We start from the raw sequence: 113,525 nt of genomic DNA, 5'->3' as shown, positions 1-113,525 counted from the left end.
GGGCGAAAGCCTCTCCGAGATCAACCCTGAATCAGGTCCGCTCGGCGGTAGCGCTGCCAAGGCTCACAGCCACGGTGGAGACAGCCACGGCGGCGGAGTTGGTGTTCCGGACAGCTCACGCGCCGGCCGCCTGACCTCGTACAAGCTTGCCGACTTCCCGGCCATCACCGGCCGTGAAGAAGAATGGCGCTTCACACCGCTCAAGCGCCTTCGGGGCCTTGATCGTGTGGGTATCAAGGGCATGGAGCTTAACGGCGCCGCGCCTTTGCTTGAGGTTTCCAAGCCCGACGGCGTGACCGTTGAGACTGTTGGTCGTGACGATGCGCGCATCGGAAAAGCCGGCATCCCCGAAGACCGTGTGGCTGCCGCCGCATGGGAAAACTTCGCCGAAGCCACCGTTGTCACCCTGCCCGCCGAGTTCGTCGGTAACGCAGACAACGTCACCACCCTGACCCTCACGGGACAGGGCGACACCCCCGCCGCCGCACACATCCTGGTTCACGCCAAGAAGTTCGCAACCGGCGTTGTTGTCCTGGACCACCGTGGCACCGCCGTACTGAGCGAAAACGTTGAAATCCTCGTCGAAGATGGTGCCAACCTGACGGTTGTCAGCATCCAGGACTGGAATGACGACGCCGTTCACGCCAGTGCTCAGCACATCTTGGTGGGCCGCGACGCGAAAGTTAAGCACGTCGTCGTCAACCTTGGCGGTAACTTGCTGCGCACCACACCGGCAGCTCGCTACAGCGGCACCGGCGCCGAAGTTGAAATGTACGGCCTGTACTTTGCCGACGCCGGCCAGCACCTTGAGCAGCGCTTGTTCGTGGATCACTCCACGAAGAACTGCAAGTCCCGCGTCACCTACAAGGGTGCATTGCAGGGCGAGAACGCCCACGCCGTGTGGATCGGTGATGTGCTGATCCGCAAGCAGGCTGAAGGCACCGACACTTACGAGATGAACCGCAACCTCATCCTGACCCAGGGTGCGCGCGCCGATTCGGTGCCGAACCTGGAAATTGAGACAGGCATGATCGAAGGAGCCGGGCACGCAAGCGCTACCGGCCGCTTCGATGATGAGCAGCTGTTCTACCTGCAGGCTCGTGGCATTGCCGAAGACGTTGCCCGCCGCCTGGTGGTTCGTGGCTTCCTCAACGAGGTCATCCAGCACATTCAGGTACCCGCCCTCGAAGAGCGTCTGCGCGAATCCGTGGAACGCGAATTGGCGGCGACACCACAGTGAGTGAAACCTCCACGCCCGCCGGCGTCATCGTCTGCAAGGTCGACGACGTACAGGTCAAGTCTTCCTTGTTGGTCGAGGTTGACGATTGCCCCATCGCTATCGTGCGGGACTCCTATGGAGAACTCCACGCGATCGGAGATACCTGTTCACACGACGACATCTCCTTAAGTGAAGGCGACGTGGAGGACGGCACCATCGAATGCTGGGCACATGGCAGCTCCTTTGACCTGACTAGCGGCCAACCGCTGACATTGCCAGCATTCGAACCCGTGCCCGTCTTTGCTTTGAGCATTCAGGGCGACGACGTCTATGTGGACGTCACCAACATTCTTAATGGCGTCAGCGCGCAATAGCGCCGCGGCCCGTACACAAACTTTTTAGGAGAAATAGAGTATGTCTACTCTGGAAATCAAGGACCTGCACGTCAGCATCGTGACGGAACAGGGCGTCAAGGCCATCCTTAAGGGCGTCAGCCTGACCATCAACACCGGTGAGACTCACGCCATCATGGGCCCCAACGGCTCCGGCAAGTCCACCCTGGCCTCCACCATTGCCGGCCACCCCCGCTACACGGTTGACAGTGGCTCCATCACCTTGGACGGCGAAGACGTCCTGGCGATGAGCGTCGACGAGCGCGCCCGCGCCGGCCTGTTCCTTGCCATGCAGTACCCGGTGGAAATCCCCGGTGTGACCATGACTAACTTCCTGCGCACCGCAAAGACTGCCATCGACGGCGAAGCCCCCAAGCTTCGCACCTGGACCAAGGACGTCAAGGCCGCCATGGCGCAGCTGCGCATCGAGCCCGAGTTCGCCGAGCGCAACGTCAACGAAGGCTTCTCCGGTGGCGAGAAGAAGCGTCACGAAATTCTTCAGCTGGAACTGCTCCACCCGAAGTTCGCTGTCTTGGATGAGACCGACTCCGGTCTTGACGTTGACGCGCTGAAGGTTGTCTCCGAAGGCGTCAACCGTGCAATCGACGCCGGTGGCCTCGGCACCTTGCTGATCACTCACTACACTCGCATCCTGCGCTACATCAAGCCGCAGTTCGTGCACGTCTTCGTTGATGGTGCCATCGCCGAACAGGGTGGCCCGGAACTTGCTGACCGTTTGGAAGAAGAAGGCTACGACCGCTACCTGGTTGCTGAGACGGCTACGGCTTAATTGCCTCGCCAACCAACCACCGTCGAGAAGGAATCATGACTGACATCAGCGAAACAAGTACAGCCAATGTAGCTGGACAAACAAACCTGGAAGACGTTGAGGAAGCCCTCAGGGACGTCATTGACCCCGAACTGGGCGTCAACGTCGTCGACTTGGGCTTGCTCTACGGCTTGCGTTATGGCGAAGACGGCGCCTTGCTGTTGGACATGACGCTCACCACGGCTGCTTGCCCCCTGCAGGACGTCATCGAGGAACAAGTGGAAGCATCGCTTGGGCCGATCGTTGACGAATGGCGCATCAACTGGGTGTGGATGCCGCCGTGGGGTCCGGAGCGGATCACAGACGACGGCCGCGACCAGATGCGGGCCCTCGGCTTCAACATCTAGTAGGCAGCAAGCGCGCCTTCGCGCTGATCTGGTGCCCGCCCGCTTCGCGGACGCCCGAAGCCGCTCCCGGCACCCTGATACCGGCGACTCATGCAGCGCAGCCCGCAGTTGGATCCCGTGATACGAAAGAACCGCCGTCGGTCCTGGCATTTGCCCGGACCGACGGCGGTTCTTTGTGTTTTCTACTCGCTATACCGTTGGGACGGCGAAGGTGTCGCAGGCTGTTAGATCGGCGGTTTGGTAGCCGGTGTAGAGCCACTTTTGACGTTGTTCACTGGAGCCGTGAGTCCACGATTCAGGGTTGGTCTGGCCCGTTGCGGCCTTCTGGATCCTGTCGTCACCGACGGCCGAAGCAGCCGAGAGTGCATCATTTAGATCCTGTTGGGCCAGCTCCACCAAGAATGGTTGATCGCTGCCGGGTGCCACCTGGGATGAGGCGTAGCGCATCCAGATGCCAGCGAAGCAGTCTGCCTGAAGCTCAGTGCGTACCGATGCCGATTGGGCACCCTCTGGGTCTTGCTGGGCGTTGCCGATGGTGCCGAGAATGTCCTGAATGTGGTGGCCAAATTCGTGGGCAACAACATATTCCTGAGCCAAGGGACCGCCCGAGGAACCGAACTGCGTCTCTAATTGAGAGAAGAAGTCAGGGTCAAAATAGGCCTTGTTATCGCCGGGGCAGTAGAACGGTCCCACGGCTGAGGTGGCCTGGCCGCAAGCGGTGCTGACACTGCCACTAAAGATCACCGTCTTGGGTGCCGAGTATTGGACACCCTGCTGCTCAAGATAGCCAGGCCAAAAAGCGTTGAGTGAATTGGCCGTGCCAAGGATGCGGCAGTCAAGGCGGTCGTTGGCATCCTGGCCGGTCTGACAGCTTTCCAAAGCAGATCCGCCCGATTGCTCGATCGCTGGTTGGTCTGCAGTTTCTCCAAGCATGGATGTCAACACGTCCGGATTGATGCCCAGCAAGGCGCCGATCAGCACCACAATGCCGCCGCCAAGGCCCAGCCCTACCTTGCCGCCGCGTCCCATGCCGCTGCGGCCTCTCTGGTCTTCTGCTTGCGATGGGTCCAGACGGGCCCCTTCATTAAATGTCATGCACCTAGAGTAGCGGTTGGCTGGCATCGAGGGTGCGATTCTCATCTACCATAAAAACAATGCCATTCATTGAAGAACTCAAACGCTGGGCCACCAACCGAGGTGAGCGGACCGCCGTCGTGGTGGGGGAGCAGCGGCTCGATTACGCCCAGCTTCTTCTGGCCGCTAAGTCGCACGTCCGGTCAACACAGACGGATGGCACGGCGAGCGTTGCCCTTGTTGACGCGCAAAGCAGTACCGAGCTGGCCGTGGAATTCTGTTCAGCCGTGCTCGCTGGTACAACAGTCATGGTCCTTGACGCCCAGTGGCCCGTGGGCTTGCGTTCTGAGCTAAGCAGGGCAGCTTCGGATTGGACAGCGAATCAGATGCCACAGGATGGTGCGCCGACGCCGTTCCTCCTTGGGCTCTCCTCGGGAACCAGCGGTTTGCCGAAGGCTTTTGCCCGTTCGGCGGCATCCTGGCATGAATCGTTCATCCGCAGTGCTGAATACTTTGATGTGGGGCCGGACTCAGTGACTCTTGCCCCTGGTCCGATGGCGGCCAGCATGAACCTGTACGCCTTGGGGGAGTCGATCTTTGCTGGTGCCACATTCGTAGCGTTGCCGCAGTTCACCCCTGATACGGCTTTGAAGGCCATAGCTGATAACAGAGTTAACCGGCTGGTACTCGTCCCCACAGTTCTTGGCTTGATAGCAGCTCGAGGCATGGCCACCGGGAAAAGCGGACACAGGATTCGTTCGATCGTTTGCGCCGGGTCAGAGCTTCCGGAGGCTACTCATGCGTTGGCCCGGGAGTGGGCGCCCAACGCCATCATCCAGCAATATTATGGCGCGGCTGAACTTGGATTTGTCGCGGCCGCGACGGTGGCTAAGCCACCGGCCATGGTGGAACAAGCCAGCACGGAACCGGCCGCTACAGAACAAGAAGGCGTGGGGACGGCTTTTCCAGGGGCACGGATCTCGATCAGGGATGAAGAATGCATGGAGCTTGGCCGTGGCCAACAAGGCGATGTCTGGGTTGCTGGCCCGTATCCCTGTGACGGCTATGCCTGGGGTGACGACGGCCTGGCCTTCAGGTCCGAGATACTCGTGAGCAGCGGTGGAAGCTCGGAGGCTTGGTACACGGTGCGGGATCAAGGTTTCCTAGATTCCGGGGACCGCTTGCATTTGGCCGGACGCGCCAGTGACATGGTGATCATCTCCGGCGTCAATGTGTACCCGCATCATGTGGAACAGACCCTCTTAGGTGCTGCGCGAGGAGCAAGTATTGCGCACGAGCCTGAGGCCAAACCTGATGCAATGACGGTCATTGTGGCTGGCATTGCCGATGAAGTGCGCGGAAAACGGCTCGTGGCAGGGATTTGCATGGCTCCGCTGGCCGTGCCGATCGACGCCGTGCGCCAGGCGGCCCGGCAACTGCCCGCTCCACAACGTCCAAGCCAGTACTTTGAGCTCAGCACCTTGCCCCTGACCGGTAGCGGCAAAATTAGCCGCGCCATTCTCGCCCAATGGATCACTGAAGGGGACGCCCGTGCCAAGCGCCTTCATTAACACACCTGAAACCACGCCGGTTGTCATTGCGGCGAAACGCCTGCCAACAGCAAAGGTCGGCGGACCCTACAAGAACTACCGCGCACACGAGCTAGCGGCGGCGGCCATCACTGGCATCCTGAGCGAACCCGGAGTCGACCCTGACGGCATCACCGACGTGATAGTCGGCAACGCCACAGGCGGTGGCGGCAATGTGGCCAGGCTGGCAGCGTTGACGGCCGGGCTGCCGGATCGGGTTCCCGGGTTGAGCGTTGATCGGCAGTGCGGGTCGGGCCTGGAAGCGATCGTGCTGGCGTGCCGGCTCATTCAGGCTGGGGCAGGGGACTTGTATCTGGCCGGCGGAGTGGAAAGCATCAGCACCGCTCCGGCGCGTGCTCACCGCGGCTCCGACGGCGAACTAGACTTTTTTGATCGCGCCCAATTTGCGCCCCTTGAATCCGGGGATCCTGATGCCGGGGAGGCTGCGGAAAACGTCGCCACCCATTACGGAATCAGCCGCCAGCGACAAGACGACTACGCCCTTCAGAGCCACGCCCGAGCCGTGGAGGCCGCCCGGAATGGCCACTTCGAGCACGAAATTCTACCGTTCGGGGGCCTCTCGGCAGATCAGGGACCGCGCGCGAACCTGACCCCGGAACTCATGGCCCGCTTCCCAGCCGCGTTTGTTCCCGGTGGAACTGTCACCGCAGGAAATTCCTGCCCCTACAGCGACGGCGCGGCCATTGTTGCGGTCACGACGCTTGCCCGCGCCAGGACCCTGGCCGCCGAAGGGGCGACGGCGCTGGGAGGTCCCGCCGTCGGCCTGGTCTTTCGCGATAGCGCCGTGACCGGCAATGACCCCACGCTCCTTGGCGTCGGCGCGGCCCATTCCACTCGTGCGCTCATGGCCCGCACTGGCCTGACCACAGGGCGGCTGCGCAACAGCATGCTCGAATACAACGAGGCCTTCGCCGCACAGGTTCTCGCCACGGCTGATCTGCTTGATCTTGATCCAAATCTTCTTAATTACGACGGCGGGGCGCTGGCCTTGGGGCACCCTTACGGTGCGTCTGGGGCAATCCTGGTCACGAGGCTACTGGCCCGGGCACGGCGCGGGATTGCGCCTGGCACAGATGCCATTGCCATGATCAGCATGGCTGGCGGTATGGGTATTTCCGCCCACTTCCAATGGGACCAGCTTTGACGCAGACTAATCATCCGCGGAGTCTGGCTCGCCAAGGCCGCGGGCGGACAAGGCGTCTCCGGTGGCTCTGGCATAGGCCACCGTGGCGATAACCACGGGCAGCGATCGGGCCATGAGGTTGCGTTCTAGTCCCCGTGCCCTGGCGGCATCGCGCACATCGGCAAAGGCCCCAATCACGTAGGGAATGCTGCGAAGCATCAGCGCCACCGTCAAGGAGAACCGCTCAGGGTCTGCACCAAAGCGTCGCAGAGGCTCCACGAGGGCCGCCAGGCCATCCAGAAGTTCATCCACGGGTGTTGACGCGGTCAAAATGTTCGATGCCAGCACCGTGGCCACAATCGAGGCGATAACCTGCCAAGCCACGAACGGACCGTGCTGCCACCACTGGTATCCGGCAATCAGGATGAGAAAAACGAGCATGAGGCGCACAGCGCGCCACATCCGCGGCCAGCTGAGTCCAACCAGAAAATGGCATCCGATAACGGCCACCAGCGTGGCCGTCGTCGTGATGACGCCTGCGCGCACGGAGATGAAAGGGGAGCCCAGACAGAGCACCGCCACCAGCAATAGCAAAATGGCCTTGATGCCCAACGGCAACCGGTGAACCACGGAATTGCCCGGTACGTAGCCGGCCACGAGGAAGGCATGGCCGCGCACTAGCCCGCCAGCTCCCGGTACAGGGCAATCCCGGTCTCGGGTTCGCCGTCGTATGCGAGCGATCCGTGGTCAATGACCAAAAGCCTGTCAAAGGTTGCGGCCAAGGAGAGATCATGGGTGGACATGATGACCTGCTGGGGGAGCGTCGCCAAGCGCTCCATGAGCATTCTGGTGTTCCGTAGATCCAGAAGTGTGGATGGCTCGTCGAGAACCAGAATGTCCGGCTCCACAGCCAGCACCGTGGCCAGGGCCGTGAGCTGGCGTTCGCCGCCCGACAGTTCGTAAATGCTACTTTCGGCCAAATGATCCAAGCCGTAATCGGCCAGAATGGACCGGGCCTTGTTCCTGCGGTCTGCCTTGCTCAGCTTTCGCCGGCGAAGCGACAATTCCACATCTTCCTGGGGCGTGGGCATCACGAGCTGAGACAGGGGATCTGTGAAGACAAAGCCGACACTGCGGCGCACCGCTGAAACCTCGTTGTGTGTTCCTCGCCCGTTGACGTGGACAGTGCCCGAGGAAGGGACCACGAGGCCGTTGAGAAGGCGCAGCAGCGTTGACTTCCCTGAACCGTTGGCGCCGATGACCGCGATGCGCTGTTCGGTCAGGGTGAGCGATAGTGGGGAAAGGATCTGCTTGGCCTGCTGCGACCTCGGATCCGCAGGTTCAACGGAGACAGCAGCCTGCGCTAAAACAATTCTGTTGGTGATGGCTGTGCCCTGCACGGATGTGCGTTTTGCGGAGATGCTCACTTGCGTCGGCGCACCAACAGGTCGGGGAAGGCCCGGTGAAGGCTGAGTGCGATCAGGACGGCCAGAACATTCTTGATGATGTCGCCGGGGAGATAGACCACGTCGGCAAGCAGGGCGGCCGGCAGGCTCATGCCTTTGATGACAAACCCCACAATGCCGCAGGCGTGCACGATCACCGTGCCGGCCATGGCGGCACCGAACAAGGCTGCCGGACGCCAGCGGCTCCGGACAGCCAGTGTTGCGAGCAGACCGATCACGGCCACCCCAAAGATGAAGCCAATAATGTAACCGGCCGACGGGCTGGCCAGAACGGCTGGTCCGGCGCGGAAGCCGCTGAAAATAGGTAGACCAATGAGACCCAGAAGAACATACAGCCCAACTGCCGCGGTCCCGCGGCCAAAGCCAAGCACAAGTCCGCAGAGGGCCACCACGAGGGTTTGCAAAGTAATTGCCACGCCCATAGGACCAACATTGATGCCCGGAACGGCGATCGAGGCAGCCATCAGTGCCGCAAAAACCGCAATGAGCGAGAGGTCCATTGCACCCCACCGGTGGCGGCGTGAAACGGAGATGTTCGCGTTGTCAGCGTGCTGTGATGGTGTTGTCAACGTCTCATCCGCGGATCGTGAGGAAGTCATTATTGCTGCTTTCACTGAATTTTTGTCTAAACCGGATTTTCCCCACCCCGGAACCTCGTTAGACTGGCTAGGTTGTACAACGTTAGTCTCATCCGAAATCGGCAGAGAAACGTTTCGCGGCATATATCCACTTACGTGAAAGGTTACTACGTTGATATCGGTCCAAGACCTTGAGTTACGTGCTGGAGCGCGCCTGCTCATGGACGAAGTATCATTCCGCATCGACTCCGGTGACAAGATTGGACTTGTGGGGCGCAACGGCGCCGGCAAGACCACGTTGACCCGTGTATTGGCCGGAGAAGCCCTCCCGGCCGGTGGCAAGGTCACCCGCACGGGTGAGATTGGTTACCTGCCGCAGGATCCCCGGACCCCTGACATGGAACAGCTTGCCAAGGATAGAATCCTTGCCGCTCGTGACCTGGACAAGGTCATCACCAAGTTGCGCAAGGCCGAAAGTGATATGGCTAGCGATGACAACAACATCCGGGACAAGGCCATGCGCCGCTACGACCGCCTCGAGGCTGAGTTCCTTGCCAACGGTGGTTACGCAGCCGAGGCCGAGGCCGCGGCAATTTCCTCGAACCTTGCCTTGCCCGAACGCATCCTCAACCAACCGCTGAAGACACTCTCCGGTGGTCAGCGACGCCGCGTGGAACTTGCCCGCATCCTATTTTCCGGTGCCAAGACCATGCTGTTGGATGAGCCCACTAACCACCTTGACGCTGATTCTGTGGCCTGGCTGCGGGACTTCCTCAAGAGCCACAATGGCGGTTTGATCGTGATTAGCCACGATGTTGAACTCCTGGACGCGACCGTGAACAAGGTCTACCACCTCGATGCCAACCGGGCCACGATTGACCAGTACAACCTCGGTTACAAGAAGTATCTTGCTCAGCGCGAAACAGATGAACGCGCCCGACGCCGGGAACGCGCCAACGCTGAAAAGAAGGCCGGCGTCCTGATGGAGCAGGCCAACAAGATGCGGGCCAAGGCAACCAAGGCTGTTGCCGCCCAGAACATGGCCAAGCGCGCCGAACGCCTGTTGGCCGGACTTGAAGAGGTCCGGGCCAACGACAAGGTGGCAGCACTGCGCTTCCCCGATCCTTCGCCTTGTGGCAAGACGCCGTTGATGGCCGAAGGGCTCAGCAAGTCTTATGGTTCACTGGAAATCTTCATGGATGTCAGCCTTGCCATTGACCGTGGGTCCAAGGTGGTCATCCTTGGTCTCAACGGTGCTGGTAAGACGACCCTGCTGCGCATGCTCGCCGGAGTCTCCACGCCCGATACCGGACGGATTATCCCCGGTCACGGCCTGAAGATTGGCTACTACGCTCAGGAGCACGACACCCTGGATGTAACTCGGACGGTATTGGAAAACATGCGCTCCGCTGCGGGCGACATGAATGACGCCGAGGTCCGCGGGATCCTTGGCTCATTCTTGTTCTCCGGCGATGACGTCAACAAGCCCGCCGGCGTACTTTCCGGTGGTGAGAAGACTCGACTGGCCTTGGCCACGATCGTCGCCTCCAGTGCCAACGTGTTGCTCCTGGATGAGCCGACTAACAACCTGGACCCCGCCAGCCGTGCGGAGATCCTAGGCGCCCTGAAGAACTACACAGGCGCTGTTGTCTTGGTCAGCCACGATGAAGGCGCCGTAGCGGCCCTGGATCCCGAGCGCGTCGTGCTGTTGCCCGACGGCGACGAAGACCTGTGGAGCCCGGACTACTTGGACCTGATCACGATGGCCTAGCCCTAGAGCCAGGAACGACGGCGGCAGGCGAGGTGGATTTCCACCTCAGCTGCCGCCGTCGTTGTTTTAACCCGTCAGCTTTAACCTTTCACCGCACGGCAGTTTCTGTTGCTGCGGTTAGGTCCAGTAGTTGCTGGTAGCTCAGCGAGAGCATAGCCTGATGGCTGCCTGCGCCTGCCCACAAGACGGGATATTGGGCAAGGTCAGTGTCGAGGAACGTTTTCAGGGGTGCGGGGTGCCCCAGTGGTGCAACCCCGCCAACCGGTTGACCGGCATGCTGGAGTACAAATTCTGGGTCTGCCCGGGTGATCTTGGCCAGCCCATGCTGCCGGGCAACCATTTTTACGTCGACCTTCGCTGCGCCGCTGGCCAGGATCAGCAGGGGGGCGCCGTCGCACTCAAAAATAAGACTGTTGGCGATAGCGCCAACATCGCAGCCCAGCACGGCCGCTGCAGTCGCGGCCGTGGCCACAGAATCGGGAACCACCACAACGGTGTCCCCGAGCCCCGCGGCCACAAGCGAGGCGCGCACGTTCGCAACAATGGGATCTTCAACTGATGATTCGGCAGGATTCTGAGTAGTCACAGGGCCAGCTTATGACAATGTTGGATAAGAACGCTCAGCCCTACAACCCCTGGGCGTCCAGAATGGCATCTTCGGCTTCTTCTGCCGTGGGCCGCGCTCCGGGTTTGCGCACCTTGGGATGTTTGCGAGGATGGAACGCGGATCCGCGGCCGTAGAGCTCCTCGACGGGAATGCCCGATTCTTCTGCCTCAAGGGCGTCGAATTCATCATTGCGACGTTGCATTCTTGCGGCATAACCAAAGCCAACGAAGGCCAAAATGCCGAACGCAATCCATTGCATGGCATAGCTCAGATGTGAGCCCTCATCGATGGACGGTGCCGGGAACGCAACCGGATTGCCGGCCGCGGCAGGATTCTCCGTTGCAAGTTGCCCGTAGGATCCGGTCTTGATGGGGTATTCGAGCTGAGCCGCGTAGTCGTTGAGTTCAATCGACGCCAGCTGCCCTTCCGGGGCGCCACGGTTAAGTCTCGGTTCTGCCGGCTTGAGCCTGGCGACAACCTCAATTACGCCAGATTTCGGCTCGGGGATGAGATCGGGGTGGCCGGCTTCCTTGTTTCCAATGGGCAGCCAACCACGGTCAATGATGACGGTGTCACCGTTTTCCAATTTTAACGGCACGAGCACCTCATAGCCCGGGGTCCCATTGAGCGGGCGGTTCCGGACGATGCGTTGATCCTCCGTAACGTAGCTGCCTACCAGACGCACCTGCGTCCATTCCTTGGCGGGGTCCAGCGAATCAAAGTTCCCGGAAACGTCCGCATAGTCGACGATGGTGCCGGAATAGTTTTGCTGGATCTTGGTGATGTTTTCAACTACGGCGTTGCGGCGGTTCATCTGCCAATTTCCCAACGCTACACAGGCGAGGGCAAAGACAAGCGCCAAGGCAAAGTAGCCCAGCCACCTGCTGGAAAACAAAAACTTGTAGGTCTTCATAAACTACGCGGAATCCTTCGGGCTCATGGGTAGCGTTTCTTTCCACAGGGAACGGCTCTGCAGATAATCCTCAAGCCATGCCACATGCTCGGAGCAGGCAAGCCAAGTCTTGCGACGTTCGGGGGTGTGAATCTTAGGGTTGTTCCACAACAGCTGCGTGGTTGCCACCTCGCGGCAGCCCTTGCGCGAGCAGATGGGTGGAGCAGCTGCGGTTGAAGGGTCCGGTGTGGGATTCCCGGCACCTGGCAGCAGGTCAAAGATGTTCATGGTGTTCCTGTCCCTGTGGGTCTGGCGTCGAGCCGCCCGCAGAGTCTTCTTGGGAGGCTGAGTCTTCCCGGGAGGCGGCGCCTTCGAAAATGTCATCTTCGTCGGGGACGATTTCTCCGGTGAGGATCTCGCCTGAGTTGGCCTCGTCGTCGTCCGTCTCTGCCTCCCCGCCGGCGACCTCATAGAGTGGCGCGGCGTCAAGCAGCTCAGCGGTTTCTTGATGATTGACGTCGGCGGCGCCATTGGCGATGACCACGGCCACCCAAGGCAGCAACACCGCACCGACCACGGGAATTAGCCTGTACCAGCCATCAAAAAGGAAGATAGCAGCAAGGCAGACCATGCGGATACCCATGGTCACCGCGTACTTGATCATGCGCTGGCGCATCTCATCGCTGTGCGCGGGGGTTGCGTTGGTAATCGTGGGAACTTCGACGGCGGACGCGCGCTGACGGTACTTGCTGCGCCGAGCGGCACCGAACTTCGGCGTAGCTGATTGCTCTTTCATCACACTCCAAGGGACACCTCCATTCTGTCACTGCAGAGGTACACAACCAAAAGTCAACTGTGTGGTGTGGGGCCTTTCACCGTAGGATTCTTTTACTAGAGTTGATTTATCTGTGTCAGTTTTATGAGTTTTTTCTATGTTTGATTTCTATGGAGGAATACATGAGTGCACCGGCAGGCGAAGAGATCCAAGGTCGCAGCGTTTTGGTCACCGGCGGAAACCGAGGCATCGGTTTGGCTATTGCCAAGGCTTTTTTGGCCAACGGTGACAAGGTCGCCGTGACCTACAGGAGCCCATCAGAGCTGCCCGAAGGAATTCTTGGCGTTCAGGCCGACGTCACGGATGCCGCGTCCATCGACGCGGCCTTTACCGAGGTTGAGGCGGCTCACGGTCCCGTTGAGGTTCTCGTGGCTAACGCTGGCATCACCAAGGACACCCTGCTGATGCGCATGAGCGAGGACGACTTCACGTCCGTCATCGACACAAACCTGACCGGCGCCTTCCGGGTCATCAAGCGCGCCTCCAAGGGCATGATCCGCAAGCGCAAGGGTCGCGTGGTGCTGATCTCCTCGGTTGTGGGGCTGTACGGTTCGCCGGGTCAGATCAACTACGCAGCCTCCAAGGCAGGGCTGGTGGGCATCGCCCGATCCTTGACGCGCGAGCTCGGTTCACGAGGCATCACGGCCAATGTGGTTGCCCCCGGATTCATCAGCACGGACATGACTGCTGAGCTGCCTGAGGAGACACAGAAGCAGTACCTCTCCACGATTCCGGCAGCTCGCTTTGCCTCCGCTGAAGAGGTAGCCAACGTTGTCCGCTGGATTTCCAGCGATGAAGCCTCCTACATCTCCGGCGCTGTCATCCCTGTTGATGGCGGCTTGGGCATGGGCCACTAAGACCATCCGGAGCCGGAAGCTTCACAGCCCGGACTTTGGGGAGGCGTACCGGGCGGTACGGTTCCGCGCGGATATGATGCCTAAAGAGCTCCGCACGCGGCTGAGGCTGCCTTGATTACTGAATTAATCGTTGAAACTAAGGATATTTTTATGGGAAAGCTTGACGGAAAGACAGCCATTGTCACCGGCTCTTCACGCGGAGTAGGCGCCGATGTAGCTAAGTACCTCGCTGCCGAAGGCGCAGCCGTGGTGGTCAACTACCGCCAGAAGGCGCCCCGCGCCAACAAGGTTGTGGCTCAGATCGTCGAAGCCGGTGGCCGCGCAGTAGCCGTGGGCGCAGACCTGACGACCCAGGAAGGCGTGCAGGCCCTGGTCAGCGCTGCCCTGGAAAACTTCGGATCCCTTGACCTGGTTGTCCTGAACGCCTCTGGTGGAATGGAATCCGGCATGGCCGAGAACTATGCTCTGCAGCTCAACCGCGACGCCCAGGTCAACCTCCTCAACGCAGCGATGCCGGTCCTTCCGGCCGGCTCACGCGTGGTCTTCGTCACCAGCCACCAAGCACATTTCATTGAAACCGTGCCCACCATGCCCGAGTACGAGCCCGTCGCCAAGAGCAAGCGCGCCGGCGAGGATGCACTGCGTGCCTTGATCCCGAACCTGGCGCTCGAGGACATCTCCCTTGTGGTTGTTTCCGGCGACATGATCGAGGGCACCGTCACGGCTACCTTGCTTGACCGGGCCAACCCGGGCGCCATCGAGGCCCGCCGCGTCGAGGCCGGCCGCCTCTACTCTGTAGCTGAATTTGCTGCTGAAATCGCCAAGATGGCCACGGCAGATGTCCCCTCCGGGCACACCGAATATGTTGGCGGAGCCGACTACTTCAAGTAGGCCGCAGCCGGGTGCGAAAACGCCCAAAAAAAGAGCCCGTTTCCCCGCCCGCATTTGCGGAGAAGGTAACGGGCTCTTTTATGCCCTTTGGAACTGAGGAGCCTATGACCTGAGGAGCCTATGACCTGAGAACCCTAGGAACCTGGAATGCCAGCCAATGCCAGTGCCACGTCGAGGTTGGGCAGGTTGATCTGCGCATCTGCAGCCGCACGGACGGCCGGCTTGGCATTGAACGCGACGCCAAGAGCTGCGGCTGCCATCATGTCGAGATCGTTGGCGCCGTCGCCGATGGCCATGGTGGCCTTCTGTGCAATGCCGGACTCCGCGCTCCAGAGAAGCAGCTGTGAGGCCTTGGCTGCACGGTCCACAACAGCTCCGGATACTTTTCCGGTCAGGTGGCCATCAATGATTTCAAGGTCGTTGGCCATGGCGTAATCCAAGCCAAGGCGTTCGGCCAACGGGGCAAGAATTTGCGAGAACCCACCGGACACCGCGGCCACCACATGACCGGCAGCCTTCGCCTGTGCCACGAGCCGCTCGGCACCGACAGATAATTTGATCTTGGCGCCAACCTCGGCAAGTACGCTCTCGGGCAGCCCCGCCAGCGTAGCGACACGATGGTGCAGGCTCTCCGCAAAATCCAATTCGCCGCGCATAGCGGCCTCAGTGACCTTGGCGACCTCGGCTTCGGTGCCTGCATGCGCCGCAAGCAGTTCGATGACTTCCTGTTGGATGAGCGTGGAATCGACATCCATGATGATGAACTTACGTTTCGCATTGCGCAGCGAGTCAGGGACGACGGCGGTGCTCAGCTCGTCCGCGCCAGCCTCCGCAAGTGCGGCCCGCAACCTACTCAGGCGGGCAGCGCCCTGTGCGTTCGTGGGCCCCGAGGGATTGAGTGAGCCGAGTTCAAGGATCAAAGCTTCAAATCCGGGATGGCTCTCGCTGCGTTCGGATGCGATCGTATAGCCGTGTTCCGACAGCACCATACGAACTTTTTCAAGGGCGACGGGACTGAGCGTCTTGGCATAGCTGACTGCTGTGAATGTGGAGGGCATGCCATAGATTCTATCCATTACCGCCCCTTGGGGAGTGAATTGTGGCTCAACACCGCCCGACACAGGCCTACCCAGTTAGCGCTGGCCGCCCCTCGTGTCATAGGCTCAGTAGTTATGAGTGAAGTTCTGGGATTGGCCGGTGTCAGCGTGGTCCGCGGCACCAAAACACTGTTGGATAACGTCGATTGGCGCGTCGCTGAAGGCGAACGCTGGGTAATCCTGGGGCCTAACGGCGCCGGTAAGAGCACCCTCCTGCAAATCGCGGGCGCCCGCATGCACCCCACGCGTGGTGTTGCCGGGATCCTCGATGAAGTCCTCGGGGCAGTTGACGTCTTCGAACTGCGCCCGCGCATCGGCGTTGCATCTGCGAGCCTTGCCCATCAAATCCCAGAGCACGAAAAAGTTTTGAACGTGGTCGTCACCGCTTCTTACGGTGTCACCGGCCGCTGGCGTGAGGCTTACGAGCGCGACGACGAACGCCGCGCCTTCCGCCTGCTTGAGGAGTGGGGCGTTTCCACGTTCTTCAACCGCGCATTCGCTTCCTTGAGCGATGGCGAACGCAAGCGTGTGCAGATCGCCCGAGCCTTGATGAGTGATCCCGAGCTTCTTCTCTTGGATGAGCCAGGCGCAGGTCTTGACCTTGCCGGGCGCGAAGGCCTGGTCAAGCGACTGAGCGAGTTGGCTGCTGACCCCATGGCTCCCAGTACTGTTCTGGTCACGCACCACCTCGAAGAGATCCCGCCAGGGTTCACGCATGCGCTGCTGCTGCGTGACGGCGCCGTGGTTGCCCAGGGGCCGATCGCGGAGGTCCTGAGCGAAGAGAACCTCAGCGCAACCTTTGGCCTGCCGCTGAATGTCACCAACACCGCCGGGCGTTACACGGCAACGGCACGTCACTAGGATCCCGCCGCGCTCGTGAACGTCCTTGAATCATTCTTCATCCTGCTCGGCGGCCTATGGGCCGGAACTATCAACACCGTGGTGGGCTCCGGGACGTTAGTCACATTCCCGATCCTGATCGCCTTGGGCATTGCTCCTGTCATGGCCGTTGTCAGCAACGCCATGGGATTGATTGCCGGGGGAGTCTCCGGCACTTGGGGGTACCGGCGGGAACTTCGGGGCATGGGCCACAACCTGGCCCGGCTGATGCCGGCCTCCCTCTTGGGCGGAATCACCGGGGCCTTCCTCCTGCTCCACCTGCCCGAGGAAGTATTCCACCTCGTTGCGCCCGTATTGATAGTCCTGGCGCTTGCCCTGGTCATCTTCCAACCGCGGCTGCAGGCGGCTATCAAGAAGCGTCGTGAAAGCGCACCGTCGGCCCGCTCCCATGACCTGATCATGATGCTCCTGGTGTATTTGGCAGGCGTCTATGGTGGCTATTTCGTGGCAGCCCAGGGCGTATTGCTGGTAGCCATTCTTGGAATCTACATGCGCGGCACACTGCAAAACTCCAACGCCGTCAAAAACGTCCTGTCCCTAACGGTGAACGTGGTTGCGGCCATTTCCTACCTACTTTTTGCCCCCGCGAAGATCATCTGGAGTGTTGTGGGCCTGATCGCCGTCAGCTCGCTCATTGGTGGCATCGTCGGTGCGCGCATTGGCCGTAAGCTGCCGCCCGTGGTTCTGCGCACGGTCATTGTGGTGCTTGGCCTGGTAGCTCTCTTCTTCATGATTCAGAAATTGGTGTCACCATGATCATCCATATTGACGACGCGACGGATCCTCGCGTCAGCGACTACCTGTCCTTGACCGATGTGCAGTTGCGTAAGGTCAAGGAGCCGGCCGAAGGCTTGTTCATTGCCGAGAGCCTTAAGGTGATCCGCCGTGCCCTGGCTGCAGGGCACCGGCCGCGATCGTTCTTCATGACGGAGCGCTGGCTGCCTGATCTGGCGAGCGTACTGGCCGATCACGAGGACATTCCCACCTATGTGGGAACCGCCGAAATATTGGAAGAAATTACCGGGTTCAATCTGCACCGCGGCGCCATGGCAGCCATGCACCGCCCCGCTCCTTTAGACATCACCACACTTTTGGCCGGTGCCCGCCGAATCGCGGTGCTGGAGGACATTGTTGATCACACTAACATTGGCGCGATCTTCCGATCCGCGGCGGCCCTTGGCGTCGATGCGGTCCTCGTGACCCCGCGCTGCGCCGACCCGTTGTACCGGCGCAGCATCCGCGTCAGCATGGGAACCGTGTTCCAGGTCCCGTGGGCGCGCCTGCCTGAATGGCCAGCCGGTATGGATCTGCTCCGCGACGCTGGATTTACGACGGCGGCCCTCGCCCTAGTGCCCGACTCGTTGACTATCCAGCAACTCGCGGCTCGTAACGATGAAAAGCTGGCCCTGATCCTTGGCACCGAGGGCGACGGGCTCAAGACCCGGACTCTGGCCCAGGCCGATCACGCCGTCATGATCCCCATGAAGGCCGGCGTGGACTCACTCAATGTTGCAGCTGCCAGCGCCGTGGCCTTCTTCGCCACGGCAGTTACCCCGGAGTAACGCTAGGCTGGATCAATGAAACTTGATGAGAGAGTTCCTGATTTCACTTTGCCCGACCAACATGGGCAGCTGCGTTCGCTTGCAGAAATGACGGCCAACGGACCCTTGGTGATTTTCTTCTATCCTTTGGCCGGCAGCGGCGGGTGCACCAAGGAGGCCTGCCATTTCCGTGATCTGCAGGGCGAATTCGCGGCCGCTGGAGCTTCGATTGTGGGCATCAGCACCGACGGGGAAGCTAAGCAACTTGAGTTTGCGAACAAAAACTCACTGAGCTACCCACTCCTGAGTGACCGGCAAGGTGAGGTGGCAGATTTGTTTGGGGTCCGGCGTCGTTTGTTGGCAAAATCACTCCCCATCAAACGTGCCACCTTCATCGTGGACAAGGACTTAATCCTGCGATTCTCCGTCTCGAGCGAGACAAATATGGATCTGCACGCCGATCAGGCACTCGAGGCGCTGAAAACTTTAGCCTGATGAAACCCTGAGTGAAGGGCGAATCGTGGCGCGGCTTGGCGAAATGGGCGCGAGACGGTAAAGTTTCTAGCTGGTCCTAGTGACCATTACATTCGTCAGTCTGGCAAAAACCAGACGATAACACTCTGAGGTTTAAAGTGAAGCAGAACGCTCACCCGAAGTACGAAGCAATCGTTTTCAACGATCTGGCTTCCGACACCAAGTTCCTGACGCGCTCCACCGCGACGTCCACGAAGACCATTGAATGGGAAGATGGCAACACCTACCCCGTCATCGACGTGGAAATCTCCTCGGAGTCACACCCGTTCTACACGGGCAAGCAGCGCATCATGGACAGCGCCGGCCGCGTCGAGCGCTTCAACGCTCGCTTCGCTGGCTTCGGCAAGAAGTAATACTTCTTTCCAACGCTTTCTAAAAACAGGGTTCGCACCGATTGGTGCGGGCCCTGTTTTTATATCCCCGTGGCTTCTGAAAGACTAATTCTTATGACTGATTCATTGCATGGCGAATACAAGGTCCACGGCGGAAAACTCGTCGTGGTGGACTGCTCCATCACCGAGGGCAAGCTGTCCGATGTGCGGGTTAGCGGTGACTTCTTCCTCGAACCGGACGAGGCTCTGGATGACATTAACGCGGCCCTGAACGGCCTCTCCGCCGATCTTCCCGGTGCAGAGATCGCTGCTGCCGTGACCGCGGCGCTCTCGTCGGACGTGGTGTTGTTTGGCTTCTCGGCACAGGCTGTTTCCATCGCCGTGCGTCGTGCCCTGACGCGGGCTACCAGCTGGGTTGACCACAAGTGGGACATCATCGCGCCCACAATTCTCCCCACGGCCGTCAATGTCGCTTTGGACGAGGTCTTGGCGGAGGAAGTGAGTGCGGGGCTCCGCAATCCCACGCTGCGTTTTTGGGACTGGGACGAGCGCTCGGTCGTTATCGGCAGTTTCCAGTCCGTTCGCAACGAGCTGGATCCAGCAGGCGTTCAAAAGTATGGCGTGAACGTTGTCCGCCGGATCACCGGGGGTGGCGCCATGTTTATGGAGGCCGGAAACTGCATCACCTACTCGCTGTACGTGCCGCAAACACTCGTAGACGGTCTCAGCTTTGAAGACTCCTACAAATTCCTTGACACCTGGGTCATGGCAGCCCTGGAATCCATGGGCATCGAAGCGTTCTACGTTCCCCTCAACGACATTGCCACGGACAAAGGCAAGATCGGCGGAGCCGCCCAAAAGCGATTCGGCAAGGGCGGACTGCTCCACCACGTGACCATGAGCTATGACATCGACGCCGACAAAATGGTGGAGGTCTTGCGCATTGGCAAGGAAAAACTCTCAGACAAGGGCACCCGCTCCGCTAAGAAGCGCGTGGATCCCTTGCGCCGGCAGAGCGGTATGAGCCGTGCGGAGATCGTTGAGCGGATGTCCCAGACGTTCGCAGACCGCTATGACACCCGCCCGGCGGTCCTCACGGAAGAGGAACTGGCCGAGGCTCAGCGCCGGGTTGAGAGCAAGTTCGGCACGGAGGAATGGCTGCACCGCGTTCCCTAAGGGCTTCAAGACCCACGGCCCAAGACCCACGGGCCACGGCATCGGCTTCAACAAAGTAGCTCGACGGCACCCATGCGGGTGCCGTCGAGCAGGATTGCCGCCACAAGATCGCCGCAGCAGATTCCTAGCGCAGGAGTTTCCTAGGGCTGCAGGCTCAGCGCTGCAGGGCCTGTGCCTTGAGGGCGCGAAGCAGCTGATCGCGTTGTTCCAGCACGATCCGGCGCAAGCCATTGGCTGCCGTCGCGTGCTCGGCGAGCCATCTATCCGTGCGCAGGACCACGGGGTGCTGCTCGGGCAGAGTGCCCGGAAGCAGATCTTGCTGGCCCGGGAACAGGCCTCCCACAATTCGGCCAGCAATTTCCAGGCTGCGTTCGGTCCAAATCTTTTCAATGGCCTGGAAGTACGGCTCCACATAAGGATCCAGGAGCTCATGGCCAGCCATCATGAAGCCGGTGATCGTAGCGCTGAGCAGTTGATTACTGACTGCATTCTCTTCAACTGCTTCGTGCCAGCGCAGCGCCTTGAGCTCGGATTCCGGCAAGGCTGCCACGGCGGTGAGATGGCTTGCGCGGAATTCGGCGGTGGTGTTTGCCGCTAGTTCGGCATCCAACTCTTCCATCGTGGCCACGCCGCGGGCTGCCAACTGCTGCCACAAGAGCCAGCGCAGATCGCCATCGACGCTGAGACCCAGGGGAACCTTCGTCCCCGCGAGAAGGGCGCGGCTACTCTCCACCTGGGAATCGCTGCCGCGGCCCACAACAGCAAGAGCGTGCGCCCAGACGAGCTGTTCGTCGCTGGTGGGCGCCGCCTTGCCAAGATGCTGTGCGAACCCGGAAATGAGTTCTTCGCGTACTGTGGCTCGCGTCCCGGCGGGGCAGTACGCGCCAAGTGCGTGAATGGCATTGTCCGCGAGGGTTTGCAGCAGGCTGATGTCACTCTCGCCGCCAGCATGCTGTACGACGGCGGTCAGGTACAGTTCCGCAGGCAGGAGAGCGTCACGCGTGGCGTTCCACAGGACGGACCACACGAGGGAACGTGAGAGGGGATCGGAAATGGTTCCCACGGAGGCTAAGGCAGCCGCGAGGGAATCGTCGTCGAACCTGACCTTGGCGTAACTGAGGTCCTGGTCATTGACGAGCACCAGATCCGGGGCGGGAAGGCCCACGGCTCCGGGCACGTCCGTCACGGACCCAGCCACATCCACAGTGATCGAGTGAGTGCGAACAAGGGTTCCGGCGTCGTTCGTGAAGAAGCCGACGGCCAAACGATGGGGGCGCAAAGCCGCCAAGCCAGTGACGGGATCTACCGCGTCCTGGGTGATAGCGAGGGAGGTGATCTTGCCATTAGCCGTCTCGAGGCGCGGAGCCAGCGTGGACATGCCAGAGGTTTGCAGCCACTTCTGTGCCCAATCGCCCAGATCGCGGCCGGATGCGGCGCTCAGGGGAGTCAACAGATCATTGAGCGTGGTGTTGGCGTACTGATGATCCACGAAATACTCGCGGGCTCCAGCAAAAAATGCCTCCTTGCCCACGTATGCCACCAACTGCTTGAGGACCGAGGCGCCCTTGGCGTAGGTGATGCCGTCAAAGTTGGCCTTGGCGGCTTCGAGGTCGGGAATGTCCGCCGTGATGGGATGCGTGGTGGGCAGCTGGTCCTGCGTGTAAGCCCATGCCTTGCGGCGGCTGGCGAACATAGTCCAGGACTTGGGACCCCACGCGGTGGCTTCCGCGACGGCCAAATGCCCCATGAAATCGGCGAACGATTCCTTGAGCCACAAATCATCCCACCAGCCCATGGTCACGAGGTCGCCAAACCACATGTGCGCCATCTCGTGCATGATCGTGTTGGCGCGCTTCTGGTACGCGGAGTCGGTGGCGCGGGAGGCATGGATGTAGGCCTCCGTGAACGTCACCAAGCCCGGGTTTTCCATGGCGCCCAAGTTGTACTCGGGGACAAAAGCCTGATCGTATTTACCGAACGGATACGGGAAATCAAAGAGCTCGTTGAAGTACTTCAGCCCCGCCTTGGTGACCTTGAAGATCTCATCAGCATCGAAATGCGGCGACAGCGACGCGCGGCAGTAGGCGGCCAACGGGATCTCCAGCGATTCGCCCTGATGTTTGCTCTCGGGGCCGAAAGTCATGGAGAAGTGATCCTCCGCCTTGAAGTACGGTCCCGCAAGGACAGTCGTAATGTAGGTGGAGATAGGCAGCGTTGTTGCGAAGTCCCAACGGGTTGCGCCGGCTGCGGTAGTCTTCCCGTCCACTGACTGGTTGGAGGCAACCTCCCAGCCGCTCGGGGCCGTGACGTGGAAGGTATAGGGCGCCTTCAGGTCAGGCTGCTCGAAGTTGGCGAAGACGCGGCGGGCGTCGGCAGGTTCGTACTGTGTGTAGGTGTACGTTTGGCCGTCCGCCGGATCCACGAAGCGGTGCAGGCCCTCGCCGCTGCTGGAATATGCGGCTGTGGCGCAAACAACCACTTCGTTGTCCGCGGCCAGTTCCGGCAGCTTGATTCGCTGTGCATCGACGACGTCGTCGACGTTTAGCTGCTTGCCGTTGTGTTCAACCGACTCTACGCTGAGGCCGATGAAGTCTAGAAAGGTCCCGGCCGTGCCGGAGGCCGAAAATTTGATGGTGGTGCGGCTGGAAAAACCAGGCACGGACAGGTCGGCGGCCTGGCTTAGATCCAGTTCGACGTCGTAGTGGTGGACACTGACACTGGCTTTTCGGGCTGCGGCTTCGCTGCGTAAAAGATTAAAGTTGGCCATCATTTTATTCAATCATGGTTCCGTCCGAACGTCCGTCCCAGCGTCCGTCGCAAGGGAGGCTGCCGGAGGCGTCCCGTCGCCCGTGAACGGGACATTTTTGCGGGCGCGTATAGGCGATTCGTCGGCGGCAGCGGCGTAGCGGTCGGCAAGCTCACGCAGCAGAGTACGCAACTCTGGTGGATCGCGCGGCGTGAACGTGGTGCCAGTAGCTAAGGGGGTAGTGATTCTATCGGCGCGGAAGGTACGCCAGTCTTCACGATCGCGATCCCACGCGAGCAAATACCAGCGGCGGCCGGTATAGACGAGTCGGTGAGGATCAGCATGGCGTTCGCTGGCCGTGCCATCTCGGATCAGATAGTCGAAACGTAATTGCTGGTGGTCAAGGCAGGTGCCGGCAATGATCGTGAGTATCCCCGCATCAACGGTGGGGCCGCGTTCGGTCGCCGAAACGGTGGTCAGCCGAAGGGCGTCGACGCGGTGTCGCAGACGTGTGGGAAGAGTTTGTTCAAGCTTGGCCATCGCCCGCAGCGATACTTCTTCAATCCCTGTAACGGAGCCGGATGCCGCGGCGGCAAGGCTGACTGCCACGGCGATAGCTTCCTCATCATCAAGTAGCAACGGCGGCAAAACCGAACCTGACGCGAGACGATAGCCTCCAGCGACTCCGGCGCTGGAGTGCACCTTGTAGCCCAGGATACGCAGACGTCCGATGTCATTGCGCACTGTCCTGGTAGTGACCTCCAACCGAATGGCGAGGTCTGCCCCGGACCAGTCGCGGCGCACTTGTAGGAGCGAGAGCAAACGAAGTAGACGAACTGAGGTGTCCAACATATTCCGAGGTCTTCCAGCTATTGAGGAACCGGGCCTTCCGCAATTGAGAATACGCTGATCAAAGGGTGCGAGCACACCTTAGATCGCGTCCACACTTGAGATAAGGAACCGGCATGAGCTTGCGAGGATTCAGCACACTCAATTTTTGGGCAGACGACGTGGCGGCGGCAGCCGTCTGGTACTCACAGTTCCTGGGTATCGAGCCCTACTTCGAGAGGCCAGGGCCGGATGGGGCACCGGCTTACGTCGAGTTCCGCATTGGCGACTATCTGCACGAGTTGGGCATCGTCGACAGCCGCTACAGACCCACGCCAGCGGCAAATCATTCGGCGGTTACTGGGGCGGCCGGGGCAGTCATGTACTGGCATGTCGACGATCTTGCCGGGACCGTGGATCGACTGCTATCCATGGGGGCAGCAGAGCATGCACCCATCACGGCGCGCGGTGACACCGGCTTCGTCACAGCATCTGTGGTCGATCCGTTCGGGAACATTCTGGGAATCATGACCAACCCCCACTATCTCGAGGTACTTGCGGCCGCGAAGACTGCCTAGTGGTTGTGCTGGAATTCGCTGACACAGCGGGAAAGGCCTCATGATTGGCCGACAACTATGACAAGCGGACCGAGGTATGGGTGCGAGTTGGCGATTGCATGCGGACATTATGCTTCCGACATTTGTCGAAGCAGCTGAGCTAACACTGTGCTTCGATCAGGGAATGTCGGGGTTTCGATGAGAGGCGCGCCTGACGGCCAATGTGAAGTGGGTGACCGGCGAATGGATGGCACCCTGTGCGCTGTAGAACGCCAGCGCCCCCGCATCTGCATTGTCTGCCAGGACGAATACCTCATGGATTCCTACTGACGCCGCGGCGGTGCGTTGTTTGTGTATGAGCCCGGCTGCGATGCCGTCGCCATCATCTGGGTAGCCACGGTCTCGTCGCCGCGACGCAGCCGTCGGATCTCAACCGTGGCTCGATCCTGCCATGCCGCGACGGCAGAAGCTTCGGCACCGTGGGACCGCTTCGGATTTAGCGTGCCGTTAGCCGGCCATCAGATGCACGGCGCCAAATGCCAACGTGGCAATGAGCGCCCAGGAGCACAAGGCCATGACGGTTGCACGCAGGCCGGTCTCAAGCAGTTCACGCACCTGCACGCTTGAGCCCAGCCCAAAGAGAGCAGCACCCAAGGCAATGTCCTGAATCAGTGCTCCACCTTCGATGGCACTTTCCGGTAGCCAGCCGGTGCTGCGCAGCGCAGCAAGGACAAGGAATCCGATGACGAAAAGTGGAATCACAGGAGGAAATTTCGTCGAGGTGGCAACGGAACTGAGTTTTTGGCTACGAGCGTGGCGTTTGCGTTCGATGGCTCCGGCAACTCCCACAATGGGCGCCAGCAGCAATACGCGAGTCAGCTTGACCACGACCGCGGCACTCAGGGCAACCGCGCCAGCCGTCTGGGCGGTGGCAACCACTTGGCCTACGTCATGGACGCCTGCGCCTACCCACTGGCCAAACTGCAGCGGAGAAAGCCCTAGTGGTGTCATCAGCAGTGGCAGGATGCCAATCGCGAGTGTCCCACACAAGGTCACGAGGGCAACGGGCAAGACAGTGTCTTCGTGCTTGGTCCCCTTCACTGCCGCCATCGCACCAATGGCGGATGCGCCGCAGATCGAAAAGCCGGTGGCAATCAACAGGGGAGTGTCGCCGTCGAGCCTGAACAGCTTGCCCAACGCATAGGTGCCTGCGAAGCTGAGCAGAACCACGGCAACCACAAGGCCGACGCTCAGCCAGCCCAGATCAACGATGTCGCCAAGGCTCAGTTTTAGGCCGAGGAAAACGATGCCCACGCGCATGAGGTGTTTGCCAGCAAAGTTCAGCCCGGCCCGCCATAGACCTTGGCACAATGCCGAGGTGCCGGGCAGATTCACGGCCGCAATTCCCAGGACGACGGCGACCGTCATCGCAGGCAGGATTGGCACCAGGGTGTGCACCAGAAGCGAGACGACAACCGCGGCCAGTGCTGCGGCGAGGCCGGGCACGAGGGGACGCGCCCTTGCACCAAAGGTGGAGCTGACGCCGTCGGGCGTTACCACGGACTGGGTTTGTAGTCCTTGAGGAAGACCCCATACTGGTCCACGCCGGACTCGCCCATGATGATCGGATCGTAAACCCTGGCCGCGCCGTCGACCAAGTCCAGAGGAGCGTGGAAGCCCTCCTCGGCCAAGCGCACCTTGGTGAAGTGCGGGCGTTCGTCAGTGATCCAGCCGGTGTCCACGGCCGTCATGAGGATGCCGTCTTCGTCCAGCATTTCCTGGGCACTGGTGCGGGTGAGCATGTTCAATGCAGCCTTGGCCATGTTGGTGTGGGGGTGACCTGGACCCTTATATGCGCGGGAGAACTGGCCTTCCATAGCGGAGACGTTCACGATGTACTTGCGGTTCGCCTCCGATGCCTTCATGGCCGGGCGCAGTCGAGAGACGAGCAGGAACGGGGCTGTGACGTTGCAGAGCTGGACTTCCAGCATTTCCAACGGATCAACCTGGTCGACGACCTGAGTCCAGCTGTTGATCGTGGCCTGATCTGGGACCAAGCCGCCGGCGTCAATGGCAGTTCCGGCCTCGATGCGTTCCAGCGATGCGGAGCCCATTGAGAGGGCCAAGGCTGCGATTTCGTCGCCCGCAAGTTGAGGCTTGTCCATCATCTGGGTTGCCAGGGCCAGCGGGTGCTTGTCATGGGCGTGGCCAAAAGTAACCAGCTCAGGCATGGGGGAGTCCGTGGGTAGCTCTTCAAGCTCGGCGTCAACCAGCGGCTTGTAGGCGTTGCCGGAACGGCGAACCGTCTGGGCGGCGTTGTTGATGATGATGTCGATGGGACCGGCCTCAATCAGTGAGTCGGTCAGTGCCACCACCTGAGTGGGGTCGCGAAGGTCGATGCCGACGATCCGTAGCCGGTGAAGCCATTCGCTGCTGTCTTCCATGGCCGCGAAACGGCGGGCGGCATCCTTCGGGAAGCGCGTGGTTATGGTGGTATGTGCCCCATCGCGCAACAACCGCAGCGCGATGTACATGCCGATCTTGGCACGTCCACCAGTCAGCAAAGCGCGTTTGCCGGTCAGATCCGTGCGGGCATCTCGCTTGGAATGGTTGAACGCGGCGCACTCCGGGCACAGCTGGTGGTAAAACGAATCCACCTGCGTGTAGTGCTGCTTGCAGATGTAGCAGGGGCGGGAACGCAGAAGCGTTCCCGCCGTAGCGCCTGTGGTTGACGGCTTGAGCTTGTTGCCCCGAGTTTCATCGTCTATACGATCAGGTGCCGCCGTTGCGGTTTTTGCAATAACGGCCTTGTCAGCGTCATTGATAGCGTCGCGCTTTACATTGCGACGGTATCGCTTTACTGCCTTGAACATCTTTCCTGTAGCCCGGCGGACCAGGACATAGTCAGGATGCTCTTCGTCATAGACATGGATGCTTTCCAAAACTTTGATGCAATTTTGGATTTCTTCGGGGGTTAAGTCAGGGGCAGTCACCCCACAATTTTAGCCTCTTCCGCGGACACCGCCGACCCAATGGCAGTGACCTGGTTTTCCACGACCTGATCGATGATTTCTTGATCAAGATTGGCTTGGGCGACAGCCAGTGAAAGGGCTTCCGGGAGCTCGGCAGCGGCCGCCAAGGACAAGGCCCGTTCGGCCGCATCCGGGACCGGCACAATTTGACCCTTGCTCAACACTGTCAAGCCGGACTCCGTCACGGCAAAGCCGCGGGCCAAGTCCAATGCGGGATCGATTCCAACGGTTGCGCCAGCCGGAATCTTGACGTTTTTGTCAATGATTGCGCGGCGCACCACGGCGCCAGCACCAATGCTGACTTTATCCATGAGTACCGAATCCTGGACGCGGGCACCGGTGGCGACGTAGACGTCGTTGGAAAGCACTGAGTTTTCCACAACACCTCCGGAAACCACGACGCCTGGGGCGACGATGGAATCGAGCGCTGCTCCAACGGAGTTGTGCTCACCTCGAACGAACTTTGCCGGTGGGGACGTGGTGCCCCGAGTGAAGATCGGCCAAGCCCTGTTGTACAGGTTGAAGACTGGCACGGGCGAAATCAGGTCCATGTGGGCGTCGTAGTACGAATCGATCGTTCCGACGTCGCGCCAGTAGTTGCGGTCCCGGTCTGTTGCATCAGGGATGTCGTTCGTGGAGAAATCGTAGACGTAGGCCTCATCGCGGTTTACGAAGTAGGGGATGATGTCCCCGCCCATGTCGTTCTTGGTGTCTTCCTTGACTGCATCCATTTCGAGCGCCTCCACGAGGGCGTCAGCGTCGAAAACATAGTTACCCATTGACGCAAGGAACTGATCCGGAGCGTCGGGCAAACCGGGTGTCGATTCGGGTTTCTCGACGAAGGCGGAAATCTTGTGCGCTCCGATGGCTCCCGGAATTTCATCACCGTCGACCTCGATGACGCCAAACTGGTCAGCCATCTCCAACGGCTGACGCACGGCGGCGACCGTGGCGCGGGCGCCTGAATTGATGTGGCTTTGCACCATCTGCTCGAAGTCCATACGGTACACATGGTCCGCGCCGACCACAACAACAATGTCAGGTTCGGCATCCACAATGAGGTTCATGGACTGGTAGATGGCATTTGCACTGCCGAGGAACCAGCTCTTGCCTCGCCGCTGCTGTGCGGGCACGGAAGCAACGTAGTTTCCCAACTGCGTTGACATTCGCCACGTCTCAGAGATGTGACGGTCCAAACTGTGGGACTTGTATTGAGTCAGCACCACAATCTTCAAATAACCTGAATTTGCCAAATTAGACAAGGCGAAATCAACCAACCGAAAACCTGCGAAGGGCACGGCTGGTTTTGCGCGGTCTGCTGTCAAGGGCATCAATCGCTTACCCTCACCGCCTGCTAATACGATTGCCAGAACTTTCTTTACTGACATGGTCTAACCTCCGACAGCTTGATATAGGCACTTCGTTGCGCCATGTGCGGGTCACAACAACTTCACACTAGAACTATTTCGTCCGGACAGACTACCTTGAGAGTGTGCGTATAGATATTGTGACGAAGGAATTTCCGCCCGAGATTTATGGAGGCGCCGGTGTGCATGTTGCCGAGCTCAGCCGTGTCCTCGCAGAGAAGGTCGATTTACGGGTTCATGCCTTTGGCAACCCCCGTGAAAAGGACTTCCATGGAGCTACGGTGAGTTCGTATGGGAACCTCCCTGAACTGGGAGACGCCAACGCTGCTGTGCAAACTCTTGGTGTTGATCTTCAGATTGTTCCCGCGATCGCAGGCTCCAGCTTGGTGCATTCCCATACTTGGTATGCGAACATGGCTGGCCATATCGCAGCCTTGTTGCACGGTATTCCCCACGTACTCAGCGCCCATAGCTTGGAGCCGCTGCGCCCGTGGAAGGCTGAGCAGCTAGGTGGCGGTTACGCCGTTTCTTCATGGGTGGAGAAGACCGCCTATGAGGGTGCGGCGGCCATCATTGCCGTGTCCGATGGAATGCGTCAAGACATCCTGCGTAGTTACCCGGATGTGGACCCTGAAAAGGTCAAGGTCATTCACAACGGCATCGATGTTGCCGCATGGCAAAGGGATGAGAAGGACGACGCCGTCCGTGCCCTTGGCATCGATCCCGACCGTCCCAGCGTGGTTTGGGTAGGTCGCGTGACTCGTCAAAAGGGTGTGCCGTACCTTTTGAAGGCTGCCGCGGCTCTGCCCCCGGAGGTCCAGTTGGTGCTTTGCGCCGGCGCGGCTGACACCCCAGCCTTGGGTGCGGAAGTTAATGCACTGATTGAGGGCCTCAAGGCACAACGTGATGGTGTTGTCGTCATCGAACGTATGCTGCCGCGGGCGGAACTGATCCAGGTTCTTAGCCACGCCACCGTGTTTGCCTGCCCTTCGATTTACGAACCGCTGGGTATCGTCAATCTGGAAGCGATGGCGTGTGGAGCCGCTGTTGTTGCCAGCGCTACTGGCGGCATTCCTGAAGTTGTTGCCCACGGTGAGACGGGGTTGCTGGTACCTCTTGAGCAGGTCGCCGATGGGACAGGGACTCCTCTTGACCCGGATAAGTTCGTTGCTGACTTTGCCGCGGCAATGATCGAGGTTGTAAATGACCCGGCCCGCGCCCGGTCCATGGGTGAAAAGGGTCGACAACGAGCCGCGGATCATTTTTCTTGGGAATCCATTGTTGATCAAACACTGGAAGTTTACAAAAGCGTACTTCCCCAAGATTAATATTGTTTACATGAAGTTCATTTCTGAAATGTGACTTTTAGGCGTCATATTGACGTAGGCCGAACAATATAGCTAGTTGGACAGCGGGCTCCGGTCTTTGGATTGGGGCCCGTTGTTTTTAATTCCAGCCTTGGATACGTCGGGTCGGATGGATGATTTTGGGTAGGCCGTGGTGGTAGGTGTTGCGGCGTGGCGTTTGGGCCGGGTCTTTGAGGTAGGGAGCGGTGAAGTACGGGGTGCCGTCAATGAGTTCCAGGGTCCAGTCGCTGTGGTGAACGAGGCTGTGGTGGCGTGAGCAGAGTAGGGCGGCGTTGTTGATGTTGGTTTCGCCGCCTTCCTGCCAGGGAGTGATGTGGTGGGCTTCGCACCAGAGGGCGTTTGCCGTGCACTCCGGGAAGCAACAACCGAGGTCGCGGGCGAGGAGGATTTTGCGTTGGGCAGGGGTGAAGAGTCTCTCGGCTCGTCCTGCATTGAGGATGTTCTGGCCTTCTCCGACGGTGATTCGGCTGATTTCTGGATCGCAGAGGGATTCTTCGAACAAGGTCAGGGGCACGGGGCCGTTGTGAACGGTGAATGCTAGGCCTTGGTGATCGGTGCGGTCGAGGTCTTCTTGGCGAGTGACGATGATTAGTTGCGCTTTCAATCCTCCATTGAGCGGGAGGGTGTTGGTGCGGGCGGCGAGTTTGAGGCAGTCTAGGATTCCGTCGAGGAGTTTTTGTGCGTAGGTGCGATCATCGGCGACGACCGGGTCTGTGCTGTCGGGGTCGATCGGGTCCAGTCCTGCCAGCATTTCTCCGAATCCAGAATCAAAACCAGGACCAGAACCGGAACCGGGGCAGGGAGCCCCCACCTCAGCTGTCGTCGACGAGGCATCCTCGGTCGTGCCAGCACCGAAGAGGGCATTGCTTGCATTTCCAGTACCGCCAGGGTTCTCGCTGGTGCTGGTGCTGGTGCTGTCGGTGTTGGGTGGAATCAGGGGTCCGCTATCCTCCCAGATCGACTCCCACCCGGACCCGGCCGGCCCCGAGACGTCTGGCGAATTGCCGAGTGGTTCATGGGGTGGTGGAATAGGCGGATCTTCTTGCGGGGGTTGAGCAGGCGGTGTGGGGTTGGTGGTGAAGATGTTAGCGAACTCGCTGAACTGATGGGCCAAGTTCGCCTGTTCTGATGTCTCATTGCGGCTATCGTCCTCCACCGTGTCCCGACTGGCGCTTCCGAGGTTGTCTCTGTCGGCCCGGTCGGTGCTGTCGGTGGTGGAGTTGTCTGGGTTGATGTTTTTGTGGTGGTTGGGGTTTGCGAATCTGCCGATGATAGTCAAGATGATTTCGTGTTGTTCTAGGGTGAGGTAGCCATCGAATCCGACGAGTCCGCGCCGGGCTTTGCGGAAGACGATGCCTTGTTTGGCTCGTAGTTCGGAGGGGCCCGGTTTTTGACCATCGGGATCGAGCAAACTCATGACTCGGGTACCGATTCGGCGTAGGAAGTCTGGTCCCTCTTCCTGTCCTGATGTAACCAGGGTGGTTTGTACGTCGGTGTAGGTATCTGGGCTGATCCGCCCGTCGTGGGCAAGACGGGAAGCATCGGTGATGAATTTTGACACGATGAGGGCTTGTTCTTGTCCGATCCGGCCCGAGAAGAACGCTTCTCCCAGAACCGCTTGCGAGGCCGGTATTGGGAGCCCGGTGATGGCATCCATGGTGGGCAGGAGTGTGTCGGCCAGCGTGATGCGGCGAGAGGCTTCACCGGCACCGATCATTAGGGCCTGGGCGAGCATATCGATCGGGCCTCGCACGCCCATGGCCGTGTAACGGCCGGCAGTGGTGCGTTGAGCTATCTCTGCGGCAACTTGAATAGCGAGGCCTTGTTGGAACCGGGCTAAGTGTTCCAAATCTTGGGCCCAGCCCACACATTCCTGATCGGTCAACCCGCCCATGTCCATACCAAAGGGCGCCCGATACGGCGTTGGGGAGCCTATCTCCGTCGGGGCGACAAAGCCCGCGGTACCACCTACAAAGTTCGCAGCATTGGTGGCAGAAGCGGCCCACGCCGGTGAATCATCCTCCGCCGAAGCCGCCGAAGTGGGGATGGAGACAGCAGTAGTGGTGGTTGCTTGGACGAGGGCGTGGGCAAGGTTGAGAAGTTGGTGAATGTGTTCACCAACCCGTATATCCCGTGAATCGGGTACCGATTGTTCCGGCGCCCTTGCCGCTGTATCCATACACATATTCTAATTCATGGCACTGACATTCATGTTTGCTGCCACCCCGAATGTGCAGAACCGCGGCCTAAAACCGGCGGTGGAGGAATCAACCCCGAAAAGGCGAAATACGCCCCAGACACGGCTGGCGGCGGCAAAGACAATCACGCCTAGGACCGGTGGAAACCACAGTGCGGTGTTACTGGTCCGAATGGACATATTCGGATCTCAGGTTGGTAGGGCTGTGGATAAGTTCTGGCACGTTCTCTTCACGGTGTGTATTTTGGAAGGAAGCCACACGCGGCGAGCCCCAATGATGAGGCCCGCTACTCATGCCACACCTATGGGGGCCGGCGATCATGGATAGTCACGCCACAACCACACAGCAACGACGTCACCAGGACTGGCACTACGGCAGGCGCCGGTACCGCCGAGCTGACGGCCGCGGTCACCACAGCATCCTGGCGAGCGGGACGGTGGTGGTATTTGCCGGGCTTCTCGCCCTCACCGGTTGCACCACACCCGGTGGTGGCAACAACCCGGGCACTGCTTCACCATCCGGCGCAACGGTGACGACAACAGCCCCTGCCACCACTGCTCCAGCGCCGACAACGGCCGCGGCCTACAAACCAGCTACCGATGCCGGACCGGCCGAGAATGTCCCCGTCCCTGTGTTGCCTGAGAAAGCCAAGGAATTCAGCAAGGAAGGTCTCATCGCCTTCGCCGAATACTGGTACAGCACCTTGGGTTACGTCTTCGAAACAGGCGACCCCGCGCCCATGATGAGCATTACAGATCAGAGCTGTGACACGTGCTCACAAGTCAACGACTCCCTAGGAGCCTGGTATTCAGAGGGAGGGTGGACAGTCGGTGGTCAAATGAATGTGCTCCAGTCGACGGCCACATTCGAACCGACGCAGATTGGGACCTATCAGGCTATTCTGCTGGTTCGTCAGAGTCAGGTTTCGTACTATAAGGCTGGCGGCACCTTATCGACTGCCCACCCTCAAGGCATTGCCGAGACCAACATTGTCGTCGCCACGTTCAAGGATGATCGGTGGAAGGCGCAAACTGCTGAACCCATGAAGAAGGGGTCATGAACCGCTCTCACCGTTTGCTACGTCGGAGCCATTTGACCCTAGGCCTCGTGTTCGTACTTTTACTGACGCTGGCGTCCTACGCCGCTGCGGACCCGCCGGTCTGGTCAGGTGCGGACCTGGATATTGATGGCTACGAACGAATTCCTGGTTCTAAAGAGTGGGCACCTGTGCCAGATGCGGGTCCCGCCGATTCGAAAGTGTACGAGATGAGACTCGCTTGTACGGATGGCGACAGTGTCATCTTCAGCGAATGTTCTGAGGTTATGCCTTCTTGCTCCACAGGGGACGGTAGTCCCAACGGGGAACCCGGGACAGCGGTCTACTGGTATTTCAGTGACACACTGTTTAGCCCTCCGATTTGGAATTTCTTTTCTGGTCCCGAGTGTATCCATGGTGAGAAGCCACGTGACATCCTCGCTGAAATCGCCGAATCAATAGCCCACGAATTTCAACGCAGCCCCGTCGTCGCAGCCAGCATCGGCAGCCAACCAGGACCCCACACCCTCCGCGGCAAGGAAACCAACGTCTGGGCAGAAGCCACCACCCAAACCTTCAACCTCACCATGCTCGGCCAAAAAGTCACCATCACCGCCACCCCCGTCGCCTACACCTGGAACTACGGCGACGGCACCATCTGGGGACCCACCCCCACCCACGGCGCACCCCTCCACAAAGACCGCATCGGCGAACAAACCCAAACCAGCCACATCTACACCGAAACCGGCCACCTCACCATCAACCTCACCACCCATTTCAACGGCAGCTACACCGTTAACAACGGACCATCACTCCCCATCCCCGGCCAAGGCAACATCCCCTCACCACCACTAGCCCTCACCGTCTGGCGCGCAGAAACCAACCTCTACGCCGACAACTGCTTCCAAAACCCCCAAGGCATCGGCTGTTAAAGGCATCGGCTGCTAACTGCCGGTTAGCGGCGGCGGAAACCCAAAGACTCGGTAACGCAAAACGGCGGCACCCGAGTGGGTGCCGCCGTCGAATCTTAGGGAAGGCTACTTCTTCGAAGAAGCCTTGGCCCGTTGAATCAGGATCTTCTCGTCAATAGGGCCGGCAGAGCTGGCTCGAAGATTCCGGAAGTAGTCGCGGGCCTCGTCTTGGCGCTCACGCTCAATGCCGGATGCAATCGTGGCGCGAAGGTGCTCGGGTCCGTAGCCAAATGCGTCAACCAGGTCCAGAGCGTGGGGACGCAGCTTGCCCAGCAGGCGGTTGATGTACGGCGCAAGGGTTCGCGCACGCTGCATGGAGATGCGGCCGTTCATCAAGTACCAATCCAGGTGCTTTTCGATCAAGCCAAGTCCGAATACGTCACGAAGTTTGGTCAGGACTCGTTTGGTACCGGCATCCTCGATCCGGCCAAGAGCGGCCGTGAAAGCCTCCCACTGCAGAAGTTCAGCATGGGCGCGAGCGGCCTCGATAAGGGCATTCTGGTTGTCGTTGAAGATTGCGGCGCCTTGTTCCTTGGGTACCTTGGCAGCTTCCTTCAGTGCACCGGCAATCTCTGCCACCATGGTCTGGACGCGATCGGCCAACATCTGTCGCTGGGTGTCTTCATCCTTGAGTGCCTTGGCGGACTTTTGGGCAGACCCGGTGTCGGCAAGGGACTGGACTACCTGGCGCAGGCCGGTTTTGTTGAGTGTCAGATCGGCGGCCTGTCCGACCACGAATCGGGCCAATACACCGAAATCGAGGTTGCGGAATTCCTTGCTGTAATCCGCCAAAAGGCGCTTGGCGACCAGCTGCAACAGGACGGTGTTGTCGCCCTCAAATGTTGCGTAAACGTCCAGATCGGCGCGGAGGGAAGTGAACCTGTTTTCCACCATGAAACCGGATCCACCACACGCCTCGCGGCATTCCTGAAGCGTGTCAAGAGCGTGCCACGTGGTCAACGACTTCAACGCTGCCGCCAGGGTTTCCAGATCCTGACGGTCCTCGTCGGTGTCGTGCGCGCCGGAGAACACGCCGTCGAACTTGACGAGCAATTCTTCGTGGGCGAAGGCGGCGGCGTAAGTCGTGGCCAGCAGGGGGAGAAGGCGGCGCTGGTGTCGCTGGTAATCCAACAGCACAACTTCCTCGGTGTCCGAAGCCGCGTTGAACTGGCGACGCTCGGTGGCGTACTGAATGGCAATCTTCAAGGCGACCTTCGACGCCGCAACGGCGGCACCGTTCAAGGACACCCGGCCCTGAACCAGAGTGCCCAGCATGGTGAAGAAGCGCCGGCCGGGGCTGGAGATCGTCGAACTGTAGCTACCGTCCGCGGCTACGTCGCCGTAACGGTTGAGGAGGTTTGTGCGGGGTATGCGCACGTTGTCGAAGGCCAGACGGCCGTTGTCGATACCGTTCAGTCCACCCTTGATGCTGTCATCGAGGCCCTGGATACCGGGGAGGAATTCTTTGGTTTCCGGGTCGCGCAACTCAACGTAGAACGCGTGCACACCGTGGTTGACGCCCTTGGTGATGAGCTGGGCGAAGACGACAGCGGCCAGGCCGTCAACGGCGGCGTTGCCGATGAATTCCTTCCATGCAGCACGGAATGGGGTGTTGATGACGAATTCCTGGGTGGCCTCGTCGTAGCTGGCCGTCGTGGCGATTGAGGCGACATCGGAGCCATGGCCAATTTCGGTCATGGCGAAGCAACCCGGAATATCCAGATTCATGATGCCAGGCAACCACTTGTCCTGGTGTTCCTCGGTACCCAAATGCATAACGGCGGAACCGAACAGGCCCCATTGAACGCCGCCCTTGATCTGAAGTGACGGATCGGCGAGGACCAGTTCTTCAAAGCCGGCAACGTTGCCGCCGTGGTCGTCACTTCCGCCGAGGCGTTTTGGAAACGCTCGGTGAACGCCGTTTTTCGTGACCAAGATGCCGAGCTGTTCAAACACACGACGGCGGTGTTCGGTGTGGCTCAACCCCTCAACCTTGTGGAGTTCGGGCAGTCCGGCAAGCTCACGGGCTGCCAAACGGACCTGGGACCATTTGCCCAGCAAGATTTCGCCAAGTGCGGCGACGTCAACAGTGGCGCCGTCGTGCTCAGCTGCTGAAGAAACCGGTGTCAGTACATTGGTCATGATTATCCTTCTGCTGTGGTTGATGTAGTGGGGGAGGCGGAGAGCACCTGTCCCACGCCGTCGAAAAGCCATGCTGAAATCTGTTGCGCCATCGCCGCGGAGTCCGGTTTAGCGGTGTCCACCGGAGCCTGTAGCCATAATTCACCGGTGGTACGGACCAGACCGATCGCGGCTGTGGGCCAGTAGCCCAGCAACGTTGATTCCGGATCGCCCAAAAGGTGGCGCAGCGGCTCGGTGATCATTGCGGTCACGGAATCGAAGAATCCGCTGAGTTCCCCGGACGGGCGGCCTTCGCCGTCGGCCGGAATTGTTGCGAAGAAGTACACATTCGGCGAGGTCTGGGCCATTTCAAGGTAGGCGGCAACCATCGCCGTCACGCCTTCCCGGGGTTGGGTTGCTTTTTGCCGGGCCGCCGCAAGGGTGTCCTGCATTTGCTTGATCACTACGGCGCCGACAGCCTGTCGGAGTCCTGATTTGTCGCCGAAATAGCGGTAAAAAACGGACTTTGATGTTCCCGCTGTTGTGGCAATATCTTCCATGGATGCGTCCGGACCGAGTCGGTGAATGGCTCGGCGCGCGGCCTTGATCAATGCACGACGCCGTTCCTCGCGGTGGGTTTCCCACCTCGCCGAACGCCCGTCTATGGTTGCGCCGTCAGGCTGTTCGCCGATGGCAGGCCCGGCGCCAGCGGCATCGACGGCCTGGCCGGGCGCAGAAGAAGGAGTCGGCGCGGCCGGCTCTCGCTGTAACATGTTCACGATACTCAGCGTATCAGGTACGCTGAGTATCAGTAACACAAGGCGTTCCCGAAGGAGAGAGCTTCATGACCACCCCCACAACATCAGGCAACGAAACTGCGATCGATCAGTCCGGTACGCAACCGCAGCCAGTTTCATCATCTAAAGCAGTTACCCCAAGGAACACTGGTGTTCGCAGGGCGGTGGTTGTTGGTGGGAATCGCATCCCCTTTGCGCGATCCGGTGGCGCCTACGCACACTGCTCCAATCAGGACATGTTGACTGCCGCATTGGATGGGCTGGTAGCCCGTTTTGGTCTTGCGGACGAGGAAATCGGTGAAGTTGCTGCCGGTGCTGTCCTCAAGCATTCCCGGGACTTCAACCTCACACGTGAAGCGGTTCTCGGCTCGGCACTTGCCGCCACCACGCCGGCCTATGACCAACAGCAGGCTTGTGCCACGGGCATGGAAGCAGTTATTGGGCTCTCCAACAAGATTAAACTTGGCCAGATTGACTCCGCCATCGCTGGTGGCGTGGACTCCGCATCCGATGCACCCATTGCCGTCAGCGAGGGCCTGCGCGCCATCCTCCTTGATCTGAACCGTGCCAAGACCATGGGGCAGAAGGCCAAGATCATTAGCCGCATCCGCCCGAAGGACCTCTCGCCGGACGCGCCGTCCACGGGTGAACCGCGCACGGGCCTGTCCATGGGAGAACACCAAGCCCTGACCACTGCCCAGTGGAAGATCAGCCGCGAGGCTCAAGATGAACTTGCCCTGGCTAGTCATAAGAACCTCGCCGCGGCGTATGACCGGAACTTCTTCGACGACCTTGTCACGCCGTTCCGCGGGCTAAACCGTGATTCGAACCTTCGGGCAGACTCCACCTTGGAAAAGTTGGCCTCACTCAAGCCCGCTTTTGGCCGGTCCTTGGGTGAAAACGCCACCATGACCGCAGGAAATTCCACACCTTTGACCGACGGCGCTTCAGCTGTCCTCCTTGCTTCCGAGGAATGGGCCGAGGCCCGGGACCTGCCGATTCTTGCCGACGTTCTGGACGGGGAAGCCGCGGCCGTGGACTTTGTTCATGGCAAAGACGGGCTGCTCATGGCACCAGCCTTCGCGGTGCCCCGTATTCTGGCCCGCAATGGCCTGACGCTGGATGACATTGACTACTTTGAGATCCACGAAGCCTTCGCTGGAACTGTTCTGAGCACCCTCGCCGCCTGGGAAGATGAGGACTTTGGCACCACTCGCTTAGGTCTGGACGGCGCCTTCGGTTCCATCGACCGCAGCAAGCTCAACGTCAACGGCTCCTCGCTCGCTGCGGGCCATCCGTTCGCCGCGACTGGTGGCCGGCTCGTCGCCACGCTGGCAAAGATGCTCCATGAACGTGGAGAAGTTGACGGACGTCCGGCTCGCGGCCTGATTTCGGTCTGCGCAGCCGGCGGCCAGGGCGTCGTTATCATCATGGAAGGGCGGTAGTCTCGATGGCAAGCCCGAACATGCGCGAGAAAGCAGACAAGTACACGGAATTCGTCAGCCGTGGTTTCGGCAAGGATCTGGCTAAGCGCCTTGGCCTGCCTCAGCCCGTGATCTTGCGACGCTACAGTCCCAAGGCCCCATTGCTTGAAGGTCCTGTCCTCGTGCTGGGCCAGGGCGCCGGGGCCGACGGCGTCGCAAAGGTGCTGCTCGATTGGCACCAGGACGTGCGTCGGCATGCAACGCCCAAAGAAAAGCTTGGTGCCATCGTGGTGGTGCTCGACGAGCTGGAACACCCGGAGCAGCTCTCGGCAACGATGCTTACGGTCGGTGCTGCACTACGGGACTTGAATAAGAATGCTCGGGTTGTCACCATCTCGCGGCCCGCGGCCACCTCCGATGCACCGGCCGTTGCTGCAGCCCGCAACGGCATTGACGGAATTGTGCGGTCCCTGGCCAAGGAGCTACGGGCCGGCGCCACAGCCAATGGCATCCTGCTAGCCAACGGTCTCGCCGCCAATGCTGCCAGTGCTATTTCGGCACTGAGGTTCTTCCTGTCCGGACGCTCAGCCTTCGTTGACGGTCAGTTCCTGACCGCATCGTCCGCCGGTTCCCAGGACCAGCCAGACTGGGAAAAGCCGTTGAAGGGAAGCATCGCAGTAGTGACAGGCGCGGCACGAGGCATCGGCGCAGCCATTGCCCGTACCTTGGCCCGGGACGGTGCAACAGTCATAGCAGTTGACGTTCCCGCGGCCGGTGACCACCTTGCTGCCGTTGCCAATGAAATTCGTGGCACGGCGTTGCAGCTGGACATCACCAACCCTGACGCTGGCCAGCGGATCCTGGACCATGCCGTACAGCGTTACGGCCGCCTGGATATTGTTGTCCACAACGCCGGCATCACGCGCGATAAGCTGCTGGCCAATATGGACAACGCCAAGTGGGACTCGGTGATCGCCGTCAACATCGCCTCCCAGCTGCGCATGAATGAAACCTTCTTGGCCAGCCCTGACTTTGCCACGAACCCCCGCATCATCAGCGTGGCCTCCACCAGTGGCATTGCCGGCAATCGCGGCCAGACCAACTACGCCGCTTCCAAGGCCGGCGTCATGGGCATGGTCCGATCCACCGCACCCTTGCTGGCCGAACGCGGAGGTACGGTGAACGCCGTCGCGCCTGGCTTCATCGAGACGGACATGACCGCCAAGATTCCCTTTGCCACCAGGGAAGTTGCTCGCAGGCTCAACAGTCTCCAGCAGGGCGGTCGGCCCATTGATGTTGCCGAGGCGATTGCGTTCTTTGCCCAACCTGCGGCAGCGGGCGTAACTGCGAACGTCCTGCGTGTTTGTGGGCAGAACTTGGTTGGGCAATGACGGAATCCACGCTCTTGACGGAGATGCCGTCACTATCCAAGCTCTACGTCAATGCGGCAGCAAGTGCAGCAAAGAGCAGACTCCTTCGAAGTTCACCCGTCGTGGCTTTGCCTTCGCGTGCCGTGGAGGTCCGCGGGGTGCGGGCTGACTTAGCCAAGGTGACCGAGTTCGCACACCTGATGGGCGAGCCGGCCCGCGATGTCCTGCCATCGGGCTACCTGCATGCGTTGTCGTTTCCCGTCGCCATGAGCGTTATGGTGCAGGACGACTTTCCGCTACCCCTGCTAGGCATGATCCACCTGAGCAACCAGGTGGAGCACTTCGCCCCGGTGCTCTTCACAGATGAGCTGATCATCCGGGCGTGGGCTCGAGATCTCGCCGGGCACAAGAGTGGTACTCAGGTCCAAATTGTGGCGGAAATTCACAATGCTGATGGCACCGAACTGCTGTGGCGTGGGGTCTCGAGCTACTTGGCCAAGGGTGTTTACCTGCCCGGCTTGGACAAGCCCACGGCCCCAGTGGCGAGGGTTGATTTTGTGCCCCCGACACCTACCGCACAGTGGAAGCTAGGTGTTGATACCGGACGGGCCTATGCCGCCGTTTCCGGTGACTTCAACCCGATTCACCTCAGCGTTCTGAGCGCCAAGGCGCTGGGAATGCGCCGCTCCATTGCCCACGGCATGTATGCCGCTTCGCGAGTTCTGGCTACTGTCCCGCAGTCAAAGCCCGATGCCTTCACGTGGGACATCTCCTTCGATTCTCCTGTCTTCCTGCCGGCGACGGTTTCCTTGGAAGTGGTTGATCACAGGACGGACGACGGCGTGTGGCTGAGTTCGGAGTTCACGGCCTGGAATGCGCGCAGTGCCAGGAAGTTCTTCAGTGGGACTGTCACCGCGGGCTGACGCACTACGGATTTCCTGAATACCAGGCGACGAGGCTGGAACGCTCCCTAAGGGAGCGTTCCAGTCAGTTGGTCATGGATTCTTCATAGGCGTAGGTCGCTATGACGGTTTCAATGCGGGCGACGGCGTCCGCGTCCAGACCGCTCGGAGCCACACCATTCCATGCTTCCACTGCCACGTCACCAAAATTGTGGCCATGGCTGGCAGGAACGGATTCACCCATGAACATGTCAAAGGCCACCTGCAGATAGGTGATCAAGGGCATCCACAGCATCGAATCGCTGACGTCGGGGGCTCGGCCGCCGCTGGCTGCCGGGCCTGCCAGCCAATCCGGTTTCGTCCAGATGAGTCGCGGCGTCAACCAGCTCACGGCGTCTGTTCCATGTTGCAGATAAGCAATTCTTGAAGGTTCCCAAACGCCGGGGCTGTTACCGAAATCGCCACTGTTGGAGAGCCAACGGATGTTCCTGCCGGCGTTGTACACAGGCTGCCAAGGAGGGGAGCCAGCATCGCGTCGTGCCTGCAATGTGCCCCACGGTTGGGAGTTGTTCGGAGCCCCTGAAAAAACGGCCCCGTCAACGCTGGCCACCAAGTCCTCGGCACTGGAGAACGCGGATTGCATTCCGGACGCACCCAAACTCAGTCCATATACGAGCAACTTGGGGCGATCTTCAGCGGGCATGGCCAGCCATTCGGTCCTTACGGCCTTGTACAGTGCTTGCCCAGAATTTCGGGGCAGGTCTTGGTGGAAGAGAAAGGACACCCAACTGGGTTGGTAGGAATACTGCATCGAAACGATCGCCGTGTCACCGCCGTGCAGGTATTCCAGTGAATCAACAGCTTGCCGCTCAAGCCAGCCGGAGCCCGTGGGTGTGGCGATCATGAGAGTTGACCGTTTGAAGCCGCCGGTCCGCTTTAGTTCCGCGACAGCCAGATTCGCTCGGTCCTCCATGGTATTTCCCTGGGCCTGTCCTACATAGACACGAATGGGTTCAATGGCCGGCAGCTGAGTCACCGAAGAAATCAGCGCCGCATGGGGGCCGCCACCAACAAAGGTTCGGCCTTGCATACCCAACTGGTCCCAGCTGACCAGTGATTGTGCCCCGGCCGAACGGAATTCTGAAGATGGTTCACTAATGTTGTTCGGAGTAGTTTGGTTCCGCGCTGCATACACTACGTCCGTACCCACAAGTGCGGCTGAAACCAGCAGAGTCACGGCTATGACCGCGCCTAGCAAGGCCGTGAAGAATCCACCCGCGGTGACAAGCCTAGGAACGGGCGTTGCTCGCCTGGTCCATCCACGGCCAACATCCACCAACTTCCGCAGTCCCCAATGGGCAGCAAAGACCACCGCTGCCATGAGCACCGCGACCAGGAAGAAGGTCACTAGATCCAGGCCGTCCACACGCGGCATGTCAACTTTCTGACGAACATCGTTTTGCCAGCCGATGGCGAGGCGGCCGACCACCGCGGTGTAGGCCACCCCGGCGGCACCTGCCGCCAACCAAATCCAGAATCGAAAGGGTTGGGTGCGGCCGGTACGAATATTGGATTGGCCGGGCAGAACTGATTCAACCTCTATGGCGTGATTGGCGGCTGCTGTGCGCGCACGGCGTCGAGCCAGCGTACGAGCGAGGAAACGCGAGGCAATGGCCGCTGCCAGATAGGCCAGCCCAAAGCTGAGGCCAGCGAGAAAGCCTTGGAACAGTGCCGGCCGCGGGACGAGTGAGGGTGTTAGCGCAAGGGCAACCGCCGAAATCCCAGCAATCAGGGCAATGACGGTGGTGGTGCGATGGTTGCGGATCAAAGGTGATACCTCAGTAGCCGGGGGAGTTGAGCTATTAGCCTAGCGGCTGCGCGAGGCCCGAGTGCTTCACAGCTGAAGGGAACGGCGGTCGGACACTTGGACCTCACTGTTAACAGTGGCCATGGTGCCCGCGTAGCTTCCAGCCGCATGAGCATTGCTGGATCCCTGCGACATGGATTGTTGCCGGGCGCTGCGCAGTGCTGGATGGAGGAGCTTCACGTGATCGTCTGCACGCTCTCTGCGACCTACGAGCACCAGCTCGTTTCCGGGTTCTGCTGACACCGACTCCTGCTTGTACAGGCTCTCAATGCGGTGCGCCACTGTGGTGAGGAATCCCAGCTGAAACTGTCGGCGCTCGAGGGTCTTTTCATGCGTGGAAAGGTACGGCTTGTAGGGGTATTCAAACCACCACGTTTGCATGGCGGCGGCGAGTTGGACTCGCAATGAGTCAAACAGACGAACGATTTGCGACACATCCGACTCGGCCCCAATCAAGTACAGAATCTTCTTAGTGCTGCCGGTGGCGAGGAGAACCCTGACCGTTGTGAAGGCCAGGGCAATTGCCGTAAAGCCACGAGCCTGACCCACGCGGTATTGGCCAGTGAGTTCCACACGTTCCTCAACCATGGCCTCCTGCGGCTTACCGGCTTTGCCTGCCTCGGCGTCGATGGTTGCCTGTTCAATTCCATACCGGACCATGAGCCGCTCGGCATGTTCTTGGAAAGCTTGGGCTTCGGCCGGGAAGGGCGTGCTTTCCGCCTTCGCCAACAAGGCCGTGATGAGCTTGAGGGTTTTCTTCGCCTTATGGGTGGTTGTGCCGGCGGACTCCATGATGATCTGCTCCTTCATTCGGGAACTGGCCTGCGAGTTCTACTTTTTGCTGGGCATGATGAGGATTGAAGAATAACTCGTGGGTCCGACATTCTAAATTTAGTGATGCGAAACACAGCTGTATATTCACTGCGAAGAATTTGTGGGAAAACAAAAGACTCCCTGAGAACCGAAGTTCTCAGGGAGTCTGTCAGTGCGCGAGAAGGGACTTGAACCCTCACCCCGTTTCCAGGACCAGCACCTCAAGCTGGCGCGTCTGCCATTCCGCCACTCGCGCAGTGATCACAGCGAACTGATTCTTCCTTTCGGTTGAACCGTTGTCCGCCGCAGCAGCGATGAAAACAATACACGACTTTTCTCAGAATCAAAAATTGAGCCAAAGGGGTCCATTTTTTACCTCCCAAAGGCGGCCAAACATCCCGAAAGGTAGTGTGGGTTGTACGCCATCCCACAAAGGAGTTTCCCTGTGAATACCGTTAGGCCGCAGGACGAGGTTGCCGGCATCTGTGCTGATCTCATCCGCTTCGATACAAGCAACTACGCCGACAACGAAGGTCCGGGGGAGCGGGCGATTGCCGAACATACGGCCGCCTTGATCTCCGAGGTTGGACTCTCGCCGGAGTTGTATGAATCTGCGCCTGGCCGGGCAAACGTAGTGACTCGCCTCGAAGGAACTGATTCCTCGCTGCCTGCTCTGGTGGTGCACGGTCACCTTGACGTTGTCCCCGCCGAAGCCAGTGACTGGAGCGTTGATCCTTTCGCCGGTGAGGAGCGCGATGGCTTGATTTGGGGTCGCGGGGCGGTGGACATGAAGGACATGGATGCCATGATCCTGTCCGTCATGCGTTCCATGGGTCGTGAAGGCCGAAAGCCCAAGCGAGACATTATTTTTGGGTTCTTTGCCGATGAGGAGGCCGGTGGCACGTATGGTGCCCGCTGGAGTGTTGATAACCGCCCCGATCTTTTCGAGGGTGCCACGGAGGCCATTTCAGAGGTGGGCGGTTTCTCAACCGACATCAACGGCAAGCGCGCCTACCTCTTACAGACCGCTGAGAAGGGGCTGGCCTGGCTCCGGCTGACGGCCCACGGCCGTGCCGGGCACGGCTCGCACATCAACACGGACAATGCTGTGACGCGCCTGGCCCGGGCGGTAACCCGCATCGGTGATTATGAATGGCCCATTGAATACACAGACACAACTCGGGCCTTCCTCGAAGGCGTTTCCGAGCTGACCGGCATCGAGTTCGATGAGTCCAACCCCGAGACCCTGCTGAGCCAGCTGGGGACCGTGTCCCGTTTTGTCGGCGCCACCTTGCAGAACACCTCAAACCCCACATTCCTTAAGAGCGGCTACAAGGCCAACGTGATTCCCGGTACGGCCGAGGCCATGATCGACATCCGTACGCTTCCCGGCCAGCACGAACAAGTTCTTGAGATAGTTCGCGAATTGGCAGGGGACGGCATCGACATCTCCACCATCCACAACGACGTCTCCCTGGAAACTCCCTTCGCCGGAAACCTGGTCGACGCCATGATCGATTCACTTCACGCCGAGGACCCCGGATCCACCGTCCTGCCCTACACACTTTCCGGCGGCACGGACAACAAGTCACTGAGCAGGCTCGGTATCACTGGCTACGGGTTCGCCCCGCTCCAGCTACCCTCCGATCTGGACTTCACAGGAATGTTCCACGGCGTCGACGAGCGGGTCCCCGTGGACTCACTGAAATTTGGCGCCCGGGTTTTGGACCGCCTGCTGAGCAACTACTGAACAACTAATGAGGACTGCCGACATGAGCCTTGATGTGAGCGAACTCCTCCCAGACGAGTTGCTCGAGCGCTTCCGTGACCGGGCCAAGGGGTATGACGAGCGCAATGAGTTCTTCCACGAGGACCTTGCGGAGCTACAGGCTCAGGGTTACCTGCGCATGTTCGCTTCCAAGGACGACGGCGGACTCGGCTTTGGTCTGAAACAGGCCGCCGCCGCGCAACGAAGGTTGGCGACGGCCGCCCCGGCCACAGCATTGGCGATCAACATGCATTTGGTGTGGACCGGCGTCGCACATCTTTTGGGGCAACGTGGGGATACCTCGATGCACTATGTCCTGACGGAAGCGGTGGCGGGAGAAGTTTTTGCCTTCGGAAACTCTGAGGCCGGCAACGACTCCGTGTTGTTTGATTCAAACACCGTGGCGGCTCCTTTAGGTGACGGCAGTTATTCGTTTACGGGGACGAAGATCTTCACGTCGTTGTCGCCGGCGTGGACGCGGCTGGGGATTTTCGGCAAGGATGCCACGGGGGAGGAGCCGTTGCTGGTGCACGCCTTCATCAGCCGTGACACCTCGGGGTACACCATCAAGGACGACTGGAACACCCTGGGTATGCGGGCCAGTCAGTCGAACACAACCGTGTTGAACGGTGCCGTGGCATCGGCTGACCGCGTATTTCGAAAGTTGCCGGTGGGGCCAAACGCCGATCCGTTGATTTTCGCCATCTTTGCCTGCTTCGAAACACTCCTGGCAGCCGTGTATACGGGGTTGGGTGAGCGTGCGCTGCAGATAGGTGTTGCCACTGTTCACCAGCGAATGTCCAAGAAGTCGGGCAAGAGTTATGCTCAGGATCCGGATATCCGTTGGCGTATTGCTGATGCTGCGTTGGCCATGGACGGACTCTATCCGCAACTGGAATCCCTGGCCCAGGATGTGGACGAGATGGCCGACCATGGCGGGCAGTGGTTCCCGAAGCTCGTGGGGCTGAAGGTTCGTGCCACTGAGACGGCCCGGACGGTGGTTGACCTCATGATTCGTGTCAGCGGCGGTGGGAGCTATTTTGCCGGCAATGAACTGGGCAGGCTGTACCGTGATGTTCTCGCGGGAATGTTCCATCCCTCTGACGATGAGTCGGCGCATTCGACCATCGCCACCGCGTGGCTGGGGCCGATGGAGCCTTAGTGCGGCGTCGAGCTAAGTCAGTCGTGATGGACTAATAAATGTCCAGGGTCCGCTCCACGCGAAGTACCTTTCGCCGCATGACGTACTTACGCTCACCACCCATGTACAGGGTGCTGCGTTCGAGTTCCCACTTGCCGTATTCGGCGTGTTCTCGAAGTCGCTGGTAGGCCACCGGCACGGACTCTCCAGGGCTGACAGTGATCAACAGATACTCGAAGGACCGGATGGGTGCGCCACGACCGGTAGCTGCAGGTTTCAACGTTTCTCGCATTGGCTGTCCCTTCTGCTGATGGCCTTTGTAGCGTGTGTGCTTAACCTAAGCTACCGCGTGCCGGACGCTCAATGTGCCTGCGCCATTAAAGGACTTTCAAGTTCGCACACACACTGGTACCGTCAATCGCATGAGCATCGATCCCCGCGCAGCACTGAGTGCCTTGACCACAGCCTTAGAAGAACACCTCGTGGCCGCCTCCGCGCGTCGAGGTGAAGAAGACCCCATCGTAGAGGCCACCTTTCTGGGCATTATTGATGCCTTCGAAGCGTATGAGGAAGCCTTGTTTGACGCCTTTGATGAGGTGACCCCATTGGTCATCTACGGAGAAGACGGAGAAGACAGCGATGACTTTGACGACGACGAAGATGATGTTGAAGAAGATGATGAAGACGCGGAATTGGAATCGGAAGCCGCTAACGAGCAGTAGAGACTTTCATCACCTCTGTTAAGTCAGTTAAGCACGTCAGGCCCTCAACGAGGGCCTGACGTGCTTTTTGCTTTCACGGATACCGTGCCGCAGAAACTGCGCCTGAATAGTGGAGCAGTATGGCAGCTCAGTTCGCCTTGAGGCGGGAAACTTCGCTGAGCACTGTCACGATTTGTTCGGGCAAGGGGTCCAAGGAAGAGCTGAGGATATCCTTCAGCTGCTCTTGGGTTCGCGGCCCGACGATCGCTCCGGATACTCCTTGGTGCTCCAGGAGCCAGCTCAAGGCGACATCCAGAGGTGTGCGCCCCAACCCCTTGGCGGCCGTGATGAGGGCTTCGGTAATGCGGGCCGGACGACCCTGCAAGTATTTCTCAACATAACTGCCCATCGTGGCGCTGGCACCGCGCGAATCGGCCGGAATTTGCCCACGGTATTTACCGGTCAGAACGCCTCGACCCAAGGGAGCCCAGCACATCAGTCCTGCGCCCACGTGTTCGGCAGCCGGAACCACTTCGTGCTCCACGTTTCGGGCCACGAGGGAATATTCAACTTGGTTGGCCACAATGGGGGCATCGCACAGTGAAGCTGCCCTGGCCAACTGCCAGCCGTTGTAGTTGGACACGCCCACATACCTGACGCGTCCACTCGTGACGGCGTGTTCCAAGGCCCCGAGGGTCTCCTCTAGGGGTACGTTCTCATCCCAAATATTGGCTAGCCACAAGTCCAAATGATCTGTCCCGAGCCTCGCCAAGGATGCATCCAGTCCGGCAAGCATGGACCGGCGGGAGGTGTCCACCATGCGTTTGCCGTGTCGGTGGCTAATTCCTGCTTTGGAGACCAACACCACATCGCTGCGCGGCACTACATCGCCGAGCAACTCGCCAAGGATGGCTTCGCTGCGGCCTTCAACATAGCTCACCGCGGTGTCCAGCGTGGTTCCGCCGGCGTCCACGAAATCACGCAGTTGTGCCCTCGCCGTTTCGGCATCCGTCTCGTTGCCCCAGGTCATTGTGCCTAGGGTTAGCGCTGAGACGCGCAACCCGCTGGTGCCCATGAATCGTTGTTCCATACGTGCAAGCTTACGGTGACTTACACCTCTGAACGCGCGTCGATACCGCCACTGACGGCTTCACGCCCGGACATGCTTTAGGCTAAAACGCGTGAACTGGTTTGAAGCAGCCTTCCTAGGCCTAGTCCAAGGCCTGACAGAATTCCTCCCGATTTCGTCAAGCGCCCACCTATTTGTCGTCGGCAAATTCCTGCCTTCAGGCGCCGATCCGGGAGCGGCGTTTACCGCCGTTAGCCAGCTCGGCACCGAGTCGGCCGTGTTGGTTTTTTTCTGGCGTGACATTATCCGCATCATCAAGGCGTGGTGGGGCTCCCTGCGTGGCCGGGTGCCGCGCAGCGACCCGGATGCCCGCATGGGATGGCTGGTGATCTTGGGAAGCCTGCCCATCGCGATCCTGGGTGTGGTGTTCCAAAGCCATATTGAATCCACCCTGCGCAATCTATGGATCGTAGCGACAACCTTGATTGTCTTTGGCCTGATTCTTGCTGTTGCCGACACTGTGGCGAGCCAGAAGCGGGAGATCAAGGATCTTTCGCTCAAGCACGGGATCATCTTTGGGTTCGCCCAGGCTCTGGCTTTGATCCCCGGAGTTTCGCGCTCCGGAGGCACCATCACGGCCGGACTGCTCATGGGATACACCCGTGAATCCGCTGCCAGGTACTCATTTCTGCTTGCCATACCCGCCGTCTTCGGTAGCGGTTTCTATGAGCTCTACAAGATTTTCGCCAAGCACGAGAGTGCCGAGAGTCACTTTGGTATTGGGGAAACTGCCCTGGCCACCGTGATCGCCTTCGTGGTCGGTTACTTGATCATTGGCTGGTTCCTGAAATTCATCTCCACCAAGAGCTTTAGGCCCTTCGTCTGGTACCGCATTGGGCTGGGTCTGCTGCTCTTCATCCTCCTGGGCACCAACGTCATCACGCCCTAATGCTGGTTAGCGCCTCTCTGGCTGCTTGAGACTGGGACCCGGAACACGCTTCGCGTATTCCGGGTCCCTCGTCCGTTAGCGGCTAATGCGACTCCCAAAGCTCCCTTCTCCCCACCCGCTCCCACTGGGACCTGGAACACGCTTCTCCCCACCCGCTCCCACTCGCTCGCAAGCTCGCGGCGGGCCCCTCGCGGGCGTGGCCCCACGCTTGTGGCCCCTCGGCGGTTAGCGCCTAACCCGCCTCCCCAACCTCGCTTCTCCCCACCCGCTCCCACTCGCTCGCAAGCTCGCGGCGGGCCCCTCGCGGGCGTGGCCCCACGCTTGTGGCCCCTCGGCGGTTAGGCTTAGCTCTGTGAAAACTTGGAAGTCCTATGCCCTCCCTCAGCTGCCTGGCGTTATGCCGGCCATCCATCTGCATGAAAGCACCGCCCAGCGCGTGGTTTTATTGCCGGAGACAGAACCGGCCAGCCTCTACGTTTGCGGCATAACCCCCTACGACGCGACGCACATGGGTCACGCGGCTACCTATGTAGCCTTCGACCTCCTCAACCGGGCGTGGCGTGATCAGCACCGCACCGTCAGTTATGTGCAAAATGTCACAGACATTGATGACCCCCTGCTCGAACGCGCAATCCGCGACAGCGTGGACTGGCGTGAGCTGGCCATTTCCCAAACGGAACTTTTCCATGCCGACATGGAAGCCCTGAACGTTCTGGCTCCGGAACACTACATTGGCGCCGTCGAAGCCATCAGCTGGATCGTGCCGGAAGTTGAAAAGCTCATTGCGGCAGGCATTGCCTACCCGGTGGCCGGAAGCAACGGAGAGCCCGACGGCGATATTTACTTCTCCGTTGAGGCAGCCTCGGCTGCAGCTAAGGTCAGCGGCCCGGACGCACCCTGGTGGCTGGGTCAAATCTCCGGCCTCACCCAGGAGGAAATGCTTCCCGTCTTCGCCGAACGCGGGGGAGACCCCGAGCGTGGCGGCAAGCGCCACCCACTTGATGCCCTGCTCTGGCGCGTTGCCCGTGATGGTGAGCCGTCATGGGAAGGTGCCTCCCTTGGCGAAGGCCGCCCCGGCTGGCACATCGAATGCACGGTCATTGCCCAGCGTTTCCTGCCGAAGCCGTTCACGGTCCAGGGTGGTGGCAGCGACCTCGTGTTCCCGCACCACGAAATGGGTGCGGGCCACGCCTTTGCCCTGGAAGACACCACCATGGCACGTCACTACACCCACACCGGCATGGTTGGCCTCGACGGCGAAAAGATGAGCAAGTCCCGCGGAAACCTAGTTCTGGTTTCAAAGCTCCGCGCATCAGGCGTAGAGCCGGCCGCCATCCGCTTGGCCATCCTTGCCCACCACTACCGCAGTGACTGGTTCTGGACTCAGGAATTGTTGGACGACTCCGAATACCGCTTGGAGCGTTGGCGAAAGGCCCGGCACGTTGCTCCGGAAGGTTCGGCCAAGCCGCTGCTGTCGGAACTGCGATCGGCACTTTCCCAGGATCTGGACGCACCGCGTGCCCTGGCAGCCATTGACGCTTGGGCCACTGCATCGCTGACCGCGGCAACCGCTGCGTCAATCACCGTTCCTGTCGCGGTGGTGGACGGTGTCCCGGAGCAAGTTTCCCCGCGGGATTCCGATCTGGTGTCCGATGCCGTTGAGGCATTGCTGGGCATCGAGCTCTAGCAAAAGGCGGGAGCAGCTCGCCGAGACGGACCCGCACAACAGAGACAAACACGCCAGAAAGCCCCATTGGGAAGAACCGCCAGAGGTTCTCCCCAATGGGGCTTTTGGGTACTACGGCTTTTCGTGGCCTCGGCGGCGCAGGTATCGCTCAAACTCTGTGGCAATGGATTCGCCAGTTGCCTCGGGGAGCTCAGCGGTGTCTTTGGCTTCCTCCAGCTGCTTGACGTAAGCGGCGATTTCAGGATCCCCCTCGGCGAGGTCGTTCACGCCACGTTCCCAAGCCTGCGCGTCGTCGGCCATCTCATCTGTGGAGAGCGGCACGTGAAGGTAATCCTCGATGCGGTTGAGGAGAGCAAGCTCCGCTTTGGGGGAGGGGGCCTGCGCAACATAGTGCGGCACGGCGGCCCACAGGGAGATGGTGGGCAGTCCTGCAAGCAAGGCCACCTCATTCAAGACCCCGACGATGCCGATGGGCCCCTCGTACGAGGACGCCTCGAGGTCAAGGCGTTCTGCGAGAACGTCGTCGTCGCACGTTGCCGTGACCGGCAGCGGGCGGGAGTGGGGAACATCAGCCAAGAGTGATCCGAGCAGAACTACGTGGCTGACATTCAGCGCTGCCGCCTTGGCCAGGATCTCGGCCGTATAGGCGCGCCAGCGATACGACGGCTCAATGCCGTGGACCAGGACCACATCGATCTTGGTCCCGGGAATGGCGGCCTTGGCAATTTTTGTGACGGGCCATTTGATCTTGCGCCCGCCCGTGGACGTGAGTCGAACCTCGGGCCGGGTGAACTGGAAGTCGTAATATTCGTCCGGCTCGATCACGCCAACCCGCTTAGCGTCCCACAACCTGTGCAGGTATTTCAGGGCTTGGCTGGAGGCCTCGCCGGCGTCGTTCCAACCCTCGAAGGCGGCCAGCATGACTGTTACTCGGTCTTCGCCGGGCGCCGGTTGCAACAACCATCCGTTGTCGCCCTGTTCCCCATTGTTGATTCTGCTCACACTTCCAGCCTACGGCGAGTTCGCACGCGCGGCACTATGCACCACGCTCGCACTGGCTGGTAAACAGTTCCGCCGTTGACTCCACGTAGACTGGTTGCATGTTTGCTCCCTCTGCCGCCGCCGTGAACCCTGCGACTACGACTACACCCGTCCTCAAGGCCGTCCTGTGGGATATGGATGGGACCTTGGTGGACACCGAGCCCTATTGGATTGCCGCCGAGATCGCCCTTGTCACCGCCCACGGCGGCCATTGGGACGAAGAAATGGCCCACACCCTTGTGGGTAGCGCCCTGGAAAATTCGGCGAAGGTTCTTCAGGGAGCCGGCGTGAAGTTGTCGGTTCGGGAGATCATTGATCACCTGTCCGCTGAAGTCATCGCTGGTATTCGCAAGGAAATCCCGTGGCGACCGGGAGCGCGTGAATTGCTCTCCGAGCTGCATGGGCGGGGGGTGCGCTGCGCTCTGGTCACCATGAGTGAACGCACTCTTGCCACCGAAGTTGTCAACGCCCTTGACGCTGAGTACTTTGAATTCCTTGTCACCGGCGATGAAGTGACTAACGGCAAACCCCATCCCGAGCCCTACCTCACAGCGATTGAACGTCTCCGAGAGACCGATCCGTCCATTACAGCAGCCCATTGCGCGGCGATGGAGGATTCAGTTCCTGGGGTGGCCTCAGCGCTGGCTTCCGGCGCGGCCACGATCGCCATTCCCAACGCCGTCGAACTGGCCGAGGATTCGCGACGGACCACCTGGCAGACGCTCGCCGGGAAAACGTACGACGACGTCACCCGAGTTATCGCTGCCCACTCCAGCTCTGCCGGAGTTGCTTTGTGAGCGGTCCCGAGCATGGTGCCAAGACGCGCCGCGAAGGACTTGTTCTAGGTTCAGTTCGGGGAACGCCCATCATCTTGGCGAACTCCTGGTTTTTCATTGCCGCCATCACGGTCCTGGTCTTCGGGCCTCAGCTGAGGGGTATTTACCCGGCTCTTGGCGCTGGCTCATACGCTGTAGCCTTCGCCTACGCGCTCCTGCTGCTTTTTTCGGTGCTCATCCACGAACTGGCACATGCCGTGGCCGCCAAGATGTATGGCTGGCCCACGCACAAGATCGTCCTGAATTTGTGGGGTGGCCACACCGAATTTGATTTCAGCAAGGCAACTCCCGGCAAGGCGCTTGTCGTGGCGTTCGCTGGCCCCATTGCTAACTTTGTCCTGGCCGGCCTTGGCTGGCTCGTTCAACTGGGACTTCCCGACACCGCATCGGGTCCGGTCTCCTTGGGCATGGCGATTGCCATCCTGCTGACGAACATCTTCGTCTGGGCCAACCTGCTCATTGGCTTCTTCAATGTGCTGCCCGGGTTGCCGCTTGATGGTGGGCGACTGGTTGAATCCATTGTCTGGAAAACAACCGGTAGTCAGGAAAAGGGCACGGTGGCTGCTGGCTGGGCCGGCCGCGTCATTGTTATTGTGATCCTTGCAGTGGCACTTGGCGGGCCTTACCTGACGGGCTCACAACCGGATCTGACCACGTCCTTTATTGTGATCCTGATGGCCGGTTTCCTCTGGATGGGGGCCACGGCATCCATCAAGGGTGCCGGGATCCGACTGCGCCTGCCGGAGATTTCTGCCGGTGCCTTGGCTACGCCGGCCGTGAGCGCCTCGAACCAGTGCACCGTTGCCCAGCTGTGGACATTGCGTGGTGAATACCCCAGCGAACCGATAGTGCTCTTCGGCGCAGATGGCCGGCCGGCCGCCGTCGTCGATGAATACGCTCTAGCGCACGTTCCGCCGGAGGCAGCCGCCACCACGCTCGCCACGGCCGTGGCAAGATCGTTGTCGCAGGGCGCTTACGTCCCAGACGTTGCGGCCGGCGCTGAACTTGTGCAGTACCTGGCCCAGCTTCCGGACAGTGAATATGCGGTGATCAACCTTGATGGGAAGGTCACCGGGTTGCTGAGCCAAGCCAAGGTCGTTGCGGCCATCACCGGCAAGCCACTTCAATGACGGGCGATTAACTCTCGCGGGACCACGTGGCAAGGATCTTCACGGTCAGCTGTAACTGCCCCGGACACCCACAGTCTGAACACGCACAATAAATTTTGAGTACCAAAACGACAGGATCGACCATGAATCACCAGGATTCCGCAGCCGCCAACACCACCGGCGCTGCCGCACCAGCATCACCCGCCAACGCATCAGCGGCGAATGCAGCCTTACCCCACGGCGCGACAGCACGCCGGGGGCCGTTCAGGTCAGGGGAGCGCGTTCAGCTCACCGACGAGCGCGGCCGCATGAACACCATTACCTTGACACCCGGCACGGCTTACCACACGCACAAGGGCTTCCTGAATCATGACCTGCTGATTGGTGAGCCCGAGGGTTCCATGGTGGAGAGCAACGTTGGCCAGCAGTACCAGGCCCTGCGTCCGCTGCTTTCAGACTTCGTCCTCTCGATGCCCCGCGGTGCCGCCGTTGTCTACCCCAAGGATGCCGGCCAGATCATCACCATGGGAGATATCTACCCCGGTGCCCGCGTTGTCGAAGCCGGTGTTGGTTCCGGCGCGCTCTCGATCTCGCTCTTGCGCGCCGTGGGCGACAACGGTTACCTGCACTCCTTCGAGCGTCGTCAAGAATTTGCCGACATTGCCCGCGGCAACGTTGAGACAATCTTCGGTGGGCCGCACCCGGCCTGGAAGATTTCCCTTGGCGATTTCCAGGATGAGGTAGTTGCGCAGGAAGAACCCGGCAGCATTGACCGCGTTGTTCTTGACATGCTTGCTCCCTGGGAGTGCCTCGACGCCGTTGCAACGGTGTTGGCCCCCGGCGGCGTATGGATCAACTACGTTGCCACCGTCACCCAGCTCTCCCGCACGGCCGAGGCAATCCGCGCCGACGGCCGATTCACGGAACCCGATGCTTGGGAATCCATGGTGCGCGGCTGGCACCTCGAAGGCCTTGCCGTCCGCCCCGACCACCGCATGGTTGCCCACACCGGTTTCCTCATGGTGACCCGGCGCCTGGCCGATGGTGTCACCGGAATGACGCCAAAGCGCCGCGCCTCCAAGACGGACTTTGCCCAGGAAGACCTCGACGCGTGGACGCCGGCAGCTGTCGGTGAGCGCTCGGTTTCTGATAAGAAGCTGCGCCGCGCCGCGCGGGATGCTTCCTCCACCGTGCAAACCAAGCGCAACCAGGAGCAGTCAGAGGAAACTGAAACCCGCCACGATGGTTTCGGCGACCAATAGCACTAAGATCGGCAGTACCGGCAAGCCACGGCTGCGGAAGGACACAAGGTCATGAACGACTCAACGCACTCCACCCCGGAACACCCTGACGACGGCGTCTCGCCTCCTCAGGGGACTCCCGGAGCCGGTACTGCCGGGGCCCGTTATTCGACGGGTCCCGGGCAGCAGGCAGTTCTCGAGCGCCAGCTCAACGTCCTGCGTGACAAGTCACGCAATCTGGATCGCCAGCTTGCCTCGGCCACGCAGAACAACTCCAAGCTTGTGGCCATGCTAGAGACGGCCAAGAGCGAGATCATGAAGCTGCGTTCTGCCCTAGAGAACGACGGCGAACCTCCCTATAGCTTCGGAACCATCCTTGCGCTCAACCCGGCAGGGGCTGCCTCCGGGGCAAATAGAGCCAACACAACCAACACAGCCAACACCGCGGTCACTCACGAGAGCGTGGATATTTTCGCGTCCGGACGCAAGATGCGGGTAGGGCTAAGCCCTCTGCTGCGCATGAACGATCTCGGCGTTGGCCAAGAAGTTCTGCTGAACGAATCCTTCACCATCATTGCCGCCCTCGGCATTGAGCAGGTCGGCGAGTTGGTGACAGTGAAGGAATTGCTGGGCACTAACCGTGTACTTGTCACTGGCCGGGCCGATGAAGAGCGTGTTGTCCGGCTCGCGGCCGTGCTGCAAGGCGGCTCCGTCAAGGTGGGGGACGCCCTAAGCATCGACGGACGCACCGGCTACGCCTTGGAAAAGATTCCTCGCTCCGAGGTGGAGAACCTGATCCTCGAAGAAGTTCCGGATATCTCCTATTCGGACATCGGCGGATTGGCCTCGCAAATTGAACAGATCCGCGACGCGGTTGAACTTCCCTTCCTACATCCGGATCTGTACCGCGAACATGGTCTGAAGCCGCCCAAGGGCATTCTGCTATACGGCCCTCCCGGCTGTGGTAAGACGCTGATCGCCAAGGCAGTTGCGAATTCCTTGGCCAAACGTGCGGCGGAACGGTCCGGCGTCAAGGACCAGAAAAGCTACTTTCTGAACATCAAGGGCCCGGAGCTCCTGGATAAGTACGTGGGTGAAACCGAACGCCAGATCCGGTTGATCTTCAGCCGTGCACGGGAGAAAGCTTCCGATGGCAGCGCAGTGGTGGTCTTCTTTGACGAGATGGATTCGCTGTTCCGCACCCGCGGTACCGGTGTCTCATCGGATGTTGAAACCACGATCGTCCCCCAGCTCCTCAGCGAGATTGACGGCGTCGAACGTCTTGACAACGTGATTGTCATTGGCGCCTCCAACCGTGAGGACATGATCGATCCGGCCATCTTGCGTCCAGGCCGGCTGGACGTCAAGGTCAAGATTCAGCGTCCCGACGTCGAAGCCGCCGCCGACATCTTTGCCAAGTACGTCACCACAACCCTGCCGTTCCATGCAGATGATGTGGCGGCCAACCACGGCAGCCTGCAGGAAACCGTTGATGCCATGATCCAACGCACCGTTGAGGCCATGTATGCAACAGACAAATCCAATGAATACCTTGAGGTGACCTACGCCAACGGCGACACTGAGATGCTGTACTTCAAGGACTTCAACTCCGGTGCCGTGATTCAAAACGTGGTGGACCGCGCCAAGAAATACGCCATCAAGGATCTGTTGACGAGCGGTGAAAAGGGCATCAGGATCGAACACATGCTCCGTGCCGTGGTGGATGAATTCCGGGAACATGAAGACATGCCTAACACCACCAATCCAGACGACTGGGCACGGATTTCGGGCAAGAAGGGTGAGCGCATCACCTATATCCGTACCATCGTTCAAAGCAAGGAAGGGCAAGTTCCCGGCAAGACTCTGGAAACGCTGCCCAACACCGGACAATACCTATGAGTGTTGTGAGGGTCATGGGCGCCGAGACCGAATACGGCATCCATGCTCCCGGCGCGACCTCATTCAATGCAACTTGGCTCTCCACACAGGTTGTTAACGCCTACTCACGCGAGACCAATCATCGGGCGGCAGCCGGAGGGGAGACCCGCTGGGACTACACGGACGAGGATCCGTTGGCCGACGCCCGAGGCTGGTCCATGCCCCGGGCAACGGCGGACCCAAGCCAGCTGACAGACACAGAACTGACGGCCGCGCAGATTGCCCTTGAGGGCGGCGAGAGCGGTGACGCCTCTATCCCGCTCATGATGAACATGGTGTTGGGCAACGGCGCACGACTCTACGTTGACCACGCCCATCCGGAATACTCCTCGCCAGAGGTGACAAATCCACTCGACGCTGTCCGCTGGGACGCCGCCGGGGATCTTGTGGCGTTGGCTGCCGTGCGGCGTATCGCCGCGACACCGGGCGTGCCGGAGATCAACCTCTACAAAAACAACACCGACAACAAAGCGGTGTCTTACGGCAGCCACGAAAACTACCTCATGCCACGCTCCGTGCCCTTCCCCAACATTGTGGCCGGGCTGACCCCGTTCTTTGTCACGCGCGCCATCATGTGTGGTGCCGGCAGGGTGGGGATTGGCCAGGATGGCTCCGGCATTGGCTTTCAGATCAGTCAGCGCGCCGACTTCTTCGAGGCCGAAGTTGGTCTGGAAACCACTATTCGCCGTCCCATCATCAATACGCGCGACGAGCCCCACGCCGTGGCGGACAAGTATCGCCGCCTCCATGTGATCATCGGTGACGCGAATCTGGCGCAGATCTCGAATTACATCAAGTTCGGCACCACGGCGCTGGTGTTGGACATGATTGAAAACGGCACCGCCCCGTCCCTGGAATTTGCGGACCCCGTGTCCACCTTGCGCGCCATCAGCCATGATTGGGAACTGCAGGAAACTCACCTGCTGGCCGATGGAACGCTCATCAGTGCCCTTGACGTTCAATGGCTCTATCTCGACGCGGCCAAGGTCCATTCTGCGGCCAATGGATCAAGCCATGCTGAAACAGGTGACGGACACACTGCACCCCTGCTGGCGAAATGGGAAGAAGTTCTCACCGCGCTGGGCAGCGATCCCATGAGCCTTGCCAATCAATTGGAATGGGTGGCGAAACTCAATCTCCTCCAGCAATACCGGAGCCGGGATTCGATGGCCTGGAACGACCCGCGGCTTGGCCTGATTGATCTGCAGTGGTCTGACATCCGCCCGGAAAAGGGGTTGTACTACAAGCTGTTGCAGCACGGACGCATGCAACGCGTTGTTAGTGACGAATCCATTGTGGCCGCGGTTCAACAGCCGCCGGCGGATACCCGTGCATATTTCAGGGGTCGGTGCATTCAACAATTTGGTGCCCACGTGGTGGGGGCCAGTTGGGACTCGGTTATTTTCGAGCTCCCGGAGCTTCGCCGGCTGCAGCGGGTTTCCACCAAGGAGCCCCTCCGTGGAACGGCTGAATTAACGGCCCGGCTCTTTGACCAGAGCAGTGATCTACAGGACTTCCTGAAACATTTGTTGGCCGGTCCGGCCCCGGTTCACTAGGTCGCTGCCTGCTGCCTCCATTACGGTTGCACAGCCGATTACCGTGCGTAGCGCACAATCGTGCCGCGTCCGTGGCAGGATGGGAGCAGGTACCGGTGCAGGTATCTGGGAACCACGTTAGAAGGATGCATCATGGCTTCACAGGAACAGAAAAACGTCTCCTCCCGCGCCGAAGAGGAGCACGTCGAAGAGCTGCCGCTTCCGGCTCCCACCCCTGCGTCAGCGCAGGCATCCACCTCCGGGGTCGACGATCTGTTGGATGAGATCGACGGCGTTTTGGAAGTCAACGCGGAGGAATTCGTCCGCGGCTTCGTCCAAAAGGGTGGCCAGTAGGCCGCCATGGTGGCCCACGGGAGTGACTTTCCGGCGCTGGAAGCCGCGGGCTCGTCGTCGTTCTTTGACCACGTGAGCCGCAGCCATCCGGCCCTGTTGCCTTTCGCTCAGAATCTTCCGGCCGGGAGCATGCCTGCCACCCCGCACGGCACAACCATCGTGGCGCTGACCTTTGCGGGAGGCGTGCTGATGGCGGGGGACAGGCGCGCCACCATGGGCTCCATGATCGCCAACCGGCATATTGAAAAAGTGTTTCCCGCGGATCGATACTCGGTGCTGGGCATTGCCGGAACTGCCGGGCTGGCCATCGATATTGTGCGCCTTTTTCAGGTTGAACTGGAGCACTACGAAAAAATCGAGGGAACACTCCTTAGCCTCGAAGGCAAGGCAAATCGGCTCGGCGCCATGATCAGGGCCAACCTGCCCATGGCGTTGCAGGGACTTGCTGTTGTGCCCTTGTTTGCCGGAATTGAGCCGGATGAGGCTGCCGGCCGGTTGTTTTCCTACGACGTCACGGGTGGGCGCTACGAAGAACTTGAGCATCACAGTGTGGGATCGGGTGCGGTCTTCGCGCGCGGCGCACTCAAGAAGCTCTGGCGCCCGGAACTCACCAGCGAGGAAGCCCTTGCCGTTGGCGTCGAGGCACTGATCGATGCCTCCGACGACGATTCCGCCACAGGCGGGCCGGACATGGTGCGCCAGTTGTGGCCAGTTGTCTATGAGGTGACGCACGACGGCGCCACCCGGATTGCTCCCGAGGCGTTGGCTGCCGTGGTGGAAACCATCGTGACGCGACGGACCCTTGAACGCAGGGAGGCTTAGCATGGCACAGCAATTTTACGTTTCCCCCGAGCAGGTCATGAAGGATCGGGCTGATTTCGCCCGGAAGGGCATTGCCCGCGGAAAATCAGTGGTGGTGCTCAGCTGTATCGACGGCATTGCCCTTGTGGCCGAGAACCCTTCGCCCACACTGCATAAAATTGGCGAGATTTATGATCGAATTGCCTTCGCTGCGGTGGGAAAATACAACGAGTTTGAAAGCCTCCGCCAAGCGGGCGTGCGCTACGCAGATGTGCGTGGATACTCCTATGACAGGGTGGATGTCACCGCCCGTGGACTGGCCAGTGTTTACGCTCAAAGCCTTGGTTCCGTGTTTACTGCCGAGCAAAAGCCATTTGAAGTCGAGTTGGCTGTTGCGGAGGTGGGGGAGCGGCAGGGCCAGGACCACATCTTCCGCCTCAACTTTGATGGTTCCATTTCGGATGAATCAGGATTCCTGGCGATGGGCGGAAAGGCAGATCTGGTCCAGGCTGTGCTGGAAAGACTCTGGACGTCCGGAGCCAGCCTTGGTCAGGCTCTGCGGTGGGCAGTGTCCGCCTTGGAGGCGCCACGCAAGGATGCAGCCAGCGCAGGAAATCCTGTCGCTGCGCCTCTGGCTGCGCCCCTTCTGGAAGTGGCCGTTCTGGACCGTAATGCCACCCGTGTACGTGGCTCGCACCGGGCTTTCAGGCGGCTTACGGACGCTCAGGTGGCCGAACAACTTACATCAAAGCAACACGACGCTGAAAACAACTAAGGAGAAGTAACTGGTGGACCGGCGGATTTTTGGCATTGAGACTGAGTTTGGCGTAACGTTTTCGGCCCCTGGCTCACGGCCGCTTTCACCCGAAGAAGTAGCCCGGTACCTTTTCCGGAAGGTTGTTAGCTGGGGGAGGTCTTCCAATGTTTTTCTGCCCAACGGTTCCAGACTGTATCTCGATGTTGGTTCTCATCCCGAGTATGCAACTGCCGAGTGTGACGGGATAGCCCAGCTCATTGCCCACGACCGCTCTGGGGAACTGATCCTGCATGAGCTCGTGGAGGAGGCGCAGAGCCGCCTGCATGCAGAAGGCTATGAGGGGAAGATCTTCCTTTTCAAGAACAACGTTGATTCCGCCGGGAACTCCTATGGAAGCCACGAGAACTACCTGATCACTCGAAAAGGCGAGTTCAACAGGCTTGCTGACATCCTCATTCCTTTCCTGGTCACACGCCAGTTGATTTCCGGAGCGGGCAGGGTGCTTCCTTCTCACCAGGGCGGTAAATACGCATTTTCGCAGCGTGCAGATCACATCTGGGAAGGGATCTCCTCGGCCACAACACGCTCACGGCCCATCATCAACACCCGTGACGAGCCTCATGCAGATGCCGAGCTGTACCGCCGCCTGCACGTCATTGTGGGGGACTCCAACATGTCCGAAACCACCACCATGCTCAAGGTTGGCAGTGTCGACTTGATTCTCCGCATGATCGAGGCCGGCACCATCATGTCCGATATGCGCCTGGAAAATCCCATCCGCAGTATCCGGGAGATCTCCCACGACATCACAGGCAAGCACCCACTGAAAATGGCTGACGGTCGCACCATGACCGCCATCGACATCCAGCGGCACTACCTTGAAAAAGTCAACACCTTTGTCCGCTCCCACGGTGCACATCACGAACTGGTGCCGCGCATCCTTGAGCTATGGGAACGCACTCTTGACGCCGTCGAAAGTGAAAACTACTCCGGCATCGACACCGAAATCGACTGGGCCATCAAAGGCAAGCTTTTGGGCGCCTACGCCGACCGTCACAGTTTGGAATGGTCATCGCCTGAAGTGGCTCAACTGGACCTGCGCTACCATGATATTTCTCCCGAGCGGGGACTCTTTAACATGCTTGAGCGCCGAGGGTCGGCGGCCAAGGTGGTCACGGCCGAGGATATCGCCGCTGCGACAAGGACGGCACCGGAAACCACCCGGGCCCATTTGCGAGGCAAGTTTGTCACAGCTGCACGGGACTCGGGGCGGGATTACACGGTTGACTGGGTGCACCTGAAACTCAATGACCGCTCCCACCAAACAATTCTGTGTAAGGACCCGTTCAAGAATCAGGACCCGCGGGTGGACGAACTCATAGCCTCCCTTCAGTCCACATACTGACCTTCCTTATGAAATCAACAGCTTTCGTACAGTTTCAAGGGCTAGGCTGTTAGCGGCCCAGGGCTTTTCAGCGCTTGATGTGGCCATGAGTTTCTGACCAAACTTCCGCAACCGAAAGTGATTTTGTGCGCCGACTACTTGCACTGCTACTTCCCCTGCTGCTCCTTGTGACCGCTTGTTCATCAGGTTCAGCCGACACTTCAGCAACGGCCTCCGCGTCCGTTTCGATTCCCCCGGCCAACGCTGAGGCACTGGCCTCGGTCAAGGTGGAAGACAAGGGCAAGGCGAAGGCTCCAACAGTCACCTTCGACAAGCCGTTGGCCATCGCCGCGGATTCGATGAAGGTTGTTTCTCAGGGTGATGGTGCCCAGCTCGAAGACGGTCAGATCGTCTCTTACCAGATGATCGCCTTGAATGCCGAAGACGGAACCGTCACGGGAGAAACCTTCACGACGGAGCAGAACAGCAGCCTCACCCTTAACGAGAATTTCAAGACCCAATTTCCCATGGTCTACACCGCTTTTCTCACCGCCAAGGTAGGGTCTTACATTGCCTACGGCATACCCGGAACCGATGCTGTAGCGGGTTCAACAGCGGCGCCGTCTGCTGCCGCCACGCCCGCGGCGCTTAGCGTATTTAAGGTAACGGCCGCAAAGGCCGCTCCGAGCCTGATGAGCGCGGAGGATGTTTCTGCGTTGGAGAAGGAGGGAAAGCTTCCTGTCGCCGAGTTCAATGACAAGGGCGTTCCCAGCATCACCATACCCAAGAACGATGCACCTGCGGACTTGGCTGTTCAGGTGCTGACGGAAGGTACCGGTGAGGTTCTGAAGGAATCCGATTCCATCTCTGCCCTGTACACCGGATGGACCTGGTCCGATGGCAAACAGTTCGATTCCGCTTTTGATCGCGGCGAGGCAGCAACCTTTAGCCTCCAGGGCGTTATCCCGGGCTGGACCAAGGGTCTTGCCGGACAAAAGGTTGGTTCCATCGTGCAGTTGTCCATCCCCTCGGAGTTGGCTTATGGCGAAAATGCCGCTGCAGAGGGCAATCCTGCGGGCGCACTCGTATTTGTTGTTAAGATTGAAGCCAAGAGCTAACCACAACCCCTGAAGGAGCACCATGTCTTTTGGAACGCGCAACTTTGACCGCACCAAGCCGGAAATTGAATTCCCGGCACACGCTGTCCCCACCGAACTCGTGATCGAAGACCTCATTGAGGGCACCGGCACCGAGGTAGTCCGTGGCAGCACAGTTTCCACCCACTATGTAGGCGTTGCCTTCTCTTCGGGTGAGGAATTTGATTCCTCGTGGGGCCGCGGTACCCCGCTGGACTTCAAGGCCGGCATCGGCCAGGTTATCCAGGGCTGGGACCAGGGCCTGTTGGGCATGAAGGTCGGCGGCCGTCGTCGTCTGGAGATTCCTTCCGAGCTGGCCTACGGCTCACGTGGCGCCGGTGGAGCAATCGGCCCGAACGAGGCCTTGATCTTCGTTGTTGACCTCGTAGCTGTTCGCTAACGAAAATTTTCGGTGTTCTGGCCTCCAAGCGCATGCTTGGAGGCCAGAACACTTTAATGGCTGAACAAGTACGCCGGCAGCGTCATAGACACTCCGGCGAATCAACAAGTCGGCGCACGGCTAGTACTGTGGGCCATGTGTCCACAAAAATTGATGCCACCGAGCGCCTCCTGAACCTTGTCATAGCCCTGCTGGGGACCCGGCTGGGGCGCAGCAAGGGATACATCCGGGAGAACATCAACGGTTATACCGTTGCTGCCAAAACCGCCGCCGAGGAGGCCAAGGTTCAGCCCGCCTTCGAGCGGATGTTCGAGCGGGACAAGCGGACGCTGCTGGAATTGGGGATACCGATCCGGCAATCTGAGGTGCAGGGTGACGATGCCCAGGAACAAGTCCTGTACAGGATTGATCCTGTTGACTACCGTGTGCCGGAGGTCAGGCTTGATGAGGCGGCCATGAACTTGGTCTTCATTGCGGCAAACCTCTGGGCAGAGGCCACGCTCGGCGCCGCCGCACAGTCAGCCCTCCGCAAGATTGCAGCGCGGAGTGGAACTGGATGGTACGAGGATGAGACCACCTCACAATCACGTATCCGCACGGCTGAGCCTGCCTTTGATCCGATCTGGACGGCTCTTCGAAGCCATCACCTAGTTTCGTTCATGTACCGTGGCTCCGGAGCAACAGAGAGTACAAGCCGGACGGTACAACCGTTGGGGCTGGGCAACAAGTATGGACAGTGGTACTTGGCTGCCTTTGATGTGGACAAGTCCGTAGAGCGCAACTTCCGCCTTTCACGCATCACCTCCAACGTTCAGCTCCACGGCGACGCCACCTTTGCCCGGCCCACCGGATTCAGCATTGCCTCAGTGATTGAGCGGCTGGGAACAGGGCCACAGCACACGGCCCAGATCGCCGTTCCTGCTAATTCTGCGTACGCCCTGCGGCAGCGTGCCGGCACGGAGGCGATTGTCGCTTCTGCATGGAGCAGGCCGGGCTGGGACGTATTGCGCGTCGTCTACCGTGAACCCGAACTTATGGCCGACGACGTCGCCGCCTTGGGCGCCCAGGCCCTAGTGCTTGAGCCTGCCGAACTGCATCAAGCAGTAGTGAGGCGCTTGCAAGGGGCCGCCGCTGCGGCACTTGCCCCAGTCGATGAGGAGCTTGACTGGAACTCCAAACTGGCTGCACCAACGGCTAAGAAGAAAGATACCCGGGACAGGCTCATTCGGCTCCTCTCGATGGTTCCCTACCTCGTGGCCAACCCTGGTGTTGACGAAGTTGAGGTCATGACGGAATTTGGCATCAGCGCTGGGCAATGGGCCAAGGACAAGGACACGCTCAATGTCACCGGGTTGCCCGGTTACTATCATGGCGACCTCATGGACGTCACGACGGAGGCAGGTCAGGTGTTCATTCGGGATGCTGAAACGCTTGCCAGCCCACTCCGCCTGACCCAGGAGGAAGCCTGTTCGGTACTCATTGGACTTCAGGCACTCACGGCCATCCCCGGGAGTCAGCAAGCTATTGCCCTCGAGCAGGCCATCTCATCACTCAAGTCGGTGGCGGGGAAAGATTCCTGGCTCGCAGACGCCGTCGGACTTGAGCTGATATCGGGGAAGGAGATGGACACCATCTCCTTCTTGCAGGAGGCAATCGCCCATGAACGGGCCTGTGCCATCACTTATCTGGTGCGATCCCGCGACGAGCTCAGCGAACGCACCATTGAGCCCCGCAAGCTGTTCTCGGTCGACGCGGCCTGGTATGTGCGTGCTTGGTGCCGAAAAGCCGAGGAAATGCGCAGCTTCCGGGTGGACCATATTAGAAACCTGGCCGACGCCGGAGCGCAGGAGAATCTTCACGCCAGCCTGACGCCGTGGCAACCCCAGAGCGGCATTTACGATCCCGGGAATGACGATGTCCAGGTCCAGCTGGTGGCCGAGGCCACGACGGCCATCCGGCTCGCTCCTGCCTACAATGCCAAGCTTTTCGATGTGGGTGACAACATGGTGGGCGTTCGTTTGCTCGTGGGTAATACGGGGACGCTGGCGCCGCTCATGGCCCGGCTCGGCGGAAGCGCGCGAGTTGTGGCACCGGAGTCCGCACAGCAGGAAACTACTGCTTGGCTTGTCCATGCCGCGGAAAGCTGTGACGCTGTGGGCGAAACCACCCCGGCCGTTCCCAGCGTGGGCGGATAGACTCGGAAAATGCCTTGGTGGTCTTGGATTCTCATATGGATTGCGCTTATTGCGTTGTCCCTACTGTTCGTTGCTTTTTTGGGTTGGAAAATCTGGCGTGGAGTAAGTGCAACGGCACATACCTTCAGTGAGGTTTCGGCAGAACGCGAAGCATACTGGGATCAGAGTCTCGAACGCGCAAAAGTGCAGCACGTCACGGAACCGCGCACAACGGTTCCCGGCAGTGCGATTTTTGCAACACCTGAAGAAATGAAGGATGATTACCTAGCTGCCAAAGAGGAACGGCGTTTCGCCCGCCTTCAACGGCGCGTCGCCCGCAGGAAAGAACGCGGACAGCTCCAATCCTTGCGCGACATTGAAGCATTACAAGACGTAGGATGAACCAAAAGGAAAGGCGTTACCGTGGGAAGACTTTTTGAGAGCCCCTGGGCTATCACCATCATCATCATCGTTGTTCTGTTGCTCTTCGCAGCCCCGAAGCTGCCCGGCATGGCCCGCAGCCTCGGCCAGTCCATGCGGATCATCAAATCTGAAGTCAAGGAAATGAAGAACGACGGCAAGGACGAGACTCCTTCTGCTGCTCCGAGCGCATCCGCAGCTCCGGCCGCTTCCGCTGCGCCCGAGGCACCCGTTGAAGGCAAGATCGTCAACAACCCGACGCAGGGCAACACCTCGGGCGAGGGTACCGGAACCGGTACCGGCGCTCAGTCATAGAAAAGGTCGCAGAGCCGGTGGGCGCTACAAAGGGCCGTAAAGCCAACCCTGAAGGTCGGATGCCCCTCAAGGAGCACCTGGTTGAGGCCCGCAACCGGCTTTTCAAGAGTGCCCTAGCCATGATCCCCGGGGTAATCCTTGGCTGGATTATCTATGATCCGCTGCTCGTTGCGCTGACGCAGCCACTGCGCGATATCAGCGCTGAACGCAACATTGTTGCCACCTTGAACTTTCAGGGTGTCACCACGTCCTTTGACTTGAAGATCCAGATCGCCTTGATTCTGGGTCTGATCATTGCTTCGCCCGTGTGGATCTATCAACTCTGGGCATTTATCACCCCTGGCCTGACGAAGAAGGAACGCCGCTACACGCTGTCCTATATGTTCGCCTCGGTGCCGCTGTTCCTGGCGGGGATTTATGCCGGGTGGTTGATCTGGCCGAATATTGTCAAGGCACTGACCTCGTTCACCCCTGCGGGTAGTGAGGCTGCCAACATCATCACGGCGCTGGAATACCTGCAGTTTGCCATGCAGCTGATGCTGTTTATGGGTGCGGCATTCCTTGTTCCGGTGTTGCTTGTGGCGCTCAATGCTGTCGGTATTGTTCGGGGCAAGACCTATTTGAAAGCTTGGCGCTTCACCATCTTGGGCGTCACCATTGTCTCGGCGATGGCGGCTCCAGGTTCCGATGTCATGAGCATGTTCTTCCTCGCCGCGCCGCTATTGGTGCTGTATTTTGGGGCCATTGGAGTGTGCATTGTCAATGACAAACGTCGCGACCGGAAGGAAGCGAAAAAGGTCAAGGAATCCGAGGGCACAGCCGATGTGGCCACGCCCTCAAAGGACCTGGAAATTCTCTGATCTAACGTAGGCTGGAGATATGCCTGCCTCTGAAATGATCAGCCCTTCCGAACGCTACATGGCGGCCAAGAACCGTGTGGCTGACCAGGGGACCGACCTGACGGAATTCAGGGAGACCCTCGCTTTTGCGCTGGATGATTTTCAAGACACCGCGTGCCGCGCCGTTCAGGCGGGCCGCGGTGTTTTAGTTGCTGCACCAACGGGCGCTGGCAAAACAATTGTTGGTGAATTTGCCGTATACCTTGCGCTTAAACGCGGATACAAGGCCTTCTACACCACTCCCATCAAGGCCTTGAGTAACCAGAAATTTCAGGAACTCGCCGCGAAGTACGGTGCCGAAAACGTAGGCCTACTAACGGGCGACACCAGCATCAACTCCGAGGCTCCTGTGGTGGTCATGACCACCGAGGTCCTTCGGAACATGCTGTATGCGGACTCTCACACTCTTGCCGGACTGGCCTATGTGGTCATGGACGAGGTGCACTACCTCGCTGACCGTTTTCGCGGCGCGGTCTGGGAAGAGGTCATCATCCACCTGCCCAGCGAAGTCGCCGTCATCTCACTCAGTGCCACGGTGTCCAATGCCGAAGAGTTTGGCGCATGGCTGGGCACCGTGCGGGGAGACACTGCTGTGGTTGTCTCCGAACATCGCCCGGTACCCCTGTGGCAGCACGTCATGGTGCGTCGCGACCTGGTGGATCTATTTGCCGAGAACGTGGCGTTCGACGAGATCGCCGGCAGCCCTGAAAGCAGTACGACCAACCATGGGGCCACGGGTTCCAGTACACCCAAGATCAACCCCGAACTTCTCAAGTTGGCGCGCACCGAATCTGTCAGCATTGGCCGAGGCACCAGCCACGGCCGGCGTGGTGGCGGTGGCTCGCGTGGCCGTGGTTACCAAAATCAGGGAAGCGCCCACGAGGAGCGGGGTAGCCAGCGGGGTGGCCAAAACCAGGGTGGCAGTCAAGGCTGGGCCAAGGCCGCCTCGCGTCCACAGGTCATCCGTGCCTTGGACAGTCAGGATCTGCTTCCCGCCATCACCTTCATCTTTTCCCGAGCCGCCTGTGACGCTGCCGTGCAGCAATGTGCTGCGGCAGGTCTGTGGCTGACATCGCCCGACGAGCAGGCCGAAATTGCCCGCCGCGTCGATACGGCCTGCGCCGAGCTGCCCGATTCCGATCGGGACGTCCTCGGATTCTGGGGATGGCGCGACGGACTCCTGCGCGGACTGGCAGCCCACCATGCCGGTATGCTGCCTTCCTTCAAGGAAGTGGTGGAAGATCTCTTCGCCGATGGCTTGGTCCGTGCCGTTTTCGCTACGGAAACCCTTGCATTGGGCATCAACATGCCTGCCCGCACGGTGATCCTGGAGAAACTGGAGAAGTACAACGGTGAAGCACATGTGAGCATCACCGCGGGGGAGTACACCCAACTGACCGGACGGGCTGGCCGGCGCGGGATCGACGTGGAAGGCCACGCCGTCGTACTTTGGCAGCCTGGCACGGATCCGGCGGCCGTCGGTGGGCTGGCCTCCAAGCGCACCTATCCGCTGAATTCAAGCTTTCGCCCCACATACAACATGAGCATCAACCTCGTTGCTCAATTTGGCCGGGCCCGCACACGCGACATTCTTGAATCCTCCTTCGCGCAGTTCCAGGCTGACCGTTCGGTGGTTGACCTGGCCCGGCAGGTCCGTTCCAGGGAGGAATCCCTGGCCGGTTATGAAAAATCCATGACGTGCCATCTAGGTGACTTCAACGAGTATGCGAAGTTGCGCCGCGAACTCTCCGACCATGAGTCGGGTGCCTCGAAGTCCAAGGCCAAGCAGCGCCGGGACGCCGTTGTGGACTCCGTCGCCAGCCTGCGTCCGGGGGACCTCATCATGGTGCCGGGTGGGCGCAATGCGGGGTACGCCGTAGTCCTTGATGCAGACTCCAATGCCAGGGTGCCTCGGCCGGGCATTCTGGGAACTGACCGGGAGTACCGGCGGTTGAGCCTGCACGACTTTGCCGGACCGGTGGAAGTGTTGGCGCAGGTGCGCGTACCGAAGGGTTTCAACCCGAAGGTGCCCAAGGACAAGCGAAACCTGCTGGCGGCAGTCGAGGCAAAGCTGGCCGAGCCGTCGCAGCAGCGGCCGCACCGGTCTGCCGCCTTCGGCTATGCGGATTCCGGATCCGAGAACGAGGCGATTGCCACGCTGAGGCGGAATCTGCGCGCCCACCCCTGCCACGGCTGTAGCGAACGCGAAGACCACGCACGCTGGTCCGAGCGGTGGTGGAAGCTGCGCAAGGAGACTGATGGGATTGTGCGGGCCATTCAGGCGCGTACTAATACCATTGCGCGCACCTTTGACAGGGTCATTGACCTGCTCGCGAGTTACGGGTTTGTGGTTGCGGACGACGCCGGGAACTTGCGTCCCAGCGACGACGGCCAGCGCCTGCGCCGCGTGTATGGCGAGAAGGACCTGCTGATTGCCTTGGCATTGCGCCAGGGCGCCTTCGCCGATCTGGATGCACCGGAGCTGGCCGCCTTCGTCACCTCGCTGGTGTACCAGTCCAAACGCGATGCCGAGGGCACGCGGCCGCGGATGCCAAGTGTGAGCCTTGAACAGGCCGTTGAGGACGTGGTGGTGCTGTGGTCAAGGCTGCAGGATGCCGAGGAATCGCACAAGCTGCCCTTGACGAGCGAGCCCGAGCTGGGACTTGTCTGGCCCATGTACAAATGGGCCAAGGGCCGGAGTCTTCAGGATTCGCTGCACGGCACCGATCTGGCGGCGGGCGACTTTGTCCGCTGGACCAAACAGGTCATTGACCTGCTCGGCCAGCTCTCACAGGTTCCATCACTTCCAACCGAGTTTGCCGCCGTTTGCCGGCAGGCCATGGACCTGGTGCGCCGCGGTGTCGTAGCCTACTCGGCCGTAGTGGACTAGGCCTTGGCTGATCAAAGGTCTGATGGACTAAAGGTCTGATAGACCAAGGATGTGCCGGCCGCAACCGGCTCAAAAGATTTTGTGAACGTATTGTTGAAAGGATTTACTTTTCCCATGTCATTAACCATGTACCGAAACGGTTCCGTCTACAGCGCCGCCGATCCCTTTGCCACCGCGATGCTCGTGGACGGCGATGTGGTGGCCTGGGTCGGTTCCGAACATGCTGCCACCTCGCTTCTAGATTCGCGCATGCGTGAAGTGGACCTCCATGGCGCACTCGTTGCACCGGGGTTTGTTGACTCTCACGTCCACATCACAGAAACAGGCCTTGCCCTCGAGTCAGTGGATCTTTCTGGGGCAGCCTCGGCCGCCGAATTGCTGGACCGTGTGGCCGGGGCCGCATCCTCCTTGCCGATCGGTGGATTGCTGCTTGGTCACGGCTGGGACAACGCGCTGTGGGCAGACTCAAGGCTTCCCGGCGCCGCCGAGCTGGAACGGGCAGCTGGTGGTCGGGAAGTTTATCTCGCCCGGGTTGACGTACATTCGGGTCTGGTTTCGGCGAGCCTTGCCCAACGTTGCGGTCTTGCCGTCATGCCTGGGTGGGATGGCGACGGACTGGTCAGCGGTCTTGCGCACACAACTGCACGGGACGCTGCCCGTGAACTGACTCCGGAGCGTCGTGCCGCAGTTCAGCAACGTGCACTTCGCCATGCTGCCGCCAACGGTTACGTAGCCATGGCCGAGATGAGCGCACCGCACGTAGGGTCGGGCGAGGATCTGGCATCGCTCATGGCCTTGGGATCTGATTTTCCTCAGGTTCTGCCGTACTGGGGGCAATTGGTGACAAGCACTGATGAGGCCCGTGAGGTAGTGGCCCATTTGGCTGGTCTTGGCGTCGACGTGCTAGGTCTGGCTGGCGATATCAATATTGACGGGTCACTGGGATCGCGCTCGGCACTGCTGCGCCAACCTTATGCTGACGTTCCGGACGCCCTTGGGAACGCTCAGCTGAGCGTGGAACAGGTAGCCAATCATCTGGCCGCCACCTCAGAATTGGGCCTGACCGGTGGGTTCCATGTCATTGGCGATGGCGGCATGGACATTGCGGTTGCTGGGCTCGAACAGGCCACCAAGATAGTGGGGATTGATAAAATCCGTGCCGCCGGGCACCGGTTGGAACACGCGGAGATGGTTGACGAAGCGGCCATGGCCGCCCTAGCCCATCACGCCGTCGGGGTTTCCGTCCAGCCAGCATTCGATGCAGCCTGGGGCGGTAGCTCCGGTATGTACGCTCAGCGGTTGGGTGCAGAACGCGCCCTGCAGCTCAACCCGCTCGCACGATTCTACGCAGCTGGCGTGCCAGCCTTCTTTGGTTCAGACTCACCCGTCACACACCTGAACCCCTGGGCCAGCGTGCGCGCGGCATTGAACCACCATGAACAAAGCTCACGGATTTCCGCGCGCGCGGCCTTCATTGGACATACCCGTGCCGGTTGGCGTGCAGCCAAGTCCGAGAACCCCTTCCACGGTCAGCTGGGCGCGGGAGCACCGGCCAGCTTCGCCATTTGGGATGTGGAACAGCTCATGGTCCAGGTGGCCGACGAAAGGGTGCAATCGTGGTCGACCGACCCCCGCGCCCGTACACCGTTGCTGCCTGCGCTCGATGGGGCCAACGATCCCCGCTGCCTCCAGACCGTGCATCTGGGACATGAATTGTACGCTAGTGAAGACTTCACAGACGGAAGTGAAATCGGTTAATTTCGATAACTGGGAAAGCGTCTGCCCGGAATAATCCATTTGGACAATATGCCCCTGACCTGCGGCGATGCGCATCGACGCAGGTCAGCACCGTGTTGACAGTGGCCCCGGCGGCAATTAGTTTTAGGGGAGCGAAGAACCTCCCATGGGAGGGTCCCGGTCGGTACGGGGAACCGTCCAGCCGACGCTTGGGAGATAAGTTCGCGCGCCAGTAGAAAACAATTGGGCTTCGTGCCTTTGGCATGTGCCTAATTGGTCCGAAGGCGCGTGAACTTATCTTTTCCCCAGTCTGCTCACCTATACTGGTGTTTCGGCCTTCGCCGCCAACCGCCGTGAGTGACTCGCCATAACTTGGCACCAGCGGTTGCAGCACGAGGCCTTCCACTTCACTTTCACCACGGAAAGGCACCAATTGTTGCGTGTCCTGACGATCATTCCCACGTACAACGAGATCGAATCGCTGCCCAAGACCCTGGCGCGGCTGCGTGCGGCCGTGCCACACAGCGATGTTCTAGTTGCCGACGACAATAGCCCGGACGGTACCGGGCAGTGGGCCGATGAGTTTGCAGCCAACGATCCTCAGGTTCATGTCCTGCACAGGGCCGGAAAAGTAGGGCTCGGAGCAGCGTATCTGGCCGGATTCGCCTGGGGCCTGGATGCCGGTTATGACGTGCTGGTCGAGATGGACGCAGACGGTTCACATCAGCCTGAGCAGCTTCCCTTGCTCCTAGACGCCATCGACCAAGGTGCAGACCTTGTTCTGGGTTCTCGCTGGGTTCCGGGTGGAAAAGTTGTCAACTGGCCGCTCCACCGTAAGCTGATCTCCACTTGCGGCAGCCTCTACTCACGGGTGTTGTTGGGTATTCCTGTTCGCGACGTGACGGGCGGCTACCGCGCCTTCCGCCGCACCACACTCGAAGCTCTCGATTTCACGTCGGTTGAGTCGGTTGGCTACGGCTTCCAGGTGGACATGCTGTGGCGCGTATGGCAGATGGGCGCCAAGGTAGTTGAGGTGCCCATTACGTTCGTTGAACGTGAATTTGGTGCATCCAAGATGAGCGGCAACATTGTTCAGGAAGCCATGCTCAACGTCACCAAATGGGGACTGACTTCGCGCTGGAACAAATTGACCGGCCGCAACAAGTAGCTTTTCGACGGCCGCCCGGGTGACGGGCGGCCCGGGCAGCAAAAAAATGGTGGGCACCCCGTAACGGGGTGCCCACCATTTTTGGATAACGCTGGCTTTAGACCTTTTCGCCGCGGCGTTCGCGCAGGATGGTCAGGCGGTCGGCCAGAATGGTTTCCAGCTCCGGGAGGGACCGGCGCTCAAGGAGCATGTCCCAGTGGGTGCGGACCGGCTTGTCGTTGGAGGTGTCAGGAGCCTCGCCGTTGACCAGCAGGGCCTCCTTGCCTGTCTTGGACATCCAAGTGGCCGGGATATCAGCTTCAGACGAGAAAGTGACAAAGACCTGCTCGCCGTCGGCGCAACGGTACTCCACGCTCTGGCGGGGGGCCGGCTCGACACCGGATTCGGTCTCCATGCTCTGTGCGCCCAAGCGCATGCCACGTAGGCTGCGATCGCTCATGACTTCTCCCTCAAGTTATTCCCTTACTTCACGACATCCATGAAGCAAGCGTGTATGCCCAGGATCTCAGCGGCTGGCGCTGGTGTCCGAAGGTTTTTCGACATTAGTTTCAACGCATCACGGCCTGCAATTGTTCCTGCACGGGCCGGATGCGAAAAGTGTGGCCGGGCAAAACGCCGCGCGGCCAAGCACCCATTATACGTGCTTGGCCGCGCACTACGCTGCCTTGGCTTTGGAACTGGGTTTCTGACTAAACTTCTGAAGCCTTGGTGAGGTCGACGGCGTCGTCCGATTCAGGGGAGCTGGTCCCCAAAACGTTGCCGATTCCCTTCAAGGCTTCACCAATTTCGCTGGGAATGATCCACAGCTTGTTGGAGGTGCCTGAAGCGATCTTTGGCAGGGTCTGCAGGTACTGGTAAGCCAGTAGTTTCTGCGTGGGGTTGCCCTTGTGGATGGCACTGAAGACCTTCTGGATTGCCTGTGATTCACCGTCGGCTCGCAGAATCGCAGCCTTGGCGTCACCTTCGGCCTTGAGGATGGACGACTGGCGCTCACCCTCGGCGGTCAGAATGGCGGACTGTTTGGTGCCCTCAGCCGTGAGGATGGCGGCACGTCGGTCACGCTCTGCACGCATCTGCTTTTCCATGGAATCCTGGATTGACAGAGGCGGGTCAATGGCCTTGAGCTCAACGCGGCTGACGCGAATGCCCCAGCGTCCTGTTGCCTCATCCAATACACCGCGAAGCTGACCATTGATCTGGTCACGCGAGGTCAGTGCCTCTTCAAGGTTCAGGCCACCCACGACGTTACGCAACGTGGTGGTGGTCAGCTGCTCGACGGCCTGAATGTAGTTGGCGATTTCATACGTCGCCGCACGGGGATCGGTCACCTGGAAGTAGACAACCGTGTCGATGGAGACAACAAGGTTGTCCTCCGTGATGACCGGCTGCGGCGGGAAGGAGACAACCTGCTCGCGCAAATCCAAGAGCGGCAGGAGACGGTCCACGAATGGAATAAGGACCGTCAGGCCAGGGTTCAAGGTGCGCTGGTACTTACCCAGCCGTTCCACAACACCCGCGCGGGCCTGCGGAATGATGCGCACCGATCGGACAAGAACAATCACTACGAATATCAGTAGGACTAGTACTACAAATAGCCAAACAACTGTGCCGGCTCCGTCTCCCATGAAATCCCCTCTTTTCTGTGTAAAGAATCAGTGCACCGCTGCGATGAAAGACGCACAAGCTCATGGGCGCGTCTTGGCAGGGTGCCTAAGCTGTTGTTGTGGCCGTTCCTGAGGACTTGTGTGCCGACGGATACGTGACGATGGCAGTCGCGCCGTCGATGGCTTCAACCTCAACGGCCGCGCCTACGGGAATCTCGCTTCCACCAGTGATGCGTGCGGTCCAGATATCGCCGCCGATCTTCACGAGTCCTCCGCCGGATCCTACGGTCTCAAGAACAACGGCCTTGTGGCCTATCAGGCGGTCCACATTGGAGAGCTGGTCCGCCGGTCCCCGATGTAGGTGGGCCAACGCCAAGGGCCTGATCAGGACGGTGGTGGCCAGGGCGACAACGCAGAAAATGACGATCTGCAGCCACAGCTCAGCGTTGAAAAGGAAGGCCACGAGGGCAGCAAGTGCACCCACCGACATTAAGATGAAGTAGAGGTTCAACGTCAACATTTCGGCGACGGCCAACAGGAGAAATACAGTCAGCCAGATGATCCAGCCGAAATCGTTAATCCATTCAAGCATTGCGTCCTCCTTTGAGGCTCAATTCCGTAGTTCTGAGCCTACTACGCTGGGCGGGAAAAATCCGGTTAGATGACAGCCTGAAGAGGCATTCTCAGCGGATCGGAACCGACCTCTCGGCCAATGCGTCCAAGAATCTGTATGCCGTCGTGCAATTGCCCCTCGCTGTAGCTGAAGGGTAGGCGCAAATACCGTTCAAAGGCGCCATCAATGCCAAATCTTGGGCCGGGCACAAGTCCCATTCCCTCGGCCCTGGCAGCGAGAGCCAGCGCCGAACTAGAGACCGTTTCGGTGTTGATCCACAGGCACATTCCACCGTCAGGGATTTGGACCGGCCACTGGGGTACATGCTCACGCAGAAGCTGGACGGCCGTGTCCCGGCCGCGACGCAGGTCAAGGCTGCGACTGGCGACCATGGATGGCATGTCCTGAATCAGTTTCGTCGCCACCAGCTGTTCCACCATGGGCGTGCCAAGGTCGACGGCGGGTCGGTTGCGCAGGAGCTGGGCAAGAATTTCGCGGGATCCGCGAATCCAGCCCACACGCAGTCCTCCCCATGCAATCTTGCCCAGCGATCCCAAGCTAAGGATGTTGGGGGAGAAGACGGCCATGGGCGGCATGGGTCCACGGTCAATATCCAGAAGGGCAGTGGTTTCATCCACCACTAGCACGGTGCCTTCCCTGGCTGCGGCCGCTGCGAGATATTCGCGTTCGTGGATTGACATGCTCATGCCGGTTGGATTGTGGAAGTCAGGCATCAGGTAGGCCAAAGTGGGTGCTGCCCGGCGGATCTGTAGCAATGCCTCCTGCAGATCCCATCCACCATCCTGCCGGACAGGAAAAGCTATGACGCGCGCACCTACCGAAGCGAAAGTATCCAAGGCATGTGGATACGTGGGCTGTTCAACGAGGATGCGTTCCCCGGGGGAGTACAGAGTCCGGGTGATGAGGTTCAGGGCATGTTGGGCACCGATGGTCACCATGATCTGATCAGGCGAGGTTGGTAGACCCCTATCCCGGTAGTTTTGCGCGATGGCCTCACGCAGGTCTGGCAAGCCAACCAAGTCGAAACCATCATGGGACAAATACGTTGGCAATTCCTCCACGACGGCCGCATAAGCAGCCTGAATTCCCGGATACGCGGGAGAGGTGGCCTTGGTGAAGTCAAGGGCCAAACCGTGGTGCAGGGCATGCTCGCCGCGTTCGCGTCCTGGAAGCTGCAAGGTACTGCCTGACCCTCGCACGCTTTCAAGAAAGCCGTCGTCACGAAGCTTTGAATAGGCGGCAGCCACGGTGGTCCGGCTCAAGTCCAGGGCCTGACTGAGTTCCCGCTCGGCAGGAAGTCGAGCGCCGCTGGCGAGACGGCCATCCATCAGTAGGACCCGAATGCGCTCCGCCAGTGCCCTATAGGCGGGGGCGCCGCTGCGCCATTCGCCCAGTTCACGCGCGAGTCGTCGACCGGTGACAAAAGAGTTCATGAATCCACATTAGTTGAATTGGACCTTTTGTATAAGTCCAGTTTCCCTAGACTTGAAGCATGCAGCTCTTCTTTACAACCCAAAACCTCACGGTCCGCGTGATTCGGCTTCTCCTGGGTCTGGCCCTCTACGGCGTGTCTATCGCGCTGATGATTCGCGGCAACATCGGCGCCTCACCCTGGGATGTTTTCTCGCAGGGTCTCTCGCGAACCACGGGTATCTCGTTCGGGTTGTGCACCATCATCATTAGCGGCGTGGTGCTGCTGTTCTGGATCCCGCTTAAGCAGATGCCAGGGGTTGGCACGGTTGCCAATGCGATTCTGGTTGGCCTTTTTGCCGACCTTGGATTGGCCTTTATTCCACAGGCCAATCATCTGGTTCTCCAGATAGCAGTTTTTGCTGCGGGGCTGTTCCTGTTGGCCTTTGCCACGGCTCTGTACATTGGCGCCGGGATGGGCCCTGGTCCGCGAGACGGTTTGATGACAGGCCTTGTCCGGGTCAGCGGAAAGCCCGTCTGGCTCATTCGTACGGGAATTGAGCTCAGTGTTGTGGTGGTTGGCTTCTTCCTCGGCGGCGTGGTGGGCGCTGGAACGGCCGCTTTTGCGTTAGGTGTGGGCCCACTAACTCAATTGACGTTGCGCTGGCTGCGCGTGGACCTCCACGCCAAGCGGGGCAAGACTTCGATGGTCGATGTATCCGTACCGCTGGAGCCTGTCACGAAGGACTAGCCGCGAGCCCCGGAGCTCACCTCGCGGAGCTGCCCGGGGCTAAACTCGCGGAGTAAAAACGGAGATCCTGAAAGCCGCCGTAGCCCTTGTTTTCTCGGGTAGGTGGGCAAGCCGGTGACTCAGCTCGATCGCATCCATGTGGTGTCCGGCCGGTCCCATAAGGGCAACATTGCCGACGTCGGCGGGCGAGAGTTCCATGGGAACCAGCAATTCCTGGCTGTCCACCAGTTCGAAGTCCGCGGCCATGGACTGGACAAGTGCGGTTTCCTTGTCCTCTTGAATCCCCAGCATCCCGGCCTCCTTCGCAATCTCGGCGAGGTGCTGGGGGAGGGGAGTTACCACCACCAACCTTCCGCCCGGCTTGAGGATGCGGGCGAACTCGCTAGCGTTGCGTGGAGCAAAGATGACAAGTACGACGTCGGCCGTGTCGGCGCCCAGCGGCAGGTCCCGCCACAGATCCCAGACAATGTTCACGGCGAGGGGATTGCGCCGGGCAGCGCGGCGGAGGGCAAACTTGGAAATGTCCAGTCCAACCGCGGCACTACTGCCCGAGGCCGTAGCGGCCAATACCTGTTGCAAATACCAGCCCGTTCCAGTGCCGGCGTCCACGATCAGGGCGGGGACGCTCCCGTTTGTTGCCAGATGGGCAGCGACCTTTTCCGCGAGTGCGTCACCGAGACCTTGGTAATGGCCCGCGTCAAGGAAAGCGTCGCGGGCTTCCACCATGGCGGCCGTGTCAGGGACAAACTTCGTACCGTGCCCGGTCAATAGGTTGAGATAGCCCTGCCGGGCAATGTCAAAGCTGTGGCCGTCGGCGCAAACCAGGGCGTTGTCCCCGGGCGCAGGGTTGTTGAAGCTGAGCCCGCAATGAGGGCACAACAGGGCATTGACGGCAGCGATTTCCATGGTTTCAATCTTAGGTCGCAACGGAACGGCTGTTTGCCCACTCGGCAGTGACACGGTTCGCACCGCTGGAGCTGAAAGAGCCTATAAGTTGAAGAGCCTAGAAGTTCAGGCCGGCCTTGGCGGCTACGACGTCAGGGTTGGCCCAGAACTCACTGTAGGTGGCATTGCTTGCCAACGAACGGGTGTGCGCCTTGTCAATATAGAGGGTTCCCGAGAGATGGTCGGTCTCATGCTGGACGATTCTTGCCTGCCACCCCGTGAACCGGGCGGTGCGCGCGGAGCCGTTTTCGTCGTCGTACGCTAAATCGACCGTGGCAGGCCGGTCAACGACAGCCTGCCACCCAGACATGGACAGGCAGCCCTCGTAATGGGAGGCCAGATCATGGCCCACCGGAATGTAGCGGGGGTTGATGATGGTGAAGAGTTCGAGGGGTTGGCGCTGTCTGGCGGCCGCATTGTCCGCCGAAACTTCGTACTGATCTTCAAGGACGGCCAACTGAAGAGGAATCCCTATTTGGGGCGCTGCGAGACCAACGCCGGGGGCCGCCCGCATGGTCTCGGTCATGATGCTGATGAGCGCCGAGAGCTCCGGGCCGGTGAGCTGTCCCCTGAAAGGCAGCGCCTGGGCTCGCAACACCGGATGTCCCGCCTGCACGATCGCGGGGAGCGTCCCGGTTTCGAGGATGGCCGTGACGGACTGTTTGAGGTAGTCGTCGTCAATGAGGGGAGTCAAGAGCACGTGGATCCTTCCGAATTGTTTGGTTGTATCTTCTATTGTGCCAAGTATTGGCACGGAACCAGCCAAATGGCGGCTCTACCAACGGCGGCGGTCTTTATGACGTCGCCCATTGCCCGCGAATCCAGCGCCCAGGATCGGAAAATTGCTGACCGTGCATAATGGTCGAATGACTTCTGTGATTAAAACCGAACGCCTGTCCTTGCGTCCCTGGGAAGATTCTGACGTCGATTTTGTCTATGACCTGTACTCCCGGTGGGTGGTGCAGCGCTTCATCGGTACCGAACCTGCCGTCATGGAGAGCCGCTCTGAAGCTGAAGCGCGGGTTCGACGATTCCAGGACCTGGATCACCCCGTTCACGGAATCTGGGCCGTGACCCGCAAGGAAGACGGCCTGCCCGTGGGGACGCTATTGCTTAAGCCAATTCCGGCATCGGGTGAAGAGCCCCTCCAGCCCTCCGACGACGTGGAGATCGGGTGGCATTTCCATCCCGATCATTGGGGCAATGGCTTCGCGGCCGAGGCTGCCACAGCCGTCCTTGAACACGCCTTTGCCTCGGGCCTGAACCACGTTGTGGCCGTAACCAACCCCGCCAATGAGGCATCCCAGAGTGTGTGCCGCCGTATCGGCATGGAGCACCAGGGCCAATCCAAGAAGTACTACAACGCCAAGTGCGAGTTGTTTCTTATAAAGAACCCGGCAAGGGAGTCCTAAACCGGGCGTTTCTCGCGCTAAGTCTCTTCAGGAGGATCCATGGATGGTCCCATGCCAGGCGGCAACATGAACGCCGTGGAACGTGACGCCGATACAGTATTGCGGAATGCAGGCCCGTGGACACCGACGGTTCACCGATACCTGCTTTATTTGGATCGGGCCGGTATTGACTGGATTCCGAAACCGATGGCGATCGAGGGGGACCGTGAGCGCCTGAGCTTTGTTGAGGGGGAGGTGCCGCTCTATCCACTGCCGGATTGGGTGTGGAACGAACCGGTACTTATTGATGGTGCGCGGCGGTTACGTCAGCTTCACGACGCAAGTGCCGGCTTCGGGATGGATGGCGCCCTCTGGCAATCGCCGTCGAAAATTCCTGCCGAAGTCATTTGCCACAATGACTTCGCGCCTCACAACCTAGCTTTCGAGGGCGGGCGAATGATTGGCGCCATCGACTTCGACATGTGCTCACCCGGGCCACGCCTCTGGGACATTGCATATTTCGCGACTCGTGTCGTACCTCTGACCAGGGATGCTCCGCCCGGCGCGCCGGGCATGGAACGGGCCAGAGCACGCGTGCAGATCATTCTTGACGCATACGGCTCAAAGGACGGCTGGGATGATGTGCTTCGGGTTGCCGTGATCCGGCTGTGGGATCTGGCGGCCCTATCCCGCGCGAAGGCCGTGGAGCTCGACAACCCCGGGTTGAACGACGACGCTCAAATGTACATGCGCGATGCAGAGTACTTGGCTTCGTTGCAATCGAGCGACGTTGACCATGGCTGACCTCGGCGCACGCTCAACGGCGGAGATTCGGCCGGCGACCGCGGACGATATCCCGCAGATTCTGGCACTCAGCGTGGTGGCTGGCTGGCCAGCCACCACGGGGGAGTCGATGGCCCTCGCTATCGAAGATGTGGACAGGCTGATACTTGTGGCGATCGCCGGTGGCACAGTTGTTGGGTGGGCAAAGACCCACTACTGGGACCAGCCGGACGGGCAAACACCCGCAGGCCACTATTTGGGTGGCATCACGGTCGCTCCCATCTGGCGGAGGCGAGGCGTTGGGACTGGACTGACCCAGGCCCGGCTCGACTGGATCTGGGCGCGGGACAATTTCGCGTGGTACGTGGTCAATGCCGGCAACGGGCCCTCGATCCGATTGCATCAGCAGTGGGGATTCGTAGAAATGGCACAGGGATCCCAGTTCCATGGGACGACTTTTACAGGTGGGCGGGGACTTCTCATGCGAGCAGGAAGCAAGAGGATAACCGCTGGGGGAGCGGAAGAGTGAACCCCGTTTCGTGCCACGAAGGTAGCAGCCCACCCAGCTAGAGTTGACCCTACCGACCGGTATGACTGCCCTGGCCACACAGGTGATGCCGCCCCACAGAATTGAGAGACGATGACCTCGGACACCGGAACGCACATTGCTGCGCCGCACGCTGCTGACCGCCACGACCTGATCCGGGTCCAGGGTGCGCGCGTCAACAACCTTAAAGACATCAGCGTTGACATTCCCAAGCGCCGTTTAACGGTCTTCACAGGGGTTTCCGGTTCCGGCAAAAGCTCCTTGGTATTTGGCACCATTGCCGCCGAATCTCAGCGCATGATTAACGAAACCTACAGCGCCTTCGTGCAAGGCTTCATGCCAACCCTGGCCCGCCCCGACGTCGACGTTCTCGAGGGGCTCACGACTGCAATCCTGGTGGATCAGGAGCGGATGGGCGCCAATCCTCGTTCAACAGTTGGTACGGTAACCGATGCCAACGCCATGTTGCGTATCGTCTTCAGTCGCCTCGCGCAGCCGCACATTGGATCACCCCAGGCCTATTCCTTCAACGTGGCATCAATCTCCGGTGCCGGCGCTGTCACCATCGAGAAGGCGGGGGAGAAGATCAAGGAGCGTCGCAGCTTCTCCATCACGGGTGGCATGTGCCCCCGCTGCGAGGGCATGGGCAAGGTCAACGACTTCAATTTGGAGGCCCTGTTCGACGCCGGGAAGTCACTTTCCGAAGGTGCCATCACCGTCCCGGGCTACAGCATGGACGGCTGGTACGGGCGGATCTTCGCCGGCTCGGGATTCTTCGACATGGACAAGAAGCTTGGCAAGTTCACCAAAAAGGAATTGCACGACCTCCTCTATAAGGAAGCAACCAAGATCAAGGTCGAGGGCATCAACCTGACCTACGAGGGCGTCATCGTCAAAATGCAAAAGTCGATCCTCGCCAAGGACGTCGACTCCTTGCAACCGCACATCCGTGCCTTCGTGGAGCGCGCCGTCGTCTTCACCACCTGCCCGGACTGCCTTGGTACCCGTCTGGCTGAGCATGCACGCAACTCCAAGATCAACGGGGTGAGCATCGCCGATGCCTGCGCCCTGCAGATCAGCGACCTCGCCAGCTGGGTCCGTTCCCTCAGTGAGCCGTCGGTGGGACCGCTGCTGGATGCGTTGGGAGAAACCCTTGATTCATTCGTTGAGATTGGGCTCGGATACCTTTCCCTGGACCGCCCCTCCGGCACGCTGTCAGGCGGTGAGGCGCAGCGGACCAAGATGATCCGCCACCTTGGATCGTCGCTGACAGACATCACCTACGTGTTCGATGAGCCAACCATTGGCCTGCACCCGCACGATATTGCGCGCATGAACAAGCTCCTCTTGCAGTTGCGCGACAAGGGCAACACGGTCTTGGTTGTTGAACATAAGCCGGAGGCTATTGCCATCGCCGATCACGTGATCGATTTGGGCCCGCGGGCGGGATCGCTGGGCGGCCAGGTTGTGTTCGAGGGCACCGTTGAGGGTCTGCGGGCCAGTGATACGATCACGGGCCGCCACCTGGATGACCGTATTTCCCTCAAGACTTCGCCACGGAAAGGTTCCGGTGCCCTTGAGGTGCGCGGTGCCAAGGAAAACAACCTCAAGGACGTTGACGTCGACATTCCGCTAGGCGTGCTGACTGTCATTACCGGCGTTGCAGGTTCGGGCAAGAGTTCACTCATCCACGGCTCAGTGTCCGGGCGCGAGGGAGTGGTGACGGTTGATCAGGGTGCCATCCGGGGTTCGCGGCGGAGCAATCCGGCAACGTACACGGGGCTTCTGGAGCCCATCCGCAAGGCGTTCGCCAAGGCCAATGGTGTGAAGCCGGCCTTGTTCAGCGCCAACTCCGAGGGTGCTTGCCCCACGTGTAATGGCGCCGGTGTGATCTACACGGATCTGGGCATGATGGCTGGGGTCTCCACCGTCTGCGAGGAATGCGAGGGCCGGCGTTTCCAGGCTGCCGTCCTCGAGTACCACCTTGGCGGAAAGAACATTAGTGAGGTCCTGACCATGTCGGTGGACCACGCCGAGGAGTTCTTCCGCGAAGGTGAGGCCAAACTTCCCGCAGCGCATAAGATCCTAAGCCGCCTGTCCGACGTCGGACTTGGTTACCTGACGCTGGGCCAGCCACTGACAACCCTTTCCGGTGGTGAGCGTCAGCGCATCAAACTGGCCACGCACCTGGGGGAGAAGGGCGGGACGTATGTCCTCGACGAGCCCACCACTGGCCTGCACCTGGCCGACGTCGAGAAGCTCCTTGGCCTGTTGGACCGGTTGGTGGAGTCCGGCAAATCTGTGATCGTGATTGAACACCATCAGGCCGTCATGGCTCATGCCGACTGGCTCATCGACATTGGTCCCGGCGCCGGGCACGACGGCGGAAACATCGTTTTCGAAGGAACGCCGGCGGAGCTTGTGGCCGGCAAGGCGACGCTGACGGGCGAGCACTTGGCTGCTTATGTAGGCGCCTAGACGTGTCGGTCGCAATGTTCGAACACGAATTCGAGCATTGCGACAGTCATGTGAGGCTTTGTTGAGAGCCTGGTTGAAAGTCTTGTTGAAACGTCGGTTTAGCTCGACGTCAACGTTGGTTCGGGTTCCGCTGGCGTTGCCGCGGTGTGGCGCCTGTTGGATGCGGCATGGTTGGCTAACGCCAGTCATGGCGCGCACTTGGACCAGCTTGGCGCATTGAGATACGCGTCAAGTAGGGAACTTTTCGTCTACAGGAAACGGTGGAAAGTCCCCCATTTAGATAACTATCAAATGCGCCGATAATCTACATTATGTCAAGTAACTTGTTTCTGGCGGTGCTAGATCCAGCCCTGGGGTACAAAGTATGCCGTTTGGCTTGGTGTGAACGCCACTGGCCAATCAGCCTCGACCGGGACCCTAGAGTTGTTGGCGTCGAGTTGTTGTCGTCGCCTCTCAACCATTCCGACTCGATCCTAAAGTCAACGGAACAACTTACTCTCACGTTCCGGCTTGCTCCGTGAAGGCCGCGGAGGGTTTATGCAAGGTGATCGATGTCCGCAGCGACGGGCACATGTATAAGCATCACCAGGAAGTATTCTCCGTCGCGGGCAGGTTCTGCCAGACAGTTACTCCACACAGCTACTTGGGTTGGCCAGAGAGTTGGGGCACTCCCCCGCCACGCTGCCGCCAATCTGCTCTGGCTGGCGCGTGACAAGCATCCTGGAGGCCCAAATTCAGCAGATGCCCGCAACATCAGAGACATCCTGCACGAGGATTCGCTTGATCTTCGAAGCACCACGCAATGACACCGCCCCGGGCTAATGCAGCACCGGCGACGTCATCGACGTCGCCGGGAGCGTCCCTGTCATTGGCATCTAACGACCGGGTCGCGGCTTCGGCCCCCATGAGGGGTAGTTCACGTGCTGGTCCCCGCCGACGACAACAGTGACCTTGCCCTTGGTCGAGATGGTGCACAGTCGATCGAGGTCTACACGGGTGTCGTTGCATCCGACCAGCAGTTTGCGTCCGTCGGGCGACCAGACAGGCTTGAAGAAGCGCAAGTACTCCGTTGGTTCATAGAGGACGCGCAGCCCCTGTCCCGACGGTCTAACCGACAGAACCGCACCTGAATCGGGTGCCGTCGGGTGTTCCGGCCCGATGTTGAAGATGATCGAACGCCCGTCTGGTGACCAATCCGGGTGCTCGAGAGCAGGACGAGGGGGCACGACTTCTCTCATTCCCGTGCCATCGGTATTGATGACGTGAATGGATTCCATGGATCCGTCAGGTGTGTCCTCGCCGATGCGCCCGAATGCAATCGTTTTCCCGTCAGGTGAGAAGACCGGTTCGACGTCGATCGCCCCATCAGTGAGCTGACGAGGATTGGAACCATCTGAGCGCATCACCCAGATGCCGACAGTGAATGGATCATCACCGAAGGCGAAAGCGTTGTATGTAATCCATTTCCCATCGGGTGACCACTTGGGAATTTCTTGCACTCCCACGGCGGTCGTGAGGTTGCGACGGTTCTTACCGTCAGGGTCGATGGTGGCGATGTGGACGCCGGTCTCATCGGAGAAGTCGAACGCGATCCGCTTGCCGTCAGGTGACCAGTCCGAGAAGTTTGCCGGCCCAGATGTGATGCGTTTTTGGCCCGTACCGTCCGATCTCGCCACCCACAGACTAAAATTATTGAGCACTGGGTCACGGCGGCCGAAAGCGATGGACCCGTTATGAGACTGCTGGTCGACATCGTCGTGAGAAGTAGCCGCGGGTACCAGCCAGCCCAGACTGAGTGCAGCGGTAAGCAGAGCAATCGATGCCAGCTTCCAGGATGCAAAGATCGACGCACGATTTCGGGACATGGCGGAACTCCTTTGAGGCGCCATCGCCTGAGTGGCACCAGGACCGGTTGACGGTTGCCTGATAGGCAACGTAGGCAACCTAGGGCTTATTTTTCTCCGCTGCCACCGAGCCTGTCAAGGATGACTACCAATGCACCTTTAGGCAATCGACGTTGCCGATTCCGGACCGTTTTGGGGACGAATTGCCGATGTCTTCCACGCCAATCCCCAATGCCAATGACGGTATCCAGAGATGCTCTCTCCAGAAACATTCGGTCAGCTCGAATCGTCAGTCCTAGAACGGTGTCGAGTTCAGGGCCTAGCAATGCTCTGAGACTGGCTGCCGTCGTGATGGCAGTGCCGTTTTGGCGGCCACTCCCCTATCCCGATGCGCCATTAGGATTGGAGTTCTGATATCTATGGGACGGACTAGGCATGAGCACGTCAACGCGCGAGCCGACCGAGACGCGATTAGATTACCGTGCGTTCACCAGCGCTGACATCGCGGCCGTTCACGAGTATGCCTCTGACCCGGTAGTCACTCGGTGGTCAACGTGGGGACCAAATACCTTGGAACAGACGGCCGCCTTTGTGGAATCAGCGGCAATCGCCCATCGCGCCCAGAACCATGCAGCCTATTCGCTCGCCGCAGTTCTGAGCGGCCACGTCATTGGATCCGTAGCCGTTTGGACTACGGATTTTTCAGATCACAATGGCGAGCTTGGCTACACCTTTCATCGTGCTCATTGGGGCAAGGGCTACGCCACCGAAGCGGTGTGCGAGTTATTGCGACTCGGATTCGGACCACTCGAACTTTGGCGCATTAGTGCCACCTGCCATCCGGACAACGTGGGCTCCATAAGGGTGCTCGAAAAGAGCGGGTTTACCTTCGAAGGTCGCCTTCGCTCCCACCGGGCGGTCAATGGAACCCGCCGTGACTCCATGCTCTATTCGATTCTGCGCGAGGACTACACCCAAGCGTGAAATGTCAGGGGTACCAGCTAGACTCGCCACCATGACAAACTCAGCAATCACCCTTGGCGCCATCAATATGGAAGCCGCCGATCCACTTGGCCTGGCGGACTTTTGGGCAGCCGTCACCGGTTCTGCGCAGTCCGTCAATGGCGATAGCGTCTATCTGGCCCCGAGCGGTCCCGCTGGATTTGGGATGTTCTTCCAGCGCGGATCCGTTCCTCGTGGTGAGCACCAAGCAGCTCACTTGGACCTGACTGTTCCCTGGGGATCACGCCAGAACGAAGTTGAACGAATCATGGGTCTCGGTGCGATTTTCAAGTGGGATGTCTTGGAGGAATTCGCGCACGTGCAGTGGACAACGTTGGCGGATCCCGAAGGAAACCTATTCTGCATCGCGGAGCATCCCCCAGCATAGGGGTGAGAGTAAGGGGCTACCTATGGCAATGGCTACATCAAACAGACTGCTTTGGGCTGCGGCGCACGTAGAACGTGCGGCCCTGGCTGACGACCTTGAGCTCATCGGAGATGCCCAATGGTCTAGTCCTTCATTGTGCGGGCAATGGGATGTTGAAGAGGTCCTTGCGCACCTCACGGCCGCTGCAAGCGTTGGCCGTTTTCGCTGGTTGGTCAGCGTTTTTGGCGCCAAGTTCAATTTTGATCTGCACAATGATCGACGCCTCGCGGAACACCTTGGCTCCACGCCCGCGGACACTCTCAGGCGCTTTCGAGCTGTTACGACAAGTACAACTTCGACCTTTGGCCCCACCGCGGCCTGGCTGGGTGAAGTTGTTGTACATAGCGAGGACATCCGGCGCCCACTGGGGATTGACAGAGTCATCCCAATGGAAATCGTCACAACAGTCGCTAACTTTTACGCCAAGACGAGTTTTACGGTCGACAGTAAAGCGAATATTGCAGGACTTCGACTGGAAGCAACGGATGGTCCCTTTGCGGCCGGTTCTGGTCCGCTCGTAACGGGAACAACCATCGCATTGACAATGGCCATGGCTGGTCGCGGCGTCTATTGTCATGAGCTCTCGGGGCCGGGAGCCCCGATTCTAGAAAGCCGGTGTTTAGCATCGCGTGCTGGCGAGACCATATGAATCTCGTCGCCGAGTGAGCTGCGTCTACACTTCAATCGTTCAAGGACTGCAACCTATAAACGGTGATCCCGGTGCCATTGTGCAGCTGGGCCGTTTCGCCGAATTCAAACCGGCCGGTGACTGCGGGATCCGCTGAGGCAACGCCGACGTTTGCCGTGATGATAGTTGCAATGTAGGCGGCTAGTGCGGCCAGGGGCCAGAATTTGGCGCGCCGGCTGCGACGAATATGGGCCACAATTTCCCAATGTCCACACTGCTTTTGAACGCAAAACGCAAAACGAAAGACGCAGCACTCCGGCCAGCTGGTCGTCGATAATGACCAAGGTTCCGGCCCGCTCCCACGATTCCACGCGCGTTTCATTGGTGATCCGTCCGACTCGGCCCTTGAAGACCCGCTTGCGACCCTGGTCCGAAACGTAACCATCGGTCTGCTTGGTAGCTATGAAGGGGCTCAGAAGTCAGGCGAGGCTGACGGCCAGCAGCGTTGTCGCTGCAACGGCCGCGATTCCACGAATAAGGTTGGCTGTTGACCATGGGCCGTCAAAGCGCGTCCACGCCGCCTGGGAGTCAGTGCCGCCGGAACTCATGGCCGCGAGGGCGTTGTTCAATGGAACATTTCGCAGGACGGTAATTCCAAATGAGCTCAGTGCAAGCACTGCACCTGCAATTCTGGCTATGGACTGGACATTCAATGTGCCCGAAGCGAGTTCCATGATGGCCAGCGCCCCTGATGTCACCGCGCCACCAAAGAAGACAATCATGAACGGAGGTCTAATGGCACTGACGTTGATGCGTTGCATCGTGGCAATGGCGTCCTTCGCCGGATGGGTTCGCAGGGCCGGCATAACGATCGCCGAAAATGCGAGATAGACACCCCCGGCGAGCCCCGTACAGACGACGGATGCTGTGGTGATTGCGGCAATCGCTGTGTTTGTCATGCTTAAAGTGAACACCGAATACTCATAGATTTGAATATCCAAAAGGGCATATTGCATGCTCATTCGTCTAGGCTGAATGTATGGACCCACTCACCCACCTGCTGGATGGACCCCGAGCCCGCCGTGCTTTCACTCTCCGGGTTGTGATGTCCGGGAGCTGGTCAATCGATGTTCAGGATAAGGCTCCGCTAACCGTTGTCGCCATGATGACCGGTCACGCGTGGTTGACCGCAGACGGAGATAGCCACAGGCTGTCCCCCGGCGACGTGGTCTTGGTCCGAGGACCAAATCCCTACACCATCGGCGATGATCCCTTGAGTGCCACCGACGCGATCATTCATCCCGGCCAGATATGCACATCAGCCTCGGGACAGGACCTAATCCTGGAAATGAGCCATGGCATTCGCAGCTGGGGCAACGCGACCCAGGGCAAGAACACCATGCTCGTCGGCACGTACGAATCAGATACAGAGGTCACGGCCGCGGTGACCCAGGGGCTACCGCGCGTGGCGGTTGTTCCTGCCGGACACGTTTCGGTGGAGCTGGTGAAGCTACTGGAACGCGAGATCACCACCGATGCGCCAGGTCAGGGTAGCGCCGCAGACAGGTTGCTCGATGTCCTCCTGGTTCACACGGTCAGGGCCTGGGTGCAATTGCACCCCGACGCTGAACAGGGTTGGCTGGCCGGAAGCACAGACCCGGTTTCCGCCGGCGCACTCGAACTCTTTCATTCACGCCCGGAAAGTGGCTGGACGCTTGCCTCCGTGGCCCAGAGCCTCAACATTTCTCGCGCAACACTTGCCAGCAGATTCCGGTCCAGTGTTGGCGGGCCACCCATGAGCTACCTGACTAATTGGCGAATGTTGCTAGCCAGTGAGATGCTGGCGGACGCTCAGATGACTACCGCAAAGATTGCCAAGGCCGTTGGCTACGCTAGCCCGTTTGCCTTCAGCACGGCATTCAAGCGACGGTATGGCGTCAGCCCCACCGGCTACCGAACCCACAACTATCGTGCGAACTGACGTCCACATGACGGGCAAAATAGTCTCTACCCGTACGCCATTTGGCAGGATGGGACCATGATCACTGAACACGCCATCTTGCCGGTTATTGCTGGCAGGGAGTCCGATTTTGAGGCCGCCTTTGAACAGGCGCGCCACATCATTTCCGCCATACCCGGATTCCGCAGCCTGACGCTGTCCAGGTCCGTGGAATCGAGGAACGAATACCTGTTGTTGGTTGAATGGAAGCGGCTCGAAGACCACACTGTGGGCTTCCGAAAGTCAGCCAGCTACCAACAGTGGAAGAGCCTGCTGCACGAGTTTTACGAGCCTTTCCCCGTGGTGGAACACTTCGAGCGAGTCAACTCCGCCTCCCCCGCCACCTGAGCCGAGGCTAAGCGCCCCGGCGCGAGGCGGCGTCGTACTTAATCCCCGAACCGCACATCGGCGGCCGCGACCACTAATGCAGTGCGCCCCGGCGCGTCCTGAAACTGCCAGTAGAGGTTGGTGTGCGTGATGACGTCGGGAACGGCAGGAGCGCCCCACTGAGTCTTGTCTGAGGCGGTGTGGGCGTCACCAACCAGCGTGACATCGTAGCCTCGAGTGAAGGCGCCATGAATTGTGGAGCGGATGCACGCGTCCGTCTCGGCGCCGGCAACCACCAGCTTGCCAATGTTGCCACTGGCGAGAATGTCTTCGAGATCCGTGCCCTCGAAGGAGTCGCCGAACGATTTGTGCACCAAGGGCTCGTCCTCTAGCCGCACCAGTTCAGGGACGTATTCCCACCCCGGGGATCCCTTGGGCAGGTCCTCGTCGGAGTGCTGGACCCAGATGATCTGCGTGCCTGACTTGCGGGCCTCGGCCACTAGGACCTGAATGTTGGCCACGATAGGAGTTCGCTCGTAGGCCTCTGCCACGACGTCGTTCTGGACATCGACGACCACCAGTGCGGTTTTCGGGCGGTTGGGAAGGGTAGTCATGGGTATCCTCACGTTCGGGTCTGCATCGTTGCCGTACAAGAGACTACGCCAGCAACTTAGTACGCGGAACACCCGCCAACGAATCGGCGGCTTTTCCGGATTCGAACGCTACTTCTTGCCAGGCTTCGCCGATGGGATGGTGCTGCGATTGCCAGAGAGACTAGGGCGCTACGTGGTCCGCGGTGACGACGTGGTTTGGCCGAAGGGGCAACAGAAGGCGAATGTACTTAGCTCTTTGTAGCTGGCGCCCCGTGAAGGTGGGCCTGTCCGCCGTCGTGGTTAAGAATGCTGAGAATTTCCACGGGGCCTTGATGGGCGCAGATGGCGTGAGGGACCATGGTGGAGAATTCGGCCACCTCGCCGGGATGGACCAGAATGGTCCGCTCCCCCAGCTCCAACCGGACGATCCCGGACAGCACCGTAAACCAATCCCGACCGGAATGAACTCCGCGTTCCTCGGGGCGCTCGGAAGTGATGCGCATTTTGGCCACGGTTTTTCCATGGATGCCATCTTCACTTGAGAGAATCCACGTTGTCAGTCCCTGCGAATGGCCGGGATGCGGCCGGATCACCACGTCGTCCTCTCCCCCGGATTCAACTAGCGCATCCAGCGTGGTGCCAAACGCCCGCGCAATCGGCAGCAATTGATCCAGTGCAATCCTGCGATGACCGGTTTCAATTCGGCTTAGGGTCGAGGGGCTCAGCTGGCAGCGGGCAGCAAGGTTCTCCAGCGACCACCCGCGCGCCAGCCGCAGGCCCCGGATGCGTTGGCGGATGATGGCGTCGAGATCGGTTTCTTGCGTCATACGCAAAAGTCTATGCGTAAAACGCACAGAGCCGCTAGCGTGGAACCATGAGCGAACATTCACACCATCACGGACAAGCATCTGGCCACTTCCACACCCACACAACCGACGCCGAGTTGGCAGAAACGCTCAACCTCGACGCTCTCATACTGGGGTCCTACCTGGAGGCTGCCACTGAATGGGCAGCAGAATTGGCTCCAGACGCGGCCATCATCATGGACGTTGGCGCGGGTTCCGGAGCCGGCACCGTGGCTCTGGCCCGCCGCTTCCCTCAGGCCAGCATCACGGCGTTGGACAGATCTGCCGTCATGTTGGCGCAGACCCTTGCCGCAGCACAGGAACAAGGCATGGCTGGGCGCGTGGACACGATCGAAGCGGACCTCAACAACGCATGGCCTGCGAGCGCCTCGGCAGATCTCATGTGGGCTTCTTCGTCTCTCCATGAGTTGGCTGACCCGGAGCGCACCATGAAAGAGATGTTTGCGGCTCTGAATCCCGGAGGTGTGCTGATTGTCATTGAGATGGACAGCCTGCCAAGTTTTTTGCCCGAATCGATGCCCGAGGGATCCGCCGTCGACCCTGGTGTGGAAGGGCGCCTGCATGCCGCCTTGGCCGGTAGCGGCTGGAACCAGTATCCCGAGTGGACGGCGGGACTGGAACGTGTCGGATTCGCCGTCGAGCGGCGCCACTTCCCTACTCTGGGTAGTTCGACGCCGGAACTTTCCGCGCGCTATGCCCGCGCCTTCCTGGGCCGGATGGCTTTCGCGTTGGAAGGTACGGCGTCCTCAGCTGATCGGGCCTCTCTGGAGGTTTTGTTGGGCACTGGTCCCGAGTCCGTGGAGCGTCGTGGGGACCTAGTGGTGCGCGGGCATCGGACGGGGTGGGCGGCCCGCAAGCTCTAACCTCCTTCTCCCCATGGCATGTGGGCCTTAGGTTCGGGCCATGACGATCATTGGGTGGGCGCACGGGGACTTGATTAGCCTGGACGTACCTGCCTGGGCCGCCGCCCACCCTCCGGCATCTCACCATCGAATTCACACTCAATGGCGAACCCATGGGGAAAAGCTGCCAAGTACAACTTGACTGAGCGTTCCCGGGCATGCTGGACACGGCGCGCTAGGCTGGCCCCATGTCACCAACTAGCCGGGCATTGACCGCTGCCGAGCTCCTCTCCGGGCCGCGGGGCAGGCGTCTGTGCCTGGAACTTGCTGGACTTATTGCCGCTGAAGATGCGGTGGAGTCGCGGGAGGGTGGGTTCGCCCATGCCAGGTTTTATGCATCCTATGAGCTGGATCCGGGACGAGGGCAGTCGGTAGTCCTAGTAGGCGGTGATGCGGCGCCGCCGAAATTTACGTCCGCGGAGGTGGCTGCCCTCTTGGATGCCGTGCCTCTATCCCCTCCCTCTGCGGAGGTCCTGCTGCAGGCCCTCGTTGAGACTGTTGGTAACGCCCGCTACTGGCAGTTGCCCGACGGTGCGGATAATCTTGCGGCGACCCCCGAGATGCGGCGAGCGCTCATCCGCTTTGCTCAGGCAATCGTTGAATCGCCCCACGCATCCCTGTGGACCGAACCCGTTAATGTAAACGGGCAGTGGAGCGTAGCCCTCACGGAGGATCCGCCCCGCCCGCGGCCTGAAGCTAGGCCTGCTGCCGAGGCGCTGGAGCAGGCCCGGTTGAATCTGATCTTGGAAGAATTCACTGCGGCTCGGGATCGTCCCTCCGATCCGACGGCGAATTGGGGCGGAACGTGGTGGTCACGCCCCGAAGGCGTTACCGGCAGCACTGGTGCAATGCCAGAGCAGGGTCCCATTGGCCTATGGCTCGTTGAAGACGGCTTTGGTGAGCGGGCGGCCACCATCGAAAAGCTCGATGCTCCAACCCACCCCCGCATCTATGAGATTGACTCCCCTGATGCGTGGGCGCAGCTGTGCCGCGAGCAGTCAATCACGGTCACCTGCTCCAAGCGCCACGATTGGTACCGCACCACGGGTCGCTCCGGCGCGTGGGTCATGCCTGACTGGCAGCGCCTGCAAGAAAGGTACGACGGCGTCCACCTCTCGCTGGGTGGGTACCTGAGAACTGCGGGACTAGCCATCCCCGTCGGCGAGGACTTTGCTACCGTACTGGCCGGCTGGGACCCGGACACCACGTATTGGCTCCGGGATGTAGAACCCATTCCCGGCACACAGCAAGAATGGGAGCTGGACCGGGAGGGACGATGGTCCGCTGAGGCCAGTCCGGAAGCCACGACGGATTCGGGTATGAGACGTGACTGAGCCAGCTAGTTTCAGTTGGACCCCGACGGACGGAAGCCGGCGGCCTTTCGAGATCACCGCCGTCGTAGGTTACGGAGATGATGCCTGGGTGCGGGCATCTGCGGACGTGCTGCACTGGAAGGTCAAGACGCGCAGCGGTTTTCGCGTGGATTCGCCGGGCCCCGTGGTGCCCGGCGAGCGCGTATCCGTCACAGTTACCGCTCTGGGTGTGACAGTTATGGAGCCGGTGGAAGTTGTAGCTGTTGTTCAGGATGTTGCACGGGTTGGCTTTGCCTATAGGACCTTGCCGGGACATCCTGTCGATGGCGAGGAGGCTTTCATTGTGCATCGAGAGGGAGAAGAAGTCCTCCTCACCATCCGCTCACTGACTCGAGCCTCTCCCCAGCAACCGTGGCGTGCCCTCTACCCTGGGCTTCAGTTGATCCAGCGACTAGTGCGCTGGCGGTACCTACGATCACTGTCTTGAAGGGAATGGGTCTCCAACTTGCTGGGGTACACGTTCATGCCCGACGACGTCTTCCTTGCCTTTTGGGATGCCTACTCCGCTACCCCTAGCTAAGTACAACCGTTCTACAGCTAAGTTAGAAGCTTTATGACGAACCGCAGGAAATCCTCAGCTTCTCTTCAGTCATCGCTGTCATAGTTCCAAGCAACGTACAACCACCGAGGGGAAGCAAATGCGCAAGAAGTGGATCATTATCGGAGTCGTTGCCGTACTGGTCATCGTCGGAGGCCTGTGGGGTGGCAGTGCCATCTATGCAAGTCTGGAAAACAGCAAGGCCCCTGACCATCTAGCCTTGTCAACGCCGTCCGCGAGCGCAGCGGCAACTGGAGCCGCTACTGGCAGTGCTACAGCTGATTCACAAGCCACTGCCGACGCCGGAAACCTTGCCGGCGAGTGGAAGGTCGCCGATGGCTCCCAAGCCGGATACCGGGTCAAGGAAGTCCTCAATGGCCAGGACGTTACGGTTGTTGGGCGCACGGAGGGCGTTGAAGGATCGGCCACCATCGAGGGCACCAATCTCACCGCGACCCAGGTAAGCGTTGACCTTACAGGGGTTACAACAGACAACGGGAGCAGGGACAGCCAGTTTCTGGGCATTCTCAAGACGTCAGAGTTTCCCAGCGCCACGTTCACCTTGACGGAACCGGTAGACATCGCCGCCGTTAGCACCGGCGTCGCGACGGTCAAGGCGGTCGGTGACCTGACGATCGCCGGCACCACAAAATCAGTCACAGTTGATTTGCAAGCTCAGACAACGGGCAGTGCGGTAGAGGTACAGGGCAGCATTCCCATCACCTTCACCGATTTCGGCATCTCTGCACCGGATCTTGGCTTTGTGAAGGTGGAGGACGCCGGTTCGATTGAAATGCTGCTGCAGCTGAGCAAGTAACTCCAGCCCGCAGGCTAGCCCGCGCCGTCGGCAAATCCCATTCCGCGCCGCTCCAGTTCCGCACTCAGAATTCTGATGGACTTGGGGCCAACGCCATGGACTTCCAGCAGCTTAGCGGCGCTGACCTGCGTGAGTTGATCGAAGCGCGCGAACCCCTCCAGTCCCAGGGCCCTCATGGCCGGCTTGCCAATAGATCTCGGAAACTCGGTGGCGTCGTCGGCATTGCTGAAAGTCATCACGTTGCTCCTTGGGTGTGGTCATGGCCGTAACGCCCATTATCGCCCGTTTTCTAGCCCTATCGCGGAGCCCGGCGTCAGGTCTCACCGGGGCAATCGCAGATTAGAACATATCTTCTAATCTGCGATTGAGTGGGGCCCGTCACGTCCGTTCTAAAATGTCTGTGGCTGCACATAGGGTTGAACAAGCAGGTTTTGTCCACGTATTACGGGATCAGAACGAAGAACCCGAGAATGCAAGGACGTATCCCCCATGATGGGAGCCCATCACGCCGCCAGCGGAGCCGCCGTATGGCTGGCACTCACTACCCAGTTCGACGTCGGACTCGCTCCCCTTGCGCAGGTGTTCCCTGCGTTGCCTGAGCAGATCACGCTGGGCATGGGTTTGATGGATGTCTCCCCAACGGGTGTGGTAGCAGGAGCCTTAGTGGCAGCCGGGGCCGCACTGGTGCCCGACGCGGATCACCGCCACGCGACGATCGCCCACTCGCTGCCTCCCCTGTCCAACATCATGTGTATTCAGGTGGGACGACTCTCAGGAGGTCACCGGCACGGAACACATTCAATCCTTGGCTTGGCCGTTTTCATCGCCATCGCCGCGCTCGCAGGCATGTGGCGGATCGAGCTGCCAAATTTTGGCACCATCTACCCAGGTGCCGGAATACTTGCCGTACTTCTAGCCTCATTTGCGGCGAAGGCCCTGAAGATCATTCCCGACACCATGCGCAAATTTCCGTGGATTCTCGGACTTGCCGTCGGAGCGTTCGTCACGTTCTTTGCCCCGCAGGAACACTATTGGTTCCCAATGACCATGGCACTTGGCGTGGCCACCCATATTGCCGGTGACATGCTGACCACGGGTGGTTGCAATTTGCTGTGGCCACTGCGGATCCGCCCGCCTCGTTTCCTGCGCAAGGTGCCGCTGGTGAGAAAATTCTGGCGACCCAGCGGCAGTATCGCCCTACCCATCTTGGGCAACGCCGGATCCGTTCGCGAATGGCTACTGCTTGTCCCCATGAGTGGATATGTCATCTGGGCCATTGCAGACGCCGTGTTTTCCTGAGGCCACACCATTTTCAACGCCAACCATAGACGCCGGCTCCTCTGGCTCCGGGGACAACTGTTAACATGGCCCTAGGAGACCGTAAGTCACCGCACTCAGACAGGAATCAAGAACTGATGACAGCCTTGTACGTAAAGATTTGCGGGTTGCAGAATGCTGAAACCGTTTCCGCGGCCGTCGAGGCCGGCGCTGATGCCATCGGCTTTATCTTTGCGCCAGGCAGCCCCCGCACAGTTACAGCAGGGAAAGTCGCCACCCTCATTGGCCTTGTTCCCCAGGGTGTTGAGACCGTTGGAGTATTCCGCAACCAACCCCTTGACGAGGTTGTGGCCACAGCTCGCGCCGCACAGGTGACCACTGTCCAGCTCCACGGCGATGAAACTCTTGGAGATATGCAACGGCTCCATGAAGAAGGGTTCCGGACCCTCCGCGCATTTTCGGTCGAGGCCTACAGCTCCCTCGACGCCGTCGAGAGGCGCCGTTGGGCGTCGGAGCGGATCCTGCTTGACGCCGTCGAACCGGGCGCCGGTGTCACCTTCGATGCCAGCGCCCTTGAGGGTGGATGGCCCCATGGATTCTGGCTACTCGCAGGCGGGCTGAATCCCGCTAACGTTGGCGCCTTGATAACCGAGCTGGCACCTAGCGGTGTAGATGTTTCGAGCGGCGTCGAATCTAGCCGGGGCGTCAAGGACGTACAGCTGATCCGGGACTTTATCCACGCGGTTCGGAGCCATCGCCCGCTCCAGTCGAGCTAGCACTCCCCTGTCGCCGCTGAATCATGCCGCACGGCTGGCAAGGTGCCGGTAGGGCGGAAGCTGCGACCCATGTCGGTGGAAACCGCGCGAGGTACGAATGGGGTCAGATACGTCAGATTACACATATGCCTCGTCAGGCCGAACCGCTCCAGTCTGTACCAGGCACAGTGAAAAATGGCTCGCTCCTGCCCCTCGCCGTATTCTGACGGTGAGGGTCTCACCGTCCATTAGGGCATTTAAGCTCATAGTATTTACGTAAATGCCACCAGCGGTCTCATAATGAGAGCAATGGATGTCTTGGCAACGACGAGTTGTAATCATAGAAAGTGGGGGGACGTGCTTACACCTGATGACAGCGCCTTGCAGGCGGTTCGACGACGACATGAGCTGCGAGTCCTTGAATCGCTCGTAGCCCATGGAGGCCGAACCCGGCGGGAGCTTGAGACTGATACGAATCTCTCGCGGACCACCCTTTCGGTGATAGTCGGCGATCTACGGCAGCGCGGTGTGATTACCGAGCATGGTCAAGAAGTGATAGCTGGTGGGCGCAATGGAAGGCCCACCAAAGTCCTCTCCTTGAACCCCAATGCCGGGGCGGCCGTTGGCATTGAACTGGGTCGGCGGCGCATCAGCATTTCCGTCACGGGGTTCGATGGGTCCCCTGTAACCAACGAACTCCGTGAGATCTCCAGCTCTCTGGGGTTGGAAACCAAAGTGGAGCTGGCTGCGGACATGATTCGTCAACTCATTGACGCCGGTCGCATCAAGCCGGAGGCCATCATCGGCACAGGCATCGGAATTGCCAGCCGTCACGCCAACCCGAGCTCCCTCTCCGATGGTGCAGAGCGCCAGCTGGATCCGCAGGGGGTGACTCTTGACCCACTGCGCTCCGTCCTGCCAGGGCCGTTGCTGTGGGATAACAACATTCGCCTAGCCGCCATGGCGTACGGCAGGGACAGTGAGGACCTGCTCTATGTGGTGCTTTCGGCTGGCGTGAGTTCAGCCATTGTCACCAACGGCACGCTCCTTCGCGGTGGCAATGGAATCGCAGGTGAACTGGGTCACATCAGTGTCGACTTTGGTGGTCCACAGTGTTGGTGCGGGCGGCACGGTTGCCTGGAAAGCTTCATCAACGAAGCGAACGTACTCGCCGAAGCTGCTCACCGCGGGCAGTCATTCCCCTCCATTGCCGCCCTGGCAGAAGCGGCCGCCGATGGCAACGGGATTGCGCTCAGCATCGTTGACTGGGCTGGTGAAATGTTGGCGCGCGCAATGGTTGGGGCGACGGTCCTGCTCGATCCGAGCCGCGTCGTGATTGCCGGTGAACTCTCCCAGTTTGGCGAACCGCTTCTAACTCCCGTTCGACGTGCCATTGCTGAACAACGCCTTGATCTGGGCCCGCGAGTCATAGACTTCGGCGTGGCACCGTTTGCGCCCACGGCCGGCAGTGACGGGGCGGCGCATATGGCACTCAGTCGCTGGGCCAGGACGCCAGCTTCCTAGGCGCAACAAATCGTCAGCAACGGCAACAAAAGCTCATCCGACGTCATGCGCGGTCTATTTATGTAAACAGCCTTGACATCATGTGATTCGTGTCATACGTTTGTGCCATGGCAGCAAAAGACACCGTCACTTCGGTCCACACCCCACCCACCCCCGTCGCCGTTGCGACGGGGGCCCGCCGAGGCTCAGCCTCCGCTAAGCACCCCACAAAGAAGAGCGATTCACGCACCCGCAAGCTCAGCCGCAAGGCGCTGCTTGCCATCAACGTTGTGTCCGTTGCAGCCGGACTGGCCCTGTGGGCCGCGTTGGCAGCCACGGGCATGGTTGGACTTCCCGGTCCTCTCGAGGTACTCGTCCGCGGAGGGGAAGTCCTCGCCGACGGCACGCTCGCCGAAGATACAGGCGCCTCCCTGGCCCGCGTTTTGAGCGGCTTCTTGATTGGCAGCCTCCTAGCCGTCCCCGTGGGATTCCTCATGGGCTGGTATCAGGTTGGCCGGGCCATCATCGAACCCTGGGTGCAGTTCTTTAGGACCATTCCTCCTCTGGCACTGCTCCCCCTCGTCATGGTCACCATGGGAATCGGCGAAACCCCAAAGATCTTCGTGATCTTCCTTGCCGCATTCCTCTCCTGCGTGATCTCCACCTATCAAGGCGTGGTCAGTGTGGACAACACACTCATCAACGCAGCACGCGTACTCGGGGCCAACAGCTACGTCATCTTCATGCGTGTTGTGGTTCCAGCATCTTCACCCTTCATCCTGGTAGGCATGCGGATCGGCCTCGGCGCCGGCTGGGCAACCGTGGTTGCAGCCGAACTACTCGCGGCTCCAAACGGCCTCGGCATGCGCATGCAGCAGGCCCAGCAGTTCTATGACATGCCGACCATCCTCGTCAACGTAATCGTCATCGGAATCCTGGGCCTGGTCATGGACCGCCTCCTCCTGATGATCGAAGCCCACCTGACCCGCTGGCAAGAACGCCGCTAAGGACTTTCCTCATGACAACCGACACAAAAAATGCCATGATCCGCTTTCAGGACCTCCGCCAGGAATTCACCCTGACAGGCACAACTTTCACCGCCCTCGACGGCGTGAACCTCGACATCGCGGACGGCGAATTCGTCACCGTGGTTGGCCCGTCGGGCTGTGGCAAATCCACCATGCTCAACGCCGCTGCCGGACTTCTGCAACCCACCAGTGGCCAAGTTCTGGTCGACGACCGGGAGGTGCAGGGACCCAGTACACGCACGGGCGTCATCTTCCAGCAATACGCACTTTTCCCGTGGCTCACCGTCCGCAAGAACGTTGAGTTCGGTCTGGAACTCAAGAAGGTTCCCGCTAAGGAACGTCGCGTCATTGTGGATCATTACCTGGAGCTGGTGGGCCTGACCCGCTTCGCCGAGGCCCTGCCCAAGGAGCTCTCCGGTGGCATGAAGCAACGGTGCGCCATCGCGCGTGCCTATGCCGTGAACCCCGAAATCCTGCTCATGGATGAACCCTTTGGCGCCTTGGATGCACTAACTCGCGTACATATGCAGGAGCAACTGCTGCAGACCTGGACCAAGGAACGCCGAACCGTCATGTTCGTCACCCACGACGTGGACGAGTCCGTGTTCCTGGCATCGCGCGTCATTGTCATGGCCGCACGCCCGGGGCGAATCTTCAAGGAAATCAAGGTCGATCTGCCGTACCCCCGCACGGAGGAAATGCGCCTTTCCGATGAATTCGCCAAACTTCGCTCCGAAGTATGGGCCGCCGTGTACCACCAGCCCGGCGTCGCCGAAGCGCACCAATAGGGCCACCGCTTCACCTCTCTACTTCTTACCTCTTATTGCTCCACTCACCGTTCAAACAGTGCCCTGTGCACACACAATCAGGAGGACCCATGTCCACGTCATTCTCCCGCCGCAACGTACTTCAACTTTCAATGGGCGCAGCCGCCATTTCACTGCTGGCCGCTTGCGGTGCCAAGGACGACGGCGCGAAAGCCGCCGGAGCTGCTGGCAAGGAGGCTGTGGAGATCAAGGTTGGCTACATTGCCGATTACAACGGTGCTGCGTTGATGGCCGTGGCAGATCAGGAAGGTCTGTGGGCGAAGGCAGGCCTGAAGCCCAAGTACCTTCCTTTCACGAACGGCCCCTTGGCTATCCAGGCGCTGGGCACGAACAACGTTGATGTGGCCTACATTGGCTCCGGTGCCTTGTGGTTGCCGGCCTCAGGCAAGGCCGAGATTTGGGCAGTCAACTCCGTATCTAATGCCGACCGCATTATTGCTCAGGCCGGAATCAACTCCTTGGCGGATCTCAAGGGCAAGAAGCTTGCAGTGCCCACGGGAACCTCGGGAGACCAGCTCTTCACCTTGGCTTTGGAGAAGGAAGGCCTGACCCGGGACGATTTCGAAGTGACAGCCATGGAACCGCCGGCCATCGTCGCGGCCTTTGCTGCAGGCCAGATCGACGGCGCAGCACTGTGGTACCCGCTCATCGACAGCGCCAAGAAGGGCAAGCCGGACCTGGTGGAGTTGTTCTCAAACGAGGACTTCATCGACAAGTTCACCTTCCCCTCAACTTTTGTTGCCGCTCCGGGACGCGCGGCCAAGGACAAGGAGTTGGCCACGAGCTTTATCTCAGTCATCAAGGCCGCCAACGATTACCGTCTGGCAAATCAGGAAACAACCATTTCCGCCACGGCCACATTCCTCAAGCTGAAGGATGCGGATATGGCTGCTCAGGCAAGCGTAGCCAAGCTCTTCAGCTCCGAGGAACTGGCTAAGTTGTCCACCGACGGCACCGTCAACACCTGGCTCAACGCTCTGCAGGAACAGTTCAAGACGGCCGAAAAGATTCCGGCAGTGGTTGATCCCAAGACGTTCTACGATGCCGCCCTCTACGCAGATGCCCCGGCGGTCTAATCTAGCCATGACAACCGCAACACAGGCAAGTAAGCGCCAAAACATGCTGTTCATCATGACCGATCAGCAGCGTATCGACACCCTAGGATGCTACGGAAATACCTCTCGCCACACGCCCAACCTTGACCGGTTGGCGGCGCGCGGTACGACCTTTGACAGGGCATACACCCCGACAGCCATCTGCACACCGGCCCGCGCTAGCTTGCTAACAGGCTTGCAACCCTTTGAACATGGCTTGCTGGCCAACTACGAATGGAACTCCGGACACCGCGAGGAGCTTCCCGATGGATTGCCGACGTTCTCAGCTGCACTCCTAGATCAGGGCTATCGGCTCGGTCATGTGGGCAAGTGGCATGTTGGTAAGGATCGTGGACCGGAACATTATGGCTTCGAAGGGGTTCATCTCCCCGGTGCCTTGAATGTTTTCGATGATCCGGGGTATGAGGGCTGGCTCAAGGCAAACGACTACCCAGACTTCCATATTTCCAGCCCCGTCTACACCACGCGGGCAGATGGTAGCCAGGGGCATTTGATTGCCGGCGTGACGGATCAACCAACGGAAGCGACGTTCGAGGCGTTTCTGGCAGATCAAACCATTGCCAAGCTGCGTGAATTTGCCGCAGGGGCATTGCAGGAGGATGGTGGCCAGCCGTTCTTCCTGTCCTGTCACATCTTCGGGCCGCACCTTCCGTACCTGATTCCGCAACAGTGGTACGACATGGTGGATCCGGCCACCGTGGAATTGCCCGGCTCCTTTGCCGAGACGTTCCAGGGTAAGCCCATGGTGCAGCAGGCCTACGCCGAGTATTGGTCCACTGACTGTTTCACCGTGGATGAGTGGAAGAAGCTCACGGCCGTGTACTGGGGCTACGTGTCCATGATCGATCATGAAGTGGGGCGAATCCTTGAAGTCATGGACGAACTGGGACTCACGGACTCTACGGCCGTGATGTTTACCGCCGACCATGGCGAGTTCACGGGTGCGCACCGGCTCAATGACAAGGGCCCGGCCATGTATGAGGACATCTACCGAATTCCGGCCATCCTTGCCCTTCCCGGAGAACAAGAGCGCCGCGAGGACCGCTTCATCAGTCTGCTGGATTTCACTGCCACGTTCCATGAAATCGCCGGGGCGGACGCCTCCGGTGTTCGCGGCCGCAGCCTGCTGCCCCTGGCACACGGTGAGGAGGTGGAAGGTTGGCGTGAGGACATCTTGTGCGAATTCCATGGCCATCACTTCCCGTATGCCCAGCGCATGCTGCGCAACAAGGAGGTGAAGTACATCGCCAATCCCGAAGGCATCGACGAGTTTTACGACATGATCACCGATCCTGACGAGCTCAACAATGTCATCAATGTCCCTGTCTACCGGGACCGAGTTGCCACCATGCGCCGGGCCATGTACCACCAACTGAACGCTAGGGGCGACAAATTTGGCCAGTGGCTGGCCTTTGCCGGGGACATCCCGGAAGACGAACGCGTGCGTCCGGTAACCGCCGTCGAACGGTTCATCACCCAGTAAATAAATCCAATAAATCAACCCCCAACGGATGCCTCTTGCGGTCCACGAGAAGTAAAGCGAGTATTCGATTGAAAGCATTAAGAAGAACGACGACGGCCGGGCTCGCCTGCGCCGCTGCGCTCGGTTTGTTTGCTGCGGTCTTACCCACAGCCTTCACTGCTCTGCCGGCCCAAGCGGCACCGATTGTGGGGCCTCCCCCGGCGCCGGTGCAGCAACCCATCAACGTTGCGCTGACGGGGAAGGCCACAGCATCCAGCGTTGAATCGGCACTGCCGGGCAACACAGCCGCGATGGCTATCGACGGCAACACCAGCACCCGCTGGTCGTCGAGCTATGTCGACGCAACGTGGCTCCAGGTGGAACTTGCTGCGGCTGGACCCATTGACCATGTGAAGATCAGCTGGCCCAATGCCGCGGCCAGGGCATATACCTTGCAGACGTCCTTGGATGGCGTCACATGGACTGATGTCAAGGCCATGACATCAGCGACGGGCCCTGGCCGGGTCGATGAAGTGCAATTGGGTGTTGCCAATGCTAAGTTCATTCGCATGATGGGTGCGAAGCGGTGGTCAACGTTTGGCTACTCCATCTCAGAGTTTGAAATCTACGACAGGGCCCAGCCGGTTGTTCCTGACAATCTGGCATTGGTACCGCTGCCGGTTGCATCGGCCACGACAGATGCCGGATCTTTTCAGCTGACACCATCTAGCCGAATTGTTGCCTCGGGCGCGGCCAGAGACGCGGCCACCTATTTTGCCGAGAAGGCCCGCAAAAGCACGGGGTTCAAACTGCCTGTGACCGCGGGACTTGCTACAGCGAACGACGTCGCCTTCACCGTGGCGCCGGAAAGTTCTGAGGACAAGCCCGAAAGCTACACGATTCAGGCGGATGCCAATGGTGTCAAGGTGGCCGCAAATACCTCCGCGGGGGCACTCAATGGTGTGCAAACTTTGCGCCAGTTGTTCCCTCAGTGGATCGAATCGGACACTGTTGTCAACACGCCCTGGACTGTGGACGGGGTGGTCATTAGCGACTACCCGCGCTACGAATACCGCGGCATCCAGATCGATGTTGCCCGTTCCTTCTACACCGTTGATGAGATGAAGGAGCACATCGACAACGCTGCGCAGTTCAAATTCAACATCTTGCACCTCCATCTGACGGATGATCAAGGATGGCGCATCGCCATGGATCAACCGGCGGTCAATCCTGCAGGGATCAAGTACACAGATCTGACAGATATCTCCGGCAAGACGGCCATGACCTACAACGATGCCGGGGTTCTTCAGGGTACGGAACTTGGACACACAGGTTTCTACACCAAGGCCGACTATCAGGCGATTGTTAGCTACGCCAGTGAAAACGGCATGGTGGTGGTTCCCGAGATTGACATGCCCGGGCACACTACGGCTGCCCTGCACGCCATTCCGGAGCTGAACTCCGCTGGCTCTGCGCCTCAGCCGCTGGCGGGCACTGACACGGCGCCGGCCCAGGGATCCGGCAACGTGGGTGAGTCCTCGTTCGACGCGGACAACGCGACAACCTACGAATTCACCAAGGAAGTCCTGACGCAGATGGCCGCCATGACACCAGGCCCTTATCTGCACATAGGTGGGGACGAATCGCATTCCACGCCAACTGACAAGTACCAAAAAATGGTTTCGTCCTTCGCCAACCAAGTGACCGACATTGGCAAGAGCGTTATCGGTTGGAATGAATATTCCGCGGCGACTCTGCCCGCAAACTCCGTTGTCCAGTACTGGGCCGGCAACCGCCAGAATGTCGCCAATCGGGTTCTAGCGAACGACTCGAAGGTCATTCTGTCCCCCGCCGAGAAAACCTATGTCCCGCAGAAGCAAGATGCCAGCCAGACTGCCGGCGGGACCTGGGCCTGCGGTGGCCCCTGCACGCTGCAAAACCACTACGACTGGGATCCCGGAAAATACCTACCAGGTGTGGGTGACGATCGTGTGCTGGGAGTGGAAACCGTCCAGTGGGGCGAATGGATGCGCGGCATGGACCAGACCGAAACGTACCAGTACCCGCGTGCATTGGCCACGGCCGAGGTTGCCTGGTCACCACAGACAAACCGCAAGTACGCTGACTTCAGCAAACGAGTTGGAGCGCTTGGCGGACGCATGGCCCTTGAAGGCATCAACCACTTCAAGACCACTGGCGTCAACTGGACTACAGTAACGGCGGTCCCTGACACCACCCCGGCCCTGGCCGATACCTCGTCACTGCCGGCGGTCTCCCCCATTGACCTGGCTATTCCTGCAACGGCGTTTCACGGCGGCGCGTACCTGACGCTCAATAACCTGCCAACGAACGCGTGGTTGCTCGTGGCCCTCGAGGCCACCGAGAAGGCTCGCGGGAATGCAGATGGCTCGGTGTGGGTTCGCAGCAACGCGCAGGGCACTGCACCGTTGAGCGTTCCGAAGGGCGTGGTGCCCGGCGACTACAGCGTGACTGTGCAGGGCGAGACCGGCTCGCTGCTCGGATTCGCCACACTGGCAAGGTCGGTCCCTGCCAACGGTGGAACTGACAGTTGACACGACGGCCGAGCTGACCAGCGCGGCCGAAGAGGCGCAACACGTACGAAGTCATGAAGTTAGATGAGAAAGCCGGGACCCTAGTCATAGGGTGCCCGGCTTTCTCATTGACCGGTAGTGCGGTCCTTCAAAGAGACAGTTGTTGCCGTCGAAGCACTGCTGTTCGTCGTTTCGGAGTGCAACCGCAATGGCCTAGCAAATAGCCGTCTAGCTCAGAAGGCCGCCCGCCGCGAAGACGAGGTTGGCGAACCGCTCCCCCATCAAGCGATGGGTTTCGGTGTCCGGGTGCAGTGCATCCGGCAAGGGACGTACGACGGCGTCTGCCTCACCATAGAGGGCCAAACCGTCCAGGTAATGTAGATGGGCATCGGTGGTGGCACGCTGGGCGACAATCTTCTCGAGTTCGTCCCGGATCACACGGAGGCTGAGTTTGCCCGAGCTGGTCTCGGCCGGGTTGCCCGTTGCGCAGAAACGCATTTCCCCTGCCGCCAAGGCTTCCATGTCGAAGGCTCCGGGGCCAGGCGTATCTTCGTGGATGCCACAGAAAATCGGAGACACGACCAACAGTGGCGTGTCCGGGTGCCCGTCGCGGATGGTATCCAGAAACCCGTGTACGGCAGGGCCAAACGCGCGCCGTCGCATGAGGTCGAGATTCACCAAGTTGATGCCGATTTTGACGCTGATGAAGTCGGCCGGCGTATCTCTGATGGTCCTTGCCGTAAACGGATCCAGCAGAGCGCTCCCTCCAAAACCCAGATTGGTCAAGCCAACATCGCCTGCACGGGCGGCAACAGCTGGCCAGATCGCGGTCGGACGCGTTGCGTTGGAGCCGTGACTGATGGAACTGCCATGGTGCACCCAAGCACGCGGGACATCAGCGGTTGGCGCCTCGACGCCTGCATTGCTGCGCAGTTCGGCGAGCTCGGTGACCTCGTTGTGCGGAAGCCAGATCTCGACGTCCTTCATACCCGCGGGGAGATTAACGAAGCTGCTGGTGCAGACTGGACCTTCGTTGCTGCTGGCGCTTCCGGTGCTCATGTCGACAACGGTGGCATTGCCACCGTTGGTCGCCGAGCTGTCGACGAGGTCCCCATTGACAAGCAACTCGATCACTCCGTCGGGCCGGGCGGGGGCCCCACGGTACATGATGCGGGTACGGACGGTATCCAACTCGAGCTCAGTAGCGTCGGTTCGGAAGACGATCCGGACTCCTGAGGGCTGTGATTCCGCCATCAATAACTGTGTGTCGCCGTCGGCCTGGGCTCTGGCCCGCGCTGGCAGCCGATGCGGAAGTATCCCACGGCTGGTCGTTTCTAGCTCAAGCGCTCCCCTGATAAATTCCGCAGGGATGGGCCGTGTTCTTGTCCAGTTCAAAGTGTGTGCGCTCCAAGGTACTCGGTATGTAAGTGGTCCAGCTGCTATCCCCGGCGGACGCTCCAGGCCCAAACGATCAGTGGCACCTGTAAAGGGAGACGGAAAGCATGGATCCGCCGAGCCTGAGGTGTTCCTTCCGGTCCCCATGCTCGCTTGAGGGCAGAAATGTGTCCGGCCGTGAACCCCGCGAACATCAGGGTGGTTCCGGTTGCAGCTGCCTTACGCGTACGCGGTACTACCAGCCCCAAGGCCGCCAGCGCCTCCGGTGCGGCCGAGGCGATTACCCATTGATGGCGGGTAAGGAGGCCGCTCATGCCGCCTTTGTCACTGCACAAGGACGGCGGTACCACTGGGTAATAAAACTTAGGGTTCCGGAGATGGTTGACAGCGCTGGCACCCAACAGGGTAGCTAGGGCCCACGTCTTGAGCGTGTTTGCTTTCATGGATCCATCCTCGCACGCCGGGCAGCACTGGCTGTGGCGATCATGCGCGCAGGCTCGACACGAGGGCCGCAAGGCCTATCAAGATCACCAAGGAGAAACCCGCGGTGCTGATTCGGTGCTGGGCAGCGGCGGTGATCCTGCCACGAAACAGTTGTCCAACGAACACCAGACCCAACTGCCACACCAGGGATGCGAGGGCAACTCCCGCCACGAAGGCGGTGGCGCCGGCGAACGAACCCAGTGGACGCCCGAACCCCGTCAGCAGGGCGACAAAGTAGACAAGTGTGGCCGGGTTAATGGCAGTCAATCCAGTGAAGAGCATGAATCGTCGCGCCCGCCCGCGTGGCTGCACTGTGGATTCATCCTCCGACGAGGACCTGCCGTTGTTCGCTTTGACCACTCCGACTCCGCCGAGCAGCACGAGGACAAGCCCACCAAACAGGCCAGGCCAGGCTCCCCATGAGGAAATGACGGGCGCCGCCGCCAGCCCCAAGGCGACAGCGAGAATACAGTAGATTGCATCCATTGTTGCCACGGCAGCTGCAGCGGGCGAAGCTTCCCTGAATCCCCACGTCATTCCTTCGCGAACTAGAAGAATGCCTATGGCCCCTAGGGGTGCGGCCAGCCCCACCCCTGCCAACATTCCTGCTCCGAGCGCCACATATATTTCCATGACTCCATGATGTCGCCACCAACTCGTCCAGACCGAGAATTTTGTGGATCGACGGTTAGAATCGCGGTATGGACACCATAGACAGCCTTATTCTCAAGATTCTGGGCCAAGAAGCGCGAATTTCCTTCAGTGACCTTGGACGCCGGATTGGCCTGAGTACCAATGCCGCGTCGGCCCGTGTCCGGCGCTTGGAGGACGACGGCGTCATCCTGGGTTACCAGGCAATTCTCGCCGACGATGCGGCCGGGCCAGGCTCAAACCTAGAAGCGTTCATCGACATCCGGCTAAAACCCGACGCAGACTCTGCCACGTTTCTGGCTTGGGCAAAGACAACACCGGCGGTGCGGGACGCGGTCCATGTCACTGGGCCCTACGACTACATCCTGCATGCCGTTGTCCCCACGACGAAGGCCTTGGATCAGCTACTGCGGTTGCTCAAATCAGAAGGCGGCGCAGCGCAAACCCAGACCAGGCTCGCTCTGCGGTAGTCGCATCGATCAGGCGGCAGCCAGCTTCCGGCGTCGTGCTGCATTGTGGCGGGCAACGATCAATCCGTGTCGCGGGCTGAACAGGTAGACCAGCGTGAAAGCCGCGCCTTGGGTCAGCACCACCATGCCACCGGAAGCAGCATCAAGGTAGTAGCTGGCATAAAGCCCCACGATGGCGCACGCCACCGAAATGGCTGGCGCGAGAACCAACATGCGGCTAAAGCGGTCGGTCAGCAGATACGCCGTCGCACCCGGAATGATCAGCATGGCCACCACCAGGACGACCCCAACGGCCTGCAGGGCCACCACGGATGTCAAGGCCAGCAACCCCAAAAGGAAAGCCCCAAGAAGCCGCGGGTTCAGCCCGATGGCGTGGGCATGGGTTGGATCGAAGGCGTACAGGGTGAAGTCGCGCCGCTTGAAAACAAGGATGGTGAAGGTGATGGCGCCGAGCACCATGACCTGAATCAGATCGCCCTGGCTGAGCCCCAGCAGATTGCCGAAAATGATGTGTGAGAGATCGGTCTGGCTCGGCGTGACGGAGATCAGGACGAGTCCCAGGGCAAAGAGCGTGGTGAAGACGATGCCGATGGCGGCGTCCTCCTTGACTCGGCTGGTGCCGCGCACGGCGCCGATCAAGGCCACGGCCAGAAAACCGAACAGCACCGCACCGACGGCGAACGGAGCGCCGACGATGTAGGCCAGCGCAACGCCGGGCAAGACCGCGTGGGAGACGGCGTCGCCCATGAGGGACCAGCCAATGAGCACCAGCCAACAAGACAACACCGCGCACACGACGGAGGCCACAACCGTCACGGCAAGTGCGCGCTGCATGAAAACGTAGTCGAACGGTTCCAGCAGGAACTCAAAAATACTCACAGGGCGTCCTCGCTTCGATTGATGACGTCCAGGCCAAAGGCCAGTGCCAGATTTTCGGGACGCAAGACTTCCTGGGGCGTACCGTGCATCAAGACGCGCTGCATGAGCAAGGCGGCTTCATCGGCCAAGCCGGGCAATGCGTGCAGGTCGTGGGTTGAGACCAGAATGGTGGCACCCTCGTGTGCCATCTGTTTCAACAGTGCACAGATGGTGGCCTCGGAGCGCTTGTCCACGCCCGCAAAAGGCTCATCCAACAGCAGGGTAGTGGCTCCCTGTGCAATGCCTCGGGCCACGAAGGTGCGCTTCTTCTGGCCACCCGAAAGCTGCCCGATTTGTCGCTGCGCATACGCAGAAAGTTCCACGCGCTCCAGGGCGTCGGCAACTGCCAGTTTGTCGGCTTTTCGCGGGCGCCGGGCCATGCCCATATGTCCATAGCGGCCCATCATGACCACGTCTTGGACGGACAGTGGAAACTGCCAGTCAACGTCCTCACTTTGGGGCACATAGCTGACGGCACCGGACCGTCGGGCCTTAGTTGGGGTGTCGCCCGAAATGGTGACGGTTCCGGCGTCGGGCTTCACAAGGCCCATAATGGCCTTGAAGAGTGTTGACTTTCCCGAGCCGTTCATGCCGACGAGGCCACAGATTCGCCCCTTTTCAACCTTCAGAGTTGCCGCGTCCAAGGCCAAAACGTCCCCGTAGTGGACGGTTACCGCGTTGACGTCGATGGCTGTGTTCACTTTGCAGATCCTGTCGCTGCGTCTGCAGTCAATGCGTCCGCAATGACCTTGGAGTCATGCCGGATCAGCTCAAGATAGGTGGGCACGGGTCCATCGGCCTCGGAAAGCGAGTCAACATAGAGGGTCCCGCCGAACGCGGCATCCGTGGCCTCGACGACCTGTTCCATGGGAGCCGGAGAAACGGTGGATTCGCAGAATACGGCCGGCACCTTGTTGTCTCGAACAAATTCAATGGCGCTGGCGATCTGTTGCGGCGTGGCCTGCTGCTCTGCATTGACTGCCCAAATGTATTTCTCGGTCAGTCCAGCATCGCGAGCCAGATAGGAAAAGGCACCCTCACAGCTGACAAGCGCGCGTTGGCTCTTCGGTAGCACCGAGAGTTTGGCAACGAGTTCGTCCTGCACCTTTTGGAGGGATGCTTTGTAGGCAGCCCCATTGCTTTCAAAGGTGGCGGCATTGGCCGGGTCAAGTTTAGTGAAGGCGTTCACCATGTTGTCAACGTAAATCTGCACATTGGCCGGTGACATCCATGCATGCGGATTAGGCATGTCCTTGTACGCATCCTCGGTAATGTTGATGGGCGCTACACCCTCCGTCATGACGGCATGTGGAGCGTCTAAGTCCTGTACGAACTTGGCGAACCAGGCCTCTAGGTGCATGCCATTGTCGAGGATCAGATCCGCTTTGCCCGCCTTGCGGATGTCCCCCGGCGTTGGTTCATAGCCGTGAATTTCTGCGCCGGGCTTGGTAATGGATTCGACGCGTAGCTTATCCCCTGCGACGTTCTGGGCGATGTCTGCCAAGACAGTAAATGTGGTCAGCACTACCGGCCTATCGTCATCCGCGTTAGATCCAGCGGAATTGGAGTCAGGACCGCAGGCGGTGAGGGACAGGGCAAGAACTATGAAGCAGGCTAGGGTGCTTCGGCGTAGCGGCTTCATTGGCGTCGCATGGAAGATCGGCATGCCACGATGCTAGTTTAGGCATACCGAAATATCAAGAGCAGGAGGCCCTGAAGCCGCTACAAGGTGGTGGCGCCGACCGTCTCACGAGCGGACTCAATCTCCCCTTCTACAACGTCAACCCGGCGAGTTTTGAGAACTCGGCGGGAACGGGAGCTCAACTTCCTGGCGACAACATCGACGATGCCCCCAATGGCACCGGCAACAACGACGGCAACGACAAGACCCAGGAGCGGATTCTCGCCTAGCCATGCGCCGGCCAACGTCCCAATGCCAACGCTATAAGCGCCCCAGAGAGAGGCCGAGAGAGCTGAAATGGCCACAAATTTCTTCCGTGGAAACCCGGTGGCACCTGCCGTCAGATTTACGGCCACCCTGGCCCCAGGGAGAAATCTGGCCACCAAGAGCATAGACACTGCCCTGCTCTCCAAGCCACGTGCAGCCCTGGCAAAAGAGCGCTGCATCAGTGGGCGCCGCATCCACTTGAATCGTGTTCTGCCTATGCACCGACCAAGAACGTAGGCGACGTTGTCACCTAGGAAAGCTCCGAGCACCCCGGCCAGCAGTAGCATCCACAGACCATGTCCCCCATGGGTGGCGGCCAGTGCCGCCATAGCTACAAGGAGGGCCTCACTGGGAATCGGCGGGAAGAAGCCGTCAATGAGACATGCCAGCACTACGGCGGCGTAGATCCACGGCTGTTCCGCCGCGGCAAGCAGAAACTCAGTCACCCTAAACCACCTTGAAACACTAGCAAAGCCTGAATTCTCATGCCCTTAACTCTACGGACAGTTGCGAGGAGGCACTATGGGGGAAACCCCCGGTTTCGACCCCGGGGTTACCCCCAAGTCATCCCTAAACTCGGACTGCAGAAGCCCTGGCGGACCAGCTCAGAAAGCCGGGGAACCGCCGTCGAACTTTCTTCCTTTCTGAGTGAATACTGGGAATAGAAGCGGCGTATTTGGCGCTTACCATTGTGACTTCTGCTTTCACGGGCGCCGGCCCTTGCGCATAACAGTCCCGGCAACCCACATATTTTCATCCTCGAAGGATTCAGGACCCCTTATGTCTATCTCCCACCTTGAAGCCCCTGACAGGCTCTCGGCAAGGGACCGCACCACCATTACGGTGTTGCTGGTTTCAGCGTTTGTCGTCATTTTGAACGAAACCATCATGAACGTGGCATTGCCGCGTCTCATGGAAGAATTCCAGGTCTCACCCTCGGCTATTCAGTGGCTGGCAACGGCCTTCATGCTCACCATGGCCGTTGTCATTCCGGCAACGGGCTACCTCCTGACCCGCCTGCCCATCCGGACTGTGTTTATGCTGGCCATGGGCCTGTTCTCCGCCGGCACATTGCTGGCCGGAATTGCTCCTGGCTTTGAGGTGCTGCTGGCCGCCCGCGTGGTTCAGGCCTCGGGTACGGCGATCATGATGCCCCTGCTCATGACCACCATTTTGGATTTGGTCCCGTCAAACCGTCGCGGCGCCGTGATGGGTAACGTTTCCATCGTGATCGCCGTAGCACCTGCCATCGGCCCCACCCTCTCCGGACTCATTCTGCATTCGTTGTCGTGGCGCTTTATGTTCCTCTTTGTCCTGCCCATCGCCGTGATTGCTTTGATCCTCGGCTCGCGTCTGCTGCCTCGCGACAGCAAGCACGCGACGTCCAAGCTCTCCGTCCCCTCCGTGTTGCTGTCCATTCCGGCATTCGGCGGCTTGGTGTACGGGCTCAGCGGGATTGGTTCACCCGATGCCCAGACTCACCTGATCGCCACTTGGGCGCTCGGCGTCTCCTTGGTGTTCCTGGTCAGCTTCGTGCTCCTTCAGCTGCGCCTGCAGCGCAAGGATGCGGCCCTGCTGGACATGCGCCCGTTCCTGCACCGCCAGTTCACGCTGGCCCTGGCGCTGATGGTCATGGCCATGGTTGCACTGTTCGGTGTCATCATCTTGCTGCCCATGTACCTGCAAACCGTGCGCGGGCTCGACGTGCTGACCACCGGGTTGCTGATGCTCCCCGGCGGTTTGCTCATGGGCCTGCTGGCCCCCTGGGTAGGAAAACTGTTCGACAAGGTGGGGCCGCGCCCGCTGCTGATTCCCGGTGGCATCTTGCTCTCCATCATCCTGTTCAGCTACACCCAGCTTGATCAGAACACCCCGCTGCCGATGATCATCGGCCTGCACCTGCTGATGTCGCTCGCTCTGGCATTCATCTTCACACCGGCCTTCACGGCGGGGCTAAACCCCCTGCCGCATTCGCTGCACTCGCACGGCGCAGCAGTTCTTTCCACGCTGCAACAGCTTGGCGGCGCCGCGGGCACAGCGCTTCTGGTGGGCGTCATGTCTGCCGGAACAGTGGCCGCAGCTGCGACCGGCAAGGATGCGATTACGGCTCAGGCGAGCGGATTCAGCAACGGCTTCATGGTTGCTGCCTGCGTGTCCCTTGGCATCGTGGTGATTGCGGCATTCATGAGCAAGGGTGCCACTGATTCGGCGCCCGGCGCTCCGGCAACTGCCAAGGATTCTGTGGCGGTTCACTAACCGTTCCTGAAACCAAAAGCGTGGCGGGGGGGGGGGGGGGGGTATAGAGCGCGGCCGCCCCCCCGGGGGGGGGGGGGGGGGGGGGGGGGGGTGGGGGGGGCCCCCCGC

Annotated in this window: 110 protein-coding genes and 1 tRNA gene (1 of these 111 only partly in view); 69 read left to right on the top strand and 42 right to left on the bottom strand. The window is 60.0% G+C overall.

The annotated features are described in order from the left end of the window. The 4 genes in view from sufD to ACP7B9_RS05005 are tightly spaced (at most 40 nt apart) and all read left to right on the top strand, a layout consistent with a single transcriptional unit that may run on beyond the window. On the top strand, positions 1-1,240 hold the 3' portion of the coding sequence (sufD, locus tag ACP7B9_RS05020; protein WP_425861325.1) for a Fe-S cluster assembly protein SufD. 77 nt of this gene lie to the left of the window's left edge; the window shows 1,240 of its 1,317 coding nt (coding positions 78-1,317); the start codon falls outside the window, past its left edge; its stop codon occupies positions 1,238-1,240. After that, positions 1,237-1,593, top strand: a complete 357-nt coding sequence (locus ACP7B9_RS05015; protein ID WP_425861324.1) for a non-heme iron oxygenase ferredoxin subunit — start codon at positions 1,237-1,239, stop codon at positions 1,591-1,593. The genes sufD and ACP7B9_RS05015 overlap by 4 nt, the downstream gene beginning before the upstream one ends. A gap of 40 nt (positions 1,594-1,633) precedes the next feature. Then, positions 1,634-2,401, top strand: coding sequence for a Fe-S cluster assembly ATPase SufC (gene sufC, locus ACP7B9_RS05010; RefSeq protein ID WP_425861322.1), 768 nt, complete (start codon positions 1,634-1,636; stop codon positions 2,399-2,401). Positions 2,402-2,436: 35 nt separating this feature from the next. After that, a complete protein-coding gene (locus ACP7B9_RS05005) occupies positions 2,437-2,787 on the top strand; it encodes a metal-sulfur cluster assembly factor (protein ID WP_425861320.1) in 351 nt (116 codons plus the stop codon). A 189-nt stretch (positions 2,788-2,976) separates the two neighbouring features. Here ACP7B9_RS05005 and ypfJ read toward each other — a convergent pair whose 3' ends face one another. Further along, entirely contained in the window at positions 2,977-3,882 is a 906-nt protein-coding gene (gene ypfJ / locus ACP7B9_RS05000) for a KPN_02809 family neutral zinc metallopeptidase (protein ID WP_425861318.1), read from the bottom strand. 59 nt (positions 3,883-3,941) lie between these two features. Between ypfJ and ACP7B9_RS04995 the strand changes: the two genes are divergently transcribed. Both ACP7B9_RS04995 and ACP7B9_RS04990 read left to right on the top strand, forming a co-directional pair. Beyond that, positions 3,942-5,432 carry a class I adenylate-forming enzyme family protein gene (locus ACP7B9_RS04995; RefSeq protein WP_425861316.1) on the top strand — a complete coding sequence of 497 codons (1,491 nt, stop codon included), beginning with the start codon at positions 3,942-3,944 and terminating at the stop codon, positions 5,430-5,432. Then, positions 5,413-6,615 carry a thiolase family protein gene (locus ACP7B9_RS04990; RefSeq protein ID WP_425861314.1) on the top strand — a complete coding sequence of 401 codons (1,203 nt, stop codon included), beginning with the start codon at positions 5,413-5,415 and terminating at the stop codon, positions 6,613-6,615. The genes ACP7B9_RS04995 and ACP7B9_RS04990 overlap by 20 nt, the downstream gene beginning before the upstream one ends. A gap of 6 nt (positions 6,616-6,621) precedes the next feature. On the opposite strand, the gene ACP7B9_RS04985 is transcribed toward ACP7B9_RS04990, so the two are convergent. Genes ACP7B9_RS04985 through ACP7B9_RS04975 form a run of 3 tightly spaced genes read right to left on the bottom strand, consistent with a single transcriptional unit; the run spans position 6,622 to position 8,659 of the window. Next, positions 6,622-7,272: an energy-coupling factor transporter transmembrane component T family protein gene (locus tag ACP7B9_RS04985; RefSeq protein ID WP_425861312.1), complete on the bottom strand. Its 651-nt coding sequence runs from the start codon at positions 7,270-7,272 to the stop codon at positions 6,622-6,624. Then, on the bottom strand, positions 7,272-7,967 hold the full coding sequence (locus tag ACP7B9_RS04980) for an energy-coupling factor ABC transporter ATP-binding protein (protein ID WP_425861770.1): 696 nt from the start codon (positions 7,965-7,967) through the stop codon (positions 7,272-7,274). The genes ACP7B9_RS04985 and ACP7B9_RS04980 overlap by 1 nt, the downstream gene beginning before the upstream one ends. A gap of 50 nt (positions 7,968-8,017) precedes the next feature. After that, positions 8,018-8,659: a biotin transporter BioY gene (locus ACP7B9_RS04975; RefSeq protein ID WP_425861310.1), complete on the bottom strand. Its 642-nt coding sequence runs from the start codon at positions 8,657-8,659 to the stop codon at positions 8,018-8,020. Between the two features lie 151 nt (positions 8,660-8,810). On the opposite strand from ACP7B9_RS04975, the gene ACP7B9_RS04970 reads away from it, so the two are divergent. Continuing rightward, positions 8,811-10,409: an ABC-F family ATP-binding cassette domain-containing protein gene (locus ACP7B9_RS04970; protein WP_425861309.1), complete on the top strand. Its 1,599-nt coding sequence runs from the start codon at positions 8,811-8,813 to the stop codon at positions 10,407-10,409. An 88-nt stretch (positions 10,410-10,497) separates the two neighbouring features. Here the strand turns inward: ACP7B9_RS04970 and ACP7B9_RS04965 are convergent, their stop codons facing one another. The 4 genes from ACP7B9_RS04965 to ACP7B9_RS04950 are packed head-to-tail and all read right to left on the bottom strand — an operon-like array spanning position 10,498 to position 12,704. Beyond that, entirely contained in the window at positions 10,498-10,995 is a 498-nt protein-coding gene (locus tag ACP7B9_RS04965) for a YbaK/EbsC family protein (RefSeq protein ID WP_425861307.1), read from the bottom strand. Between the two features lie 40 nt (positions 10,996-11,035). After that, positions 11,036-11,929 carry an SURF1 family protein gene (locus ACP7B9_RS04960; RefSeq protein WP_425861305.1) on the bottom strand — a complete coding sequence of 298 codons (894 nt, stop codon included), beginning with the start codon at positions 11,927-11,929 and terminating at the stop codon, positions 11,036-11,038. Between the two features lie 3 nt (positions 11,930-11,932). Continuing rightward, positions 11,933-12,196 (bottom strand): hypothetical protein, encoded by a 264-nt coding sequence (locus ACP7B9_RS04955; RefSeq protein WP_425861303.1) that lies wholly within the window; start codon positions 12,194-12,196, stop codon positions 11,933-11,935. Next, positions 12,183-12,704: a DUF3099 domain-containing protein gene (locus ACP7B9_RS04950; RefSeq protein ID WP_425861301.1), complete on the bottom strand. Its 522-nt coding sequence runs from the start codon at positions 12,702-12,704 to the stop codon at positions 12,183-12,185. Before ACP7B9_RS04950 ends, ACP7B9_RS04955 begins: the two co-directional genes overlap by 14 nt. Before the next feature lie 161 nt (positions 12,705-12,865). Between ACP7B9_RS04950 and fabG the strand changes: the two genes are divergently transcribed. Both fabG and ACP7B9_RS04940 read left to right on the top strand, forming a co-directional pair. Next, on the top strand, positions 12,866-13,600 hold the full coding sequence (gene fabG / locus ACP7B9_RS04945) for a 3-oxoacyl-[acyl-carrier-protein] reductase (protein WP_425861300.1): 735 nt from the start codon (positions 12,866-12,868) through the stop codon (positions 13,598-13,600). Between the two features lie 150 nt (positions 13,601-13,750). Next, positions 13,751-14,491 carry an SDR family oxidoreductase gene (locus ACP7B9_RS04940; RefSeq protein WP_425861298.1) on the top strand — a complete coding sequence of 247 codons (741 nt, stop codon included), beginning with the start codon at positions 13,751-13,753 and terminating at the stop codon, positions 14,489-14,491. Between the two features lie 134 nt (positions 14,492-14,625). On the opposite strand, the gene serB is transcribed toward ACP7B9_RS04940, so the two are convergent. Next, the gene (serB, locus tag ACP7B9_RS04935) at positions 14,626-15,549 is read right to left on the bottom strand and encodes a phosphoserine phosphatase SerB (protein ID WP_425861296.1); all 924 of its coding nucleotides are present in this window, start codon (positions 15,547-15,549) and stop codon (positions 14,626-14,628) included. A 114-nt stretch (positions 15,550-15,663) separates the two neighbouring features. Between serB and ACP7B9_RS04930 the strand changes: the two genes are divergently transcribed. From ACP7B9_RS04930 to ACP7B9_RS04905, 6 genes are all read left to right on the top strand, one after another. Beyond that, positions 15,664-16,449, top strand: coding sequence for an ABC transporter ATP-binding protein (locus tag ACP7B9_RS04930; RefSeq protein WP_425861295.1), 786 nt, complete (start codon positions 15,664-15,666; stop codon positions 16,447-16,449). A gap of 15 nt (positions 16,450-16,464) precedes the next feature. Then, positions 16,465-17,244, top strand: coding sequence for a sulfite exporter TauE/SafE family protein (locus tag ACP7B9_RS04925; RefSeq protein ID WP_425861293.1), 780 nt, complete (start codon positions 16,465-16,467; stop codon positions 17,242-17,244). Beyond that, positions 17,241-18,050, top strand: a complete 810-nt coding sequence (locus tag ACP7B9_RS04920; protein WP_425861291.1) for a TrmH family RNA methyltransferase — start codon at positions 17,241-17,243, stop codon at positions 18,048-18,050. The genes ACP7B9_RS04925 and ACP7B9_RS04920 overlap by 4 nt, the downstream gene beginning before the upstream one ends. A gap of 15 nt (positions 18,051-18,065) precedes the next feature. Further along, positions 18,066-18,524 (top strand): peroxiredoxin, encoded by a 459-nt coding sequence (locus ACP7B9_RS04915; protein WP_425861289.1) that lies wholly within the window; start codon positions 18,066-18,068, stop codon positions 18,522-18,524. A gap of 137 nt (positions 18,525-18,661) precedes the next feature. Further along, complete coding sequence (locus ACP7B9_RS04910; protein WP_110485175.1) at positions 18,662-18,916, top strand: type B 50S ribosomal protein L31; 255 nt, start codon at positions 18,662-18,664, stop codon at positions 18,914-18,916. Positions 18,917-19,009: 93 nt separating this feature from the next. Beyond that, on the top strand, positions 19,010-20,071 hold the full coding sequence (locus tag ACP7B9_RS04905; RefSeq protein WP_425861287.1) for a lipoate--protein ligase family protein: 1,062 nt from the start codon (positions 19,010-19,012) through the stop codon (positions 20,069-20,071). Positions 20,072-20,225: 154 nt separating this feature from the next. On the opposite strand, the gene pepN is transcribed toward ACP7B9_RS04905, so the two are convergent. Next, the gene (gene pepN / locus ACP7B9_RS04900) at positions 20,226-22,838 is read right to left on the bottom strand and encodes an aminopeptidase N (protein WP_425861285.1); all 2,613 of its coding nucleotides are present in this window, start codon (positions 22,836-22,838) and stop codon (positions 20,226-20,228) included. 12 nt (positions 22,839-22,850) lie between these two features. Next, positions 22,851-23,669, bottom strand: coding sequence for a helix-turn-helix transcriptional regulator (locus tag ACP7B9_RS04895; RefSeq protein WP_425861283.1), 819 nt, complete (start codon positions 23,667-23,669; stop codon positions 22,851-22,853). 113 nt (positions 23,670-23,782) lie between these two features. On the opposite strand from ACP7B9_RS04895, the gene ACP7B9_RS04890 reads away from it, so the two are divergent. Continuing rightward, positions 23,783-24,223, top strand: a complete 441-nt coding sequence (locus ACP7B9_RS04890) for a VOC family protein (RefSeq protein WP_425861281.1) — start codon at positions 23,783-23,785, stop codon at positions 24,221-24,223. Between the two features lie 486 nt (positions 24,224-24,709). Here the strand turns inward: ACP7B9_RS04890 and ACP7B9_RS04885 are convergent, their stop codons facing one another. The 3 genes from ACP7B9_RS04885 to glgC are packed head-to-tail and all read right to left on the bottom strand — an operon-like array spanning position 24,710 to position 28,622. Continuing rightward, on the bottom strand, positions 24,710-25,762 hold the full coding sequence (locus ACP7B9_RS04885) for a YeiH family protein (protein WP_425861279.1): 1,053 nt from the start codon (positions 25,760-25,762) through the stop codon (positions 24,710-24,712). Next, positions 25,756-27,195 carry an SDR family NAD(P)-dependent oxidoreductase gene (locus ACP7B9_RS04880; protein ID WP_425861277.1) on the bottom strand — a complete coding sequence of 480 codons (1,440 nt, stop codon included), beginning with the start codon at positions 27,193-27,195 and terminating at the stop codon, positions 25,756-25,758. Before ACP7B9_RS04880 ends, ACP7B9_RS04885 begins: the two co-directional genes overlap by 7 nt. Beyond that, the gene (gene glgC, locus ACP7B9_RS04875; RefSeq protein WP_425861275.1) at positions 27,192-28,622 is read right to left on the bottom strand and encodes a glucose-1-phosphate adenylyltransferase; all 1,431 of its coding nucleotides are present in this window, start codon (positions 28,620-28,622) and stop codon (positions 27,192-27,194) included. The genes ACP7B9_RS04880 and glgC overlap by 4 nt, the downstream gene beginning before the upstream one ends. Before the next feature lie 104 nt (positions 28,623-28,726). Here glgC and glgA point away from each other — a divergent pair, with 104 nt between their 5' ends. Further along, positions 28,727-29,929, top strand: a complete 1,203-nt coding sequence (gene glgA, locus ACP7B9_RS04870; RefSeq protein WP_425861274.1) for a glycogen synthase — start codon at positions 28,727-28,729, stop codon at positions 29,927-29,929. A 118-nt stretch (positions 29,930-30,047) separates the two neighbouring features. Here the strand turns inward: glgA and ACP7B9_RS04865 are convergent, their stop codons facing one another. Continuing rightward, complete coding sequence (locus ACP7B9_RS04865; RefSeq protein ID WP_425861272.1) at positions 30,048-32,147, bottom strand: DUF222 domain-containing protein; 2,100 nt, start codon at positions 32,145-32,147, stop codon at positions 30,048-30,050. A gap of 338 nt (positions 32,148-32,485) precedes the next feature. On the opposite strand from ACP7B9_RS04865, the gene ACP7B9_RS04860 reads away from it, so the two are divergent. Continuing rightward, positions 32,486-33,226, top strand: coding sequence for a DUF6318 family protein (locus ACP7B9_RS04860; RefSeq protein WP_425861270.1), 741 nt, complete (start codon positions 32,486-32,488; stop codon positions 33,224-33,226). Continuing rightward, positions 33,223-34,134, top strand: a complete 912-nt coding sequence (locus ACP7B9_RS04855; RefSeq protein ID WP_425861268.1) for a PKD domain-containing protein — start codon at positions 33,223-33,225, stop codon at positions 34,132-34,134. The genes ACP7B9_RS04860 and ACP7B9_RS04855 overlap by 4 nt, the downstream gene beginning before the upstream one ends. A gap of 105 nt (positions 34,135-34,239) precedes the next feature. On the opposite strand, the gene ACP7B9_RS04850 is transcribed toward ACP7B9_RS04855, so the two are convergent. Next, positions 34,240-36,315 carry an acyl-CoA dehydrogenase gene (locus tag ACP7B9_RS04850; RefSeq protein ID WP_425861266.1) on the bottom strand — a complete coding sequence of 692 codons (2,076 nt, stop codon included), beginning with the start codon at positions 36,313-36,315 and terminating at the stop codon, positions 34,240-34,242. Positions 36,316-36,317: 2 nt separating this feature from the next. Further along, complete coding sequence (locus ACP7B9_RS04845; RefSeq protein WP_425861264.1) at positions 36,318-37,067, bottom strand: TetR/AcrR family transcriptional regulator; 750 nt, start codon at positions 37,065-37,067, stop codon at positions 36,318-36,320. A gap of 71 nt (positions 37,068-37,138) precedes the next feature. Between ACP7B9_RS04845 and ACP7B9_RS04840 the strand changes: the two genes are divergently transcribed. From ACP7B9_RS04840 to ACP7B9_RS04830, 3 genes are read left to right on the top strand one after another with little or no spacing between them, the layout of a single operon-like run. After that, entirely contained in the window at positions 37,139-38,536 is a 1,398-nt protein-coding gene (locus ACP7B9_RS04840) for an acetyl-CoA C-acetyltransferase (protein ID WP_425861263.1), read from the top strand. 20 nt (positions 38,537-38,556) lie between these two features. After that, entirely contained in the window at positions 38,557-39,906 is a 1,350-nt protein-coding gene (locus ACP7B9_RS04835; protein WP_425861261.1) for a 3-oxoacyl-ACP reductase, read from the top strand. Further along, the gene (locus ACP7B9_RS04830) at positions 39,903-40,808 is read left to right on the top strand and encodes a MaoC/PaaZ C-terminal domain-containing protein (RefSeq protein WP_425861259.1); all 906 of its coding nucleotides are present in this window, start codon (positions 39,903-39,905) and stop codon (positions 40,806-40,808) included. Before ACP7B9_RS04835 ends, ACP7B9_RS04830 begins: the two co-directional genes overlap by 4 nt. A gap of 64 nt (positions 40,809-40,872) precedes the next feature. Here the strand turns inward: ACP7B9_RS04830 and ACP7B9_RS04825 are convergent, their stop codons facing one another. The 3 genes from ACP7B9_RS04825 to ACP7B9_RS04815 all read right to left on the bottom strand — a co-directional run bounded on the left by ACP7B9_RS04825 (position 40,873) and on the right by ACP7B9_RS04815 (position 43,723). Next, positions 40,873-42,615, bottom strand: a complete 1,743-nt coding sequence (locus ACP7B9_RS04825; protein WP_425861257.1) for an alpha/beta-hydrolase family protein — start codon at positions 42,613-42,615, stop codon at positions 40,873-40,875. Between the two features lie 66 nt (positions 42,616-42,681). Beyond that, entirely contained in the window at positions 42,682-43,464 is a 783-nt protein-coding gene (locus ACP7B9_RS04820) for a DUF2786 domain-containing protein (RefSeq protein WP_425861255.1), read from the bottom strand. 176 nt (positions 43,465-43,640) lie between these two features. Next, positions 43,641-43,723: transfer RNA gene (locus ACP7B9_RS04815), tRNA-Leu, on the bottom strand. Between the two features lie 189 nt (positions 43,724-43,912). Between ACP7B9_RS04815 and ACP7B9_RS04810 the strand changes: the two genes are divergently transcribed. Together ACP7B9_RS04810 and ACP7B9_RS04805 are read left to right on the top strand one after the other, a co-directional pair. Further along, on the top strand, positions 43,913-45,217 hold the full coding sequence (locus ACP7B9_RS04810; protein ID WP_425861253.1) for a M20/M25/M40 family metallo-hydrolase: 1,305 nt from the start codon (positions 43,913-43,915) through the stop codon (positions 45,215-45,217). A 22-nt stretch (positions 45,218-45,239) separates the two neighbouring features. Further along, on the top strand, positions 45,240-46,397 hold the full coding sequence (locus ACP7B9_RS04805; RefSeq protein WP_425861251.1) for an acyl-CoA dehydrogenase family protein: 1,158 nt from the start codon (positions 45,240-45,242) through the stop codon (positions 46,395-46,397). A gap of 31 nt (positions 46,398-46,428) precedes the next feature. Here the strand turns inward: ACP7B9_RS04805 and ACP7B9_RS04800 are convergent, their stop codons facing one another. Next, positions 46,429-46,668, bottom strand: coding sequence for a DUF5703 family protein (locus ACP7B9_RS04800; RefSeq protein WP_425861249.1), 240 nt, complete (start codon positions 46,666-46,668; stop codon positions 46,429-46,431). 130 nt (positions 46,669-46,798) lie between these two features. On the opposite strand from ACP7B9_RS04800, the gene ACP7B9_RS04795 reads away from it, so the two are divergent. After that, positions 46,799-47,098, top strand: a complete 300-nt coding sequence (locus tag ACP7B9_RS04795; protein WP_425861247.1) for a hypothetical protein — start codon at positions 46,799-46,801, stop codon at positions 47,096-47,098. A 127-nt stretch (positions 47,099-47,225) separates the two neighbouring features. On the opposite strand, the gene ACP7B9_RS04790 is transcribed toward ACP7B9_RS04795, so the two are convergent. Beyond that, on the bottom strand, positions 47,226-48,167 hold the full coding sequence (locus ACP7B9_RS04790; protein WP_425861245.1) for an aldo/keto reductase: 942 nt from the start codon (positions 48,165-48,167) through the stop codon (positions 47,226-47,228). A gap of 91 nt (positions 48,168-48,258) precedes the next feature. Between ACP7B9_RS04790 and ACP7B9_RS04785 the strand changes: the two genes are divergently transcribed. Beyond that, the gene (locus ACP7B9_RS04785) at positions 48,259-49,095 is read left to right on the top strand and encodes an undecaprenyl-diphosphate phosphatase (protein ID WP_425861243.1); all 837 of its coding nucleotides are present in this window, start codon (positions 48,259-48,261) and stop codon (positions 49,093-49,095) included. Between the two features lie 352 nt (positions 49,096-49,447). Then, positions 49,448-50,782 carry a cysteine--1-D-myo-inosityl 2-amino-2-deoxy-alpha-D-glucopyranoside ligase gene (gene mshC, locus ACP7B9_RS04780; protein ID WP_425861241.1) on the top strand — a complete coding sequence of 445 codons (1,335 nt, stop codon included), beginning with the start codon at positions 49,448-49,450 and terminating at the stop codon, positions 50,780-50,782. A 111-nt stretch (positions 50,783-50,893) separates the two neighbouring features. Here the strand turns inward: mshC and ACP7B9_RS04775 are convergent, their stop codons facing one another. Continuing rightward, positions 50,894-51,775: a PAC2 family protein gene (locus tag ACP7B9_RS04775; protein WP_425861768.1), complete on the bottom strand. Its 882-nt coding sequence runs from the start codon at positions 51,773-51,775 to the stop codon at positions 50,894-50,896. A 107-nt stretch (positions 51,776-51,882) separates the two neighbouring features. Between ACP7B9_RS04775 and ACP7B9_RS04770 the strand changes: the two genes are divergently transcribed. From ACP7B9_RS04770 to ACP7B9_RS04685, 18 genes are all read left to right on the top strand, one after another. Then, positions 51,883-52,620: an HAD family hydrolase gene (locus ACP7B9_RS04770; protein WP_425861239.1), complete on the top strand. Its 738-nt coding sequence runs from the start codon at positions 51,883-51,885 to the stop codon at positions 52,618-52,620. Next, complete coding sequence (locus ACP7B9_RS04765; RefSeq protein ID WP_425861237.1) at positions 52,617-53,789, top strand: site-2 protease family protein; 1,173 nt, start codon at positions 52,617-52,619, stop codon at positions 53,787-53,789. Before ACP7B9_RS04770 ends, ACP7B9_RS04765 begins: the two co-directional genes overlap by 4 nt. Before the next feature lie 122 nt (positions 53,790-53,911). Beyond that, a complete protein-coding gene (locus ACP7B9_RS04760) occupies positions 53,912-55,030 on the top strand; it encodes a tRNA (adenine-N1)-methyltransferase (RefSeq protein WP_425861235.1) in 1,119 nt (372 codons plus the stop codon). 51 nt (positions 55,031-55,081) lie between these two features. After that, entirely contained in the window at positions 55,082-56,908 is a 1,827-nt protein-coding gene (gene arc, locus ACP7B9_RS04755; protein ID WP_425861234.1) for a proteasome ATPase, read from the top strand. Next, positions 56,905-58,503 carry a depupylase/deamidase Dop gene (gene dop, locus ACP7B9_RS04750; RefSeq protein WP_425861232.1) on the top strand — a complete coding sequence of 533 codons (1,599 nt, stop codon included), beginning with the start codon at positions 56,905-56,907 and terminating at the stop codon, positions 58,501-58,503. Before arc ends, dop begins: the two co-directional genes overlap by 4 nt. Positions 58,504-58,635: 132 nt before the next feature. Further along, positions 58,636-58,836, top strand: a complete 201-nt coding sequence (locus tag ACP7B9_RS04745; protein ID WP_425861231.1) for a ubiquitin-like protein Pup — start codon at positions 58,636-58,638, stop codon at positions 58,834-58,836. A gap of 6 nt (positions 58,837-58,842) precedes the next feature. Next, positions 58,843-59,658, top strand: a complete 816-nt coding sequence (gene prcB, locus ACP7B9_RS04740) for a proteasome subunit beta (protein WP_425861230.1) — start codon at positions 58,843-58,845, stop codon at positions 59,656-59,658. A gap of 1 nt (position 59,659) precedes the next feature. Next, the gene (gene prcA, locus ACP7B9_RS04735) at positions 59,660-60,412 is read left to right on the top strand and encodes a proteasome subunit alpha (RefSeq protein WP_425861228.1); all 753 of its coding nucleotides are present in this window, start codon (positions 59,660-59,662) and stop codon (positions 60,410-60,412) included. A 13-nt stretch (positions 60,413-60,425) separates the two neighbouring features. Continuing rightward, the gene (gene pafA, locus ACP7B9_RS04730; RefSeq protein ID WP_425861226.1) at positions 60,426-61,799 is read left to right on the top strand and encodes a Pup--protein ligase; all 1,374 of its coding nucleotides are present in this window, start codon (positions 60,426-60,428) and stop codon (positions 61,797-61,799) included. A gap of 125 nt (positions 61,800-61,924) precedes the next feature. Then, positions 61,925-62,896, top strand: coding sequence for an FKBP-type peptidyl-prolyl cis-trans isomerase (locus ACP7B9_RS04725; RefSeq protein WP_425861225.1), 972 nt, complete (start codon positions 61,925-61,927; stop codon positions 62,894-62,896). 22 nt (positions 62,897-62,918) lie between these two features. Next, entirely contained in the window at positions 62,919-63,314 is a 396-nt protein-coding gene (locus ACP7B9_RS04720; protein WP_425861224.1) for an FKBP-type peptidyl-prolyl cis-trans isomerase, read from the top strand. A 137-nt stretch (positions 63,315-63,451) separates the two neighbouring features. Then, positions 63,452-65,509 (top strand): helix-turn-helix transcriptional regulator, encoded by a 2,058-nt coding sequence (locus tag ACP7B9_RS04715; protein WP_425861222.1) that lies wholly within the window; start codon positions 63,452-63,454, stop codon positions 65,507-65,509. Positions 65,510-65,518: 9 nt separating this feature from the next. Next, positions 65,519-65,890, top strand: a complete 372-nt coding sequence (locus ACP7B9_RS04710; protein ID WP_425861221.1) for a hypothetical protein — start codon at positions 65,519-65,521, stop codon at positions 65,888-65,890. A gap of 21 nt (positions 65,891-65,911) precedes the next feature. Further along, positions 65,912-66,223, top strand: coding sequence for a Sec-independent protein translocase subunit TatA (tatA, locus tag ACP7B9_RS04705; protein WP_425861219.1), 312 nt, complete (start codon positions 65,912-65,914; stop codon positions 66,221-66,223). A 59-nt stretch (positions 66,224-66,282) separates the two neighbouring features. Continuing rightward, on the top strand, positions 66,283-67,083 hold the full coding sequence (tatC, locus tag ACP7B9_RS04700; RefSeq protein WP_425861217.1) for a twin-arginine translocase subunit TatC: 801 nt from the start codon (positions 66,283-66,285) through the stop codon (positions 67,081-67,083). Positions 67,084-67,102: 19 nt separating this feature from the next. Next, the gene (locus tag ACP7B9_RS04695) at positions 67,103-70,012 is read left to right on the top strand and encodes a DEAD/DEAH box helicase (protein ID WP_425861216.1); all 2,910 of its coding nucleotides are present in this window, start codon (positions 67,103-67,105) and stop codon (positions 70,010-70,012) included. Positions 70,013-70,126: 114 nt separating this feature from the next. Then, positions 70,127-71,770 carry an amidohydrolase gene (locus ACP7B9_RS04690; RefSeq protein WP_425861214.1) on the top strand — a complete coding sequence of 548 codons (1,644 nt, stop codon included), beginning with the start codon at positions 70,127-70,129 and terminating at the stop codon, positions 71,768-71,770. Between the two features lie 415 nt (positions 71,771-72,185). Further along, complete coding sequence (locus tag ACP7B9_RS04685) at positions 72,186-72,917, top strand: polyprenol monophosphomannose synthase (RefSeq protein ID WP_425861213.1); 732 nt, start codon at positions 72,186-72,188, stop codon at positions 72,915-72,917. A gap of 97 nt (positions 72,918-73,014) precedes the next feature. Here ACP7B9_RS04685 and ACP7B9_RS04680 read toward each other — a convergent pair whose 3' ends face one another. The 4 genes from ACP7B9_RS04680 to ACP7B9_RS04665 all read right to left on the bottom strand — a co-directional run bounded on the left by ACP7B9_RS04680 (position 73,015) and on the right by ACP7B9_RS04665 (position 76,588). After that, positions 73,015-73,356 carry an RNA polymerase-binding protein RbpA gene (locus ACP7B9_RS04680; RefSeq protein WP_425861211.1) on the bottom strand — a complete coding sequence of 114 codons (342 nt, stop codon included), beginning with the start codon at positions 73,354-73,356 and terminating at the stop codon, positions 73,015-73,017. A gap of 250 nt (positions 73,357-73,606) precedes the next feature. Further along, positions 73,607-74,542: an SPFH domain-containing protein gene (locus ACP7B9_RS04675; protein ID WP_425861210.1), complete on the bottom strand. Its 936-nt coding sequence runs from the start codon at positions 74,540-74,542 to the stop codon at positions 73,607-73,609. Between the two features lie 85 nt (positions 74,543-74,627). Then, positions 74,628-75,113 carry an NfeD family protein gene (locus tag ACP7B9_RS04670; protein WP_425861208.1) on the bottom strand — a complete coding sequence of 162 codons (486 nt, stop codon included), beginning with the start codon at positions 75,111-75,113 and terminating at the stop codon, positions 74,628-74,630. 65 nt (positions 75,114-75,178) lie between these two features. Beyond that, entirely contained in the window at positions 75,179-76,588 is a 1,410-nt protein-coding gene (locus tag ACP7B9_RS04665) for a PLP-dependent aminotransferase family protein (RefSeq protein ID WP_425861207.1), read from the bottom strand. A gap of 59 nt (positions 76,589-76,647) precedes the next feature. Between ACP7B9_RS04665 and ACP7B9_RS04660 the strand changes: the two genes are divergently transcribed. Then, on the top strand, positions 76,648-77,316 hold the full coding sequence (locus ACP7B9_RS04660) for a YczE/YyaS/YitT family protein (RefSeq protein ID WP_425861205.1): 669 nt from the start codon (positions 76,648-76,650) through the stop codon (positions 77,314-77,316). Between the two features lie 39 nt (positions 77,317-77,355). On the opposite strand, the gene ACP7B9_RS04655 is transcribed toward ACP7B9_RS04660, so the two are convergent. Both ACP7B9_RS04655 and ACP7B9_RS04650 read right to left on the bottom strand, forming a co-directional pair. Next, positions 77,356-78,222, bottom strand: coding sequence for a methyltransferase domain-containing protein (locus ACP7B9_RS04655; protein ID WP_425861204.1), 867 nt, complete (start codon positions 78,220-78,222; stop codon positions 77,356-77,358). A gap of 97 nt (positions 78,223-78,319) precedes the next feature. Continuing rightward, the gene (locus tag ACP7B9_RS04650; protein WP_425861202.1) at positions 78,320-78,961 is read right to left on the bottom strand and encodes a peptide deformylase; all 642 of its coding nucleotides are present in this window, start codon (positions 78,959-78,961) and stop codon (positions 78,320-78,322) included. A 166-nt stretch (positions 78,962-79,127) separates the two neighbouring features. On the opposite strand from ACP7B9_RS04650, the gene ACP7B9_RS04645 reads away from it, so the two are divergent. The 4 genes from ACP7B9_RS04645 to ACP7B9_RS04630 all read left to right on the top strand — a co-directional run bounded on the left by ACP7B9_RS04645 (position 79,128) and on the right by ACP7B9_RS04630 (position 83,460). Then, positions 79,128-79,673: a GNAT family N-acetyltransferase gene (locus ACP7B9_RS04645; protein ID WP_425861200.1), complete on the top strand. Its 546-nt coding sequence runs from the start codon at positions 79,128-79,130 to the stop codon at positions 79,671-79,673. A gap of 39 nt (positions 79,674-79,712) precedes the next feature. After that, positions 79,713-80,456 (top strand): phosphotransferase, encoded by a 744-nt coding sequence (locus ACP7B9_RS04640; RefSeq protein WP_425861198.1) that lies wholly within the window; start codon positions 79,713-79,715, stop codon positions 80,454-80,456. Further along, the gene (locus ACP7B9_RS04635) at positions 80,449-80,964 is read left to right on the top strand and encodes a GNAT family N-acetyltransferase (RefSeq protein ID WP_425861196.1); all 516 of its coding nucleotides are present in this window, start codon (positions 80,449-80,451) and stop codon (positions 80,962-80,964) included. Before ACP7B9_RS04640 ends, ACP7B9_RS04635 begins: the two co-directional genes overlap by 8 nt. Before the next feature lie 111 nt (positions 80,965-81,075). Beyond that, positions 81,076-83,460, top strand: coding sequence for an ATP-binding cassette domain-containing protein (locus ACP7B9_RS04630; RefSeq protein WP_425861194.1), 2,385 nt, complete (start codon positions 81,076-81,078; stop codon positions 83,458-83,460). Between the two features lie 875 nt (positions 83,461-84,335). On the opposite strand, the gene ACP7B9_RS04625 is transcribed toward ACP7B9_RS04630, so the two are convergent. Next, positions 84,336-85,325, bottom strand: a complete 990-nt coding sequence (locus tag ACP7B9_RS04625; protein WP_425861192.1) for a TolB family protein — start codon at positions 85,323-85,325, stop codon at positions 84,336-84,338. A gap of 414 nt (positions 85,326-85,739) precedes the next feature. On the opposite strand from ACP7B9_RS04625, the gene ACP7B9_RS04620 reads away from it, so the two are divergent. From ACP7B9_RS04620 to ACP7B9_RS04610, 3 genes are read left to right on the top strand one after another with little or no spacing between them, the layout of a single operon-like run. Beyond that, positions 85,740-86,288: a GNAT family N-acetyltransferase gene (locus tag ACP7B9_RS04620; RefSeq protein WP_425861190.1), complete on the top strand. Its 549-nt coding sequence runs from the start codon at positions 85,740-85,742 to the stop codon at positions 86,286-86,288. 31 nt (positions 86,289-86,319) lie between these two features. Then, positions 86,320-86,694, top strand: a complete 375-nt coding sequence (locus ACP7B9_RS04615; protein WP_425861188.1) for a VOC family protein — start codon at positions 86,320-86,322, stop codon at positions 86,692-86,694. Between the two features lie 28 nt (positions 86,695-86,722). After that, on the top strand, positions 86,723-87,382 hold the full coding sequence (locus ACP7B9_RS04610; RefSeq protein WP_425861187.1) for a maleylpyruvate isomerase family mycothiol-dependent enzyme: 660 nt from the start codon (positions 86,723-86,725) through the stop codon (positions 87,380-87,382). 31 nt (positions 87,383-87,413) lie between these two features. Here ACP7B9_RS04610 and ACP7B9_RS04605 read toward each other — a convergent pair whose 3' ends face one another. After that, a complete protein-coding gene (locus ACP7B9_RS04605) occupies positions 87,414-87,617 on the bottom strand; it encodes a hypothetical protein (RefSeq protein ID WP_425861185.1) in 204 nt (67 codons plus the stop codon). A gap of 223 nt (positions 87,618-87,840) precedes the next feature. Continuing rightward, positions 87,841-88,320: a DUF1772 domain-containing protein gene (locus ACP7B9_RS04600; RefSeq protein WP_425861183.1), complete on the bottom strand. Its 480-nt coding sequence runs from the start codon at positions 88,318-88,320 to the stop codon at positions 87,841-87,843. An 80-nt stretch (positions 88,321-88,400) separates the two neighbouring features. On the opposite strand from ACP7B9_RS04600, the gene ACP7B9_RS04595 reads away from it, so the two are divergent. Further along, complete coding sequence (locus ACP7B9_RS04595) at positions 88,401-89,342, top strand: AraC family transcriptional regulator (protein WP_425861182.1); 942 nt, start codon at positions 88,401-88,403, stop codon at positions 89,340-89,342. Between the two features lie 57 nt (positions 89,343-89,399). Next, on the top strand, positions 89,400-89,708 hold the full coding sequence (locus tag ACP7B9_RS04590; protein ID WP_425861180.1) for an antibiotic biosynthesis monooxygenase family protein: 309 nt from the start codon (positions 89,400-89,402) through the stop codon (positions 89,706-89,708). A 38-nt stretch (positions 89,709-89,746) separates the two neighbouring features. On the opposite strand, the gene ACP7B9_RS04585 is transcribed toward ACP7B9_RS04590, so the two are convergent. Both ACP7B9_RS04585 and ACP7B9_RS04580 read right to left on the bottom strand, forming a co-directional pair. Then, the gene (locus ACP7B9_RS04585; RefSeq protein ID WP_425861178.1) at positions 89,747-90,301 is read right to left on the bottom strand and encodes an isochorismatase family protein; all 555 of its coding nucleotides are present in this window, start codon (positions 90,299-90,301) and stop codon (positions 89,747-89,749) included. A 227-nt stretch (positions 90,302-90,528) separates the two neighbouring features. Next, positions 90,529-91,107, bottom strand: a complete 579-nt coding sequence (locus ACP7B9_RS04580; protein WP_425861177.1) for a helix-turn-helix domain-containing protein — start codon at positions 91,105-91,107, stop codon at positions 90,529-90,531. A gap of 47 nt (positions 91,108-91,154) precedes the next feature. On the opposite strand from ACP7B9_RS04580, the gene ACP7B9_RS04575 reads away from it, so the two are divergent. The 4 genes from ACP7B9_RS04575 (at position 91,155) to ACP7B9_RS04560 (ending at position 94,776) form a co-directional block, all read left to right on the top strand. Beyond that, positions 91,155-92,009, top strand: coding sequence for a class I SAM-dependent methyltransferase (locus ACP7B9_RS04575; RefSeq protein WP_425861175.1), 855 nt, complete (start codon positions 91,155-91,157; stop codon positions 92,007-92,009). A 227-nt stretch (positions 92,010-92,236) separates the two neighbouring features. Beyond that, positions 92,237-93,382 carry a hypothetical protein gene (locus ACP7B9_RS04570; RefSeq protein WP_425861173.1) on the top strand — a complete coding sequence of 382 codons (1,146 nt, stop codon included), beginning with the start codon at positions 92,237-92,239 and terminating at the stop codon, positions 93,380-93,382. Next, the gene (locus ACP7B9_RS04565; RefSeq protein WP_425861171.1) at positions 93,375-93,848 is read left to right on the top strand and encodes a DUF1990 family protein; all 474 of its coding nucleotides are present in this window, start codon (positions 93,375-93,377) and stop codon (positions 93,846-93,848) included. The genes ACP7B9_RS04570 and ACP7B9_RS04565 overlap by 8 nt, the downstream gene beginning before the upstream one ends. A gap of 211 nt (positions 93,849-94,059) precedes the next feature. Continuing rightward, positions 94,060-94,776: a YceI family protein gene (locus tag ACP7B9_RS04560; protein ID WP_425861169.1), complete on the top strand. Its 717-nt coding sequence runs from the start codon at positions 94,060-94,062 to the stop codon at positions 94,774-94,776. A 14-nt stretch (positions 94,777-94,790) separates the two neighbouring features. On the opposite strand, the gene ACP7B9_RS04555 is transcribed toward ACP7B9_RS04560, so the two are convergent. Further along, positions 94,791-95,012 carry a hypothetical protein gene (locus ACP7B9_RS04555; RefSeq protein ID WP_425861167.1) on the bottom strand — a complete coding sequence of 74 codons (222 nt, stop codon included), beginning with the start codon at positions 95,010-95,012 and terminating at the stop codon, positions 94,791-94,793. Positions 95,013-95,265: 253 nt separating this feature from the next. Between ACP7B9_RS04555 and ACP7B9_RS04550 the strand changes: the two genes are divergently transcribed. The 8 genes from ACP7B9_RS04550 (at position 95,266) to ACP7B9_RS04515 (ending at position 105,317) form a co-directional block, all read left to right on the top strand. Beyond that, positions 95,266-96,075: a metal-dependent hydrolase gene (locus ACP7B9_RS04550; RefSeq protein WP_425861165.1), complete on the top strand. Its 810-nt coding sequence runs from the start codon at positions 95,266-95,268 to the stop codon at positions 96,073-96,075. A gap of 116 nt (positions 96,076-96,191) precedes the next feature. Next, positions 96,192-96,830 (top strand): phosphoribosylanthranilate isomerase, encoded by a 639-nt coding sequence (locus ACP7B9_RS04545; protein ID WP_425861163.1) that lies wholly within the window; start codon positions 96,192-96,194, stop codon positions 96,828-96,830. Positions 96,831-97,406: 576 nt separating this feature from the next. Then, positions 97,407-98,333: an ROK family protein gene (locus ACP7B9_RS04540; RefSeq protein ID WP_425861161.1), complete on the top strand. Its 927-nt coding sequence runs from the start codon at positions 97,407-97,409 to the stop codon at positions 98,331-98,333. Positions 98,334-98,440: 107 nt separating this feature from the next. Beyond that, positions 98,441-99,319: an ABC transporter permease gene (locus ACP7B9_RS04535; RefSeq protein ID WP_425861160.1), complete on the top strand. Its 879-nt coding sequence runs from the start codon at positions 98,441-98,443 to the stop codon at positions 99,317-99,319. Positions 99,320-99,330: 11 nt separating this feature from the next. Continuing rightward, a complete protein-coding gene (locus tag ACP7B9_RS04530; protein ID WP_425861158.1) occupies positions 99,331-100,128 on the top strand; it encodes an ABC transporter ATP-binding protein in 798 nt (265 codons plus the stop codon). A gap of 89 nt (positions 100,129-100,217) precedes the next feature. Further along, on the top strand, positions 100,218-101,243 hold the full coding sequence (locus ACP7B9_RS04525) for an aliphatic sulfonate ABC transporter substrate-binding protein (RefSeq protein ID WP_425861156.1): 1,026 nt from the start codon (positions 100,218-100,220) through the stop codon (positions 101,241-101,243). A gap of 7 nt (positions 101,244-101,250) precedes the next feature. After that, positions 101,251-102,765 (top strand): sulfatase-like hydrolase/transferase, encoded by a 1,515-nt coding sequence (locus tag ACP7B9_RS04520; RefSeq protein WP_425861154.1) that lies wholly within the window; start codon positions 101,251-101,253, stop codon positions 102,763-102,765. Positions 102,766-102,833: 68 nt separating this feature from the next. Beyond that, entirely contained in the window at positions 102,834-105,317 is a 2,484-nt protein-coding gene (locus tag ACP7B9_RS04515; protein ID WP_425861152.1) for a family 20 glycosylhydrolase, read from the top strand. A 207-nt stretch (positions 105,318-105,524) separates the two neighbouring features. Here ACP7B9_RS04515 and ACP7B9_RS04510 read toward each other — a convergent pair whose 3' ends face one another. Genes ACP7B9_RS04510 through ACP7B9_RS04500 form a run of 3 tightly spaced genes read right to left on the bottom strand, consistent with a single transcriptional unit; the run spans position 105,525 to position 107,807 of the window. Further along, positions 105,525-106,691, bottom strand: coding sequence for an SGNH/GDSL hydrolase family protein (locus ACP7B9_RS04510; RefSeq protein ID WP_425861150.1), 1,167 nt, complete (start codon positions 106,689-106,691; stop codon positions 105,525-105,527). Between the two features lie 44 nt (positions 106,692-106,735). Then, a complete protein-coding gene (locus tag ACP7B9_RS04505) occupies positions 106,736-107,134 on the bottom strand; it encodes a DoxX family protein (protein ID WP_425861148.1) in 399 nt (132 codons plus the stop codon). 40 nt (positions 107,135-107,174) lie between these two features. Then, the gene (locus ACP7B9_RS04500; protein WP_425861146.1) at positions 107,175-107,807 is read right to left on the bottom strand and encodes a LysE family transporter; all 633 of its coding nucleotides are present in this window, start codon (positions 107,805-107,807) and stop codon (positions 107,175-107,177) included. A gap of 68 nt (positions 107,808-107,875) precedes the next feature. Between ACP7B9_RS04500 and ACP7B9_RS04495 the strand changes: the two genes are divergently transcribed. Further along, positions 107,876-108,295 (top strand): Lrp/AsnC family transcriptional regulator, encoded by a 420-nt coding sequence (locus ACP7B9_RS04495; protein WP_425861144.1) that lies wholly within the window; start codon positions 107,876-107,878, stop codon positions 108,293-108,295. Positions 108,296-108,304: 9 nt separating this feature from the next. Here the strand turns inward: ACP7B9_RS04495 and ACP7B9_RS04490 are convergent, their stop codons facing one another. Genes ACP7B9_RS04490 through ACP7B9_RS04475 form a run of 4 tightly spaced genes read right to left on the bottom strand, consistent with a single transcriptional unit; the run spans position 108,305 to position 111,607 of the window. Further along, positions 108,305-109,129 (bottom strand): metal ABC transporter permease, encoded by an 825-nt coding sequence (locus ACP7B9_RS04490; protein WP_425861766.1) that lies wholly within the window; start codon positions 109,127-109,129, stop codon positions 108,305-108,307. 41 nt (positions 109,130-109,170) lie between these two features. Next, the gene (locus ACP7B9_RS04485) at positions 109,171-109,914 is read right to left on the bottom strand and encodes a metal ABC transporter ATP-binding protein (RefSeq protein WP_425861142.1); all 744 of its coding nucleotides are present in this window, start codon (positions 109,912-109,914) and stop codon (positions 109,171-109,173) included. Then, positions 109,911-110,879 (bottom strand): metal ABC transporter substrate-binding protein, encoded by a 969-nt coding sequence (locus tag ACP7B9_RS04480; RefSeq protein ID WP_425861140.1) that lies wholly within the window; start codon positions 110,877-110,879, stop codon positions 109,911-109,913. The genes ACP7B9_RS04485 and ACP7B9_RS04480 overlap by 4 nt, the downstream gene beginning before the upstream one ends. Before the next feature lie 56 nt (positions 110,880-110,935). Beyond that, the gene (locus ACP7B9_RS04475; protein ID WP_425861138.1) at positions 110,936-111,607 is read right to left on the bottom strand and encodes a DedA family protein; all 672 of its coding nucleotides are present in this window, start codon (positions 111,605-111,607) and stop codon (positions 110,936-110,938) included. A 334-nt stretch (positions 111,608-111,941) separates the two neighbouring features. Here ACP7B9_RS04475 and ACP7B9_RS04470 point away from each other — a divergent pair, with 334 nt between their 5' ends. Continuing rightward, positions 111,942-113,417, top strand: a complete 1,476-nt coding sequence (locus ACP7B9_RS04470; RefSeq protein WP_425861136.1) for an MDR family MFS transporter — start codon at positions 111,942-111,944, stop codon at positions 113,415-113,417. Positions 113,418-113,525: the final 108 nt, after the last annotated feature.

The organism is Arthrobacter sp. TWP1-1 (assembly GCF_049897845.1).
Classification (GTDB): Bacteria; Actinomycetota; Actinomycetes; order Actinomycetales; family Micrococcaceae; genus Specibacter.
Note: the sequence above shows the minus strand (reverse complement) of the source record. Positions and strands in the feature narration are given on the sequence as shown.

Excerpts from the sequence above, each read along its gene's own strand:
- ACP7B9_RS04795 (WP_425861247.1), top strand. The coding sequence starts at position 46,799 with ATGAGCATCGATCCCCGCGCAGCACTGAGTGCCTTGACCACAGCCTTA.
- ACP7B9_RS04920 (WP_425861291.1), top strand. The coding sequence starts at position 17,241 with ATGATCATCCATATTGACGACGCGACGGATCCTCGCGTCAGCGACTAC.
- ACP7B9_RS04670 (WP_425861208.1), bottom strand. The coding sequence starts at position 75,113 with ATGCTTGAATGGATTAACGATTTCGGCTGGATCATCTGGCTGACTGTA.
- ACP7B9_RS04570 (WP_425861173.1), top strand. The coding sequence starts at position 92,237 with ATGTCACCAACTAGCCGGGCATTGACCGCTGCCGAGCTCCTCTCCGGG.
- ypfJ (WP_425861318.1), bottom strand. The coding sequence starts at position 3,882 with ATGACATTTAATGAAGGGGCCCGTCTGGACCCATCGCAAGCAGAAGAC.
- sufC (WP_425861322.1), top strand. The coding sequence starts at position 1,634 with ATGTCTACTCTGGAAATCAAGGACCTGCACGTCAGCATCGTGACGGAA.
- ACP7B9_RS04680 (WP_425861211.1), bottom strand. The coding sequence starts at position 73,356 with ATGAGCGATCGCAGCCTACGTGGCATGCGCTTGGGCGCACAGAGCATG.
- pepN (WP_425861285.1), bottom strand. The coding sequence starts at position 22,838 with ATGGCCAACTTTAATCTTTTACGCAGCGAAGCCGCAGCCCGAAAAGCC.
- ACP7B9_RS04575 (WP_425861175.1), top strand. The coding sequence starts at position 91,155 with ATGAGCGAACATTCACACCATCACGGACAAGCATCTGGCCACTTCCAC.
- ACP7B9_RS04950 (WP_425861301.1), bottom strand. The coding sequence starts at position 12,704 with ATGAAAGAGCAATCAGCTACGCCGAAGTTCGGTGCCGCTCGGCGCAGC.
- ACP7B9_RS04660 (WP_425861205.1), top strand. The coding sequence starts at position 76,648 with ATGCAGCTCTTCTTTACAACCCAAAACCTCACGGTCCGCGTGATTCGG.
- ACP7B9_RS04845 (WP_425861264.1), bottom strand. The coding sequence starts at position 37,067 with ATGTTACAGCGAGAGCCGGCCGCGCCGACTCCTTCTTCTGCGCCCGGC.
- ACP7B9_RS04630 (WP_425861194.1), top strand. The coding sequence starts at position 81,076 with ATGACCTCGGACACCGGAACGCACATTGCTGCGCCGCACGCTGCTGAC.
- prcB (WP_425861230.1), top strand. The coding sequence starts at position 58,843 with ATGGTGGCCCACGGGAGTGACTTTCCGGCGCTGGAAGCCGCGGGCTCG.
- ACP7B9_RS04525 (WP_425861156.1), top strand. The coding sequence starts at position 100,218 with ATGTCCACGTCATTCTCCCGCCGCAACGTACTTCAACTTTCAATGGGC.
- ACP7B9_RS04550 (WP_425861165.1), top strand. The coding sequence starts at position 95,266 with ATGATGGGAGCCCATCACGCCGCCAGCGGAGCCGCCGTATGGCTGGCA.
- ACP7B9_RS04560 (WP_425861169.1), top strand. The coding sequence starts at position 94,060 with ATGCGCAAGAAGTGGATCATTATCGGAGTCGTTGCCGTACTGGTCATC.
- prcA (WP_425861228.1), top strand. The coding sequence starts at position 59,660 with ATGGCACAGCAATTTTACGTTTCCCCCGAGCAGGTCATGAAGGATCGG.
- ACP7B9_RS04635 (WP_425861196.1), top strand. The coding sequence starts at position 80,449 with ATGGCTGACCTCGGCGCACGCTCAACGGCGGAGATTCGGCCGGCGACC.
- ACP7B9_RS04805 (WP_425861251.1), top strand. The coding sequence starts at position 45,240 with ATGAGCCTTGATGTGAGCGAACTCCTCCCAGACGAGTTGCTCGAGCGC.
- ACP7B9_RS04745 (WP_425861231.1), top strand. The coding sequence starts at position 58,636 with ATGGCTTCACAGGAACAGAAAAACGTCTCCTCCCGCGCCGAAGAGGAG.
- ACP7B9_RS04615 (WP_425861188.1), top strand. The coding sequence starts at position 86,320 with ATGACAAACTCAGCAATCACCCTTGGCGCCATCAATATGGAAGCCGCC.
- ACP7B9_RS04840 (WP_425861263.1), top strand. The coding sequence starts at position 37,139 with ATGACCACCCCCACAACATCAGGCAACGAAACTGCGATCGATCAGTCC.
- ACP7B9_RS04520 (WP_425861154.1), top strand. The coding sequence starts at position 101,251 with ATGACAACCGCAACACAGGCAAGTAAGCGCCAAAACATGCTGTTCATC.
- ACP7B9_RS04625 (WP_425861192.1), bottom strand. The coding sequence starts at position 85,325 with ATGTCCCGAAATCGTGCGTCGATCTTTGCATCCTGGAAGCTGGCATCG.
- ACP7B9_RS04600 (WP_425861183.1), bottom strand. The coding sequence starts at position 88,320 with ATGACAAACACAGCGATTGCCGCAATCACCACAGCATCCGTCGTCTGT.
- ACP7B9_RS04535 (WP_425861160.1), top strand. The coding sequence starts at position 98,441 with ATGGCAGCAAAAGACACCGTCACTTCGGTCCACACCCCACCCACCCCC.
- ACP7B9_RS04470 (WP_425861136.1), top strand. The coding sequence starts at position 111,942 with ATGTCTATCTCCCACCTTGAAGCCCCTGACAGGCTCTCGGCAAGGGAC.
- fabG (WP_425861300.1), top strand. The coding sequence starts at position 12,866 with ATGAGTGCACCGGCAGGCGAAGAGATCCAAGGTCGCAGCGTTTTGGTC.
- ACP7B9_RS04620 (WP_425861190.1), top strand. The coding sequence starts at position 85,740 with ATGAGCACGTCAACGCGCGAGCCGACCGAGACGCGATTAGATTACCGT.
- ACP7B9_RS04760 (WP_425861235.1), top strand. The coding sequence starts at position 53,912 with ATGAATCACCAGGATTCCGCAGCCGCCAACACCACCGGCGCTGCCGCA.
- ACP7B9_RS04655 (WP_425861204.1), bottom strand. The coding sequence starts at position 78,222 with ATGGAAATCGCTGCCGTCAATGCCCTGTTGTGCCCTCATTGCGGGCTC.
- ACP7B9_RS04545 (WP_425861163.1), top strand. The coding sequence starts at position 96,192 with ATGACAGCCTTGTACGTAAAGATTTGCGGGTTGCAGAATGCTGAAACC.
- ACP7B9_RS04595 (WP_425861182.1), top strand. The coding sequence starts at position 88,401 with ATGGACCCACTCACCCACCTGCTGGATGGACCCCGAGCCCGCCGTGCT.
- ACP7B9_RS04890 (WP_425861281.1), top strand. The coding sequence starts at position 23,783 with ATGAGCTTGCGAGGATTCAGCACACTCAATTTTTGGGCAGACGACGTG.
- ACP7B9_RS04975 (WP_425861310.1), bottom strand. The coding sequence starts at position 8,659 with ATGACTTCCTCACGATCCGCGGATGAGACGTTGACAACACCATCACAG.
- ACP7B9_RS04580 (WP_425861177.1), bottom strand. The coding sequence starts at position 91,107 with ATGACGCAAGAAACCGATCTCGACGCCATCATCCGCCAACGCATCCGG.
- ACP7B9_RS04530 (WP_425861158.1), top strand. The coding sequence starts at position 99,331 with ATGACAACCGACACAAAAAATGCCATGATCCGCTTTCAGGACCTCCGC.
- ACP7B9_RS04790 (WP_425861245.1), bottom strand. The coding sequence starts at position 48,167 with ATGGAACAACGATTCATGGGCACCAGCGGGTTGCGCGTCTCAGCGCTA.
- tatC (WP_425861217.1), top strand. The coding sequence starts at position 66,283 with ATGCCCCTCAAGGAGCACCTGGTTGAGGCCCGCAACCGGCTTTTCAAG.
- ACP7B9_RS04690 (WP_425861214.1), top strand. The coding sequence starts at position 70,127 with ATGTCATTAACCATGTACCGAAACGGTTCCGTCTACAGCGCCGCCGAT.
- ACP7B9_RS04490 (WP_425861766.1), bottom strand. The coding sequence starts at position 109,129 with ATGCAGCGCGCACTTGCCGTGACGGTTGTGGCCTCCGTCGTGTGCGCG.
- ACP7B9_RS04695 (WP_425861216.1), top strand. The coding sequence starts at position 67,103 with ATGCCTGCCTCTGAAATGATCAGCCCTTCCGAACGCTACATGGCGGCC.
- ACP7B9_RS04835 (WP_425861261.1), top strand. The coding sequence starts at position 38,557 with ATGCGCGAGAAAGCAGACAAGTACACGGAATTCGTCAGCCGTGGTTTC.
- arc (WP_425861234.1), top strand. The coding sequence starts at position 55,082 with ATGAACGACTCAACGCACTCCACCCCGGAACACCCTGACGACGGCGTC.
- ACP7B9_RS04960 (WP_425861305.1), bottom strand. The coding sequence starts at position 11,929 with ATGAAGACCTACAAGTTTTTGTTTTCCAGCAGGTGGCTGGGCTACTTT.
- ACP7B9_RS04555 (WP_425861167.1), bottom strand. The coding sequence starts at position 95,012 with ATGACTTTCAGCAATGCCGACGACGCCACCGAGTTTCCGAGATCTATT.
- ACP7B9_RS04800 (WP_425861249.1), bottom strand. The coding sequence starts at position 46,668 with ATGCGAGAAACGTTGAAACCTGCAGCTACCGGTCGTGGCGCACCCATC.
- ACP7B9_RS04895 (WP_425861283.1), bottom strand. The coding sequence starts at position 23,669 with ATGTTGGACACCTCAGTTCGTCTACTTCGTTTGCTCTCGCTCCTACAA.
- ACP7B9_RS04720 (WP_425861224.1), top strand. The coding sequence starts at position 62,919 with ATGTCTTTTGGAACGCGCAACTTTGACCGCACCAAGCCGGAAATTGAA.
- ACP7B9_RS04930 (WP_425861295.1), top strand. The coding sequence starts at position 15,664 with ATGAGTGAAGTTCTGGGATTGGCCGGTGTCAGCGTGGTCCGCGGCACC.
- dop (WP_425861232.1), top strand. The coding sequence starts at position 56,905 with ATGAGTGTTGTGAGGGTCATGGGCGCCGAGACCGAATACGGCATCCAT.
- ACP7B9_RS04480 (WP_425861140.1), bottom strand. The coding sequence starts at position 110,879 with ATGCCGATCTTCCATGCGACGCCAATGAAGCCGCTACGCCGAAGCACC.
- ACP7B9_RS04665 (WP_425861207.1), bottom strand. The coding sequence starts at position 76,588 with ATGAACTCTTTTGTCACCGGTCGACGACTCGCGCGTGAACTGGGCGAA.
- ACP7B9_RS05005 (WP_425861320.1), top strand. The coding sequence starts at position 2,437 with ATGACTGACATCAGCGAAACAAGTACAGCCAATGTAGCTGGACAAACA.
- ACP7B9_RS04505 (WP_425861148.1), bottom strand. The coding sequence starts at position 107,134 with ATGAAAGCAAACACGCTCAAGACGTGGGCCCTAGCTACCCTGTTGGGT.
- ACP7B9_RS04640 (WP_425861198.1), top strand. The coding sequence starts at position 79,713 with ATGGATGGTCCCATGCCAGGCGGCAACATGAACGCCGTGGAACGTGAC.
- ACP7B9_RS04860 (WP_425861270.1), top strand. The coding sequence starts at position 32,486 with ATGGATAGTCACGCCACAACCACACAGCAACGACGTCACCAGGACTGG.
- ACP7B9_RS04855 (WP_425861268.1), top strand. The coding sequence starts at position 33,223 with ATGAACCGCTCTCACCGTTTGCTACGTCGGAGCCATTTGACCCTAGGC.
- ACP7B9_RS04850 (WP_425861266.1), bottom strand. The coding sequence starts at position 36,315 with ATGACCAATGTACTGACACCGGTTTCTTCAGCAGCTGAGCACGACGGC.
- ACP7B9_RS04915 (WP_425861289.1), top strand. The coding sequence starts at position 18,066 with ATGAAACTTGATGAGAGAGTTCCTGATTTCACTTTGCCCGACCAACAT.
- ACP7B9_RS04495 (WP_425861144.1), top strand. The coding sequence starts at position 107,876 with ATGGACACCATAGACAGCCTTATTCTCAAGATTCTGGGCCAAGAAGCG.
- ACP7B9_RS04820 (WP_425861255.1), bottom strand. The coding sequence starts at position 43,464 with ATGAAGGAGCAGATCATCATGGAGTCCGCCGGCACAACCACCCATAAG.
- ACP7B9_RS04500 (WP_425861146.1), bottom strand. The coding sequence starts at position 107,807 with ATGGAAATATATGTGGCGCTCGGAGCAGGAATGTTGGCAGGGGTGGGG.
- ACP7B9_RS04590 (WP_425861180.1), top strand. The coding sequence starts at position 89,400 with ATGATCACTGAACACGCCATCTTGCCGGTTATTGCTGGCAGGGAGTCC.
- ACP7B9_RS04830 (WP_425861259.1), top strand. The coding sequence starts at position 39,903 with ATGACGGAATCCACGCTCTTGACGGAGATGCCGTCACTATCCAAGCTC.
- ACP7B9_RS04865 (WP_425861272.1), bottom strand. The coding sequence starts at position 32,147 with ATGGATACAGCGGCAAGGGCGCCGGAACAATCGGTACCCGATTCACGG.
- ACP7B9_RS04710 (WP_425861221.1), top strand. The coding sequence starts at position 65,519 with ATGCCTTGGTGGTCTTGGATTCTCATATGGATTGCGCTTATTGCGTTG.
- ACP7B9_RS04770 (WP_425861239.1), top strand. The coding sequence starts at position 51,883 with ATGTTTGCTCCCTCTGCCGCCGCCGTGAACCCTGCGACTACGACTACA.
- ACP7B9_RS04675 (WP_425861210.1), bottom strand. The coding sequence starts at position 74,542 with ATGGGAGACGGAGCCGGCACAGTTGTTTGGCTATTTGTAGTACTAGTC.
- ACP7B9_RS04905 (WP_425861287.1), top strand. The coding sequence starts at position 19,010 with ATGACTGATTCATTGCATGGCGAATACAAGGTCCACGGCGGAAAACTC.
- serB (WP_425861296.1), bottom strand. The coding sequence starts at position 15,549 with ATGCCCTCCACATTCACAGCAGTCAGCTATGCCAAGACGCTCAGTCCC.
- ACP7B9_RS04645 (WP_425861200.1), top strand. The coding sequence starts at position 79,128 with ATGACTTCTGTGATTAAAACCGAACGCCTGTCCTTGCGTCCCTGGGAA.
- ACP7B9_RS04610 (WP_425861187.1), top strand. The coding sequence starts at position 86,723 with ATGGCTACATCAAACAGACTGCTTTGGGCTGCGGCGCACGTAGAACGT.
- ACP7B9_RS04955 (WP_425861303.1), bottom strand. The coding sequence starts at position 12,196 with ATGAACATCTTTGACCTGCTGCCAGGTGCCGGGAATCCCACACCGGAC.
- ACP7B9_RS04995 (WP_425861316.1), top strand. The coding sequence starts at position 3,942 with ATGCCATTCATTGAAGAACTCAAACGCTGGGCCACCAACCGAGGTGAG.
- ACP7B9_RS04940 (WP_425861298.1), top strand. The coding sequence starts at position 13,751 with ATGGGAAAGCTTGACGGAAAGACAGCCATTGTCACCGGCTCTTCACGC.
- ACP7B9_RS04585 (WP_425861178.1), bottom strand. The coding sequence starts at position 90,301 with ATGACTACCCTTCCCAACCGCCCGAAAACCGCACTGGTGGTCGTCGAT.
- glgC (WP_425861275.1), bottom strand. The coding sequence starts at position 28,622 with ATGTCAGTAAAGAAAGTTCTGGCAATCGTATTAGCAGGCGGTGAGGGT.